This window comes from Bradyrhizobium sp. 141 (genome assembly GCF_023074055.1).
Lineage (GTDB): Bacteria > Pseudomonadota > Alphaproteobacteria > Rhizobiales > Xanthobacteraceae > Bradyrhizobium.
Genome location: NZ_JADPKR010000115.1, coordinates 1 through 110984 on the forward strand (window position 1 = coordinate 1; position 110984 = coordinate 110984).

The 110984-nt window shown below is 64.0% G+C and carries 112 protein-coding genes and 4 tRNA genes (1 of these 116 running past the window's edge); 77 read left to right on the top strand and 39 right to left on the bottom strand.

The features are described from left to right. Positions 1-108 precede the first annotated feature (108 nt). Both IVA81_RS38595 and IVA81_RS38600 read left to right on the top strand, forming a co-directional pair. The gene (locus IVA81_RS38595) at positions 109-354 is read left to right on the top strand and encodes a hypothetical protein (protein ID WP_247328622.1); all 246 of its coding nucleotides are present in this window, start codon (positions 109-111) and stop codon (positions 352-354) included. Positions 355-359: 5 nt separating this feature from the next. After that, entirely contained in the window at positions 360-527 is a 168-nt protein-coding gene (locus tag IVA81_RS38600; protein ID WP_097662679.1) for a hypothetical protein, read from the top strand. A gap of 165 nt (positions 528-692) precedes the next feature. Here IVA81_RS38600 and IVA81_RS38605 read toward each other — a convergent pair whose 3' ends face one another. The 3 genes from IVA81_RS38605 to IVA81_RS38615 all read right to left on the bottom strand — a co-directional run bounded on the left by IVA81_RS38605 (position 693) and on the right by IVA81_RS38615 (position 3134). Next, on the bottom strand, positions 693-1331 hold the full coding sequence (locus tag IVA81_RS38605) for a glutathione S-transferase (protein WP_247328625.1): 639 nt from the start codon (positions 1329-1331) through the stop codon (positions 693-695). Positions 1332-1631: 300 nt separating this feature from the next. Then, positions 1632-2084: a VOC family protein gene (locus tag IVA81_RS38610; RefSeq protein ID WP_247328629.1), complete on the bottom strand. Its 453-nt coding sequence runs from the start codon at positions 2082-2084 to the stop codon at positions 1632-1634. A gap of 651 nt (positions 2085-2735) precedes the next feature. Beyond that, positions 2736-3134: a hypothetical protein gene (locus tag IVA81_RS38615; protein ID WP_247328632.1), complete on the bottom strand. Its 399-nt coding sequence runs from the start codon at positions 3132-3134 to the stop codon at positions 2736-2738. 423 nt (positions 3135-3557) lie between these two features. On the opposite strand from IVA81_RS38615, the gene IVA81_RS38620 reads away from it, so the two are divergent. Continuing rightward, positions 3558-3716, top strand: a complete 159-nt coding sequence (locus IVA81_RS38620) for a hypothetical protein (RefSeq protein WP_247328635.1) — start codon at positions 3558-3560, stop codon at positions 3714-3716. Between the two features lie 47 nt (positions 3717-3763). Here IVA81_RS38620 and IVA81_RS38625 read toward each other — a convergent pair whose 3' ends face one another. Beyond that, a complete protein-coding gene (locus tag IVA81_RS38625) occupies positions 3764-4402 on the bottom strand; it encodes a hypothetical protein (protein WP_247328637.1) in 639 nt (212 codons plus the stop codon). A gap of 1001 nt (positions 4403-5403) precedes the next feature. Between IVA81_RS38625 and IVA81_RS38630 the strand changes: the two genes are divergently transcribed. After that, on the top strand, positions 5404-5940 hold the full coding sequence (locus tag IVA81_RS38630; protein WP_247328640.1) for a hypothetical protein: 537 nt from the start codon (positions 5404-5406) through the stop codon (positions 5938-5940). A gap of 536 nt (positions 5941-6476) precedes the next feature. Continuing rightward, positions 6477-6875: a hypothetical protein gene (locus IVA81_RS38635; RefSeq protein ID WP_247328643.1), complete on the top strand. Its 399-nt coding sequence runs from the start codon at positions 6477-6479 to the stop codon at positions 6873-6875. Positions 6876-7383: 508 nt separating this feature from the next. Here the strand turns inward: IVA81_RS38635 and IVA81_RS38640 are convergent. Genes IVA81_RS38640 through IVA81_RS38650 form a run of 3 tightly spaced genes read right to left on the bottom strand, consistent with a single transcriptional unit; the run spans position 7384 to position 7972 of the window. After that, on the bottom strand, positions 7384-7536 hold the full coding sequence (locus tag IVA81_RS38640) for a hypothetical protein (RefSeq protein ID WP_247328646.1): 153 nt from the start codon (positions 7534-7536) through the stop codon (positions 7384-7386). Positions 7537-7570: 34 nt separating this feature from the next. Continuing rightward, a complete protein-coding gene (locus IVA81_RS38645) occupies positions 7571-7723 on the bottom strand; it encodes a hypothetical protein (protein WP_247328649.1) in 153 nt (50 codons plus the stop codon). A gap of 57 nt (positions 7724-7780) precedes the next feature. Beyond that, the gene (locus tag IVA81_RS38650) at positions 7781-7972 is read right to left on the bottom strand and encodes a DUF3072 domain-containing protein (RefSeq protein WP_247328652.1); all 192 of its coding nucleotides are present in this window, start codon (positions 7970-7972) and stop codon (positions 7781-7783) included. A gap of 95 nt (positions 7973-8067) precedes the next feature. Here IVA81_RS38650 and IVA81_RS38655 point away from each other — a divergent pair, with 95 nt between their 5' ends. From IVA81_RS38655 to IVA81_RS38680, 6 genes are all read left to right on the top strand, one after another. Next, positions 8068-8301, top strand: a complete 234-nt coding sequence (locus tag IVA81_RS38655) for a hypothetical protein (protein ID WP_247328655.1) — start codon at positions 8068-8070, stop codon at positions 8299-8301. Continuing rightward, positions 8298-8522 carry a hypothetical protein gene (locus tag IVA81_RS38660; protein WP_247328657.1) on the top strand — a complete coding sequence of 75 codons (225 nt, stop codon included), beginning with the start codon at positions 8298-8300 and terminating at the stop codon, positions 8520-8522. The genes IVA81_RS38655 and IVA81_RS38660 overlap by 4 nt, the downstream gene beginning before the upstream one ends. 216 nt (positions 8523-8738) lie before the next feature. After that, positions 8739-8939, top strand: coding sequence for a hypothetical protein (locus IVA81_RS38665; protein WP_247328660.1), 201 nt, complete (start codon positions 8739-8741; stop codon positions 8937-8939). Positions 8940-8949: 10 nt separating this feature from the next. Beyond that, the gene (locus IVA81_RS38670) at positions 8950-9525 is read left to right on the top strand and encodes a Fic family protein (RefSeq protein ID WP_247328663.1); all 576 of its coding nucleotides are present in this window, start codon (positions 8950-8952) and stop codon (positions 9523-9525) included. A 71-nt stretch (positions 9526-9596) separates the two neighbouring features. Further along, complete coding sequence (locus IVA81_RS38675; RefSeq protein ID WP_247328666.1) at positions 9597-9761, top strand: hypothetical protein; 165 nt, start codon at positions 9597-9599, stop codon at positions 9759-9761. A gap of 12 nt (positions 9762-9773) precedes the next feature. Then, positions 9774-10151 carry a hypothetical protein gene (locus IVA81_RS38680; protein ID WP_247328669.1) on the top strand — a complete coding sequence of 126 codons (378 nt, stop codon included), beginning with the start codon at positions 9774-9776 and terminating at the stop codon, positions 10149-10151. 56 nt (positions 10152-10207) lie between these two features. Here IVA81_RS38680 and IVA81_RS38685 read toward each other — a convergent pair whose 3' ends face one another. Both IVA81_RS38685 and IVA81_RS38690 read right to left on the bottom strand, forming a co-directional pair. Beyond that, positions 10208-10510, bottom strand: coding sequence for a hypothetical protein (locus IVA81_RS38685; protein WP_247328672.1), 303 nt, complete (start codon positions 10508-10510; stop codon positions 10208-10210). Positions 10511-10723: 213 nt separating this feature from the next. After that, entirely contained in the window at positions 10724-11215 is a 492-nt protein-coding gene (locus tag IVA81_RS38690; protein ID WP_247328674.1) for a hypothetical protein, read from the bottom strand. A 349-nt stretch (positions 11216-11564) separates the two neighbouring features. Between IVA81_RS38690 and IVA81_RS38695 the strand changes: the two genes are divergently transcribed. Then, positions 11565-11861 carry an HU family DNA-binding protein gene (locus IVA81_RS38695; protein WP_045007219.1) on the top strand — a complete coding sequence of 99 codons (297 nt, stop codon included), beginning with the start codon at positions 11565-11567 and terminating at the stop codon, positions 11859-11861. 50 nt (positions 11862-11911) lie between these two features. Here the strand turns inward: IVA81_RS38695 and IVA81_RS38700 are convergent, their stop codons facing one another. After that, complete coding sequence (locus IVA81_RS38700) at positions 11912-12088, bottom strand: hypothetical protein (protein WP_247328677.1); 177 nt, start codon at positions 12086-12088, stop codon at positions 11912-11914. Positions 12089-12433: 345 nt separating this feature from the next. Here IVA81_RS38700 and IVA81_RS38705 point away from each other — a divergent pair, with 345 nt between their 5' ends. Further along, on the top strand, positions 12434-12571 hold the full coding sequence (locus IVA81_RS38705) for a hypothetical protein (protein ID WP_247328680.1): 138 nt from the start codon (positions 12434-12436) through the stop codon (positions 12569-12571). 117 nt (positions 12572-12688) lie between these two features. Here IVA81_RS38705 and IVA81_RS38710 read toward each other — a convergent pair whose 3' ends face one another. Continuing rightward, the gene (locus IVA81_RS38710; protein WP_247328683.1) at positions 12689-12868 is read right to left on the bottom strand and encodes a hypothetical protein; all 180 of its coding nucleotides are present in this window, start codon (positions 12866-12868) and stop codon (positions 12689-12691) included. A gap of 666 nt (positions 12869-13534) precedes the next feature. Here IVA81_RS38710 and IVA81_RS38715 point away from each other — a divergent pair. Further along, a complete protein-coding gene (locus tag IVA81_RS38715; protein WP_247328686.1) occupies positions 13535-13732 on the top strand; it encodes a hypothetical protein in 198 nt (65 codons plus the stop codon). Between the two features lie 53 nt (positions 13733-13785). Here IVA81_RS38715 and IVA81_RS40565 read toward each other — a convergent pair whose 3' ends face one another. Together IVA81_RS40565 and IVA81_RS38720 are read right to left on the bottom strand one after the other, a co-directional pair. Continuing rightward, complete coding sequence (locus IVA81_RS40565) at positions 13786-13908, bottom strand: hypothetical protein (protein WP_256469429.1); 123 nt, start codon at positions 13906-13908, stop codon at positions 13786-13788. Between the two features lie 77 nt (positions 13909-13985). After that, the gene (locus tag IVA81_RS38720; protein ID WP_247328689.1) at positions 13986-14234 is read right to left on the bottom strand and encodes a hypothetical protein; all 249 of its coding nucleotides are present in this window, start codon (positions 14232-14234) and stop codon (positions 13986-13988) included. Between the two features lie 262 nt (positions 14235-14496). On the opposite strand from IVA81_RS38720, the gene IVA81_RS38725 reads away from it, so the two are divergent. Then, positions 14497-14787 carry a hypothetical protein gene (locus tag IVA81_RS38725; protein WP_247328693.1) on the top strand — a complete coding sequence of 97 codons (291 nt, stop codon included), beginning with the start codon at positions 14497-14499 and terminating at the stop codon, positions 14785-14787. 65 nt (positions 14788-14852) lie between these two features. Here the strand turns inward: IVA81_RS38725 and IVA81_RS38730 are convergent, their stop codons facing one another. Beyond that, complete coding sequence (locus IVA81_RS38730; protein WP_162832225.1) at positions 14853-15017, bottom strand: hypothetical protein; 165 nt, start codon at positions 15015-15017, stop codon at positions 14853-14855. A gap of 240 nt (positions 15018-15257) precedes the next feature. Here IVA81_RS38730 and IVA81_RS38735 point away from each other — a divergent pair, with 240 nt between their 5' ends. The 4 genes from IVA81_RS38735 to IVA81_RS38750 all read left to right on the top strand — a co-directional run bounded on the left by IVA81_RS38735 (position 15258) and on the right by IVA81_RS38750 (position 17671). After that, the gene (locus tag IVA81_RS38735) at positions 15258-16019 is read left to right on the top strand and encodes an NAD-dependent protein deacetylase (RefSeq protein ID WP_247328713.1); all 762 of its coding nucleotides are present in this window, start codon (positions 15258-15260) and stop codon (positions 16017-16019) included. 197 nt (positions 16020-16216) lie between these two features. Continuing rightward, complete coding sequence (locus IVA81_RS38740) at positions 16217-16879, top strand: cold-shock protein (RefSeq protein WP_247328716.1); 663 nt, start codon at positions 16217-16219, stop codon at positions 16877-16879. 132 nt (positions 16880-17011) lie between these two features. Continuing rightward, positions 17012-17497, top strand: a complete 486-nt coding sequence (locus IVA81_RS38745; protein ID WP_247328736.1) for a DUF192 domain-containing protein — start codon at positions 17012-17014, stop codon at positions 17495-17497. Positions 17498-17594: 97 nt separating this feature from the next. Next, positions 17595-17671, top strand: a tRNA-Pro gene (locus IVA81_RS38750). Positions 17672-17932: 261 nt separating this feature from the next. On the opposite strand, the gene IVA81_RS38755 is transcribed toward IVA81_RS38750, so the two are convergent. Both IVA81_RS38755 and IVA81_RS38760 read right to left on the bottom strand, forming a co-directional pair. Continuing rightward, on the bottom strand, positions 17933-18136 hold the full coding sequence (locus tag IVA81_RS38755; protein WP_247328757.1) for a hypothetical protein: 204 nt from the start codon (positions 18134-18136) through the stop codon (positions 17933-17935). 250 nt (positions 18137-18386) lie between these two features. Next, positions 18387-18584 (bottom strand): hypothetical protein, encoded by a 198-nt coding sequence (locus IVA81_RS38760; RefSeq protein WP_247328759.1) that lies wholly within the window; start codon positions 18582-18584, stop codon positions 18387-18389. A gap of 279 nt (positions 18585-18863) precedes the next feature. Between IVA81_RS38760 and IVA81_RS38765 the strand changes: the two genes are divergently transcribed. Further along, positions 18864-19058 (top strand): hypothetical protein, encoded by a 195-nt coding sequence (locus tag IVA81_RS38765; protein ID WP_247328762.1) that lies wholly within the window; start codon positions 18864-18866, stop codon positions 19056-19058. Between the two features lie 65 nt (positions 19059-19123). Here IVA81_RS38765 and IVA81_RS38770 read toward each other — a convergent pair whose 3' ends face one another. Further along, a complete protein-coding gene (locus IVA81_RS38770; protein ID WP_247328765.1) occupies positions 19124-20299 on the bottom strand; it encodes an OpgC domain-containing protein in 1176 nt (391 codons plus the stop codon). 258 nt (positions 20300-20557) lie between these two features. Here IVA81_RS38770 and IVA81_RS38775 point away from each other — a divergent pair, with 258 nt between their 5' ends. From IVA81_RS38775 to IVA81_RS38790, 4 genes are all read left to right on the top strand, one after another. Continuing rightward, complete coding sequence (locus tag IVA81_RS38775) at positions 20558-20863, top strand: ETC complex I subunit (protein ID WP_212085072.1); 306 nt, start codon at positions 20558-20560, stop codon at positions 20861-20863. A gap of 314 nt (positions 20864-21177) precedes the next feature. Beyond that, positions 21178-21672 (top strand): Lrp/AsnC family transcriptional regulator, encoded by a 495-nt coding sequence (locus IVA81_RS38780; protein ID WP_247328768.1) that lies wholly within the window; start codon positions 21178-21180, stop codon positions 21670-21672. A gap of 223 nt (positions 21673-21895) precedes the next feature. Further along, positions 21896-22192, top strand: a complete 297-nt coding sequence (locus IVA81_RS38785) for a DUF3551 domain-containing protein (RefSeq protein WP_247328786.1) — start codon at positions 21896-21898, stop codon at positions 22190-22192. A 266-nt stretch (positions 22193-22458) separates the two neighbouring features. After that, positions 22459-23838 carry a toll/interleukin-1 receptor domain-containing protein gene (locus IVA81_RS38790; RefSeq protein ID WP_247328789.1) on the top strand — a complete coding sequence of 460 codons (1380 nt, stop codon included), beginning with the start codon at positions 22459-22461 and terminating at the stop codon, positions 23836-23838. 12 nt (positions 23839-23850) lie between these two features. Here the strand turns inward: IVA81_RS38790 and IVA81_RS38795 are convergent, their stop codons facing one another. Next, complete coding sequence (locus IVA81_RS38795) at positions 23851-24879, bottom strand: AraC family transcriptional regulator (protein WP_247328792.1); 1029 nt, start codon at positions 24877-24879, stop codon at positions 23851-23853. A gap of 112 nt (positions 24880-24991) precedes the next feature. Between IVA81_RS38795 and IVA81_RS38800 the strand changes: the two genes are divergently transcribed. From IVA81_RS38800 to IVA81_RS38815, 4 genes are read left to right on the top strand one after another with little or no spacing between them, the layout of a single operon-like run. Beyond that, positions 24992-26164: an isovaleryl-CoA dehydrogenase gene (locus IVA81_RS38800; RefSeq protein ID WP_247328797.1), complete on the top strand. Its 1173-nt coding sequence runs from the start codon at positions 24992-24994 to the stop codon at positions 26162-26164. A 24-nt stretch (positions 26165-26188) separates the two neighbouring features. After that, the gene (locus IVA81_RS38805; RefSeq protein WP_247328800.1) at positions 26189-27793 is read left to right on the top strand and encodes a carboxyl transferase domain-containing protein; all 1605 of its coding nucleotides are present in this window, start codon (positions 26189-26191) and stop codon (positions 27791-27793) included. A gap of 4 nt (positions 27794-27797) precedes the next feature. Continuing rightward, positions 27798-29801, top strand: a complete 2004-nt coding sequence (locus tag IVA81_RS38810; RefSeq protein ID WP_247328803.1) for an acetyl/propionyl/methylcrotonyl-CoA carboxylase subunit alpha — start codon at positions 27798-27800, stop codon at positions 29799-29801. A 1-nt stretch (position 29802) separates the two neighbouring features. Continuing rightward, a complete protein-coding gene (locus IVA81_RS38815) occupies positions 29803-30714 on the top strand; it encodes a hydroxymethylglutaryl-CoA lyase (RefSeq protein WP_247328807.1) in 912 nt (303 codons plus the stop codon). 95 nt (positions 30715-30809) lie between these two features. On the opposite strand, the gene IVA81_RS38820 is transcribed toward IVA81_RS38815, so the two are convergent. The 4 genes from IVA81_RS38820 to IVA81_RS38835 all read right to left on the bottom strand — a co-directional run bounded on the left by IVA81_RS38820 (position 30810) and on the right by IVA81_RS38835 (position 34690). After that, positions 30810-31736 (bottom strand): dihydrodipicolinate synthase family protein, encoded by a 927-nt coding sequence (locus tag IVA81_RS38820; protein ID WP_247328810.1) that lies wholly within the window; start codon positions 31734-31736, stop codon positions 30810-30812. A gap of 74 nt (positions 31737-31810) precedes the next feature. Beyond that, entirely contained in the window at positions 31811-32794 is a 984-nt protein-coding gene (locus IVA81_RS38825; RefSeq protein WP_247328814.1) for a TRAP transporter substrate-binding protein, read from the bottom strand. Between the two features lie 22 nt (positions 32795-32816). After that, positions 32817-34082 carry a TRAP transporter large permease gene (locus tag IVA81_RS38830; protein ID WP_247328818.1) on the bottom strand — a complete coding sequence of 422 codons (1266 nt, stop codon included), beginning with the start codon at positions 34080-34082 and terminating at the stop codon, positions 32817-32819. Continuing rightward, entirely contained in the window at positions 34082-34690 is a 609-nt protein-coding gene (locus IVA81_RS38835) for a TRAP transporter small permease (RefSeq protein ID WP_247330212.1), read from the bottom strand. The genes IVA81_RS38830 and IVA81_RS38835 overlap by 1 nt, the downstream gene beginning before the upstream one ends. A 228-nt stretch (positions 34691-34918) precedes the next feature. Here IVA81_RS38835 and IVA81_RS38840 point away from each other — a divergent pair, with 228 nt between their 5' ends. Then, positions 34919-35602 carry a GntR family transcriptional regulator gene (locus tag IVA81_RS38840; protein ID WP_247328822.1) on the top strand — a complete coding sequence of 228 codons (684 nt, stop codon included), beginning with the start codon at positions 34919-34921 and terminating at the stop codon, positions 35600-35602. 118 nt (positions 35603-35720) lie between these two features. On the opposite strand, the gene IVA81_RS38845 is transcribed toward IVA81_RS38840, so the two are convergent. From IVA81_RS38845 to dctP, 3 genes are read right to left on the bottom strand one after another with little or no spacing between them, the layout of a single operon-like run. After that, a complete protein-coding gene (locus IVA81_RS38845) occupies positions 35721-37079 on the bottom strand; it encodes a TRAP transporter large permease (protein WP_247328826.1) in 1359 nt (452 codons plus the stop codon). Next, positions 37076-37630 carry a TRAP transporter small permease gene (locus IVA81_RS38850; RefSeq protein WP_247328829.1) on the bottom strand — a complete coding sequence of 185 codons (555 nt, stop codon included), beginning with the start codon at positions 37628-37630 and terminating at the stop codon, positions 37076-37078. Before IVA81_RS38850 ends, IVA81_RS38845 begins: the two co-directional genes overlap by 4 nt. Further along, positions 37627-38649 (bottom strand): TRAP transporter substrate-binding protein DctP, encoded by a 1023-nt coding sequence (gene dctP, locus IVA81_RS38855; protein ID WP_247328832.1) that lies wholly within the window; start codon positions 38647-38649, stop codon positions 37627-37629. The genes IVA81_RS38850 and dctP overlap by 4 nt, the downstream gene beginning before the upstream one ends. Positions 38650-38970: 321 nt before the next feature. Between dctP and IVA81_RS38860 the strand changes: the two genes are divergently transcribed. Next, the gene (locus tag IVA81_RS38860) at positions 38971-39213 is read left to right on the top strand and encodes a pentapeptide MXKDX repeat protein (RefSeq protein ID WP_247328835.1); all 243 of its coding nucleotides are present in this window, start codon (positions 38971-38973) and stop codon (positions 39211-39213) included. Positions 39214-39334: 121 nt separating this feature from the next. On the opposite strand, the gene IVA81_RS38865 is transcribed toward IVA81_RS38860, so the two are convergent. After that, a complete protein-coding gene (locus IVA81_RS38865) occupies positions 39335-39682 on the bottom strand; it encodes a DUF6481 family protein (RefSeq protein ID WP_247328838.1) in 348 nt (115 codons plus the stop codon). A 261-nt stretch (positions 39683-39943) separates the two neighbouring features. Between IVA81_RS38865 and IVA81_RS38870 the strand changes: the two genes are divergently transcribed. The 3 genes from IVA81_RS38870 (at position 39944) to IVA81_RS38880 (ending at position 41436) form a co-directional block, all read left to right on the top strand. Then, complete coding sequence (locus IVA81_RS38870) at positions 39944-40180, top strand: hypothetical protein (RefSeq protein ID WP_247328841.1); 237 nt, start codon at positions 39944-39946, stop codon at positions 40178-40180. 90 nt (positions 40181-40270) lie between these two features. Continuing rightward, positions 40271-40489, top strand: a complete 219-nt coding sequence (locus tag IVA81_RS38875) for a DUF2273 domain-containing protein (protein WP_247328862.1) — start codon at positions 40271-40273, stop codon at positions 40487-40489. Positions 40490-40665: 176 nt separating this feature from the next. Then, positions 40666-41436 (top strand): hypothetical protein, encoded by a 771-nt coding sequence (locus tag IVA81_RS38880; RefSeq protein WP_247328865.1) that lies wholly within the window; start codon positions 40666-40668, stop codon positions 41434-41436. Positions 41437-41723: 287 nt separating this feature from the next. Here the strand turns inward: IVA81_RS38880 and IVA81_RS38885 are convergent, their stop codons facing one another. Continuing rightward, on the bottom strand, positions 41724-41900 hold the full coding sequence (locus tag IVA81_RS38885) for a hypothetical protein (RefSeq protein ID WP_247330358.1): 177 nt from the start codon (positions 41898-41900) through the stop codon (positions 41724-41726). 651 nt (positions 41901-42551) lie between these two features. Here IVA81_RS38885 and IVA81_RS38890 point away from each other — a divergent pair. Beyond that, positions 42552-42764, top strand: coding sequence for a hypothetical protein (locus IVA81_RS38890; protein WP_247328868.1), 213 nt, complete (start codon positions 42552-42554; stop codon positions 42762-42764). Between the two features lie 126 nt (positions 42765-42890). Here IVA81_RS38890 and IVA81_RS38895 read toward each other — a convergent pair whose 3' ends face one another. Continuing rightward, positions 42891-43118 carry a DUF2171 domain-containing protein gene (locus IVA81_RS38895; RefSeq protein WP_027574503.1) on the bottom strand — a complete coding sequence of 76 codons (228 nt, stop codon included), beginning with the start codon at positions 43116-43118 and terminating at the stop codon, positions 42891-42893. A gap of 100 nt (positions 43119-43218) precedes the next feature. On the opposite strand from IVA81_RS38895, the gene IVA81_RS38900 reads away from it, so the two are divergent. Next, positions 43219-44505, top strand: coding sequence for a hypothetical protein (locus IVA81_RS38900; RefSeq protein WP_247330214.1), 1287 nt, complete (start codon positions 43219-43221; stop codon positions 44503-44505). 33 nt (positions 44506-44538) lie between these two features. On the opposite strand, the gene IVA81_RS38905 is transcribed toward IVA81_RS38900, so the two are convergent. Together IVA81_RS38905 and IVA81_RS38910 are read right to left on the bottom strand one after the other, a co-directional pair. After that, a complete protein-coding gene (locus IVA81_RS38905; protein ID WP_247328871.1) occupies positions 44539-44757 on the bottom strand; it encodes a hypothetical protein in 219 nt (72 codons plus the stop codon). 155 nt (positions 44758-44912) lie between these two features. Then, positions 44913-44989, bottom strand: a tRNA-Arg gene (locus IVA81_RS38910). 405 nt (positions 44990-45394) lie between these two features. Here IVA81_RS38910 and IVA81_RS38915 point away from each other — a divergent pair. The 8 genes from IVA81_RS38915 (at position 45395) to IVA81_RS38950 (ending at position 58230) form a co-directional block, all read left to right on the top strand. After that, the gene (locus IVA81_RS38915; RefSeq protein WP_247328874.1) at positions 45395-50599 is read left to right on the top strand and encodes an alpha-2-macroglobulin; all 5205 of its coding nucleotides are present in this window, start codon (positions 45395-45397) and stop codon (positions 50597-50599) included. Positions 50600-50610: 11 nt separating this feature from the next. Next, a complete protein-coding gene (gene pbpC, locus IVA81_RS38920) occupies positions 50611-52800 on the top strand; it encodes a penicillin-binding protein 1C (RefSeq protein ID WP_247328877.1) in 2190 nt (729 codons plus the stop codon). Between the two features lie 50 nt (positions 52801-52850). Further along, positions 52851-54593, top strand: a complete 1743-nt coding sequence (locus IVA81_RS38925) for a glycosyltransferase family 39 protein (RefSeq protein WP_247328880.1) — start codon at positions 52851-52853, stop codon at positions 54591-54593. 1 nt (position 54594) lies between these two features. Next, the gene (locus IVA81_RS38930) at positions 54595-55440 is read left to right on the top strand and encodes a phosphatase PAP2 family protein (RefSeq protein WP_247328923.1); all 846 of its coding nucleotides are present in this window, start codon (positions 54595-54597) and stop codon (positions 55438-55440) included. Positions 55441-55504: 64 nt separating this feature from the next. After that, complete coding sequence (locus IVA81_RS38935) at positions 55505-56257, top strand: glycosyltransferase family 2 protein (protein WP_247328926.1); 753 nt, start codon at positions 55505-55507, stop codon at positions 56255-56257. Continuing rightward, positions 56254-56592, top strand: coding sequence for a lipid-A-disaccharide synthase N-terminal domain-containing protein (locus IVA81_RS38940; RefSeq protein ID WP_018323154.1), 339 nt, complete (start codon positions 56254-56256; stop codon positions 56590-56592). The genes IVA81_RS38935 and IVA81_RS38940 overlap by 4 nt, the downstream gene beginning before the upstream one ends. 76 nt (positions 56593-56668) lie before the next feature. Beyond that, complete coding sequence (locus IVA81_RS38945; RefSeq protein ID WP_247328930.1) at positions 56669-57298, top strand: TetR/AcrR family transcriptional regulator; 630 nt, start codon at positions 56669-56671, stop codon at positions 57296-57298. Positions 57299-57366: 68 nt separating this feature from the next. Then, on the top strand, positions 57367-58230 hold the full coding sequence (locus IVA81_RS38950; protein ID WP_247328950.1) for an EamA family transporter: 864 nt from the start codon (positions 57367-57369) through the stop codon (positions 58228-58230). Positions 58231-58372: 142 nt separating this feature from the next. Here IVA81_RS38950 and metC read toward each other — a convergent pair whose 3' ends face one another. After that, entirely contained in the window at positions 58373-59557 is a 1185-nt protein-coding gene (gene metC, locus IVA81_RS38955; protein WP_247328953.1) for a cystathionine beta-lyase, read from the bottom strand. 387 nt (positions 59558-59944) lie between these two features. Between metC and IVA81_RS38960 the strand changes: the two genes are divergently transcribed. From IVA81_RS38960 to IVA81_RS38990, 7 genes are all read left to right on the top strand, one after another. After that, complete coding sequence (locus IVA81_RS38960; RefSeq protein WP_247328956.1) at positions 59945-60961, top strand: amino acid ABC transporter substrate-binding protein; 1017 nt, start codon at positions 59945-59947, stop codon at positions 60959-60961. Between the two features lie 25 nt (positions 60962-60986). Next, positions 60987-62192 (top strand): ABC transporter permease subunit, encoded by a 1206-nt coding sequence (locus IVA81_RS38965; RefSeq protein ID WP_247328958.1) that lies wholly within the window; start codon positions 60987-60989, stop codon positions 62190-62192. Further along, positions 62189-63709 (top strand): amino acid ABC transporter permease, encoded by a 1521-nt coding sequence (locus tag IVA81_RS38970; RefSeq protein WP_247328961.1) that lies wholly within the window; start codon positions 62189-62191, stop codon positions 63707-63709. The genes IVA81_RS38965 and IVA81_RS38970 overlap by 4 nt, the downstream gene beginning before the upstream one ends. 11 nt (positions 63710-63720) lie before the next feature. Then, entirely contained in the window at positions 63721-64458 is a 738-nt protein-coding gene (locus IVA81_RS38975) for an amino acid ABC transporter ATP-binding protein (protein WP_249813040.1), read from the top strand. Between the two features lie 100 nt (positions 64459-64558). After that, positions 64559-66847 (top strand): tetratricopeptide repeat protein, encoded by a 2289-nt coding sequence (locus IVA81_RS38980; protein WP_247328984.1) that lies wholly within the window; start codon positions 64559-64561, stop codon positions 66845-66847. 61 nt (positions 66848-66908) lie between these two features. After that, complete coding sequence (locus IVA81_RS38985) at positions 66909-69152, top strand: tetratricopeptide repeat protein (RefSeq protein ID WP_247328987.1); 2244 nt, start codon at positions 66909-66911, stop codon at positions 69150-69152. A gap of 145 nt (positions 69153-69297) precedes the next feature. Then, positions 69298-71538, top strand: a complete 2241-nt coding sequence (locus tag IVA81_RS38990; RefSeq protein WP_247329009.1) for a tetratricopeptide repeat protein — start codon at positions 69298-69300, stop codon at positions 71536-71538. 61 nt (positions 71539-71599) lie between these two features. On the opposite strand, the gene IVA81_RS38995 is transcribed toward IVA81_RS38990, so the two are convergent. Then, positions 71600-72634 (bottom strand): cysteine synthase A, encoded by a 1035-nt coding sequence (locus IVA81_RS38995; RefSeq protein ID WP_247329045.1) that lies wholly within the window; start codon positions 72632-72634, stop codon positions 71600-71602. 673 nt (positions 72635-73307) lie between these two features. On the opposite strand from IVA81_RS38995, the gene IVA81_RS39000 reads away from it, so the two are divergent. The 9 genes from IVA81_RS39000 to IVA81_RS39040 all read left to right on the top strand — a co-directional run bounded on the left by IVA81_RS39000 (position 73308) and on the right by IVA81_RS39040 (position 85403). After that, complete coding sequence (locus tag IVA81_RS39000; protein WP_247329048.1) at positions 73308-74759, top strand: efflux transporter outer membrane subunit; 1452 nt, start codon at positions 73308-73310, stop codon at positions 74757-74759. Next, the gene (locus IVA81_RS39005) at positions 74749-76140 is read left to right on the top strand and encodes an efflux RND transporter periplasmic adaptor subunit (RefSeq protein WP_247329051.1); all 1392 of its coding nucleotides are present in this window, start codon (positions 74749-74751) and stop codon (positions 76138-76140) included. The genes IVA81_RS39000 and IVA81_RS39005 overlap by 11 nt, the downstream gene beginning before the upstream one ends. 36 nt (positions 76141-76176) lie before the next feature. Then, complete coding sequence (locus IVA81_RS39010; RefSeq protein WP_247329070.1) at positions 76177-79326, top strand: efflux RND transporter permease subunit; 3150 nt, start codon at positions 76177-76179, stop codon at positions 79324-79326. Continuing rightward, positions 79326-82430 (top strand): efflux RND transporter permease subunit, encoded by a 3105-nt coding sequence (locus tag IVA81_RS39015; RefSeq protein ID WP_247329073.1) that lies wholly within the window; start codon positions 79326-79328, stop codon positions 82428-82430. Before IVA81_RS39010 ends, IVA81_RS39015 begins: the two co-directional genes overlap by 1 nt. A gap of 37 nt (positions 82431-82467) precedes the next feature. Continuing rightward, positions 82468-83199, top strand: coding sequence for a tRNA-uridine aminocarboxypropyltransferase (locus tag IVA81_RS39020; protein WP_247329076.1), 732 nt, complete (start codon positions 82468-82470; stop codon positions 83197-83199). Between the two features lie 198 nt (positions 83200-83397). Then, entirely contained in the window at positions 83398-84114 is a 717-nt protein-coding gene (locus tag IVA81_RS39025) for an ABC transporter permease (protein ID WP_247329078.1), read from the top strand. A gap of 7 nt (positions 84115-84121) precedes the next feature. Then, entirely contained in the window at positions 84122-84883 is a 762-nt protein-coding gene (locus IVA81_RS39030) for an ABC transporter ATP-binding protein (RefSeq protein WP_247329081.1), read from the top strand. 98 nt (positions 84884-84981) lie between these two features. Further along, positions 84982-85055 (top strand) — tRNA-Cys (locus tag IVA81_RS39035). A 201-nt stretch (positions 85056-85256) separates the two neighbouring features. Then, positions 85257-85403, top strand: a complete 147-nt coding sequence (locus IVA81_RS39040) for a hypothetical protein (RefSeq protein ID WP_247329084.1) — start codon at positions 85257-85259, stop codon at positions 85401-85403. An 81-nt stretch (positions 85404-85484) separates the two neighbouring features. On the opposite strand, the gene IVA81_RS39045 is transcribed toward IVA81_RS39040, so the two are convergent. Beyond that, positions 85485-85682 carry a hypothetical protein gene (locus tag IVA81_RS39045; RefSeq protein WP_247329086.1) on the bottom strand — a complete coding sequence of 66 codons (198 nt, stop codon included), beginning with the start codon at positions 85680-85682 and terminating at the stop codon, positions 85485-85487. 259 nt (positions 85683-85941) lie between these two features. On the opposite strand from IVA81_RS39045, the gene IVA81_RS39050 reads away from it, so the two are divergent. The 16 genes from IVA81_RS39050 to IVA81_RS39125 all read left to right on the top strand — a co-directional run bounded on the left by IVA81_RS39050 (position 85942) and on the right by IVA81_RS39125 (position 104600). Beyond that, positions 85942-86202: a hypothetical protein gene (locus IVA81_RS39050; protein WP_247329105.1), complete on the top strand. Its 261-nt coding sequence runs from the start codon at positions 85942-85944 to the stop codon at positions 86200-86202. 272 nt (positions 86203-86474) lie between these two features. After that, positions 86475-87395, top strand: a complete 921-nt coding sequence (locus IVA81_RS39055; RefSeq protein WP_247329107.1) for an ABC transporter substrate-binding protein — start codon at positions 86475-86477, stop codon at positions 87393-87395. Beyond that, positions 87395-89017: an amino acid ABC transporter permease/ATP-binding protein gene (locus IVA81_RS39060; protein ID WP_247329110.1), complete on the top strand. Its 1623-nt coding sequence runs from the start codon at positions 87395-87397 to the stop codon at positions 89015-89017. The genes IVA81_RS39055 and IVA81_RS39060 overlap by 1 nt, the downstream gene beginning before the upstream one ends. A gap of 43 nt (positions 89018-89060) precedes the next feature. After that, positions 89061-90302: an acetamidase/formamidase family protein gene (locus IVA81_RS39065; protein ID WP_247329113.1), complete on the top strand. Its 1242-nt coding sequence runs from the start codon at positions 89061-89063 to the stop codon at positions 90300-90302. A gap of 134 nt (positions 90303-90436) precedes the next feature. Beyond that, complete coding sequence (locus tag IVA81_RS39070) at positions 90437-92767, top strand: acetamidase/formamidase family protein (RefSeq protein ID WP_247329116.1); 2331 nt, start codon at positions 90437-90439, stop codon at positions 92765-92767. Positions 92768-92780: 13 nt separating this feature from the next. After that, entirely contained in the window at positions 92781-93164 is a 384-nt protein-coding gene (locus tag IVA81_RS39075; protein ID WP_247329119.1) for a RidA family protein, read from the top strand. Positions 93165-93349: 185 nt separating this feature from the next. Then, complete coding sequence (locus tag IVA81_RS39080) at positions 93350-94513, top strand: PspA/IM30 family protein (RefSeq protein ID WP_247329139.1); 1164 nt, start codon at positions 93350-93352, stop codon at positions 94511-94513. Between the two features lie 10 nt (positions 94514-94523). Then, positions 94524-95183, top strand: coding sequence for an OB-fold-containig protein (locus IVA81_RS39085; RefSeq protein WP_247329142.1), 660 nt, complete (start codon positions 94524-94526; stop codon positions 95181-95183). Positions 95184-95206: 23 nt separating this feature from the next. Beyond that, positions 95207-96907, top strand: coding sequence for a flotillin domain-containing protein (locus IVA81_RS39090; protein WP_247329161.1), 1701 nt, complete (start codon positions 95207-95209; stop codon positions 96905-96907). Between the two features lie 207 nt (positions 96908-97114). Beyond that, on the top strand, positions 97115-97483 hold the full coding sequence (locus tag IVA81_RS39095; protein WP_247329164.1) for a hypothetical protein: 369 nt from the start codon (positions 97115-97117) through the stop codon (positions 97481-97483). Between the two features lie 136 nt (positions 97484-97619). Next, positions 97620-97694: transfer RNA gene (locus tag IVA81_RS39100), tRNA-Asn, on the top strand. Positions 97695-97908: 214 nt separating this feature from the next. Then, positions 97909-98082 carry a hypothetical protein gene (locus IVA81_RS39105; protein WP_246929754.1) on the top strand — a complete coding sequence of 58 codons (174 nt, stop codon included), beginning with the start codon at positions 97909-97911 and terminating at the stop codon, positions 98080-98082. Between the two features lie 179 nt (positions 98083-98261). Beyond that, complete coding sequence (locus tag IVA81_RS39110) at positions 98262-98924, top strand: protein-L-isoaspartate O-methyltransferase (RefSeq protein WP_247330221.1); 663 nt, start codon at positions 98262-98264, stop codon at positions 98922-98924. Between the two features lie 204 nt (positions 98925-99128). After that, positions 99129-100514, top strand: a complete 1386-nt coding sequence (locus IVA81_RS39115; protein ID WP_247330224.1) for a TolC family outer membrane protein — start codon at positions 99129-99131, stop codon at positions 100512-100514. 305 nt (positions 100515-100819) lie between these two features. Next, positions 100820-101596 carry a DUF2497 domain-containing protein gene (locus IVA81_RS39120; RefSeq protein ID WP_247329166.1) on the top strand — a complete coding sequence of 259 codons (777 nt, stop codon included), beginning with the start codon at positions 100820-100822 and terminating at the stop codon, positions 101594-101596. Between the two features lie 127 nt (positions 101597-101723). Continuing rightward, complete coding sequence (locus IVA81_RS39125; RefSeq protein ID WP_247329201.1) at positions 101724-104600, top strand: valine--tRNA ligase; 2877 nt, start codon at positions 101724-101726, stop codon at positions 104598-104600. A 98-nt stretch (positions 104601-104698) separates the two neighbouring features. Here IVA81_RS39125 and IVA81_RS39130 read toward each other — a convergent pair whose 3' ends face one another. Continuing rightward, entirely contained in the window at positions 104699-105301 is a 603-nt protein-coding gene (locus IVA81_RS39130; RefSeq protein WP_247329204.1) for a DNA-3-methyladenine glycosylase, read from the bottom strand. A 130-nt stretch (positions 105302-105431) separates the two neighbouring features. On the opposite strand from IVA81_RS39130, the gene lipA reads away from it, so the two are divergent. Together lipA and IVA81_RS39140 are read left to right on the top strand one after the other, a co-directional pair. After that, positions 105432-106388, top strand: coding sequence for a lipoyl synthase (gene lipA / locus IVA81_RS39135; RefSeq protein WP_247329208.1), 957 nt, complete (start codon positions 105432-105434; stop codon positions 106386-106388). A gap of 6 nt (positions 106389-106394) precedes the next feature. Then, entirely contained in the window at positions 106395-106865 is a 471-nt protein-coding gene (locus IVA81_RS39140) for a type II toxin-antitoxin system RatA family toxin (protein WP_247329211.1), read from the top strand. A 150-nt stretch (positions 106866-107015) separates the two neighbouring features. Here the strand turns inward: IVA81_RS39140 and IVA81_RS39145 are convergent, their stop codons facing one another. The 5 genes in view from IVA81_RS39145 to IVA81_RS39165 are tightly spaced (at most 8 nt apart) and all read right to left on the bottom strand, a layout consistent with a single transcriptional unit that may run on beyond the window. After that, the gene (locus tag IVA81_RS39145; protein WP_247329213.1) at positions 107016-107831 is read right to left on the bottom strand and encodes a c-type cytochrome; all 816 of its coding nucleotides are present in this window, start codon (positions 107829-107831) and stop codon (positions 107016-107018) included. After that, positions 107831-109453, bottom strand: a complete 1623-nt coding sequence (locus tag IVA81_RS39150) for a b(o/a)3-type cytochrome-c oxidase subunit 1 (RefSeq protein WP_247329216.1) — start codon at positions 109451-109453, stop codon at positions 107831-107833. The genes IVA81_RS39145 and IVA81_RS39150 overlap by 1 nt, the downstream gene beginning before the upstream one ends. Further along, on the bottom strand, positions 109440-110003 hold the full coding sequence (locus tag IVA81_RS39155) for a cytochrome C oxidase subunit II (RefSeq protein ID WP_247329233.1): 564 nt from the start codon (positions 110001-110003) through the stop codon (positions 109440-109442). Before IVA81_RS39155 ends, IVA81_RS39150 begins: the two co-directional genes overlap by 14 nt. Then, positions 110000-110176, bottom strand: a complete 177-nt coding sequence (locus IVA81_RS39160; protein ID WP_018641890.1) for a hypothetical protein — start codon at positions 110174-110176, stop codon at positions 110000-110002. The genes IVA81_RS39155 and IVA81_RS39160 overlap by 4 nt, the downstream gene beginning before the upstream one ends. Positions 110177-110184: 8 nt before the next feature. Then, on the bottom strand, positions 110185-110984 hold the 3' portion of the coding sequence (locus IVA81_RS39165; RefSeq protein WP_247330245.1) for a cytochrome c. It continues 439 nt past the right edge of the window; the window shows 800 of its 1239 coding nt (coding positions 440-1239); the start codon falls outside the window, past its right edge; the stop codon is at positions 110185-110187.

Here is a 110984-nt window from a genome sequence, read left to right on the forward strand (position 1 = left end):
TGCACCGCCCACAACCTCCGAAAGTTCGCGCTGGCTGCCGGATGAGCGCCGTCATGTTATCGTCGCGGCCACACCGAGACTAAACAGACAGGCTCCTAGAACGCCGCCATGCGCACGCCGATCCTCATCCTGATCTCGCTGCTGACCACGTCCGCCGCCGCCGCGGAGACCCTGCGTCTGCCGCGTGCCGAGCGGCCTCAGGCGGGCGCGACCGTTCCGCTGAAAGGCGCGGCCGGCAAGGCACGCGCCGGCTCCTGCGCGACTTACGGCCCGCGCTTCGTCATGGTCGAGGGCACCGGGACCTGCGTGAAGATCGGCGGCTCGATCAGCATCGACACCACCGTGAGGCGCTAAAGGCCATGCCGGCGGATTTGCTGCGCCTCGACCTCATCGTTCCCGTCTTGATGTACTGCGCGCTGTTGTGGTGGGTCGGCCGTGGCCTGAGCTGGACGGCACGGCTGGCGACCGCGGCGGTGACGCTGGTGCTGATCGTCTGCGTGCTGCTGGTCGAGCGCGGTTGGCGCTGAGCCCAAACAAAAACGCGAAAACAACCCCATGCACAGTAGCCAAGCCACGGCAAACCCTCAGCATTCCCGTGCTTAGGATTTAGCGAAATGAAAGTTGACGCGTCGGGCAAAGCAGGGGCATGATGTCATCATCGAAAGATGTGGCTGATTGATCGCGCGGTTTGCTCACGACATCGGCGGCGCGACGAACTGTGCAAATCCAGGCCGCTTGCCGAGCTCGGCGAGCCAGCGCGTCAGATGCGGCTGCGCCGGCCGGGAGATGCCCTCGACACCGAGCCAGCGCCGCGCATAGGAGCCGAGCGCGATGTCGGCGAGCGTGAACGCATCGCCCTCGATGAAGCGGCGCGAGGAGAGCAGGCGGTCGGCGATCGCCCAGACCTCGGCGGCGGCATCGGCATCGCGCTGCACTTGGATCATGTCGCGCTCGGCGGGCGCGGTGCGTACGATGCCCCAGAACACCGGGCGGTCGACCGGCTGCACGGACGACAGCGTCCAGTCGAGCCAGCGATCGACCGAGCTGCGGCTCTTCGGTGCCTCCGGATAGATCGGCGTGCCACGGCCGTGCGCGAGGCAGAGATAGCGCAGGATCGAATTGGATTCCCACAGCACGAAGTCGCCCTCGACCAGCGTCGGGATCCGCGCATTCGGGTTCATCGCGAGATAGTCGGCCTCGCGCGTCCTGCCGTAGCTCATGCCGGCGTCGATGCGCTCATAGGGCAAAGCGAGCTCGGTCAGGCACCACAGCACCTTCTGCACGTTGACCGAATTGGCGCGGCCCCAGATCGTCAGCTTGGTGTCAGGCATCAGGCGTCTCCCGCGGCGTTGTGCTTGCGCGGGTGATAGCGGAAATTCCTGAAACGCGCGATGCGCGATTGCGGCGCGCCTCTCATGCAAAAAGCTCCGCACGCGGCGGAGCTTTCATTGCAAACAACTCGGCAAGTTGATCCCGTCGCTCAGCGGCCGAAGAACAGCCACAACAGAATGATCACGGGGATCGGCACGCCAAGCATCCACAGCAACAGTCCTCGTCCCATCGCGTCCTCCTCCAATTGCATTGTCGAGGAGTGAACGCGGGCAGCGAGGGCTTGTTCCTGCGGCGCAGCCCTACCAATGGCCGGTATTCGGCATCGACGTCCAAGGCTCCTGCGGTGCCTTCGGCTCGCCCTTCTGCAGCAGCTCGATCGAGTGCAGGTCCGGCGAGCGGACGAAGGCCATGTTGCCGTCGCGTGGGGGACGGTTGATGGTGACGCCGGCCTTCTGCAGCTTCTCGCAAGTGGCGTAGATGTCGTCGACCTCATAGGCGAGATGGCCGAAGAAGCGATCCTCGCCGTATTTCTCCTCGTCCCAATTCCAGGTGAGCTCGACCAGCGGCGCACCGCGGCTCGAGGGCTGCTTCTTCAGCGCGTCCAGATCGTCCGCCGAGCACAAGAACACCAGGGTGAAACGTCCCTTGTCATTCTCGATCCGCCGCACCTCCTTCAAGCCCAGCGCATCCTGGTAAAACTTCAGCGCGACATCGAGATTGCGCACGCGCAGCATGGTGTGGAGGTATCGCATGGTTGTTGCTCCCTGGAACGGATGGAGGGTTTTTGGGTCGGCGGGAGGGAGAGATAGCAGGAAAGTGGGAGGAGGGGCAGGGGCTGGGGTGCGTGTGCGTGAGGAGGTCCAATACGGATCCACGTTGGCGGGTGGCGATGAATTAGTGCACCGTAAGTCAGGCAAATAAACCCCCTTGTTCACGGATGAACATCAAGTCGGACCGCCATCAGAGATTGTACCGTGGCTCTCTTTAACGGGAGGCTTTATGAGAGTATTTTTGATTTCTGCCTTTGTCCTGGCTTCGACCGGGGCTTTCGCTCAAGACATCTCGATGTGTACCAACAACGGCTTTTCGGTGAAGTGCTGCAAACAGTCACTTGCCAAGCATGGGCCTTTCGGGACCGCTCAGGGGCAGGCCAAAGCTTTACGCGAAGCCGATATGCAGAAGTGTATGGCGGGTGCGCCCGCGGCGGCTGGCTGCACGGTGGCTAAGTGCCAGCAGGTACAAGCGGGTAAGGGATATACTTTCGAGCAATCTGCAACATGGTGCCCCAAGAACTTGAGCCGGGGATGCACCTGAACGAGGGACGCGGCGGTTTGAGCTGCCGCGCTCTCACGCCTTGCATGCGACAGACCCAATCGCAGCGAAAATCATCCGACCGAATTAAGCTACTGCAAGACCTTCGGCAGCACGATCACGACGTCAATGTCTTGCTTCAAGATGCGGCTGGCGATGTCTCCGACGAGCAGGGCAAAGTCTTCTTCTATCGCAGCAGCGGCGGCTTCGTCTTTGGCGTAGACGTACAACAGCGGCCCCTCGATCTCGGCAAAACGAACCCCGGTGAAAACGCGGTCGAACTCGCTTGCGCCAAGGACTGCCGCTAGGCGGGCCTGGATTGCAAAATCCTGAATGTCGGATAATTCCATGCGAGACAGATAGAGACGATGCGCCTGAAAACAAGGGCGAAATTCGATCCGATGGGACGCAAGCACCCTTGCGTGTGCTTCATCGCAGATGGCCTCAATACCCCGTTTTATTCTGTCCAGATCGAGAGGGAAGATGCGCAAGGCGCTGGCAGAACTCGTTGCGGTGACAGTGCACTCAATTGACACCGTACCAAGCGCGGACGAGTTGTAGAGCGAGCAGGTGGCGATTGAATTCAGTGCACTGTCACCGTAATTACAGCTCGGTTGATGTAAAGCGCTGGAGTACTCGACAGGTAACCGCGAGTAATTTCTGAACAAGTCTTATGGCCGGCTGCACACGGACTCTGATTTGCGGAAATTCGCAATGAGACTCGCAAGGGAAATCTTCGGCTATCCCACTTATCCACAACCATACATTCTATCCACAGGCTAAGCACTTACAGTTTCACGTGAAACTGCGTTTCAGAAAATTATTGACCCAATTTAGATGTGCATGGGCGCATTTTTTTGTGGCGAAGCAGAATTGATTCGTGGATATGCCAAAGGTGTTCATAGGAGCATCTGATGTCTGCGGAAAAGAAAGTCGTCGTCACGCGCGATTATCGAGTCACCGTCATCGTTGAAGAGCTCAAAACTCCGAAGGTGAGCGACGCGCCGAACTCTCAGGAGTTTTGGAAGAGTGAGGTTGAGGAGTTTATCGACGAGGCCGATTACTCGGTGTGATGTCCCCCGAGGGCGTATTTTCCGCTCTGGCAAGCGGGACGACCAACCTAACGTTTCGGTACCGTCGAAGGCGTGTTCGGATCGACATGCTCTATGAATTCGATTCCGCCTTCACCTCGGGTGATGGTGTCCCACAGGTCAAGCCCGGATTGCTCGACCATAAGCTTCCAAAGCTCATCAAGATCGGCTGAAGCCTCGGCTACGTGCTCGGGCGTGCATTCGAGCTGCCAACCGGCGAGAAGGTCGGCGCCCGACCGCCAGTCAATCTCTGCATGTGTACCGATCTCTATCTCATCGTATTCCCGGTACTCAGGCTTTCCATGGGCGAGGGTGTCCCTCAGAAGCTTCGTGTTCTCCATGGTCTTGTGCGGCCGCTTGTCCTTCTCGATCGGAATGGAAAGGGCGCCGAATACCTTCTTGAGCTTTTCGTTGAAGGGGTCGCGCTCTTTCCAGTTCGGGAGCTTTCCTGCCTTCTCCATCTCAAAGCCCATGAAGTTGACGTTCGCCTCGAATGTGAAGGCGATCAGTGTCATGCAAACCATGCCGTCGATGAGGATGCCGCCGCTGCCGGCCTTCTGTTTTTCTTCAATGAGTGTTGCGAAGTAACCTACCGCACTAGAGAGATCGTTATGAACGAACACGCGGGCCGATTTCGTGACACGCGCCTTGATCTTCTCTTCCGACAATTCAACCCCCTATGCCCCTGAATGCCAATGGGCCGTCTTCGGCGCAAAGCATAGCGTACGGCTGACAACAGCGGGAGATTGTATGAGGAAGCTCGTGAACGTATTTAAAGCCCTACCGCTAGACCAGCAGCATGAGACCTATCCACTCATCACCGCGACGTATTCCTGGCGAGGTCAAGAAACCTACCGCAACGGTGAAGTACCGCTCTCTCAAAGACCCGTCGAAAGGCTGGGCCGGGAGAGGCCCCGAGCCGTCCTGGTTGATGGAGGAGATGAAAGAAACGGGCAAGGGGCGTGAAGCCTTCAAGACGTGGAGCACCAGTCCGGCAGGTTACCGCTCTTTGTCCGTACCCAGTCATTCGGCTTCTTCACCGGCTTGGGTTCAAACTTGGGAGCCTTCTTCGTGCGGTCGATCTGTCCAAGCAGTGCTCGCCAGCCTTCGTCATCCCTCCAGTGATCATGTGCCCACGGCGAGATCTGGCATTTGTAGATCAACAAGCAGTAGGGGTTTTTCCTCACCGCATACCGGGGTATCTGCGCCACGGCGTCGAGCTGTGCGAGGGGGACCCGATCCGGTACTTCTCCAGTTGCACCATGCAGTGTAGCCGGCGGAGGAAGGGCACTCCGCGCTCCATCACTGACCCGTCCAGGCGGATGGTCATGGTGGGCTTCTGATAATCTTCCTCGGGGCGTGTTCGATCTGGTCGAGGGTTTTGACGGCAACGCATTGACCACTTGAATCTATAAAGTGGCTGAACGACGCACGCGGGTCCGCAACCAGCGAGAAGCTGATTTTTGAATCACTGTGATGTCTCCGGGGCGGGCGTGCGGACATCGTACGCCAATTTCGGAATTACGTAAACGGACCTTTGACGGGGAGTTGCGACTCACTTGAGCGCAAAAGAAAAGCCCCCCGACAAGCAGGAAGTTTTCCAGCGTCTTGCGCCGACCATCCGAATCCTGCTTGGTTGTGGTGTTGAAACGAACAACCGGAGGGAAATATGGTTGATGCGGCGGTTGCGTTGACGGATGAAGTCGCGGACGAAGAAGAGGAGGTAGCTAAGGACGAGTTTGCGTACGCGCGAAGCCACGAAGCTTCGAAATTTGCGTACGAAACGTGCAAGGTTATCGCGCAAACGGTGTTGCTGATAAACGGTGGCGCCGCGACGGCGGTGATTGCACTCCTTTCGCGTGATCGCGTGGACCAAGCGCTCCTAACGTGGGTGCCATGGGGTGTCGGTGCGTATGCGCTTGGTGTGTTGTTCGCCGCGGTCATGCTCTTCTGCGTGATGATGATGGCCGACAACTGGAATTACTTTTGGTACTGGTCCTCCCATGGTGAAGATCCAGAACATGCGCTGAAGACCGAAGCCCGAGCGCATCTTTGGCATAAGGGCGTCTATATCTTCTTCGTTGTACCGGTCGTTTGTTTCGTTGTTGGGAGCGGGTTTGTGGCTTACGGCCTTGCCAAGTCGAAGCCGACTACTCCGACCGGCGCGTTTCCATCTGTCATCTATGTGCCGGGACCGCCGAAGTAACAGCACCGCGAAAGCGCTTGAAGTGTACAAGTTCCTTCCGCAAGATTCACGTCAAGGGCAATCGTCATGCACCGCGGCTGCCCCGACGTGAATGCCGGTGCATTGTCAAACGACAGAAAGCAGGTGCATGGATGCCATCCTCTCCACGCCAGGTAAAAGAACGCCCAATTATCTTCAGCGCCGCCGTGGTGCGCGATATTGGAAGGCCGCAAAACTCAGACGCGGCGGGTCATCAAGCCTCAGCCGTTCACGACTGCAAAGCCATCGTTTGTTGAGCGAGAGTACCTATACGGCACCCAGGGTTTGATTGGAAGAACTGCGAGTGCAACTACCCGGCTATGGTCGCAAAGTGCCCCTACGGCCAGCCCGGCGACAGGCTGTGGGGTGCGGGAGGCTTGGGCTGATGTGTTTTATGGTTGCGGTGACAGTGCACTCAATACGCTGTGGGCCAACGTGGATCGAAACCGCAGAGCGAGAGGTGGCGAGGTCAATTTAGTGCATGTTACCTTAACGAGGGCAATATTGAGTGGGGTATCATGGATTGGTCACTTATAGCTGTGCTGGCGATAGCGGGCGGGTTCTTACTGTGGCGGCAATCAAAAAATGCGGAGCGGGCGGAGGCAGCAAAGGATCGACTCGCGCGAGACAACCATCTCTACCAAGCCATAAAAGCCGGCATGCGCGAGTATCATTGGCGCGAGCGCGATCACGACTTCTGGAAAGCGAAAAACGGCGAGAAGTTATTCGAAACGGCGCACCTCGCGGCTTTCCGCATCGATCACTTCGCGGAAAGCCGCGTCGGGTTTTATTTCAAAGACCTGGATGAACACGGCTTGTATAGCGCATTCGCGGGCAACGGGGACGAGCTCATCGAAAGTTATTACCGGACCGACGGCACCTTCCAGCAAGAAGGCGTGCTGCTTCACGACGACTAACGAGGACCGAGCGTATCGGCGCTTTCCTTGCATACTCTGCGAAGCCAAAATCGGTGAAATCAGCTTGTGCGAAGCCAAACCAGTCCGAGTCGGACCTGGGACGAAGCCTTTGTTACGGTGGCGGTGCGCTCAACTTGCAGCGGCAGCGAGTGCGGTCCGTGTCCGTAGGACGCGCGGCAGCGAACTTAGTGCACTCTCACCGTAATCATCGAAGTGAAATTCCGAATATCGTCAAACAAAATCAGAACGCGAACCACGCCAGCGTGGCGAGGACCGGGAGAATGGCCACTCCGAAAAGCACGAGCGGTGCGGGTTCGTTGCCTGTGCGGTCACTCATGATGGCCTCCTAAAGGACAGCCCCGCAGCGGCGGCGCCACGGGGCTGTCAGTGCCGGCACGCAGGGGGGAGAATGCCGGCACTGCTTAATTAATGAATTTCGATGGGCCGGACTTGTTCCTAAGGGCGCTGCGCCGAGTCCGAACGGCGCTCTGATGCAAGAGGCCTGGCCTCACTCCGGATCGGCTTCCTCGTCGCCGTTCTCGAGCTGCGCCCGATATTCCTGCGCAGCTTTCAATAGAGCTTCTCTGATTTCGCCGTCCGCCGTCTGAGCGGCGAGAGCTTCGGCACGGTCGGCCTGATGCCGGAGAGATTCCTTGGTCATGCACAGCCAACTCGGCCGGCATCGCGCCGGTTCCTCAGGCCGCCTTCTCGACACCCTTCGCGACGATCTCGACTTCGAAACAGCCCATGTCGCGGAGCTCGGCGGCCTTCTTCTCGGCCGCTTCCCTGGTGTCTCTCTTCAAAATGATCTGGCCCGCTCCGTCGCGGGCGCAAACGAAATAAGGCATTTCGATTCCCAATTTCGTTTGCATACACACGGTACCAGGTTTCCGCAATTCTACGGCTCACTCCTCTAGCCCAGCCTTTTGCCGCATCTTGTCGATCAGCTCGGAGGCCTCGGCCTTGGTCAGGTCCTGCTCCGGCGGGGTCTGGCGCGCCTGCTCGGCGAGGGTCTTGAGGTAGGATTCCTGGGCTCCCGTCATCGGATCGTTCCCGGAAACCCAGTCTTTCGGGTCCTTCCCGGTGTTGTCTGCCATCGCATGTCTCCTTTTCCTTTTCCGTCCAACGTCGGACTCGACTCTTCGTTCCGTTTTTGTTCTCATGGCGTCATATTCAAATCGCGAGGCGGAACATGCCGGACCTGGACACTGTCAGGCGGGAGATCGAACGGATGCGCATCCAGATGGGCAGGCAGAGGAAGGAGATCCTGCAGCTGCAGCGGGCGGGCCTCGGGACGGCTTCGGCCGAAGCTCTGCTGTCGCGGATGGAGGCGAAGGTCGAAGGTCTTTGCGCTGAGCGTGACGCGCTGAAGACTGCGCAGCCGCGCCAGACCAGGGGCAGGGTGCTCGGCGGGAGGACGTGGTGAGCAGGCGATGGTTCGACGACGAAAGAGAGCTATCGCCTTTCCTCGCCGCGCTCGAGGACGTCCGCCGCAAGGCAACGCGGGAAGGGTGGTGCTATGCCCACGTCCAGGCCATCATCGTGGCCATCGACCAGTACGCGGAAGCCGCGACCGGCAACCGCGAATATTTCCTGAACAAGCCGGTCTCGATCGGTAGCAGCCGGAAAGCCGGGGACATTCCGTAGAGAGCCGTGGCGCGGAGAAGCCCAAACGGTAAGTGCCCCGGGGCCGCTGAAGCGCCATGACTGCCGGAGAGGCGCTGCCCCAGGCTGCGGCGCCTCTTGTGACGATCAATTCGTCGGGAGTCCGTCGCTTGCAGGTTAGCAATGCCCTGGTGTGTGACTCGTCGGTACGAAATTGGAGGCATGGGCAAAGCGACAAGGACGTGATAAATTCCAGGAATGCCAAAGCAAAAGCGACAGACTGGAAAAACCGACAAGGGCGGCTTCGTGGTTGGCCGCGCCAGCTTTGCGAAGATCAGCGCTGTTGAAGGCATTCGGCTGAAGCCGGCTATGACCAAACGAGCTGCCGAAGCCACTGCCAAGGGCCTGTCCGCGGAAGAGTATCGCCGCACGATCTTGCGCAGCTACCGCAAAGGCTGAGCGCAATCGCATGTACGATGCGATTGACGATCCTTACACCTACGAAAACTCCACCGTCCTCGTTAACAAGCTCGATCTGCGGGACCAGGAAGAGCTTGACGATTTCGAAGCCGAAATCTCAAGCGCTCGATCGAGCGAGCCGTTTCCCGAAGGCCAGCTGGACTTCGCCCACTACTGCGCTGTTCATCATCACCTTTTCCAGGACGTCTACGAATGGGCAGGGACGCCGCGGACGGTCCGGATGTCTAAACAAGGCAGTCCATTTTGTTTCCCCGAACATATCGATGCCCAGGCCGCGAAGCTTTTTGAAGAATTGAAAACCGACCATTTCCTCAAGGATCTTCCTGTGACCGAGTTCGCAGCGAAGGCTGCTCACTTCCTCGCTGAATTGAACGTCATCCACGCATTCCGCGAAGGAAACGGGCGGTCTCAATTGTCGTTCTTTGCCATGTTGGCCGAGCTGGCCGGCCATCCGCTCGATCTGGAACGGCTCGACCCTGGCGCTATGCTCGATGCCATGATTGCCAGTTTCGACGGAGATGAAACCGAGTTGGCCCAAGTCATAGCTGGCCTCGTCACCGTCTAACCCGGAGGGCAACGGCGATGAATTTAATCCACGGTCGCCGAACCCCAGCCCCGCCGGCGCGACCAATCGTTATGCTTCAAGCCTTGCTCAGCGCGATCGTGGATATTGTCCTGTCTGCCGCATCGAGCGCCGTCGTCAGGTTTTTCGGCCTCGAAAATGTCGTCGAAATCGCGACGGCTGTCTTCGGCCTCGGCTGTATCGTGATCGGCTCTGCAGTCTTTTTGCTGGAGCACTGACGAGGGAGCGTCGTGAAGACGATCACATTGCTTGCAATGGCGGCGCTGCTGCTGCTGGAAGCCTTCGGCCCGACGTCGAGCGTCGGCGGCCCGATGACCTTCATGCTGGTCTTTGTTGTCGTGATGCTGGCGGTCGCGATCTACGAGGCCTGGTCGAACAGGCGCGGGACGATCGGATGGATCGTCAATGTCTTTGCCTGCGCTTTTGGCGGCCTGGTCGCGATTGCCCTGGTCGGAATGGCGATGGACATCGTGCTCCCGTACCTTCACCTCGAAGGCTCGCTCGCCTCGTTGCAGCATCCCCTGAAGTATGTCGTGGTCGCAGCCGTTGCGCTTCTCATGGTGCTGGGATCATGGCTCCCGCTCCAGCTCTTGAACCGGCACCGCTGATACGACCCTCGGCAGCCCCGGGGGACAGCCGAGGCCGACACCTTCGCTGCTTGCAGCTAGGCCGCAATCCGTTGTTCGACCGGGGCCGTCAGCAGCTTGAGCGCTTGGGCGTGTTGCAGGTCGGGGACCGCGATGGCCGTGTGGCTGTAGATCGCATGGCTGCGTGATTTTGCAATCGTGTCCAGGATCTGACCGCCCTTGATGACGTGAAGGCCCATGCCCTCGTCAGTGGGGAAGATCGCCAGCACCACGTCATAGGCCGCGATGACGGCTCTGAGCGCTTCGGCCTTGTCCTCGGCGACGTCGACAAAGACACGAACATCAGCCGCGAGTTCACGCAGCTCGTTAAAATCCAGCACTGTCAGGATACTCCAACGCAACGATACTGAAGTGAGCTTGGCGGCGTTGGGTTACTGAAGTGTCAACAAGGCAAGCCGAGCCACAAGTTTCACGCCGAGGTGACTTCACGCTCTAAAGCGCGATGCGATGAGGATGAATCGCCATCGCGCTTTAGGTTGTTGTTTAAGCATGATCTTTTCGGAAAACCGCTGCGCACTTGTCCGGATCATGCTTTAGCGCTTTGCGTCCTCCTTGCGCAGCCGGACCTCCGCGGACTCGTCCACGAGGTTCAAGGCGAGGCCGTCATAGCTCAGCTTGAGCCCGCGGCCGACGATCCATGTCCACCCCTCGCGGTCCTTGACGGCTTGCGCGTTGACCTGGTCGGAGATCGATTTGACGGCGGTTTCCTGCGACCCCGGATTGTTCAACGTCGCATTGACGCGCCGGATCGGGTGCCTGGCGTCGGCCTCGTCGCTGTCGACGGTGACCTTGGCGCCATTGATGTCGCATTCGAGGGTGTAGGAGCCGCGGCCCCGGCGGCAGAGATAGTGGCGTTGAGTGACGAGCTTGCTGGTCTCATCGAACGTCATCCCGGGCGAGAAGCCGAAGATGTCGGACTTTTTCACGACGGCGAGGGACGCAGGCTTCAGGAAGCTCGGCTGGATCGCGACGAGGGCTGCCACGACAATAACGATCAAACCTGCGACGACGATAGCGACCTTCATGAGCACCCCACGAGAGAACTTCAGACCCTTATATCAGCCGGGGCGTTCTGCCATGCCCAAAAGCGAAAACCCCGCCTGGGGGAAGCGGGGCCTTCTGGTGGGGTGAAGCTTGGGGACTTCAATGATGAGACGTGCCAGCCGCCAAATGGTTCAAACAGGACCGAGGTATGTCCTGCGGCATCTTGCACAGGAAGCAGGGAACCCCGCAGAACCCCTGCTTGCGTTTTCGGCCTCGATGGGTTCTAAGCCCCGTCACTTCATGACCTCTGGCATGAAATCAGCAGCGCGTCCCCGCGCTTCAGGCCGCGTCCACAGCAGAGTTGCTCGCGCGCACAAAAGGAATTCAGACATGGCGAAGATGACGAAGACTCAATTGATTGATGCAATTGCCGAGGGCACGCAGCTTTCGAAGAACGACGTGAAGTCGGTGATCGAGTTCATGGCCACCGTCGGCTACAAGGAGCTCAACGAGTCCGGCGAGTTCGTCATTCCCGGCTTCGTGAAGATGTCGGTCGTGAACAAGCCGGCGACCGAAGCCCGCATGGGCGTCAATCCCTTCACCAAGGAGCCGATGCAGTTTGCGGCCAAGCCCGCGAGCAAGTCGGTCAAGGCCTCGCCGCTGAAGGTGGCCAAGGATTCCGTCTAAGGCGCTGCCGACGTCATTGCGGCGGGCTTTTTCGCGAGCCGGCGCAACGATCAACGGCTGAAGACAAAGTGGTGTTCGGCGACGGCGATGCCGAACATCGCCACGACGATCAGGACAAACCACAGAGATCGTCGGTCGGCCTGTCCGGGCGCGCTCTGCGGTTTCCCGCAAGCCGGGCAGATCGAAAGTCCGATCGGGACCTCGTTCTCACAGAACTCGCAGATCATCGGCGCCTCTGGCAGTCAGCGACGGCCTCAAGAGAAAAACCCCGCGCTTTCGCACGGGGCTCTTCTGGCTGACGGCGTTGGGATTTCAGCGCCTGGCCGCCAGCCGTATTCCTAACTTAAAGTTGAAAACCCAAAAAGCAACCGCGCCGCGATGACGGAATATGTTCGTCTACCCGCGGCGCTGCCATATGACTGGGCGCTGAAATCCCCAGCTCCCATGGGTCCGCGCGGTGCCGAAAAGGTTCAACGCGACATGCCCAGGGAAATCGCCAGCAAGGGGGCTGGACTTTTTGTTCTCATTTTGTTCTAGTGAGCCGCCTTAGGTCAATCGCTTGGAGGTGACTCATGACCGTCGAAAAGCAGCGTGAAGTGATCAGGCTCTGGAACGAGCTCAGGAAGCTCGAGGGCCCGGCCGCAGAGGAGCTCCGCATCCAGATCCTGGAATGCTTCTCGCAGAAGGGCCAAGCGAAGCGGGCGGCTTGATCGGGCGGGCTTCGCAGCGGGGGCGGACGACACGACCCACCTGAAGCTTGCTTTGGCGGGTTTGCCGGATCGGCCGCAACCATTCGCTGCTGATGTCCTGGGAACGAACATGTGCCATCAGCGTTCGGCCTGCATGACATGCCCGCGATGCGCCAAGCCGATGATTGCGATCTCCGCCAAGAGCTTTCGATGCGAACCTTGCCGCGAGATCGTCATCGTGTTCGCCGTCGTCTCGAAATTCTTGTCGCCGAAGATTGTGCCGACGACCGCTGAAGACGTTGCGTCGCGCGCCTTCATCGATCGTTAGGAATCGCTCCGCGCCGATTTTTCCGACTCCGATTCGTTCTTTGAGAACGAAATGGAGTCGGATGCAGAACATGTTGCGCCTGCCGGCGGCGATGCGGTCGCGCGTGTCAGAACCAGACAGCGTGAGGCTTCGCACAGTCCCGTCCACGTCTCTTCGTTAAGGAGTGGGCGAGGAGAGCGACATGGATGCGTGCTGGTTTCTCGCCGAGATCGCCAAAGTGTTTTGGTACGATCGGCACCCGCGTTTGCGCAAAGGCAAGCCCTCGGTGCCGCAGGTGCCGCCGCCGGGATCGAAATCTCCTGATGCTTCGTCTCGGGATGCGACGTGATCGGATCGTCGCGCGTGCATGTTTTGTTAAGAACTGTGCCGCGCCGATTTCTTCGATTCCGATTCGTTCCTCGAGAACGAAATGGTGTCGAAGCTGGAACAAAGCCGGTCGGCAAGCAGCAAACCGTCGCAGCCTCGGCCTTGCGCGATACGAAAAGCGGCTCGCCGTGATCGGAGGCGCTCCGCAAATTCCTAACGATCATTTGCGGGGAAGCCGATAACCCTATTCGGTTAGGTTAAAAGCCCAATCACGTTGCGCTTGCCGCTGCTTGGGATAGGTGTCTGGCAAAGACAAGCAAGAAGCGACTTTGCCAAGAAGCCATTTTGTCATGACACCTTTTTCAGAGCCGTCTTTTTACCAAGGCGACCGGCCCACCTACCGGCGTGTCGCCATCGTCGGCACGTTGTTCTGTCTCGCTTTCGTGGTGATCAGCTTCTCGCTGCGGCCGCAGGTCGAGGATACGCGCGTTGCGGTCAAGGCCGACCGGCTGGTGCGCACGGCGGGCCAGGCGGCGCACGCCAATTAATGCGGCGCACGCCAACTAGAGCTGCGCACGCCAACTAGAGCGGCGCGCGCCGATTAGCGCTCGTCGCTGTGGATGCGGTCGGCCGGCGCCTGCGAGCACGTGGTGCCGCGCGAGGCAAGCGCCACGAAGCCGGCATAGCCGGACAGGTTGAGCAAGACTTCGAGCCACGCGGGCATGTCAGCCTCTTCCGCTCTGCGTGAGAAAGAATTCAACGTCCGCGCGCAATCCTGGTTCCCTGCTCCTCGCGAAGAAACTAGACTGGAGAGGAGGGGTCGAGCCGGCGCCCGAGGGTGGCAACGGATTCGCTCGAGGGCTGCTCTTTCAGGAACTCGGCGATGGCCTGGGCCAGCTCGCGATCACTCATCGGCGTCGGCGGCGGGTGCAGCGCGCCGACCCCGAAGCTGCGAACGATCTCGTCGTAGTGCTGATCGTCGGATTTGGGAACCATCTTGCGGATACGGGCCAGCAAAGCAGATAAGGGCAAACCTTCCTCCTCGATCATTCGCCCCGCTGGCAGCAATCGTCGTGTGCTGCCATCTGCTCCCCGTGAAATGAAAACCCCGCCAGCATCGCGGAGATGCTGACGGGGCTTCGTGCTGTCGCCTCAACCCGGATGGCGGAGGCTCCCGCACTTAAAGAGGCAATGCGTTCCCGGCGATTTCGTTCCGGGCTCCACGATTTTTTTGCGGCGCCCGGTTCCGTACCCTGCGCGCAACCATCGCAGGCGCTCATCGTTATCTCTGCGAGACGCGAAGGAGGAGAGCATGAAGAAGACACTGGCAGTTCTAGCCACCGTCGCAGCCGTCGGCGTGACCGCGGTTGCAGCCCCGGCGCCTGCCGAGGCGCGCGGACGCGGCATCGGCCCGGGCCTCGCATTCGGCCTCGCCGCCGGCGCGATCACCGCGGGCGCGGTCGCAGCGTCGCACCCCTACGGCTATTATGGTCCCCGCTACGGCTATTATGACGGGCCCGGCTACTATTACGGGTCTGGCCCCTATGCCTATTACGGCGGCGGACCCTACTACCGGCGCCATCACCACTGGCGCCATTGGTAAAGTGGCAAGCGAAAAGCCCGGAGCATCGCTCCGGGCTTTTTTCATGCGCATCGATCAGACGCGTCTTACGGCCAAAGCGAGGGCCGTTCGACCTTGCGGGCGTTCTCTAGCGTCGACACGAAATACTCCTCGCGCTCACGCTTGAATTTTTCCTGCGTGGCACGGAAGGCGGCAACACGGGCGGCGATCTCATCGCGCTCACGGGCTTTGCGTTCTTCGTCTTCGGTCATAGCCATCCCCTCGGTTCTACTACTGAGCTCAAGCACTGCCGCCGCATCATCTTGAGTCGCATCACCCATCCATTGATGCTTCCGAATGGGGCGTCAATGGGGAGGAGGCATTGCAGGATTGTGATATGCGAAGGCCGGAAAAAATTGCCGAGCGCATCGCGTTAGCGCTTGATAAGAGCGTCAACAATCTTGCCGCTTGCGCACGGTTGCTGCAGGGCAAAACGAATCGGGAGGCCGCGATTGATTGCATCGGATCTTCAAAGCGGCGTTGAACGGCTCGGCGACATGATCGCCGAGGCCAGGACCATCGTGCCGTTCACCGGCGCCGGCATCTCGACCGAGTGCGGCATTCCCGACTTCCGCTCGCCGGGCGGAATTTGGACGCGCAACCGTCCGATCCCGTTCGACGAATTCGTCGCGAGCCAGTCAGCGCGAGACGAATCCTGGCGTCGCCGTTTTGCGATGGAGGAGGTCTTTGCTGCGGCGAGGCCCGGCCGCGGCCATCGCGCGCTGGCCTCGCTCTACCGCGCCGGCAAAGTTCCCGCCGTCATCACCCAGAACATCGACAATCTGCATCAGGCCTCCGGCTTCGCCGGCGAGCACGTGGTTGAACTTCACGGCAATACCACTTATGCGCGCTGCATCGGATGCGGACAGGCCTATTCGCTCGACTGGGTGAAGCGTCGCTTCGACGACGGCGGCGTCGCGCCCAATTGCAGGGCCTGCGAGGAGCCGGTGAAGACCGCCACGATCTCCTTCGGCCAGATGATGCCGGACGAGGAAATGCAGCGCGCGACCGCGCTGTCGAAAGCCTGCGACCTCTTCATCGCGATCGGTTCCTCGCTCGTGGTCTGGCCGGCGGCGGGCTTTCCGATGATGGCGAAGAACGCCGGTGCTCGTTTGGTGATCATCAATCGCGAGCCGACCGAACAGGACGACATCGCCGACCTCGTCATCCACCACGACATCGGCGAAACGCTCGGGCCCTTTGTCGGCAATTGAGGCATCAGTTTGATTCGCGGCTGTGCAAGCTGTTCATAGGTTCCGTCGAATCTCTTTTTTGTCTATGCCTCGCAACCGGGAGTGTTATCTTTTGAGTCGAAAGATTCGCGTCGCGTCCAGTTGAGAAGGTTCTCGAACGACGCGTGATTCGACGCCGCTGCTGAGGCGGGTCGCATGACAGTGTGGGGTCCGGGGTTATGGGGTCGTCGGACGGATTTGAGTCCAAGAAGCTCGGGGTTCCCGGGCAGGGAGTATCGTCCGGGCGGATCACGCCGGGCGAACACGGCGGCGCCGGTCGCGACAGCGCACTCAGTCCCTTCAGCGGGTTGGGTGAGGCCAGCGCAAATCTCGTCGAAGTCCATGGCGTCATCAAATGGTTCGACGCCTCCAAAGGCTACGGCTTCATCGTTCCCGACAACGGCTGGCCGGACGTGCTCCTGCACGTAACCGTGCTTAGGCGCGACGGCTTCCAGACCGCCTATGAAGGCGCCCGCATCGTCGTCGAGTGCATTCAGCGCGCCAAGGGTTACCAGGCGTTCCGCGTGGTCTCGATGGACGAGTCGACGGCGATTCATCCGGCGCAGATGCTTCCGCCGCGCACCCATGTCACGGTCACCGCGACCAGCGGGCTGGAACGGGCCCAGGTCAAATGGTTCAACCGCCTGCGCGGCTTCGGCTTCCTGACCTGCGGCGAGGGCACGCCCGACATCTTCGTGCATATGGAGACGCTGCGCCGCTTCGGCATGACCGAGCTCAGGCCCGGCCAGTATGTCCTGGTCCGCTTCGGGCCCGGCTCCAAGGGCATGATGGCGGCCGAGATCCATCCCGAGACCGGATCGCCGGGATTGCAGTCGCACTAAAGGGCGCCAAGTCCCGCTATTGTCACTCCCGCAATCGTGAGCAGAGGCGCGCCGGCAGGCCGGCGCGCCTCTGGCTTTTCCGGCGACCGCCGCGTAAGGACTGGTTCCCGTCCCACGCCTCGAGTGTCACCCATGAATCTTGATCGGAAGGCTGTCTGGTCCGCTCTGAAGGGCTGGCTTGCCGCCATCCTCGTCATCGCCGGCGTGGCGGCCGCAAGCGGTCCTGTCCGTGCCGCGAGCTTCCAGCCGCTCGAAATCGTCACCAAGAACGGCGTGCAGGTGTTCTCGGTGGAAATGGCGACGACCGAGGAGGAGAAGCAGACCGGCCTGATGTACCGCAAGGAATTGGCGGACGGCAAAGGCATGCTGTTCGACTTCAATCCCGAGCAGGAAATCTCGATGTGGATGAAGAACACCTATGTCTCGCTCGACATGATCTTCATCGGCGCCAACGGCCGCATCCTGCGCATCGCCGAGAACACCGAGCCGATGTCGACGAAGATCATCTCGTCCCGGGGGCCCGCCCGGGCCGTGCTGGAGGTCGCGGCAGGAACGGCGCAGAAATACGGCATCCGCCCTGGCGACCGCGTCGGCCACCCGCTGTTCGGCAGCAAATAGGGCGGGCAGGCGAAGGTCGTTGCCAGCCTTGCTGGCGCCAGTTTGTAAGCTTGCTGGCGCCTTTGGAAGCGTGTATCGACGGGGCTCGCCGGACATTCGGGGTATAGCGCAGCCTGGTAGCGCGGCAGTTTTGGGTACTGCAGGTCGTTGGTTCGAATCCAGCTGCCCCGACCAGTCCCGACCTACCCCCCGGGGGACCCTCAAGCCCGATGGCCCACCAGAGCTTGAGCCCCTTTAGCTTCCTGGCGCTGCGTTCAGAATAAGAGCCAATTGACCAGGCGCCAGGCGATCCAGGCGAGGGCGCAGATCCATCCCAGCATCGCTATCCCCGCAAGGCCGAGCCCACAGAGCGCGAGCAGAGAGCTTCCGGGCTCCGGCGTCTCCGCGAGTTTCTCAGGCGTATCGATGTGGCACGCTTGCCCTGCCGTCTGCTGTTCATTGGTTTCGGCTCGTTCGCGAAAATTCACCGGCCGCGCTCCAGTTCACATGGACATGAGGGCAGGCGGGCGCGCGCGGATCGCGGACACCTCGGATGCCCTGATAGACGGGAAAAAGCTGCAACGCGGTGCGCAGTGATTGGTTGCTGTCCGACGAAGGGCGCGACAATGGAATTTTGCCCGCATCGGCATGACCGAGCATTCCCGACCTCGACGAGCGCGCAACGCAGGCTTCACTCCGATGCCCAGGCTGCGTCAAGCGCAAGCGCCGGCCGCTGATCTGATCGCGGCGCGCCTCAGACCGGGGCAGAATTGCCGACGCCGCATCGAACCTTTGGGCGTCGCAATAGACTTATGTGTGTTGGGGATTTCAGCGCCCAATGTCTAAACGGACGCCGCCAAGCGATGATATTCCGCTTGCGCGGCGTTGCGCTTTTCGGACGTCATTTTTGTCAGATCCGGCCGATCAACCCGAAGCGTGCCAGCCCGGCGGAAACGGAACGAACGGCCAGACCATCTGGTTGTCGTTGGCGGCTTGCGGCGGCTCTTGCACCGGCGTCCTTGCGACCGGCGTCATTCGCAGCGCCAGGCGCAAACGTGCACATTGCAAATTCATTTTGGCCGTCCTGACGAATCGTCTCGAAATTCAATTACAAAATCTGACGTCAGCTCAATCAAATTGCCACGCGCGCGGCGCGGCCATCTCAAATCACGAAACATTCTAAAAAAATCGACGCTCTCTTTCAACCGATTCCGGTCCGAAGCCACGAGAGGTAAGGTTGACCGGTTAGGTTAAGGATGAGCGGTTGTTGCGGCCGCTTTTGGCGATCGTTATCAGATCGATTCCGGCTCGCGATGGGCTGCCTGCAATTCGTGCTCACACAAGGTCACGGTTCGTCGCGGCGCGCGTATCCTGTGAGTTCTGCGCCATGACTTTCGATCGCAACTTCAAAACCGCCGGTCCGCAATCGAGTTGGAGCGAGATCTGGCACCTCTGGACCGTGATCGTACCCCGCCGCTCGATCAACGGGCAGCTCGTGGTCGGCAAGGTCTGGCGCCGTCATGACGGCCGCGATTGGATCTACAGGAAATTCACCGAGTTCGACGGCGAGGAGGTGGCCTGAAGCGCGATGAGCCTGGAATGAGCCATCATCCACGCACGTCAGCGTAGAACGGCAGCGTTCCCGGCTCAGGCCGCCTTCGCCGCGGTTGCCGCCGGCTTGGGCGGCGGCGGCTTCAGCGGCTTGTCCTGCTTCTTCGACCACGAGATGTAATAAGCCACCGTCGTCATGATCGCGATGCCGGCAACGCTGACGAAGATCTGCGCGAGCAGCGAGCCCGAGCTCATCGACAGCTCGAAATGGCCGACGAAGGACAGGAACACGCCGACGCAGAACACGGCGAGCGACTGCTGGCCGCAGACGATCAAGGGATCGAACACCTTCCATTCGAGCCCCGGCCATTCCTTCGGCACGAAGCGGATCACGAGGATCACGATCACCACGAAGTGGAGGAAGCGATAGGGCGCGAGGTTGGTCTTGTCGTTCGGGTTGAAGGCCGAGAACAGCCACTCCGGGAACATGCCGCCGAACGCGGGGAAGCGGCCGGCCATGGTCATGATCAGCGCGAACAGGAGATAGCCGAGGCAGAAGTAGAGCGTGATCGGCGCGTTGATCAGCGTCATCGAGCGGCGTGCGCCGCCCATCGCGCACCAGGCGCCGAACACGAACAGCACCTGCCAGCAATAGGGGTTGAAGTACCACTGGCCGGCCGGATAGGCGTTCAGATTCCAGCCGAAGTGACGCGCGACCAGCCACAGCACGATCGACAGCACCATCGTGAGGTCGGGCTTGCGCAGCATGAACCACAGCACTGGCGGGAACAGCCCCATCAGCACGATGTAGAGCGGCAGCACGTCGAGATTGAGCGGCTTGAAGCGGAGGAACAGGCCCTGGCGCAGCGTCTCGGTGGCGTTGTCGACGAGGCCGGCGACGTTGAACTCGTTGATCATCTCGGAATCGCCGAAGCGCAGCGCCAGATAGCTGATCGAGGCGATATAGATCACGAACAGGATGATGTGGGCGACGTAGAGCTGCCAGACGCGCTTGGTGAGCCTGGTGGCGCCGACGAGGAAGCCGCGGTCCAGCATCATCCGCGCATAGACGAAGGAGGCCGTGTAGCCGGAGATGAAGACGAACAGGTCCGCTGCGTCGGAAAAGCCGTAATTGCGCGTCGTGATCCAATTCACGACGTTGTCGGGAATGTGGTCGAGGAAGATCGCCCAATTCGCGACCCCGCGAAACAGGTCGAGCCTGAGGTCACGGCCTTTGTCAGGGAGCGTGGCGTTGATGTTCAGGAAGGACATGCGACGGGAGCTCTCGGAGGGGACGGTTACACTGATGTCGGCGAGGCAGCGCCGCCGGGCGGGACCCCAGCGCGGAAGGCGGGTACGCAATTGTCACGGTGCAGCATAATGACTATACCGTTGGCGAGGGTGCCGGGGGGCCCCCGGAATCACCGATTAGTTCCCAATCGGTGTCTCTATACTATCCCTGAGGTTTCCACCAACTGCTACCGTGACGCATCGAAATCGAACGATCAAGACGAAGAGGCCGGACCGCCAATGACCGCACGGATTTTCAAGCCCGCCAAGAACGCGATGCAATCCGGACGCTCCAAGACCAGGGAATGGCAGCTCGACTACGAGCCGGAGCAGCCGCGTTCGGTCGAGCCGCTGATGGGCTGGACCTCGTCCGGCGACATGAAGCAGCAGATCACGCTGCGCTTCCACTCCAAGGAGGAGGCGATCGCCTATTGCGAGCGCAAGGGCATCGCCTACCAGGTGATCGAGCCGCAGGATTCGATCCGCCGTCCGGTCGCCTATGCCGATAATTTCTCGTTCCGCCGCGGCGAGCCCTGGACGCATTGAAGGCGGCCCGTAGCCTGAGACTTCCGTCATGCCCGGGCTTGTCCCGGGCATACACGTTTTTCGGAGGGGCGCGAGTTCGGCCTGCATGGTTCGAGACGCCCGGCTTAGACGGGCTCCTCACCATGAGGGTCTGACATCTCGCTGCGAAATGTGACCTCATCCTGAGGGCCCGCCGGAGGCGGGCGTCTCGAAGGATGGGCCACGGGCAAGCTTCCCGCCACGCTTTTATAGCGCCGAGGAAGCCTAAGGTGGTTGGCACCAATTCCACCCCATGCTTCGCTGCCCCGCATGACACGACCATAACGAGGTGGGGTATGGCGGGGCGGGACCAGCTCGACAGCGTCGATCTGAAGATCTTATCCGAGCTGCAGCAGGACGGGCGGGTTCGCAACAACGAATTGGCGCTGCGCGTCGGCGTGTCCGCGCCCAACTGCCTGCGGCGGCTGAAATCGCTGTTCAGCCGCGGCGTGATCCGGGCGGTGCGCGCGGTCATCGACGAGCGGCGACTCGGCTATGAGGTGGTGTCGTTCGTCTCGATCCAGCTCGGCAGCCAGGCCCAGCCGGTGCTGGAGGCATTCGAGAGCTCGATCGCTGCGATCCCGCGCATCCAGCAGTGCTGGCGGATTTCGGGCGACACCGACTATCTCCTCAAATGCGTGGCGCCGAGCGTCGAGAGCATGCACCGGCAGCTGCTGCATTTCGCGGCAATGCCTGACGTGAAGAACGTTCGCAGCTTCCCGGTGTTGGGTGTTGCCAAGGACGTCCCGTTGCCGTTGCAGGACGTCGCGGCAGCCGCGTCGGCGGGGTAGGGACCCCCCGCTCCCGGCGTGCCGAGTCATAAAAGCCGAATCAGCAGACCGTCATAAAAGTTTAGTAACTCACATAACTGTGACATGTGATTTACGAAGTCCTGCAATGCGCCGAACCGTGTTTGCCGGAACCAGTGCGCCGCCTAGATGCAAGGTGTGAACCCTCAGCCTGCGTCGCATGCCGAGGACTGTTTTGTGGGACCCTGAAGCAGGAAAAGACAACATGACCTCGACCTCGAAGACGTTCGTCGCATCCGCTGCGACGCTGTTCGCCTCCGCGTTTCTCATCATGACTGCACCGGCCGCGCAGGCGGAAGAATACTGCATCACCAATGGTGCCCAGGCCGCTCACGGCTGCGGCTATCCGACGATGGAGACCTGCCGCGCCGCCGCCGGCGGCATCGGTGGCGTGTGTTCGCAGAGCGGTGCGAAGAGCACGAGCGATTCTCTCGCCTATCAGCCGAAGCACTCGCAGTCGCGCACCAAGCTTCGCCCGGGCGGCCAGACCAACTCCAACTGACGCCTGAGTTCGAAACCGGTTTTTAGGTTTTGCGGCCTCCGAGCTTTATCTCGGGGGCCGTAAATTCATGAGGCGCGACATCGCGTGCCGCATGTCTCAGCGCAAGCCTCAGCCCCTGGCCGTGCCGAAGAGGGTAAGTACGTCGGCCGCAAAATTAGATGCGGCCGTGTGAACTCCTTCACAGAGCCGCAATCTGTGCGGGTCCATGCTTCCCAGAGGTCGCCCGAATTGTAGATGGGCCGGATTGTACCCAGGGGAAGCGCGTCATGGCTCCCAACCCGATTTTCATCAGCCACCGGTCTGAATACGGCCGGACGGCCCGTGCGATGAAGAAGGTCATTGAAACCGCTTCGCACGGACAAATCGACGTCTTCATTTCGGAGGATATCCCGCGCGGCAATGAATGGCGGCCCTCTATCGAGCATCATCTTCGCACAGCGCAAAGCCTGTTTCTGCTTTACGGCGCGCCCTATGAGGACTGGTCCTGGTGCTTTTATGAAGCCGGATATTTTGCCGCCGCAAAACCGGCAGCCACCGATCGCAGGATCTTCTGCCTGATCCGCCCGAACGTGAACCCGCCGGGTCCGCTCAGCCACTTGCAGATGCTGACGAGCAAGGATCAACTCATCAGAGAGTTGATCGGCATTTTCGAGAGGAACGCCATCGACGTCGATGCCAGCGAGTTGCGCGGGCTGGTCGGCAAGCTGGATAGCGGTCTGTTCGGCGAAATTCGCGAATTCGACGGCTATCCGCGCGTGCATTTCGTGGCGTCCGACGCCGAACTCGCCCATGGGGCGATTCCACCTGCGGCCCAGTTCACCGGCGACGAAGGTGTGCTCGGCGATCTCTTCACCATCCAGGCGCAGTCCGTACCCTGGTGCAAGGTCCAGAAGCTTGCAAATACGGAAACTGGACGGCAGAACTTCGTCTACAAATGGCTTGAGGAAACCGCGCAGATATTGCTTGCGGCGCGCGAGAACGAGTTCATTGCGCCGCAGGCCGTGCTGATCGGGCGCGGCGGCCGGCGCTACCGGACCTTGCTGCACCGAGCTCGTGTCCAGGGTGATGGCGACTATCGCTGCGAATTCCTGGCGATCGAGGAGGTCGGCGGGCCGCTGACCGGATTGTCGAGCAAGCTGCTCTCGCTATTGACCGCCATCCGCATGGGCTACCGGTTCAGGTCCGAGATCATCCAGAAATTCTCTGCCGATGCGCTATCGTCCGACGAGCGCGAGCGCCGGATACAGCAGATCCCACGCGTGATCGAGGATCTAACGGTTGAATCGCGGACACGCGGCAACATCAGTACGGAGGACTTTCTGGCGGCATTCGACGACGTCGAAAGCGAGAAGATGTCGCGTCTGCTGGACTACTGGCCGATCCTTGAACGCGCGATGTACAAATCGCTGGGGCTGTCGACCGATGGAAAAACCGTCATTCGGCCGGGCCTTGTCGGTTCGGACGTCGAACGTTACCGCACGGTCCACAAGGCCATGCGGCTGCTCAACATCGAGTTCCTATCGCGGAGCTGCGCGCGCGTCGCACAGATCATGAAGCGACCCGAGCAGGAATTGACCGACAGCGCCAAGGCGCTCGAAGATGCCGTCAAGGCGCTGACCGGTTCGGACATCGAGACGGCGGCGTGACGCCTGCGCGCCTCACCGATACCGGCCGCGAAATTCGCGCGGGCTTGCGCCGGTCCAGCTGCGGAAGGCCCGCGAAAAGCTCTTCTCGTTGCGGAAGCCGGCGATCTCCGCGATGCGTTTGATCGGGGTGCGGCCACGCATCAGCTCCTGTTTTGCCAGTTCGAACTTTGCCTCTTCCTTGAGATCGCGCAGCGAGGTTGCTTCCTCGCGCAGCCGCCGATGCATGGTGCGGGTGGAGAGCGCAAGCTCGCTTGCGACGTCCTCGGCCCCGAGACTGCGTCCGCGCGCATTGCGGAGCACGCGGCGGACACGCTCGACCAGCAGGCGGTCGCGCCGATAGGGCAGCACGGTCAGCCTGAGCGCGCCCTTGAGCATGTTGTCGAGATCGGCGGCGCTGCGCGTGAGCGGCAGCGAGAGATAGTGCTTGTCGAAGACGATGCGGGCGCGGTCGGCATCGAAGCTGATGCTCCGGCAAAAGATGGTCGGATAGACCGAGACATGGCCGGGCTCCGCGTGCGGGAATTCCGCCGCGCGGAGCGCGATCTGGGAGTCGACCGCCCAACAGGAGAAGCCGAGCACGTACCGGAGCAGGGTGACCAGGCAGAATTCCCGTACGGGCCCGAGATCGCGCAGCTCCCGGATGGACACCACGGCGGTCTCTTCACCAACCTCGAGATCGAGCAGCACGTCCTCGGTGAGCAGGCGGTGATGCCGGCACCAGCGCTTGAGCGCGATCTCGAGCGTTGGCGCCGTGATCGAGGCGCGGCACAGCATGCCGTAGGTGCCGAAGGGCAGGCGCCGTGAGAACCAGCCCAGCGCCTCGTCGTCGAGCTCACGCATGGCATGACCCGCCAGCGCTTCGAACTGGGCGGCCGTGACCCGCCCATCCCGAGAATTGACAAGATCCGGCGCGACCTGACCCCGGCTTAACGCCTCGGCCGGGTCGCGGCCGTACCTTGCGTAGGCGGCAACCACGCCGCGGACGAAGGCGGCGGGAGTCACGGCGCGGCGCGAGGTCGCGGTGGCGGCTTGAAAAGTCATCGGAACTCCCTCCGGAAAATCCTCGCCAAGTTTGGCGGAAAATGCAACCTTTTCGACCGCAAGCGGTCCTCGATACCGCTAGGTTCGAAGGCCAAAATACGGAGGAATCGCCTTGAACATCCCGAGCATCGACTTCGATCTGGGCGAAGACGTCGGCATGCTGCGCGACACGCTTCGCGCCTTCGTGGAGGCGGAGATCACCCCGCGCGCAGCCGACATCGAGAAGGCCAATCTGTTCCCGGCCGACCTCTGGAAGCGCTTTGGCGACCTCGGCCTGCTCGGCATGACCGCGCCGGAGCAATATGGCGGCTCCAACATGGGCTATCTCGCCCATATCGTCGCCATGGAGGAGATTTCGCGCGGCTCGGCGGCCGTGGGGTTGTCCTACGGCGCGCACTCGAACCTCTGCGTCAACCAGATCCGCCGCAACGGCAACGACGCGCAACGCGCGCGCTATCTGCCGAAGCTTATCTCGGGCGAGCATGTCGGCGCGCTCGCGATGTCCGAGTCCGGCGCCGGATCGGACGTCGTCTCGATGAAACTGCGCGCCGACAAGCGCGGCGACCGCTACGTCCTCAACGGCTCCAAGATGTGGATCACCAGCGGCGGCGATGCCGACGTGCTGGTGGTCTATGCCAAGACCGATCCGGAGGCAGGTCCGCGCGGTATGACGGCTTTCCTCGTCGAGAAGGGCTTCAAGGGGTTTACCCACGGCCAGCATCTCGACAAGCTCGGCATGCGCGGCTCCAACACCTATCCCTTGTTCTTCGACGAGTGCGAGGTGCCGGAGGAGAACGTGATGGGCAAGGTGGGCGAGGGCGTCAAGGTGCTGATGTCCGGCCTCGACTATGAGCGCGCGGTGCTCTCTGGCGGCCCGCTTGGCATCATGGCGGCCTGCATGGACGCGGTGGTGCCCTATATGCACGAGCGAAAACAATTCGGTCAGCCGATCGGCGACTTCCAGCTGATGCAAGGCAAGCTCGCCGACATGTATGCGACCTGGCAGGCCACGCGCGCCTATGTCTATGCGGTGGGCCGCGCCTGCGACCGGGGCGACCATGCGCGCAGCTTGCGCAAGGATGCGGCGGCGGCGATCCTCTATTCCGCGGAAAAGGCGACGTGGATGGCCGGCGAGGCGATCCAGGCGCTCGGCGGGGTCGGTTACACCAGCGAATTCCCGGTGGGGCGTCTCTGGCGCGACGCAAAACTCTACGAGATCGGTGCCGGCACCTCGGAGGTCCGCCGCATGCTGATCGGCCGCGAACTGATGGCCGAGACGGCTTAAAACGTTCACCTCATTGGAATCATCATGCCGCTCCATTCCAGCATCGATCCGTCTTCATCAGACTTTGCGCGCAATTCCGAGGCCATGCGCACCCTCGTCGCGGACTTGCGCGAAAAGCTGAGCCAGGTCGCCGGCGGCGGCGGCGAGGTCTCGCGCAACCGCCACACCGCGCGCGGCAAGATGCTGGCACGCCAGCGCGTCGATCTGCTGGTCGATCCCGGCACCTCGTTCCTGGAGCTGTCGCCGCTTGCGGCCTACGGCCTCTATGGTGGCGACGTGCATTCGGCGAGCGTCGTCACCGGAGTGGGGCGCATTTCGGGCCGCGAATGCATGATCGTCGCCAACGATGCCACCATCAAGGGTGGTACCTACTATCCGTTGACGGTGAAGAAGCATCTGCGCGCGCAGGACATCGCGCGGCAGAACAATCTGCCCTGCGTCTACATGGTCGATTCCGGCGGCGCCTTCCTGCCGCTGCAGGACGAGATCTTCCCGGACGAGCGTCATTTCGGCCGCATCTTCTACAACCAGGCGCAGATGTCTTCACAGGGCATTCCGCAGATCGCGATCGTGATGGGCTCCTGCACCGCCGGCGGCGCCTATGTCCCCGCGATGTCGGACGAGAGCATCATCGTCCGTAACCAGGGCACCATCTTTCTCGGCGGCCCGCCGCTGGTGAAGGCGGCGACCGGCGAGGTGGTCAGCGCCGAGGAGCTCGGCGGCGCCGACGTGCATTCGCGGCAGTCGGGCGTGACCGACCATTACGCCCAGAACGACGCCCATGCGATCGGCATCGCGCGGCGCATCGTCGGCACGCTGAAGCCGTCGGTGCGGCCGAACCTCAACATGCACAAGCCGCGCGATCCGCTGTTTGCGGCGGAGGAGATTTATGGCGTGGTGCCCGTCGACGGTCGCAAGCCGTTCGACGTGCGCGATATCATCGCGCGTGTGGTGGATGGCTCCGAGTTCGACGAGTTCAAGAAACTCTACGGCACGACGCTGGTGTGCGGCTTCGCCCATATCTGGGGCTATCCGGTCGGCATCATCGCCAATAACGGCATTCTGTTCAGTGAAAGCTCGCTGAAGGGCGCGCATTTCATCGAGCTGTGCTGCCAGCGCGGCATTCCCTTGGTGTTCCTGCAGAACATCACCGGCTTCATGGTCGGCAAGAAATACGAGGCCGGCGGCATCGCGCGCGACGGCGCCAAGCTGGTGACGGCGGTCGCGACCGCCTCGGTGCCAAAATTCACCGTCGTGATCGGCGGCTCCTACGGCGCCGGCAATTACGGAATGTGCGGCCGGGCCTACTCGCCGCGCTTCCTCTGGATGTGGCCGAACGCGCGCATCTCGGTGATGGGCGGCGAGCAGGCCTCGATGGTGCTGAGCCAGGTCCGCCGCGACAATATCGAGGCCAAGGGCGATAGCTGGTCGAAGGACGAGGAGGATAAATTCCGCGAGCCCATCCGCGCGCAATATGAAAGCCAGGGGCATCCCTATTATGCCACCGCGCGGCTGTGGGACGACGGCGTGATCGATCCCGCCGACACGCGGCTGGTGCTCGGCCTTGGCCTCTCGGCGGCGTCGAATGCGCCGATCGAACCGACGAAATTCGGCCTGTTCAGGATGTGATGCGATGGACCGCTCAAAGCTCTACCGGCGTTTTCGCACGCTCCTGATCGCGAACCGCGGCGAGATCGCCTGCCGCGTCATCCGCACCGCCCGCGCCATGGGCCTGCGAACGGTCGCGGTCTATTCCGAGGCCGACCGCGACGCGATGCATGTTGCGCTCGCCGACGAGGCCGTGCTGCTCGGGCCCGCGCGCGCCCGCGACAGCTATCTCAATGTCGAGCGGCTGATCGAGGCTGCGCGCAAGACCGGCGCGGAAGCCGTGCACCCCGGCTACGGCTTCCTGTCGGAGAATGCCGAATTCGCGCGGGCTTGCTTTGATGCGGGCCTTGTCTTCGTCGGACCGACCGCCGGGATGATGAATGCGATGGGCTCGAAGTCCGGCTCCAAGGCGCTGATGGAGGAGGCCGGCGTGCCGCTGGTGCCCGGCTATCACGGCGAGGCCCAGGACGATGCAACGCTGGCGAAGGCCGCCGAGAAGGTCGGTTTCCCGATCCTGGTGAAAGCCTCCGCCGGAGGCGGCGGCCGCGGCATGCGGATCGTGCGCTCGGCGGACGAACTTGGGCCCGCGATCGTCAGCGCCAAGCGGGAAGCAAAAGCCGCGTTCGGCGACGACCGCATGCTGATCGAAAAGTATGTCGACAATCCCAGGCATATCGAGGTGCAGGTGATCGGCGACAGCCACGGTAATCTGCTGTCGCTGTTCGAGCGCGAATGCACGTTGCAGCGCCGGCACCAGAAGGTGATCGAGGAAGCGCCGTCGCCGACACTCAATGCTGCCCAGCGCGAGGCGGTCTGCGCTGCCGCGCGAAAGGCGGCCGGCGCGGTGAACTATGTCGGCGCCGGCACGATCGAATTCGTCTCGGACGGCAAGGACGTGTTCTTCATCGAAATGAACACCCGTCTCCAGGTCGAGCATCCCGTGACCGAGCTGATCACTCGCATCGACCTCGTCGAATGGCAGTTGCGCGTCGCCTTCGGCGAGGCGCTGCCGTTGAAGCAGGACGAGATCAAGCTCAACGGCCACGCCGTCGAGGCGCGCGTCTACGCGGAAAACCCAACCAAGAACTTCATGCCGTCGGTCGGCAGGATCTCGACATGGCGGTTGCCGGCGGAGACTGGTGGCTTGCGTATCGATGCCGGCTATCGCGAGGGCGATACGGTCTCGCCGTATTATGACGCCATGCTCGCCAAGATGATCGTGTGGGCGCCGACGCGGGACGTCGCGATCGAGCGGCTAAACCGCGGGCTGGAAGAGTCCGACGTTCGCGGCATCGTAACCAACATCCCGTTCCTGTCGGCGCTGATGACGCATCCAAAGGTGCGGACCAATGCGATCGACACCGGCTTCATCGAGCGCGAGCTGGCGGTTCTGACACAGGCCGCGCCCGCGCCCGGCGAGCTCGAGCTGTGCGCGGCGGTGGCCGCTGTCATCAACGACGAGCAGCAGGCCGCACGGGCCCAGGCGAATTCACCCTGGCAGACGTTTGGCTGGCAGCCGGTCGGCCGCCGCCAGCGCAGCTTTACATTCCGCGTCGGCCACGGAGCCGAGCAGAAGATCGCGCTGAACTACGGCAGCGGGCTGTCGACGCTGTTGATCGGCGAACGCGAGCTGGCGTTTGCGATTGCGCCGCGCGACGGCGGATTCGATCTGACGCTGGACGGCGTCAAATCGCAGGTCGCAGCCGTGATCTCGGGCCATGAGCTTTACCTGCGCACGCGCAACGGGCGCTTCGATCTGCATTTGGTCGATCCGTTCGGCGGCGAGACCGAGGAGCATGCCGGAGAGGACAAGATCGCGGCGCCGCTGCCGGGAACGGTCGTCGCGGTATTGGCCGAGGAGGGCGCGACGCTCGAGAAGGGCGCGCCGATCCTGACGCTCGAAGTGATGAAGATGGAGCAGACGCTGCGCGCGCCCTATGCCGGCGTGCTGAAATCCATCAAGTGCAAGGTCGGCGACATCGTGCAGGAGGGCATCGAGCTCGCCGTCGTCGAGCCTGCGGGAGAATGACATGAGCGACCAGGTCCGCATCGTCGAAATGGGGCCGCGCGACGGGCTCCAGAACGAGAAGGTTCCGGTCGGCGTCGAGGCCCGCATCGCCTTTGTCGAGGCGCTGGTCGCGGCTGGTCTCGATACGGTCGAGGTCGGCGCCTTCGTCTCGCCCAAGGCGATCCCGCAAATGGCGAGCTCGGATGCCGTGCTGCGCGGCATTGCCCACGTGGCGGGCGCCGAATTCCACGTGCTGGTGCCGAACGAGAAGGGCTACGACGCCGCCCGCGCCGCCGGCGCGAAAGTGGTCTCGGTGTTCGCTGCGGCCTCCGAAGGCTTTTCCCGCGCCAATATCAATTGCACGGTCGCGGAGTCGATCGAGCGGTTCAAGCCGGTGCTGGCGCGCGCCAAGGCCGATGGCGTCAAGGTGCGCGGCTATATCTCCTGCGTGCTGGGCTGCCCGTTCGATGGCGAGATCAAGCCAAGGGCGGTCGCCGATCTCGCGCGCACACTATTCGAGCTCGGCTGCTACGAGATATCGCTCGGCGACACCATCGGCGTCGGCACGCCTGATAAGGCCAGGGAGATGCTGCGCACGGTCGCCGCCAACGTTCCCGCCGCCAAGCTCGCGATGCATTTCCATGACACCTACGGCCAGGCGCTCGCCAATCTCTATGCCGGGATGGAGGAGGGCGTCCGCGTCATCGATGCCGCCGCGGGCGGCCTCGGCGGCTGTCCCTATGCACCGGGCGCGACCGGCAATGTCGCGACCGAAGACGTCGTCTATATGCTCGAAGGCATGGGCGTCAGGACCGGCATCGACATGGACCGCCTGTTGGCCGCGACCAACGAGATGAGCGGCCTGCTCGGCAAGCCGCCCGTGAGCCGCGTGGCGTCCGCGCTGAATGCGAAGAAGAAGCGGGCGGTGCCGTAAGGTGGGCAAAGGCGCGTAGCGCCGTGCCCACCATCTTTCCATGATCGAGACAGGTGGTGGGCACGCTTCGTTTGCCCACCCTACGAGACCTGCGCTTAGGCCGTCTTCAGCCCTACATCCGGCAGACGCGGCCGGTTCTTGAGCGCCTTGGCCATCATGGCCTCGACCTCGGCCTTCTCATGCGGGAGCAGCGCCAGGCGCGGCGGGCGGGTCAGCGCGGTGCCGCGGCCCATGATGTGCTCGCACAGCTTGATGCACTGGACGAGATCCGGGCGCGCATCGAGATGCAAGAGCGGCATGAACCATTCGTAGAGCGGCATCGCCTCCGCGAAGCGCCCTGCCTTGGCCAGCCGGAACAGCGTTTCGCCCTCGCGCGGGAAGGCGTTCGACATGCCCGAGACCCAGCCCACGGCGCCCATCGCGACGCTCTCGACGATGACGTCGTCGAGACCGGCGAACAGCACGAAGCGGTCGCCGACCATGTTGCGGGTGTCGATGAAGCGCCGCGTGTCGCCGGAGGAATCCTTGAAGCAGACAACCGTCTCGACGTCCGCCAGCGAGGCCAGGATGTCGGGGGTGACGTCGTTCTTGTAGATCGGCGGGTTGTTGTAGAGCATCACCGGCAGGTCGGTCGCGGTGGCAACGGCGCGGAAATGCGCGGCAGTCTCGTGCGGCTTGGACGAATAGACCAGGGCTGGCATCACCATCACGCCGTCGATGCCGACACGCGCGGCTTCCTTGGCCGTTTCGACCGCGAAGGCGGTGGTGAATTCCGCGATGCCGCACAGCACGGGCACGCGGCCGGCCGCGACCGACTTCGCGGTTTCCATGATCGCGACCTTCTCCTTGCGCTCGAGCGAGGTGTTCTCGCCGACCGAGCCGCAGACGATCAGGCCGGAGACGCCGTCGCGGATCAGACCGTCCATCACTTTGGCAGTTGCGTCGATATTGAGCGACAAATCGTCATTGAATTGCGTGGTAACGGCCGGGAAGACGCCTTCCCAGGAAACGCGGCGGGTCATGATTTCACTCCAAGTGAAGTTGCCGGCGGGGGGCTGGATCCGCCGGGTCGTTGTGAAGAGGATGGCGAATGGAATTAGAGCGTCGCGCCGACCTTGCGCAGCTCGGCGAGAACAGGTGCCTTGGGCAGCCAGATCTTGTCGAACTCGGCAATGACGGCCTCGGTATCCTTGGCGTCGACCTGGCGGATCGGGATCGGCTCCTTCTTGAAATTCTCGATCAACGCCGGCTCGTTGCCGGCGAGTTCGTCGATCTGCGCGTCCAGCGTCGACTTCACCAGCTTGGTGATCAGCTCGCGGTCGGCGGGCGGCAGCGACTGCCAGACCCGGCCGGAGACGACGGCCGCCATCGGCATGAAGACGGCATTCATCTGCAGGATCACCTTGGAGACCTTGTCGAAGCGCTGGTTCCAGGAGAATTCGAGATCGGCTTCGAGGCCATCGACTTGGCCGTTGGCCATCGCGTCGAACACCTGCGGCGTCGGGATCGGGGTGGGCGCAGCGCCCAGCGAGGAATAGAAATCGCGATAGACCGGCGTCGGGTTGATGCGCAGCTTCATGCCCTTGATGTCGGCCAGCGTGTTCAAATCCTTTGAGGAGAACACCGCGCGCATGCCGGTGATGCCCCAGCCGAGCCCGATCGTGCCGGTCTCCTGCGGCAGCACGTCGAAGAGCTTCACCGCCGCCGGGTGCCGCACGAATTTCGCCACCGCCGGCGTCGAGCGGACGATATAGGGCGCGTTGATCGCGGCGATGTGCGGCACGCGCGAGCCGAGCTCGGCGGCCTGGATGAAGCCCATGTCGAGTGCGCCCGACTGCAATTGCTGCATCATCGCGGTCTCATTGCCGAGCTGGCCGGAGTGGAACACGGTCAATGTCAGGCGACCATTGGATGCGGCCTTGAGGTCGTCGCCGAATTTGAGCGCGGCCTTGTTCCAGGAATGACCGTTTGGCGTGATCAAGCCGAGGCGGAATTCCTTGGCCTGGGCGAGCGCCAGCGATGGCGCGAACACCGATGCGGCGGCACTGGCGGCGAGAAAGCGGCGACGAGACAGCGGCATGGTCGGGCTCCTTTAGGATGGCCTATTTGACGAGGATCAGAGAGAGCGACGGATAGAGCGAGAGCAGCACGAGGAGGACGCAGGAGATGACGAAGAACGGCAGCGTCACCATGAACATCTTGCCGGGCTTGGCGCCGGTGACGGCGGCCGCGACGAAGAAGCAGAGCCCGACCGGCGGCGACAGCAGGCCAAGCACCAGATTGATCACCACCACCACGCCGAAATGCCTGGGATCGATGTGATAGACTTCGGTCGCGACCGGCAGCAGGATCGGCACGGTCATGATCAGGCCGGGAATGCCGTCGATTACCGTGCCGATCACCAGCAGGATCACGTTGCAGATCAGCATGAAGCTGACCGGGTCCTTGGCGGCGGTCTGGATCCAGGCGGCGGTCTCCTGCGGCACCTTGCCGAAGATCAGGACCCAGGAGAACACCGCCGCGGCCGCGACCAGGAACAGCACGATCGCCGAATAAATGGCGCTGCGCAGCATCATCTGCGGCAGCTGGGAGAACTCGAATTCCTTGGTCCAGAACTTTCCGACCAGCGCGGCTGCGACGGCACCGACGGCGGCGGATTCGGTCGCGTTGGCGAGGCCGCCGAGAATGGTGCCGACGATGACGATCGGGATCAGCAGCGTCGGCGACGTCCGCAGGATCGTCATGACGCGCTGGCGCGGCGTCTGATAATCCGCGCGCGGATAGTTATAGATGTATCCCATCAGCGCGATGACGAGGCAGAACATCACCGTGAGGATGACGCCCGGCACGATGCCGGCGACCAGCATGTCGCTGACCGAGACCTGCGCCAGCACGCTGTAAACCACGAACATCACCGACGGCGGGATGATCGGGCCGAGCATGCCGCCATAGGCGGTCAGCCCGGCTGCGAAGGTCTTGTCGTAGCCCTTCTTCTCCATCTCCGGCACCATGATCTGGGCCATGATCGCCACCTGCGCGGTCGCTGATCCCAGGATGGAGGAGATGAACATGTTGGCGAGGATGTTGACGTAGGCGAGCCCGCCCTTGAGCGAGCCTACGAAGGCCATCGCCATGTCGACGATACGACGGGTGATGCCGCCGCCGTTCATGATCTCGCCGATCAGGATGAAGAGCGGGATGGCGATCAGGCCGTAGCTGTCGACGCCGCCGAAGAGCTGGAGCGGATAGGACTGGAACAGCACGGGATTGCCGGAAGCGGCGATGTAGACGAGGCCGGCGAGGCACAGGCAAAGCCCGATCGGCACGCCGACCAGCATGAACGCCATGAAGGCCGCTGACGTGACCATCAGTTGACCCCGTCCAGCTCGGAGAGCTGAAAGCCTGTCAATGGCGTGCGCGGGACCAACCCGATATCTTCCAAGAGATTGGCGAGACCGTGAATGGTCATCGACACCGCGAAGATCGGCAGCGTCAGGTACATCACCCAGGTCGGCCAGTTCAGCGTCTGGGTATGCTCGGTGTAGAGGAAGTTGAAGGTCTCGGCCGCGAGCTTGCGCCCGTCGAAGCCGACGCGTGCCAGCCCCACCGGGTCCATCCAGAGCACGCAGGTCACGATCAGGGCGACGCCGAACACGACGACGAGGCCGGTCGAGATCACCTTGGCAATCTTCTGGTGCCGCGGCGAAAGACGCTCCGTCAACATGGTCACCGCGAAATCGAGCCGCAGCCGCGTCATCGCGGAAGCACCGATGAAGGTCAGCCAGACCACGCAATAGACCGCGGATTCGTCGATCCAGTAGATCGGGAAATGCGAGTAGCGGGTGACGACGTTCACGAGGATCAGGCCGGTGAGCAGATACATCAGGCCCATCAGCGCCAGGCGCTCGAAGGCGAGCAGGGCGCTCGACATCCGGACGATCGTACGTCGGACGCTGAGCGCGCGCGTGGCCGGCATCGTCTGCTCGATCATGAAGAGGCCCCCACCGAAGATTTGTCGTGCGATTGCCAAATGTATAATTTATACATTTTGGGAGTCAAACAGAGATTGCGATCAATTCGGCGGCAGGGCGCGCTTTGCTGGGCACTTCGTTTTGTGGAGTGCTTGGCTTTTGCCGGGCACCTCGACATGCAAGACAGGGACCCGCGTCGGCCGAGCGAGTCGTGAAGGACAACAGAAGGTCAGATGAAACAGCCTCTGAAGCATCGCACCTTGTCGGCCGCCATTGTCGATCAGCTCCGTCAGGCGATCCTCGACGGCACCTATCCGGCCGGATCGCAACTGCGCCAGGATGCGCTTGGTGAGGCCTATGGCGTCAGCCGCATTCCCGTTCGCGAAGCGCTGTTTCAGCTGGAGGCAGAAGGTCTCGTGCGGATCGTTCCGCAGAAGGGCGCGATCGTCTCCGAGCTGTCGCTGGACGAGATCAACGACGTGTTCGACCTGCGCCGCATTTTGGAGCCGCGCCTCCTGGCGCAATCGGCACCGCATTTCTCCGCGGACGATTTCGACGCACTCGACGACATCCACAGGCAATTCGAGAAGGCCATCAAGGCCAAGAATGTCAGCGACTGGGGCCAGCTCAATGCCGACTTCCATTTGGCGCTCTATATGCACGCCCCGCAGCCGCGTACGCGCGCGATCGTGTTGTCATTGCTCCAGACCAGCGACCGCTACACGCGTCTCCAGCTCTCCAACACCAAGGCGATGGGCACTGCCGAGAAGGAGCACGCCCATCTGATCGCGCTCTGCCGCGCGCAGAAGGTGGAGGAGGCCTGCCGCTTCCTGGAGCGGCACATCGAAGCCGTGCGCAAAGATCTGTTGCAGGTGGTGGCGAATGCCCCGAAGTCGCGGCGGAAGAGCGTGCCATAATCACCGCTCTCGTAGGGTGGGCAAAGCGGAGCGTGCCCACCACCTTTCGCTGATCGTAAAGAGATGGTGGGCACGGCGCTGCGCGCCTTTGCCCACCCTACGGCAGTTGCGATTGCCGCTACCTGCTCCCGTCCGGTCCCATCACTAGGTCCGGCAGGCCGGTCGATATCCCCGGCACGAGGCACAGCAGCAGGACCGCGAGCATCATCAGCAGCACGAAGGGCAGGGTGCCCCAGATCACCTCGCGCAAGGGAATGTCCGGTGCGACGTTGCGGATGACGAAGATGTTGAGGCCGACCGGCGGGTGGATCAGCCCCATCTCCATCACGATGGTCATGACCACGCCGAACCAGATGATGTCGAAATTGGCGGCGCGGAGCGGCGGCAGGATGATCGGCGCGGTCATCAGGATGATCGAGACCGGCGGCAGGAAGAAGCCGAGCACGACGACCATGACGAGGATCGCGAACAGCAGCTCCCAGCGCGGCAGGTGCATCGCGACAATGGTTTCTGCGACCGATTGCGAGATGTGCAGATAGCTCATCACGTAGGAGTAGAGCAGCGACATGCCGATGATCATCATCAGCATGGTCGATTCCCGGATCGTCGATTTCATGATCGGGGCGAGGTCGCTCGGCCGCCATACGCTGTAGATCGCCGCGATCAGCGCCAGCGCCAGCAGGCCGCCGAGGCCGGCGGTCTCCGACGGCGTGGCGTAGCCGCCATAGAGCGCGATCATGACGCCGGTCAGCAGCAGCACGAAGGGGATCACGCGCGGCAGCACGCTGAAGCGTTCGGCCAGCGTGTACTCGTCGCGGGCGAGGATCGCGGCTTCCGGTCCGCCGTTCTTGTAGATCGCTTCGGCCGCCGCATATTCCTGGCGGAAGCGGATCACGGCGTAGGCGCCGAACAGCGAGACCAGCAGCAGGCCGGGGCCGATGCCGGCGAGGAACAGCCGCCCGAGCGACTTTTCGGCAGCGACCGCGAACAGGATCATGGTGATCGAGGGCGGCAGCAGGATGCCGAGCGTGCCGCCGGCAGCGATGATCCCTGCGGCGAAGCCGCCGGAATAGCCGCGCTTGCGCATCTCGGGGATGCCGGCCGAACCGATCGCCGAGCAGGTCGCGGGCGAGGACCCTGCCATTGCCGCGAACAGCGCGCAGGCGAACACGTTGGCAACGCCGAGGCCGCCGGGCACGCGATGCAGCCAGGCATGCAGGGCCGAATAGAGATCCTGGCCCGCGCGCGATTTGCCGATCGCGGCGCCCTTCAGGATGAAGAGCGGGATCGACAGCAGCGTGATCGAGGCCATTTCCTCGTAGACGTTCTGCGTCACCGTATCGAGAGAGGCTGAGGGCATGTAGATGGCCATGAACACGACCGCGACGGCGCCGAGCGCGAACGCAATCGGCATGCCCGAGAACATTATCAGCAGCGTCGCAACGCCGTAGGCAACGCCGATACCGAACACGCTCATGGACGCCTGGCTCCGGTGAAGGGCAGCGCAAGCTGCACGAGGATCTGGATGCAGAGCAGGCTCATCCCGAGAGCCATCAGCGTATAGGGGATGGCGAGCGGCGGCGACCACATCGAGTTGGAGACCTGGCCATCGACATAGGCTTCATGGGCCAGCGTCCAGGATTTCCAGGCAAAGAAGGCGCAGAACAGGAACGTGGCGGCGTCGACCAGCCAGAGCCGGATCTTGTTCGCCAGCGGCGACAGCAGACCGACGAAGGCCTCGATGCCGATGTGGCCGCGGTTCTGTTGCACATAGGCCGCCGTCATGAAGGTCGCGCCGACCAAGAGGAACACGGCAGCCTCGTCCTGCCAGTAATTGGCGGCCTTGAACAGCGCGCGGCTGAGCACGCTGTAGCTCAGGATCATGCAAGCGGCGACCAGCGCGACTGCTGCGAACACCACGATGATGGTATTGAGCATGGCAAGGCCGCGATCAATCGCTGCCGCAGGGCCTGCGCCCGCGACAGCGTTTGCCGGGTCATCACGATCCGGAAGCGGACCGTGGCTCATGCCGCAACGTCGGTGGCGAGCTTGAGCAGGTTTGCCGCGGTCGGGGTCTTGGCGCTGTAATCCTTCCACGCCGTGTCGCGCGCGATGTCACGCCACTTGCCGACGGTCGCAGCGTCGAGCGCCGAGACCTTCGCGCCCGCCTTCTCGTAGACCTTGGCGACCTCGACGTCGTCGTCCTGCGCGCCCTTGCGGCCGAAGGCTTCGAGCTCGGTGCCCACCGCGAGCAGGATGTCCTGTTGGTTCTTGGGCAGCTTGTCGAAGATCGCCTTGGACATCATCAGTGGCTCGAGCATGAACCAGTAGGAGGCGCCCGCACCCGAGGTCAGGGATTTGGCGACCTCTTCCAGACGGAACGAGATCAGGCTGGTCGAGGAGGTGATGCCGGCATCGCAGGCGCCGGTCTGCATTGCCGCATAGATTTCGTTCGACGGCACCGACAGCACCGAGGCGCCGGCGGTCTGCAGCACCATGTCCATCTCGCGCGAGCCGCCGCGCACCTTCAGGCCCTTGGCATCTTCCGGCGCGACGATCGGCTTGGAGCGGCTGGCGACGCCGCCGGCCTGCCAGACCCAGGTGAGCAGGATGATGCCCTTGTCGGCGAGGAAGTCGGTCAGCGCCTTGCCGACCGGCTCCTTCTTCCAGCGCAGGCCCTGGTCGTAGGTGGTCACGAGGCCGGGCATCAGGCCGATATTGGTCTCGGGCAGCTCGCCGCCGGCATAGGGCATCGGATAGAGCGAGATGTCGAGCGCGCCCTTGCGCATCGCGGAGAACTGCGCGTTGGTCTTGATCAGCGAGGAGTTAGGATAGATTTCGGCGGCGATGTCGCCATTGCTGCGCTTGGCAACTTCGGCGGCGAACATGCGGCAGAGCCGATCGCGGAAATCACCCTTGTCGATGGTGCCCCCCGGAAACTGGTGCGAGATCTTCAGCGTGGTCGCGGCATGCGCGGTGCCAGTGCCGAAGCGGAGAATGGCGGGTGCCGCGACGGCGGTCGCGAGCAGGTGGCGGCGCGTGAACATGGTTTTAATCCCCTTGGACGGTTCTTGTTCGATGTTGATTTTGGGCGGGTCATGAGACCGGCGCAGAGGCCCATCCTAGCCGGTCTTTCACCCGATATTCTCTCATCTGATAGTTCGAGACCGAATGCCGCGGCAAGTGCTGCCTTTGTTGCGCTGCACACTTCCGATCCAGTTGGACACACGCGACTGCTGCGAATGATGGAGGGCAGCGGGCACGCAGAAATTTATCGGCGGCCGCGTAACAACGCCGCGTGGCGATCCGTCGAGTCCTGATAGCGGCGTCCGTCGCTGACAAACACCACCTCGAAGGGAAGATGATCCATGACCATTCGCACCCGTATCGTGCTCGGCGTCTCGGCTGCCGCTCTCTCGCTTGGCCTCGCGTTTGCGCCGGCCGCCTTTGCTCAGGACAAGATGGGCAAGGATGACGGGATGATGAAGAAGGATACGATGTCCAAGGACGGCATGAAGAAGGACACGATGTCCAAGGACGACGGCATGAAGAAGGACCACATGTCGAAGGACGGGATGAAGAAAGACGACGGGATGATGAAGAAGAACTGACCTTCGACCGGCGCTGCAGCGTTTGCGATATGCAGACGCGCACTCTCGAACTTTTGGGGCGGTCGTGGACCGCCCCAGAAGCAGGTATCAGTTCAATTCAATTGAACGTGAGGTGTGATCGTTACTTGCGCTTGGCCTTGCGGGCGGCGTAGCGGGCGTCACGCTTGGCCTTCTGCTCGGCCTCGACTTCAGCCAGCTTGGCGACCGCGTCTTCCGCCTCGCGGGCGATCCGCGCAGCCTCCGCGGCTGCCGCTTCCTCCGCGACGCGCTTCTCCTCGGCCTTTTCGGCTTCGCGCGTTGCCTTTGTCTCGGCGCGCTTGGCCGCGAGTGCCTCGCGCTCGGCGCGTCGTGCCGCGACCGCCGGATCGTCGTGGCCCGGTTGCGACTTGAACTTGTTCAAAAGATTTTTGCGTGCTTCCTGCGCCGCCTTTTGTCGGTCGGAGAAGCCTGGTTCCCTGAATCCACTCATCGAACGAACCTTGTCTTCCTCACTTTCAGGCCTACATCACTGCGTGTTGGTACGTCGGCTGGGCATAGCGGGCGCCACGCGACGCAGAAGCGTGTACATCGCCGCGCGACGCGAAGCCACCCATAATCGCAGCCGATCAGGTCAACGAAAAATCGCCCCCCGACGATCTCTCGTAGCCCGGAAAAACTGCCGAATTGTGATGTCCCTCATAAGGGACCACGAGCGCGGGTCCTAGCGTCCGCGCCGATACGGAGCACGGGCATGCCGATCTCAAGATTAAGCCTGAAGGCGCTCGCAATTGCCTTCGTCCTGGTAGCCGTGGCCGGTGCCATGCTGCTGCTCAGTCGTCCGCAGCCGATCGAGAGTGCCGTCCTGGGAGCCGGCTGGGAATGCACCCAGACCGCGTTCGTGCTCACGACATGCGCCCCGCGGGTCAAGCAGGCGATTCCGGCGGTCGAAACCTCACGTAAGGATGCGATCCGCGCGACCCGAGGCTGAAGCTGAGACGCCGGACTGAGATCGCTGACCGGAGATGTGACGGGACGTCGCAGAGGTGATAAGCCGGGCGCCCGCGCGACCAGGTTAGCCATGTCCACATCCCAGCCCGAACCGGGCGAGAAGCCGAAATCCCGGCCGAAGCCTCCTTCCGGCGACAACCGCCGCGGCGCGATCGCCGGCTTGATTATCGCGATCATGATCCTCGGTATCGGCTGGTGGCTCGCCCGGGACCTCACCGCGGCCAGCAAGATGCAGGACTGCCTGATGTCCGGGCGCAGCAACTGCAACGTGATCGAGCCGGCCCGCTAGAAGCGATCCAGCGTGGCCGCTCGGGCCGAAAAATTGCCCTGATCTTAATCATTTGTAACGGGACTTCGCCGACCAAAGCAGGTCAGCTATGTCAGCCGGCATCAAGCCCGGCGCGAGGCGAATCGTCTATCGCGCCAGGCACCACGGCAATCGAGAGAGCAGGGGGTCAAGCACGCATGAGTGCGTCCAGCCGCATGAAGATCATTATTCCCTTGGTTTCGGCCATTTCGCTGCTCGCGCCGTCGGCGCGGGCCCAGGACGCGAGGCCGCCAAGGGACGCCGGCCAGCCTGCGGCCGGCCCGGCCGCCGGGGCACCGTCCCCGAACAATCAGAACATGCGCAAGGGCCCCCCGCCGCAGCAGGCGGCCCGGCCCGCGCCGCAGCCCGGTGGCCAGCCCCATGCGGGTCCCGGTCCGCACGGCGCCGGCGGCCCGCCGCCCGGACGTTATGTCGCCCGCGGTCCCGCTCCGACGCGCGACTGGGGCGGACACACTTATCGGGGCAGTCGCGCCTGGGATGGCGGGCGCTGGCGCCGCGAAGTCCACAATGGCCGCTCCGGCTGGTGGTGGGACGTTGGCGGTGTCTGGTATTATTATCCGCAGCGAATGGCTGGCCCGCCCGCCTACATTTCGGAGGAGTACTACGACGACGTGCCGGTGGCCTATGCTCCGGCGACGCCGCCGGTCGCCTATGCGCCGCCCCCTCCGCCACCGACCGACCCCGGCGCGAGCGCGCTTGGCGGCGCCATCGTCGGCGGCGTGCTCGGCGGACTGATCTCGGGCAATGCAACAGGGGCTGCCGCCGGCGCGGTTCTCGGCGGCGCAACCGGAGCTATCGCGGGCGCCACCGCCGCATCCCAGCCCGGTTACTACTGGGCGCAGGGCACTTGCTACTACCGCTATCCGAGCGGCCAGTATGTGCAGGCCGATCCCCGCGCCTGCTACTGAGCTGGCCGGATTGAAGCGCAGAGGCGGGCCCCGGCCCGCCTTTTTCTTGCGCGCCGGCGATTGCTTCAAATTGGCGCTGGCGCTCGTTGCCGCCTCACGCAAGTCTCAAAACAAAAATGTCGGGATGATTCGCGGGGACGTGGAACATGCTGGATGCAATCCAGATCAGCTTGGCGCTTTGGGCCATGATCGTTTGCGGCGGGATCAAGCTTGGGCAGGTGCTGCACTGCCTGTTTTAGCGCACGATTTCAGCGGCGAGCCTTGCAGGGGGACGGATCGCCCTCGCGTCAAGACACGAGCCAGTTGAAGAACGCCATCGCGCCCCAGACCAGCCCGGCGATCCAGGCCAGCATCACGATGCCGATGGTGCCGAGATAGGCGACGCCGACCAGATCTCTCCTGGGTCGTTGCGTCGGGACGTTGGCTGAGGCTGCTGCGTCTCGTGTCATGACGGAAAACACCATCGATGTCCTCGCGCGCTCCTGAAAGCGTCGAGACAATGTTTAGCCGAGATGCAGGGCCGAGACTGTGACGCCATTCACAGATCGTCCGAATGAAGCCCATCCGCATGGCTTCGCAATCAGCGCATGCATACGATGAGGCGAGGGTGCCTGAACGCTCGCCCAGCCAGGAAACCGTGACGTTACCCCGCAATCATACGGACGAAATTGCCACGCGCTTGTCCAGATGGCCGGCTAGAATCGACCTCATGTGTCCCAAGTACGACCCACAGCATGAAGCCGAGGCCGCTATGAAGCGGGCTGCGGCATCGGAAGGCGTCGATCGGCAACGCTTGATCCAGCTGGCCTTGGCTTGGCACGAGCTCGCCCGCGATCGGCGCGACGAGCGGGCGGACTGAGGGTCGTCTCGGGGAGATGTGATGATGACAGGCCGAGGTCGGTCGGCCCGTTGATCTGCATGAGAAGGCCCCGTGCTCGGGGGACAAGCACGGGGCCCTTCAAAGCCGACCGGGGCTGGGAGGTCGGCACCACTTGATTTCGTGCATTCCAACGTGCCGGTCGTGATCTCGTTCCACGCTGCCTTCGCATTTTATTGGGCCGCGGTTCGCTCGCGCTTAAATAGGAACACTCGTTCCTTGCGGACGTTGGCCGGCTATGACCGACACCGAATTACGCGCACAGTCTTTCCAGATTGCCTGGAAATATCTCGATCGATCCGGCCTGCTCACAGGTGAGCACAGGGAGGCAGCTCGCTTCATCCTGAACAGAATCGACCGCATGATGCTGCGCGGAGAGCGGCGCAGACTGCTGCTGTCGAATGCCGCGATCGATGCTTATCGGCTGCGGCCCGTGCTTGTGAACGCATGATCGGCATGGACGCAACCAGTCGTTAACGAACGCTCCGCACCTGATTTTGCGATCGCGATTCGTGCCTTGCGAACGAAGCGGAGTCGGATCGTGAACAAACAAAAAGCCCCCGAAGGGGCTCAGTGTCTAGGCGGCTTCCGTCTTCGGTACGGCGTCGGCATTCACTGAAAGCTTGACGACATCGCCTTCGACGGCACCGACATATTTCGTGTCGATGTAGTGATGATGGTCCTTGTGACCTTCCGGGCTGTCCTTGCGCGTCAGCTTGATTCGGTTGCCCTCGACGCGGTCGACGGTGCCGACATGTGCGCCGTCCTTGCCGATGATTTTCATGTGCTCTCTGATGTCAGCCATGTTGTCCTCCTTGCATAGGTCTCAACTGCCGACACCGATGTTCGTTGCAGCAGACGGGCGTTTGGACCCAAGGCGGTTTCCGCACGTTGAACCTCCGCGCATGGAGACCATTCAGGCCTATCTGGAACGGAAGCATGAGGAGCTCAGGCTGTTGAACGACTGCCTGAGACATCGGCTTGATCTGGCGCGTCCGCGTTCCGTCGACGACATCGTCAGGTCCAAATTCCAGATCACTGCGGCGCTGAGGGCGGAGCAGGAGCTGCACGACTGGAAAGCGACCGAGACAGCCTGGTCGCATACGGCCGATCGCGTCAGCGGGCCCTTCGAGTTCAGTTACGATTACCAGCGAGCGGACCTTACGGTGCGCGGGCCTTCATTCTATGAGTTCGACTGCGGCTGCGCGAGCACGGCGATCTATACTGCCTCAGGCATGGCCGCGATCTCCGCCGTGCTGCTGGCCTCCGCGCACATCGTCGAGAAGGCTGATATTCTGGTGCTTCCAGGCTCCTACGGCGAGACGCTGGAGCTGATCCGGGGCTTTGTTCCTCATTTGCGGCCCGTGGCTTTGAGTCTGCCGCTGGGCGATGCGTTTGCTTCGGGGAATTCGCCGCGAATTCTCTTGTTGGATTCCTGCTCCCGCGCGGGCGCTTTCGAGGCCGCGCTCCGAAGTGACGGCTCGGGTCTCGATCTTCTGGTTTTCGATACGACATGCTTCGCCGGCCGTTCGGGCCGGATCAGGCGTGTCCTGAGGTGGGCCCGGCGGTACGAAACTCCGCTGGTGCTGGTGCGAAGCCACAACAAGCTCGATTCGCTCGGGGCGGAATATGGCCGGCTCGGCTCGGCCGTCTTCGTGCACGGGAATGAGCCCCGGCAGCGGGCAGGACGCCCTGAATGGACACGTCTCGCGTCCGAGACCCGCAACGCGGTGCGACTTCTCGGCGGAGCGGCGTTGCCGGCGCATTTCCCGCCCTTCGTGGGCAGCGCGGCCTACTTGGCCCTCACGAAGCGGCGCGTTGCGGCGATCTTGCACAACAGCCGAAGCATGGCTCGATATTTTGCTGCGCAGCTCCCGGCACTATCGGCCGAACTCCATTTCACCCACGGTCTCTACGTCACCCTCAGGGGCAAGCGTCCGCTCGACGAGGCGAGCGCGCGGCAGGCCGCCGAGGACATGAGCAACGAACTGCGCGCAGAAGGCTTCCCGATCCGCCACGCCGGCAGCTTCGGTTTCGACTTCGCCGCGACCGAGTGGTTTCACGACGCGACCACGGATCAGTACAGCGTCCGGGTGACGGTCCCGGATCTGCCGACGGAGCTGTGGGACGATCTCACCGCCTCGGTTGCGCGGTGGTGGCGGGCCCATCAGTGGGCGGGGGGAGAAGCTTGAGTGTTTGGCGACAGGGCGAGGAAGGCGCCTCAATCAGTCGACCGCCAGGCAATGCTCCAGCTCCGGCTTGTCGTGGCCGCGACGGGCCCATTCCTGAACGGCAAAGGCGAGGTGATGCTGGCCCATCGCACCGCCAATGATAGAGGCCTGAGCCACCTTGATGGGCTTCGTGACCACGCTGGTGTTCACCACGCCTGCGTCGATTGCCAGGTACGACATCGCGACGATCGCCACCGCAGATGCGATAGCCATTCTAGTCCACTCGGAAGGCGGCATTAAAATCCTTATCGGGCGCACTGCGCCCGGCGCTTAGATAAGGCTGATCTGCGCGTTTCAAAGCCCGCGGCGAGGGGACCCACGCGTTCGTGAAGGGCGGGCGACGGACAAGGTTGATTGGTAAACGTGGCTGGCGATCCCGGCAGGACTCGAACCTGCAACCCGCGGAGTAGAAATCCGCTACTCTATCCAGTTGAGCTACGGGACCGTCTGGAGCCGCCCCGGTTTGGGGGCTGGCTGTTCATCTACCATGCCATTATGAAAAATATCGTCGTTCGCCAAGCCTGAACCGAACCCTTTTCCTCAATGCCGCGACAAAGCGGAACGGTGGCGTGTCAGGGTGCCGGGTTGAGCGGCAGCGGACTGGACGATGGATCACATCGCCGGTGACGCTGAATAGCTTCCGGGATGCGGCCGCCGGTCGACGGGTCTGGTATTGTTGCGCCATCAGGACGGCGTGCGCGGCACTATCTTGATCGGTCTCCTCTGGGCTTGCCCTTGTCATGGCGAATGCGACGATTTGCAGCTTTGGTTCCATCGCCTTCAGTCTGTCACCTTTCCGCGCATTTCATGCTGCCTGCGGGCGGCTGTCCGCAATTTCCAGGAGTCCATCATGATCGGTCTTGTTCGCGCCGTCACACTCTGCGCCGCGCTGGCGCTCGGCCTCAGCGCAGCGCAGGCGGCTGACAAAGCCTTCAAGCGCGACGATCTCGCCGATTCCGCCATCAAGCTGGAGGCGCAGATCAAGAGCGAAGCGGGGCCGGTCGCCAAGACCAATGCGACGCTGAAGACGGATGCCGACGCCGCCTTCCGGCGCAATGACTACCGCACGGGGCTGTCGGTGCTCGGCCAGATCGCGGCCACCACGCCGGAGGATACCGGCAATTGGCTGCGGCTCGCCAAGGTCATTTTCCAGATCTCGCCGAAAAGCTCGAGCGAGCAGACCTTCCTGCTGGAGCGCGCCTCGACCGCCGCCTACATTGCCTATCAGCGGGCCGGCAATCCGGGCGAGGAGGCGGACGCGCTTGCCGTGCTCGGCAAGTCGCTGGCGGAACGCAAATTGTGGCGGCCGGCGCTGGACGCGCTGCGGCTGTCGCTCGACATGCGCGAGGTCGCCGACGTCCGCGGCCAATATGAGAAAATGCGCGATGAGCACGGCTTTCGGCTGCTCGACTACACCGTCGACTCGGATTCGGCGAGCCCGCGCGCCTGCTTCCAGTTCTCGGAGGAGCTGGCAAAGCGTACCGACTTCGCGCCGTTCCTCGCGCTCGCGGGCCAGGACAAGCCGGCACTGTCGGCCGAAGGCAAGCAGCTCTGCGTGGACGGGCTGAAGCACGGCGAGCGCTACAACATCAATCTGCGCGCCGGCCTGCCGTCCACCGTGAAGGAAGGCCTGCCGAAATCGGCCGAGTTCAACGTCTATGTGCGCGACCGCAAACCCTTCGTGCGCTTCACCAGCCGGGCCTATGTGCTCCCCAGGACCGGCCAGCGCGGCATTCCCGTGGTCAGCGTCAACACGCCCGCGGTCAATATCAACGTGTTCCGGATCGGTGACCGCAACCTGATCAACACAGTGGTCGACAGCGACTTCCAGAAGACGCTGTCCAAGTATCAGCTCAGCGATCTCGGCGACGAGCGCGGCGTCAAGGTCTGGACCGGCGAGCTCGCGACCGCGATGACGCTGAACCAGGACGTCACCACGGCATTCCCGGTCGATCAGGCCCTCGGCGAGCTTCAGCCGGGCGTCTATGTGATGACGGCCGCCGCCAAGGGCCCAGGCTCGGACGACGAGTACCAGCTCGCCACGCAATGGTTCATCGTCTCCGATCTCGGGGTGGCGGCCTATTCCGGCAACGACGGTATCCACGTGTTCGTCAACTCGCTGGCTTCGACCGATCCGATCGGCAAGGCCGAGGTGCGGCTGGTTGCCCGCAACAACGAGATCCTGGCCACCCGCAAGACCGACGAGTCCGGGCACGTGCTGTTCGAGGCCGGCCTTGCGCGCGGCGAGGGCGGCCTGTCGCCGGCGATGCTCACCGTGACCGGCGAGAAGGCCGATTATGCCTTCCTCAGCCTGAAGTCCTCTGCCTTCGACCTGTCCGACCGCGGCGTCTCCGGCCGCGCGGTGCCTGCCGGCGCCGACGCGTTCGTTTATGCCGAGCGTGGTGTCTACCGCTCCAGCGAGACCGTCTATCTCACCGCGCTCTTGCGCGACGGGCAGGGCAATGCCGTCGCCGGCGGGCCCCTGACAATGGTGATCGAGCGTCCCGACGGCGTCGAATTCCGCCGCGCCGTGCTGTCTGATCAGGGCGCCGGCGGCCGCACGCTGGCCGTGACGCTCAATTCGGCTGTGCCGACCGGGACCTGGCGGGTGCGTGCCTTCACCGACCCGAAGGGCTCCTCGGTCGGCGAGACCACCTTCATGGTCGAGGATTACGTCCCCGACAGGATCGAATTCGATTTGTCCGCCAAGGACAAGCTGATCAAGGCTAACGCTCCAGTGGAGCTTAAGGCGGACGGCCATTTCCTTTATGGCGCGCCGGCTTCGGGCCTCCAGCTCGAAGGCGACATGCTGGTCGCGCCCGCGAGCGAACGCCCGGGCTTTGCCGGTTACCAGTTCGGCGTCGCCGACGAGGAGACCACCTCGAACGAGCGCACGCCGCTGGAGAACCTGCCGGAAGCCGACGCCAATGGCGTTGCGACCTTCCCGGTGACGCTGGACAAGCAGCCGGCCTCGACCCGTCCGCAGGAGGCCCAGGTCTTCGTCCGCATGGTCGAGACCGGCGGCCGCGCCGTCGAGCGCAAGATCGTGCTGCCGGTCGCGCCCACCGCGGCGCAGATCGGCGTCAAGCCGCTGTTCGGCGACAAGAACGTCGCCGAGGGCGACAAGGCCGAGTTCGACATCGTGTTCGTCTCGCCCGAGGGTGAGAGGCTGCGCCGCGACGGCCTGCGCTACGAGCTCCTGAAGATGGAGTCGCGCTATCAATGGTATCGCCAGAACAATTACTGGGAGTACGAGCCGGTCAAGTCGACCTCGCGCGTTGCCGATGGTGACGTGACTGTTGCGGCCGACAAGCCGGCGCGGCTTTCGCTGGCCCCCCAGCCTGGCCGCTACCGGCTTGATGTGAAGTCGAACGAGGCCGATGGCCCGGTGACCTCGGTCCAGTTCGACGTCGGCTGGTATTCCGACGGCAGTGCCGACACGCCGGACCTGCTGGAGACCTCGATCGACAAGCCGCAATATTCCTCCGGTGACACCATGACGGTGTCGGTCAATGTCCGCAGCGCCGGCAAGCTGACCATCAACGTGCTCGGCGATCGCCTGCTGACAACGCAGACCATCGACGTCAAGGAGGGCACTGCCCAGCTGAAGCTCCCGATCGGCAAGGATTGGGGCACCGGTGCCTACGTCGTGGCGACGCTGCGCCGCCCGCTCGATGCCGCTGCCCAGCGCATGCCGGGCCGGGCGATCGGGCTGAAATGGTTCAGCATCGACAAGCAGACCCGCACGTTGCAGGTGAAGCTGTCGCCGCCGGCCCTGATCCGGCCCAACGCGACGTTGAAGATCCCGGTCAAGCTCGACGGGCTCAATCCGGGCGAGGACGCCAAGATCGTCATCGCGGCGGTCGACGTCGGCATCCTCAACCTCACCAATTACAAGCCGCCGGCTCCAGACGATTACTATCTCGGCCAGCGCCGCCTGAGTGCCGAGATCCGCGACCTCTATGGGCAGCTGATCGACGGCATGTCCGGCACGCGCGGCCAGATCAAGTCCGGCGGTGACGCCGGTGCTGGCGAGCTCCAGGGCTCGCCGCCCGCGCAAAAGCCGCTGGCGCTGTATTCGGGCATCGTCACCGTCGCCGCTGACGGCACGGCCGAAGTGAGCTTCGACATTCCGGAGTTCGCCGGCACCGCGCGCGTGATGGCGGTGGCGTGGACCGCGACCAAGCTCGGCCGCGCCAACACCGATGTCGTGATCCGCGACCCCGTGGTGCTGACCACGACGCTGCCGCGCTTCCTGCTCAATGGTGACCGCGGCACGGTCAATCTCGAGATCGACAACGTCGAGGGCCAGGCCGGCGACTACGTCATCAACGTGAAGACCGGCGGCCCGGTGAAGATGACGGGCAATCCCGCGACCACGGTCAAGCTCGCCGCCAAGCAGCGCAACTCCTTCGCACTCGCGATCGATGCGACCGCGGCGGGGCCGGCGACGCTCGACGTCGACATCAAGGGCCCGAACGGCCTGGCGCTGGCGCGCCACTATGTGCTCGACGTCAAGGCCGCGACGCAGGTGCTGGCGCGTCGTTCGATCCGGACGCTGGCAAAGGGCGAGAGCCTGACGCTGACCTCGGACATGTTCTCCGACCTCGTGCCGGGCACCGGCAGCGTCTCGGTCTCGGCGAGCCTGTCGACCGCGCTCGACGCCGCGACGATCCTCAAGGCGCTCGATCGCTATCCCTATGGCTGCTCGGAGCAGATCACGAGCCGCGCCTTGCCGCTGCTCTACGTCAACGATCTTGCGGCCGGCGCGCATCTGGCGATGGACACCGAGGTCGACCAGCGCATCCGCGACGCGATCGAGCGGCTTTTGGCTCGTCAGGGCTCCAATGGCTCGTTCGGCCTGTGGTCGGCGGGCGGCGACGATGCCTGGCTGGACGCCTATGTCACGGACTTCCTGACCCGCGCCCGCGAGAAGGGTTTTGTGGTGCCGGACGTGCTGTTCAAGAACGCGCTCGACCGTATCCGCAACTCCGTCGTCAACGGCAACGAGCCGGAGAAGGACGGCGGGCGCGATCTCGCCTACGGCCTCTACGTGCTCGCGCGCAACGGCGCGGCGCCCATCGGCGATCTCCGCTATCTCGCAGATACCAAGCTTGCCAATCTCGCAACGCCGATTGCGAAGTCGCAGCTTGCGGCGGCACTCGCTCTCGTTGGCGACCGCAACCGCGCCGAGCGGGTCTATGGTGCCGCGCTCGACAGCCTGGCGCCGAAGCCGGTGCTGGAGTTCGGCCGCACCGACTACGGCTCGCAGCTTCGCGATGCCGCAGCTTTGGTGTCGCTTGCCAGCGAAGGCAATGCGCCGAAGGCGACGCTGACGCAGGCGGTGTCGCGGGTCGAGACGGCGCGCGGGCTGACGCCCTACACGTCTACGCAGGAGAATGCGTGGCTGGTGCTCGCCGCACGTGCGCTCGCCAAGGAGAACCTGTCCATGGAAGTGGACGGCCAGCCGGTCAAGACCGCGCTCTATCGCAGCTACAAGGCTGTGACGCTGGAGGGCAGGCCGCTGAAGATCACCAACACCGGCGATGCGCCGGTGCAGGCGGTGGTCTCGGTGTCGGGCTCGCCGGTGACGCCGGAGCCGGCGGCGTCAAACGGCTTCAAGATCGAGCGCAATTACTTCACGCTCGACGGCAAGCCAGCCGACATCAGCAAGGTCAAGCAGAACCAGCGCTTCGCGGTGGTGCTGAAGATCACCGAGGCCAAGCCGGAGTACGGCCACATCATGGTGTCCGACTATCTGCCTGCGGGCCTCGAGATCGACAACCCGAAGCTGGTGTCGTCGGGTGACAGCGGCACGCTGGACTGGATCGAGGACGGCGAGGAGCCTGAAGATACCGAGTTCCGCGACGACCGCTTCACCGCGGCGGTCGATCGCGCCTCGAACTCCAAATCGGTCTTCACGGTCGCCTATATCGTGCGCGCCGTGTCGCCGGGCAAATACGTGCTGCCGCAGGCCTATGTCGAGGACATGTACAATCCCTCGCGCTATGGCCGGACGGGCACGGGTAATGTTGAGGTGCGGGCGGCGAAGTGAGTGATGGTGGGATGAGCGAGGCCGAGAACATATCTCGTCATTCCGGGGCGGTGCGCAGCACCGAACCCGGAATCTCGAGGTTCCGGGTCTGGTCCTTCGGACCATCCCGGAACGACGGCAGTGGAGCGCGGGGCAGGGGCCATCCCCTTCTCTCCGCGCTCGCTCTCTCCCTCATCCTCGCCATTGTCGGCTTCGTCGGCTGGGTCTATTCCCTCGGCCCGCTGCCGCTCGACGAGGCGCGCCGGGTCTCGACCACCATCGTCGACCGCAACGGCAAGCTGCTGCGTGCCTATGCGATGGCGGATGGCCGCTGGCGTCTGCCGGTCGACGCGAGTTCCAACGTCGATCCGACCTATCTGAAACTGCTGATGGCCTACGAAGACCAGCGCTTCTACGCCCATGACGGCATCGACCCGCTGGCGTTGGGGCGTGCCGCCTTGCAGCTCGCGACGCGCGGCCACATCGTCTCGGGCGGCTCGACCATCAGCATGCAGCTTGCCCGCCTGATGGAGCCGCGGCGGCAGCGGTCGCTCTATGCCAAGCTGCGGCAGATGGTGCGCGCGATCGAAATCGAGCGCAGCATGAGCAAGGAGCAGATTCTCGATCTCTATCTCGCTCTGGCGCCCTATGGCGGCAATCTCGAAGGCATCCGCGCCGCCTCGATCGGCTATCTCGGCAAGGAGCCGAAGCGCCTGTCACTGGCGGAGGCCGCGCTGCTGGTCGCGCTGCCGCAATCGCCGGAAACGCGCCGGCTCGACCGCCATCCCGAAGCCGCGCGCAAGGCACGCGACCGCGTGCTCGACCGCATGGTCGAGGAGCAAATGGTCAGCGCCGACGACGCAAGGCAGGCCAAGACCGTGCCCGTGCCAAAACTGCGCAAGCCGATGCCGATCCTGGCGCCGCACGCTTCCGACACCGCGCTGACGACCGTCAAGGATACGCCGGTTATCAAGCTGACGCTGGACGCAAACTTGCAGAAGGTGCTGGAGCCGCTGGCGCGCGATCGCGCCATTGCGCTCGGGCCGAACATCTCGGTCGGCATCATCGTGGTCGACAATGAGAGCGGCGACGTGCTCGCCCGCGTGGGTTCAGCCGATTATTTCGACGAGAGCCGGGCAGGACAGGTCGACATGACCCGTGCGATCCGCTCGCCGGGCTCGACGCTCAAACCCTTCATTTACGGGCTCGCCTTCGAGGACGGCTTCGTTCATCCGGAAAGCCTGATCGACGACCGGCCCGTCCGCTTCGGCTCTTACGCACCCGAGAATTTCGACATGACCTTCCAGGGCACGGTGCCGGTGAGGAAGGCGCTGCAATTGTCCCTGAACGTCCCGGCGATCGTGCTGCTCGACCGCGTCGGCTCGAGCCGGCTGGCGTCGCGGCTGCGGCAGGCGGGCGGCAATCTCGTGCTGCCCAAGGACGAAGCGCCCGGGCTAGCCATGGGTCTCGGCGGCGTCGGCGTGACGCTGCAGGATCTCACGCAGCTCTACACGGGCTTCGCACGGCTCGGCACGACCAAGCCGCTGCGCGAGGTCATGGCCGACAAGGACGACCGCGAGCCGCTCCGGCTGCTGGATCAGGTCGCGGCATGGCAGGTCGGCAACGTGCTGCTGGGAACGCCGCCGCCGGAGAACGCCGCTCACAACCGCATCGCCTTCAAGACCGGGACCTCCTATGGCTATCGCGATGCGTGGTCGGTCGGGTTCGACGGCCGGATGACCATCGGCGTCTGGGTCGGCCGGCCCGACGGAGCGCCTGTCCCTGGCCTGATCGGGCGCGTCGCCGCCGCACCGATCCTGTTCGATGCCTTCGCCCGTACCGGCAAGACGCTGGCCCCGTTACCGAAGCCGCCGAGGGGAACCCTGGTTGCCAGCAATGCCAAGCTGCCGTTGCCGCTGAAGCGGTTCCGGCCCGTAGGGGAACTGGTGCGGACCGGCCGCGAGCAGGCGCTGCACATTCAGTTTCCGCTGAACGGCTCGCGGATCGATGTCGATCGTTCCGGGGGGCAGGAGAGCGCAGCGATGCCGGTCAAGGTCGCCGGCGGCGTTCTGCCCATGACCGTCATGGTTAACGGCACGGCACTCGGCGAGATCGACGGCCGCCGCCAGCGCCTGATCGATCCGCCCGGTCCCGGCTTTGCGCGGCTCACGGTGATCGACGCCACGGGCGCCGCGGACACAGTTGTCATTCGAATTCAATGAGCCCGGCTTAAGCGGTTGTGGCGATGGCGGTTTCAGCGTAAGCGGAACCAATGGCCGAGACCTACCCAGCCCCCCGTTTTGGAGCTCCCCGCGAGTCGAAATCGCCTGCAAATCCAGGCAGCGGGCTCGTGCGCATGCTCGACGTCGTCACGGCCAACCATGCGCGCGCGGTCGGCTTCCTCGTGCTCTGCGCGCTGCTGCTGTTCCTGCCGGGCTTCTTCACCATCCCGCCGATCGATCGCGACGAGGCGCGATTCGCCCAGGCCACCAAGCAGATGGTCGAGAGCGGCGACTATGTCGATATCCGCTTTCAGGAGGACGTCCGCTACAAGAAGCCGGTCGGCATCTACTGGTTGCAGTCGGCCGCGGTTGAAGCTGCATCGGCGCTCAAACTGCCGAAAGCCGAGTTGCGCATCTGGGTCTACCGGCTGCCGTCGCTGTTAGGGGCGATCGGCGCGGTGCTCATGACCTATTGGGCCGCGCTCGGCTTCGTCACGCGGCGCGCCGCGGTGCTGGCGGCGCTGATGATGTGCGCTTCGGTGCTGCTCGGTGTCGAGGCGCGGCTCGCCAAGACCGACGCGATGCTGCTGCTTTGCGTGGTCGCGGCGATGGGGGCGATGGCGCGGGCCTATCTGTCCTGGCAGCGCGCGGAGGACGAGACCCATCCGCCCTGGAGCTGGCCCGCGATCTTCTGGACCGCGCTTGCGGTGGGCATCCTGATCAAGGGTCCGCTGATCCTGATGTTCGCTGGCCTCACCATCGTTGCGCTCGCGATCCAGGACCGCGATGCCTCCTGGCTGTGGCGCTTGCGCCCGGTCTGGGGCCTGATGTGGATGCTGGTGCTGGTGATGCCCTGGTTCGTCGCGATCTTCTGGCGGGCCGGCGAAACCTTCTTCGCCGATTCCGTCGGCGGCGACATGCTGAGCAAGTTAGGGGCCCAGGAATCCCATGGCGCGCCGCCCGGGCTGTACCTGGCGTTATTCTGGATCACGTTCTGGCCGGGCGCACCGCTCGCGGCGATGGCGGCGCCCGCAGTCTGGCGGGCCCGGCGTGAACCCGGCGCGCAGTTTCTGCTGGCCTGGTTGATCCCGTCCTGGATCGTGTTCGAAGCCGTGCTGACCAAGCTGCCGCATTACGTGCTGCCGCTCTATCCGGCGATCGCCATTCTGACCGCCGGTGCGGTGGAGCGGCGCGTGCTGTCGCGCTCCTGGCTGATGCGCGGTTCAGCCTGGTGGTTCGCGATCCCCGCGGCCGCCTCGATCGTCGCGGTGGTCGGCGCGGTGATGCTGACGCGGCAGCCGGCCTTCGTGGCCTGGCCGTTCATCGCGGCGTCGCTGATCTTCGGCCTGTTCGCCTGGTGGCTCTACGACAACAATCGCGCCGAGCGCTCGCTGCTCAACGCGCTGGTCGCGGCCCTGATGCTGGCGGTGGTGGTGTACGGCATCGTGCTGCCGTCATTGACCCCGCTGTTTCCAAGCATCGAGGTCGCGCGCGCGCTCCGCAATGTCACCTGCGTCGGGCCGAAGGCGGCTGCTGCCGGCTATCACGAGCCGAGCCTGGTCTTCCTGACCGGCACGCAGACGCTGCTGACCGACGGCTCAGGTGCTGCGGACTTCCTGCGGCAAGGCAGCTGTCGCTTCGCGCTGATCGAGCAGCGCTCGGAGCGCAGCTTCGTGCAGCGCGCCGAGGCGATCGGATTGCGCTACAAGGTCGGGACGCGCATCGACGGCTATAATTTCTCGCAAGGCCGCGCGATCTCGATCTCGATCTTCCGGTCGGAAGGCACCGAATAGGATGCCGGCCCCGACCAGCATCGCGCCGCGTCCGGGCTATCCCGCGCAATTGCTCGCCGTGTCCCGGCAGGCGCTGGCGCAACTGGTTCGCACGCCCTCGCATTCGCGCCGCGCAGAGGCCGCGCGAAAACTGGCGCGGCATTCGCTGTGGCTCAGCGCAGCGGGCGCAGCCCTGGTCATCGTGCTGATGATCGCGTTCGACCAGACCGAGATCCAGCTGATGCCCGCGCGCGGCACGCCCGGCCTGTGGCCGATCCGCATCCTCACCGATTTCGGCAAGGATGAATATCTGTTGTCGGTGCTGGGAGCTACGCTGGTGGCTCTGGCGTTCGTTGCGGCCGGGCTGCATGGGACGCGCCGCGCGCTGCTGCTGGGACTCGGTACGCGGCTGCAGTTTGTATTTCTGTCGATTGCCGTGTCGGCATTCGTCGCCGAGATCCTGAAATATCTCATCGGCCGCGGTCGTCCGTTTGTCGGCGGCAAGGCCAATCCCTTCAACTTCGTGCCGTTCGAAGGGACGGGGGCGTATGCCAGCCTGCCGTCGGGCCATGCAGTGGCGGCGTTCGCCCTGGCGTTTGCCGTGTCGGCATTGTGGCCGCGCCTGCGCGTATTCATGTTCACTTACGCAATCGTGATCCTGTTGACGCGGCTGGTGCTGGTCGCGCATCACCCGAGCGACGTCGTGGCTGGCGCCCTGGTCGGCACGGTGGGCGCCATGGCAGTCCGCTACTGGTTCGCGGCCCGAAGGTTGGGCTTTGCCATCCGCGCCGACGGCACCATCGTGCCTCTTGCGGGGGCGGTCTCGGGCCGCCTCAAAAGGGTTGCCCACGGGGCATCCGCCCCATAAAAGCGGCTGCCTGCCGGGTCCGCCGGTTCCCCGGGGCAGTCCCATTCCAACCACGAGCCTCGATTTGTCGTCGTCCCAGCCTTCGGTTTCCCAGCCCGCGGTTTCCATCGTCGTCCCCGTGCGCAACGAAGCCGACAACATCGCGCCGTTGATCGCGGAGATCGGTGCGGCGCTCGACGGCCGCTGGGCCTACGAGATCATCTACGTCAACGACGGCTCGACCGATGCGACCGCCGAACGGCTCGCGGCGCTCATGACGCAGCGGGACAATCTGCGCCAGCTCCGCCATGCCAGATCAGGCGGCCAATCCGCGGCCGTGCGCAGCGGCGTGCGCGCGGCACGCGGGGTGATCGTGGCGACGCTCGACGGCGACGGCCAGAACAATCCGGCCTTCCTGCCCGACCTGATCTCGGCGGTCGAGAAGGGAGCAGGGCGCGTCGGCCTCGCTGCGGGGCAGCGCGTGGGACGCAAGGATACCGGCTTCAAGAAACTCCAGTCGCGCGTGGCGAACGGCGTCCGCAACGCCATCCTGAAGGACGGCACGCGGGACACCGGCTGTGGGTTGAAGGCATTCCGGCGCGAGGTCTTCCTGGTGATGCCCTATTTCGACGGGCTGCATCGCTTCCTGCCGGCGCTGGTCCGCCGCGAAGGCTACGACATCGCCTATGTCGACGTCATCGACCGGCCGCGCCATTCCGGCGTGTCGAATTATGGTTTCTTCGACCGGCTGTGGATCGGCATCATGGATCTCGCGGGGGTGTGGTGGCTGATCCGCCGCAAGAAGCCGACACCAGATGTGACTGAGGTGAACGCATGATCATCCAATACGGTCAGGCGCTGAGCAACTATCTCTACGACGTGTTCGTCGCCAAGTTCGATTTCTGGCTGGCATTCGGCCTGGTCGCGCAGCTGTTCTTCACCGCGCGCTTCCTGGTGCAGTGGATCGCGAGCGAGCGCGCCGGCAACAGCGTGGTGCCGATGGCGTTCTGGTTCTGCTCGATGGGCGGCGGGCTGATGACGCTGGTCTACGGCGTCGTGAAGCGCGAGCCCGTCATCATCCTCGGACAATCGCTCGCGACCATCATCTATATCCGCAACATCATGCTGATCATCAAGAACCGCGGCAGAGCTTCGAAGACGCTGGACCGCTGATCCCAGTCCTAAGCCGCGGACGCCTCCCAAACCCGTCTGAAATGATCCCAAGCGGCTCTTGCTATTTAAGGACCAAATGGTCCATATATTGGTCATGCGCCAATCTCCCGGACAGTTGCCGCGTGGGCGGCCCAGGGAATTCGACGTCGACGCCGCGGTCGAGCGTGCGATGGATGTGTTCTGGTCGCGCGGCTATCACGGCACGGCGCTGCCGGATCTGCTTCGGGCGACAAAACTCTCGCGCGGCAGCCTCTACGCCGCTTTCGGCGACAAGCATTCGCTGTTCCTGCGCGCGCTTGACCGCTACATTGGCGATGCCCTGGCTCGGATAGAGTTCGAATTCGACCCGCGCAAGGACTCGATCGACGGCCTGCGGGCCTACCTTGCCGGTTACGTCGAGCGCACCAGCGGGGCCAATGGGCGGCGCGGATGCCTGCTGGTGGCCACAGCCATGGAGCTGGCTGGACAGGATGCCGAGGTTGGCCGGCGCGTCACGAGTTTCTTCAAGGCGATGGAGGGCAGGGTGGCGGACGCGCTCTCCCGCGCCAAGGCGGCGGGCAAGCTGGCCGATGGCGTCGAACCCTCCAGTGCCGCCCGGATTCTCGTCTGCTTCGTCGAAGGGCTGCGCGTGACTGGCAAGACCGCGCCGGCGCGCGCCACGTCGCAGGCCACCGCCGATACGCTGCTCGATCGCTTCATCAGGTAAGCAACCCCATGGACGCCTCTCGCCGGCGGCCTATATCTGGACTGAATGGTCCTGAAAGGATCTGCGCCATGACTATCATCCAGATCGTCTGCGCGGTAGTCGTTCCCTTGCTCTGGGGCTATCAGTTCGTCGCCATCAAGGTCGGCGTGACGGAGTTTCCGCCCCTTTTCTTCCTCGCTCTGCGCTTCCTGGCCATTGCGCTGCTGCTGGTCCCGTTCGTCGCGAGGCCTACGCCTCGACAACTGGGCCCGATCGCAGCGATTTCCCTGTTCCTTGGCGGTCTGAATTTTGGGCTGTTCTATGTTGGTCTTGGCCTGGGCTCGGGAAGCATGTCGGCCGTGGCCTATCAACTCGCGACGCCCTTCACTGTCCTGCTGGCCTGGCCGCTGCTCGCGGAGAAGCCGTCTCTCGTCACGTCAGCCGGCGTGGTGTTGGCCTTCGCTGGCGTGGTCGTGTTGGCAGCCGGGCCTGGTATTTCGGGGAACGCGCTTCCGCTGCTGCTCGTGGTCGGCGCCGCTTTCGCGTTCGCCGTCTCCAATGTCCTGACCAAGCTCTACGGCCCTTTTGACCCCCTGATGCTGATGGGCTGGTCGTCGCTGCTGACGGTGCCGCAGGTCATGGTGATGTCGTTGCTGCTCGAATACGGACAACTGACGAGCCTCGTCACGGCCGACGGACGGGGCTGGCTGGCGCTCGCCTACACGATCTTCATCGGCGGAATTGTCGGATTCAGCCTCTGGTTCTGGTTGATTTCCCATTGTTCGATGGGCCGTGTCGCACCCTTCGGCCTGCTGCTGCCGGTGTTTGCGTTGATGTCGAGCGTGCTGTTCCTGGGCGAACGCATGACGCCAAAGCTGATCGTCGGCGGGCTGCTCGCGATCTCCGGCGTCGCCATCACGCAAGTCAAACCGCGCGTCGCGGCGCGGCTTTAGCGCGGCAGCGCCGTCGCACCCGAGGCGGGCAGCCGTCTCTACGGACGCTCGCGGCATCGGCAGTCGCAATCGCCAGTCGCGACGCCATCACCGTGCTGAAGTTCATCTTTCCGCATTGAGCCCGATGTGAGGCCGGCTGTGCTCACATTGCCGCCTTGAGGGCAGCAAAGCCGCGATCGAGATCGGCCTTGAGATCGTCGACGCTTTCGAGACCGATATGCAGCCGCAGGGTAGGGCCGCCCGGCGCCCATTTGGTCGCGGTGCGATAGGCGTCGCAGTCGAAGGGAATCGCAAGGCTCTCGAAGCCGCCCCAGGAAAAACCCATGCCGAACAGCTTGAGCGTGTTGAGCATGGTGTCGACCGCCTTCTGCGGCGCCGGCTTCAGCACGATGCTGAACAGGCCGGATGCGCCGGTGAAGTCGCGCTTCCAGATCGCATGGCCCGGATCGGTCTCGAGCCCCGGATGCAGCACGCGCGCGACCTCGGGTCGGCCAGCCAGCCAGCGCGCCATGTCGAGCCCGGAGCGATGATGCTGCGCCAGCCGCACCGACAGCGTGCGCAGGCCGCGCAGCGCGAGGAAGACGTCGTCGGGACCGGCGCAGACGCCGAGCAGGCGGATGCCCTCGGCGACCATCGGCCAGGCCTTGGCGTTGGCCGAGATGGTGCCGAACATGATGTCGGAATGACCGCCGATGTATTTGGTGGCGGCCTGCATGCTGATGTCGACGCCCTGATCAAGCGAGCGGTGATAGAGCGGGGTTGCCCAGGTGTTGTCGTCGATGACGAGCGCATCGCGCGCATGCGCGACCTCGGCGATCGCGCGGATGTCGGGCATCTCGAACGATTGCGAGCCCGGCGCCTCCACCAGGACCGCGCGGGTGTTTTGCTTGAACAGCTTGTCGATGCCCGCGCCGATCATCGGGTCGAAATAGGCGGTCTCGATGCCATAGCGCGCGAGCATGCCGTTGCAGAAATTGCGCGAGGGCCGATAGACGTTGTCGCAGACCAGGAGATGGTCCCCGGTCTTCAGCACCGAGAGCAGGGTGGTGGAGATCGCCGACAGGCCCGACGGCACGATGCCGACGCCGGCGCATTGCGGCCCCTCCAGCGCCATCAGCGTCTCCTGGAACGCCTTGGTGGTGGGGGAACCGTGGCGGCCATAGGTGAACTCGCCGCGATGGGCGTGCAGGTCCTCGGCGGTCGGGTAGAGCACGGTCGAGCCGTGAAAGACCGGCGGATTGACGAACCCCTTCTGCGCCTTGGTGTCGCGGCCGGAGGTGACCAGCCGGGTCTCGGCGTGCTGCTCTTGGGGGGGCGAGGAATCCATGCGTCTGCTTTCAAAACCGCGTTTCCGCCCGGCACGTTGTGCCCCGCGGGCCGGCCGAAGGCCGCCGTCGTTAATAACAGAACACAGAAGAGTCCCGTCAACCCCTTGACCCCGCACGCCAGCCGCCCTCCAATGCGCAGGTGCTATTCAGTCGCCGCATGTTGAGGGGCAGCCGCGACCTTCGATCCATCGTCTGACCGGACCTTGCGCCACAGCCACAAAGGCGGGCGCCTGCGGCGGGGATTAGGTTATGGCCTCTCGGGATGGGCGAGTGTTCGGCAAGGTTTCCAGCATGACTCTTGCAGGGCTGGTCTTGATACGCTTGGCCCCGGCAGGGATGATCCTGAGACAACGTTCATTGAGACGACTTTGAAAGGCCCAAAGCCCATGAAACGCGTAACCCTGGCTCTCACCCTTGCTCTCGCCGCCGGCCTCTCCGCCCAAGCCGCCGACGCGCAAACGCTCAAGACCATCAAGGATCGGGGCATGTTGTCCTGCGGCGTCAGCCAGGGCCTGCCGGGATTCTCCTCGCCCGACGACAAGGGCAACTGGACCGGCCTCGACGTCGATGTTTGCCGGGCGATCGCCGGGGCAATCTTCAACGATGCGACCAAGGTCAAATACGTGCCGCTGTCCGCCAAGGACCGCTTCACCGCGCTGCAATCCGGTGAGATCGACGTGCTCTCGCGCAACACCACCTGGACCATCTCGCGTGATACCTCGCTCGGCGCCAACTTCACCGGCGTGACCTATTATGACGGGCAGGGCTTCATGGTGAAGAAGTCGCTCAAGGTGAATTCGGCGCTCGAGCTCAACAGCGCCTCGGTCTGCGTGCAGACCGGCACTACCACCGAGCAGAATCTCGCCGACTACTTCAAGGCCAACAACATGAAGTATGAGGTGATCGCGTTCGGCACCAACGACGAAACCGTCAAGGCCTATGAAGCCGGGCGCTGCGACGTCTTCACCACCGACCAGTCGGGCCTCTACGCCAATCGCCTGAAGCTCGCCAATCCCAACGACCACATGGTGCTACCCGAGATCATCTCTAAGGAGCCGCTCGGCCCGATGGTGCGCCACGGCGACGACCAGTGGTTCGACATCGTCAAGTGGACGCTGTTCGCGATGATCACCGCCGAAGAGCTTGGCGTGACCTCGAAGAACGTCGACGAGAAAGCGAAGCTGGAAAATCCCGAGTTGAAGCGCGTTCTCGGCACCGACGGCAATTTCGGCGAACAGCTCGGCCTGACCAAGGACTGGGTGGTGCGGGTCGTGAAGGCGGTCGGCAATTACGGCGAAGTGTTCGATCGCAATGTCGGCGCGGGCTCACCGCTCGCCATCAACCGCGGTCTCAACAATCTCTGGAACAAGGGCGGTCTCCAGTACGCGCCGCCGATCCGCTGATCGCCTCTGACCCGCTGGCAGCGGCATGAGCACCGAGGCCCGAAAACCGCCGCCCCAGATCGCGCTGAAGATCCGGCGCTTTCTGGGCGGCAAGGCAGGCTGGAACGGCGTCGCCGTCCAGTTTGCCTTCGCGGCGATCCTGGGCTGGATCGGCTACGAGATCGTCTCTAACGCCCGCGCCAACCTCGAGAACCAGCACATCGCCGCCGGCTTCGGCTTCCTGCGCAACAATGCCGGCTTCGACGTCAACCAGACCTTGATCCCCTACACCGGCTCGGACACGTTCCTGCGCGTGTTCGTGGTCGGTCTCCTCAACACGCTCGTGGTCTCGGTGGTGGGCATCGTCTTCGCCACGTTGATCGGCTTCATCGTCGCGCTGTGCCGGCTGTCGCCCAATTGGCTGTTGTCCCGCGTCGGCGAGATCTATGTCGAGATCATCCGCAACCTGCCGCTGCTGTTCCAGATCCTGTTCTGGTACCTCGCGGTGCTCGCGGCCTTGCCCAATCCGCGGCAGAGCATTTCGCTGTTTGGCATTGCCTTCATCAGCAATCGCGGACTCGTCATTCCCAGTCCGGTCGGCCAGAGCGGCCTCGAGCCGTTCCTGGCGATGCTGGCGCTCGGCATCGTCGCGGCACTGGTCTTGCGCTTCTATGCCCGGCGCGCGCTGTTTCAGGAAGGGCGGATGATCCGGATCTGGCCCTATGTGCTGGGTCTGCTGTTCGGGCTGCCGCTCGCCGCGATGCTGGTGTTCGGTCGGCCATTCAGCTTCGAGCTGCCGCAGCTGAAGGGTTTCAATTTCGCCGGCGGCTCGCGCATCATTCCGGAGTTCGTGGCGCTGACGCTGGCGCTGTCGACCTATACCGCCGCCTTCATCGCCGAGATCGTGCGCGCCGGCATCCTGTCCGTCCACAAGGGACAGATGGAGGCGGGGTCCTCGCTCGGCCTCAGCCGCGGCACCACGCTCCGGCTGATTGTCGTGCCGCAGGCCATGCGCGTCATCGTGCCGCCGCTGACCAACCAATACCTCAATCTCACCAAGAACTCGTCGCTGGCGGTCGCGATCGGCTATCCTGACCTCGTCTCCGTGTTCGCCGGCACGTCGCTGAGCCAGACCGGGCAGGCGATCGAGATCATCGCCATGACCATGGGCATCTATCTCCTGATCTCGCTCCTCACCAGCGCCGTCATGAGCGTCTATGGTTGGCGCGTCAGCCGGAGTCTGGGCGCATGAGCGATATCGCCTCGAACAGCTTCGTCCGCCAGGACCTCCTCACCGAGCGTCCGGCGCCGGTGAAGACCACGGGCTTTGTCGGGCTGATGCGGACGCGCCTGTTCAACTCGCCGACCAACATCCTGCTCACGATCGTTGGTGCCTTGCTGCTGTGGTTCACCATCATTCCCTCCGTCAGGTTCCTGATGGTGGATGCGGTGTGGAGCGGCAAGGACCGCACTGCTTGCCTCACCGAGAACGCCGGCTTTGCGGTCGGCGCCTGCTGGCCCTACATCCAGGCCAAGCTGCCGCAACTGATCTACGGGTTCTATCCCGAGGCCGAGCGCTGGCGTGTCAATCTCACATTCGTCCTAGCCGTGGTCCTGCTGGTGCCGATGCTCGTTCCCCGGCTGCCGGCGAAGGGGCTGAATGCCAGCCTGTTCTTCCTCGCCTTTCCGGTGGTCGCCTTCTTCCTGCTGCACGGCGGCGGCATCAAGGGCTTTGGCCTGAGCTGGACGGCTGACCTGCTGCAGCTGTTCGACGACAGCATCGTCAATGCCGGACAGGCTCTACTCACTCTCAGCAAGACCTCGACCGTCGCCCCGCTCTTCTGGATTGTCGGCAATTTCATCGTGCTGGTCGGCACGGCGATCTATTGGCTGATCTTTCCGCTGACCTGGCTGCGTGACCAACTCCTGGGAACGGGCCAATCGGTCTGGACCGATTTCGCCATCACGGCTGCGATCGTCTCCCTGATCGCCTTCGTTCTCGGCGGCGGCGTTCGCACCGGCGGGCGGGCTCTGGCGTCGAGCGTCGCCACCTTCATTGCCATCGCCATCGTCATCAAGCTGATGGGGCTCGATCACGGCGGATTGCCCGTTGTGACAACAAATCTGTGGGGCGGCCTTCTGGTGACGCTGGTGGTCTCCGTCACCGGCATCGTCACCTCTCTGCCGATCGGCATCGCGCTGGCGCTCGGGCGCCGCTCCACAATTCCGCTGATCCGGATATTCTCGATCGCCTTCATCGAGTTCTGGCGCGGCGTCCCGCTGATCACCGTGCTGTTCTTCGCCACCTACATGCTGCCGCTGTTCCTGCCCGGCAATTTCACCGTCGACGGTCTCGTTCGTGCGCTGATCGGCATTGCGCTGTTCACGGGCGCCTACCAGGCCGAGAACGTCCGCGGCGGGCTCGCCGCGATCCCGCGCGGGCAGGGCGAGGCGGCCGCAGCCTTGGGCCTGTCCTGGTGGAAGACGACCTCGCTGATCGTGCTGCCGCAGGCGCTGCGTCACGTCATTCCGAACCTCGTCAACAGCTTCATCTCGCTGTTCAAGGACACCTCGCTGGTCTCGATCGTGGCCCTGTTCGATCTGTTAGGCTCGCTGCGGGCGTCGTTCTCGGATCCGAAATGGTCGACGCCTTCGACCGCGTTCACGGGCTTCGCCTTCGCCGGGATCATCTACTTCATCTTCTGCTTTGGAATGTCGCGCTATTCGCTGTTCGTCGAGCATCGTCTCAATGCCCACCGCCGCAACTGATCGAGCTCATCATGGCTGACCCCATCGTCAAGATTTCCGGCCTCAACAAATGGTACGGCGACTTTCACGTGCTGCGCGACATCGACCTTGCGGTCGAGAAGGGCGAGCGCATCGTGATCTGCGGGCCCTCGGGCTCCGGCAAGTCGACCTTGATCCGCTGCATCAACGCGCTCGAGGAATTCCAGGAGGGCGAGATCGTCGTCGACGGCATCGAGCTCGGGCCCAACCTCAAGCATATCGACGCGGTGCGCCGCGAAGTCGGCATGGTGTTCCAGAGCTTCAATCTGTTCCCGCACCTGACCGTGCTGGACAATTGCACGCTGGCGCCGATCTGGGTGCGCAACATCCCGAAGAAGGACGCCGAGGAGGCCGCGATGAAGTTCCTGGAGCGGGTCAAGATCCCGCATCAGGCCAACAAGTTTCCGGGGCAGATGTCCGGCGGCCAGCAGCAGCGCGTCGCGATCGCGCGGGCCCTGACGATGAACCCGAAGGTCATGCTGTTCGACGAGCCCACCTCTGCGCTCGACCCCGAGATGGTCAAGGAGGTGCTGGACACCATGGTGGACCTTGCCGAGGAGGGCATGACCATGCTGGTCGTCACCCACGAAATGGGCTTTGCCCGCGAGGTCGCCAACCGCGTGGTGTTCATGGACGCCGGCCAGATCATCGAGGCCAACACCCCGAACGAGTTCTTTGCGGCGCCTCAGCACGCCCGCACAAAGCTGTTCCTGAGCCAGATCCTGCGGTGACCACCTGCAATCCGGTGGTCTCGCTGGTCTAACCGACCCGCCAGCTTGGCACCATCCGAATCAGCTTTGCATCTTTTCGGCCATCCTCCGGAGAGAGACCTTGCAAAGCAGTGTCGGCGCGCGCGCATACCAGAATGCGCGATTGGCAAAGAAGTTGAGGAAGCAGGCGGACGCCGTCTTGTCCTTCGCGGTCGAGGCACTTGGGCAGGGCAGATTTGCGGAAGCCGAGACGCTCTGCCGCGAGATACTGAAAGAGGTTCCGGATCATTTCCACGCCACGCACCTGCTCGGGCTGCGCGCGTATGAGGGCGGGCGGCTCGAGGAAGCGCAACAACTGTTCGAGCGCGCGATTGCGCTTGATCCGCGCTCGCCCGATGCCCATGGCAATCTCGGGGCCGTGTATTTCGATCTCCAGAAATTTCAGGACGCCCGCGCGTGCCAGGAGAAGGCCATTGCGCTGAAGCCGAGTTGTCCGATCACCCTGACCAATCTCGGCAATACGCTGCTGAACATTGGCCTCGGCGAGCAGGCGATCGGACTGCACGAACGCGCCATACGGCTTCGGCCGGACTATGCCGATGCGTTCTGCAATCGTGGCATGGCGGAGCTGATGATCGGCCAGTGCGAGCGCGCCAAGGAGAGTTTCGATCGAGCCCTCTTGTTTCAGCCGCGGCATGCGGAAGCGCTCGCCGGCAAGGGCATGGTATGCATCGAGCTCCGGCACTACGCAGAGGCGGAAGCCGCCCTCGCAGCAGGCCTCGCGATCAAGCCGGGTTCACCGAGGATCCTGGCGCAGCGCGGACGGCTGAACTTCGATCTGTACCGGCTGGAGCAGGCGGCAGCGGACTTCGATGCGGCGCTGGTGCAATCGCCGCGGCTCGAGCTTGCGCTGCGTGGGAAGGCGCAAGTCAATCTTCTGGTGGGGAACACGACGCAAGCGATCGCCGCCGTCAAGACCCTGCTCGAGGACAATCCGCGGTCCGATTACGCAATCGTGCTTCTCGGCGCCTGCTATGCGAACCAGGGAGACGTCGCGACGGCGCTCGAGCATCTCGACGCGGCGCTCGAGATCTCGCCGGATTATGCGGATGCCATCGCACGCAAGATCTTCATCCTGGATTATCTGCCCGAGGCCGATTTCGCGGTCCAGCAGGCGGCACGAAAATCCTGGTGGGATGCGATCGGCGCCAGATTGCCGCAAAGGAAGCTCGCGCCCCGGCAGTTCGATCCGGACAGGCGGATCGTGGTCGGATATGTCGCGTCGGAATTCAGGAACCACTCGGCAGCGTTCGCCTTGTTGCCGGTGCTGCGCCATCATGATCGCGCCCGGTTCGAGATCGTCTGCTATTCCTGCTGGCCGTTGCAGGATGAGATCACCGAGAGATTCAAGCCTCTCGCGGACGTCTGGGTCGGCGCCGCGGAGCTTTCGGACGACGAGCTGGCCGATCGTATCCAGGCCGACAAGATCGATATTCTGATCGACGTGTCGGGGCACACGACCGGCAACAGGCTCCCTGTCTTCGCCCGGAAGCCGGCCCCAGTCCAGGTCACGGGCTTCGGACATGCCACGGGGACGGGCCTTCAGACCATGGACTACGTGCTCGCGGATCCGATCTTCATTCCGGAATCTGCCCGCCATCTGCTGGCCGAGAAGGTTCACGATCTGCCGTGCCTGATCACGATCGATCCGATCCTGGATGTGCCGCCTTCGGAGCTTCCCATGCTCCGGAACGGCCATGTGACCTTCGGCGTCTTCAACCGCATCTACAAGATCTCGGATGAGGCAATCCGGGTGTGGTCGAAAGTGATGCGCGAGGTGGCGGGATCGAAGATCATCATCAAGCACGGGCTACTCGACGATCCCTTGCTGCGCGACGGCCTGGTCGCGCGGTTCGTGGCCCAGGGCATTGCCGAAGAGAATATCACCTGTCTCGGCTCGACCTCGCGCCACGAACATCTGCTGGCCTTTGCGAAAGTCGACATCTCTCTCGACACGTTCCCGCAAAATGGCGGCATCAGCACCTGGGAATCCCTCTATGCGGGCGTTCCGGTCGTCGCCAAGCTCGGCAAGGGCGCCTCGTCGCGCGCTGGCGGATCCATCGTGGCGGCCGTCGGCCTCGACGACTGGGTCGCCGAGAATGACGATGGCTATACCTCGATCGCATGCAAATATGCGGCGCAACCCGCTCACCTGGCGAAGTTGCGGGCGGATCTGCCGGCACGGATCGCAGCCTCTCCCGCCGGCAACGTCGAACGTTACACCCGTGAGGTCGAAGCGGCCTATCGCCGGTTCTGGCACGATCATTGTGCCGCCGCGTCGGAACGCGGCGAGGTGGTGGAGGCGGGGCAGGCGCCCCGGGAAATCCCGGGGGCGATGGCGGTCCGGTGACCGGCCGGCCAGGGCTGCGAATCAGTTAGACTCTGCGTAGGGCATCCTCCGGAGAGACACCTTGCAGAGCAGCGGCGGCGGCGCGCGCGCATTCCAGAACGCGCGATTGCAGAAGAAGTTGATGAAGCAGGCCGACGCCGTCATCGCCGCTGCGGCGAACGCCTATGGCCAGGGTCGATATGCCGAGACCGAGGCGCTGTGCCGTGAAATCCTGAAAGCCCTTCCGGATCATGTCGACGCCATGCACCTGCTCGGCATGTGCGCCCATGACGGCCGGCGCCTTGAGGAGGCGCAGCAGCTGCTCGAGCGCGTGATTGCGCTCGATCCGCGCCTGCACGATGCCCATAACAACCTCGCGACCGTGCATTTCGACCTCGGCAATTACCAGGAAGCGCGGCGGTGCCAGGAGAGGGCGATCGCGCTGAAGCCGAACTTCGCGGTCGCACTGACCAACCTCGGCAACACGCTGATGCACCTGGGGCTGTACGGGCAGGCGATCGAGCTGCACGAGCGCGCCATCAAGTTGAAGCCGGACTACGCCGATGCGTTCTGCAATCGCGGCATGATCGAGATATTGCTTGGACAGGTCGAGCGCGCCAAGGAAAGTTTCGATCGCGCCCTGCTGTTCCAGCCGCGCCACGCGGAGGCCATCGTCGGCAGCGGCATGGTCAGCCTGGAGCTCCGGCACCACGAAGAAGCCGCAGCCAAGTTTGCCATGGCGCTGGCGATCAAGCCCGGCGCGCCCAGGATCCTGGCCCAGCGGGGACGGCTCAGTTACGAGCTGCAGCGCCTGGAACCGGCGCTTGCGGATTTCGAAGCGGCGCTTGCGGTTTCGCCCAAGCTCGAACTCGCCCTGCGAGGGAAGGCACAGGTCTGCCTCGTCATGGGAAAGACCGCGCCGGCGATTGCGGCCGCCACCGCCTTGATCGAACAAAATCCGCGCTCGGAAATCGGATTGGCGCTGATGGGCTTCGCTTTTTCAACCCAGGGAGAGATGGACACCGCGATCGAATATCTCGATCGCGCGCTGGCGGTCCGGCCGGACTACGGGGATGCGATCAGGGGAAAGATCTTCTTGCAGGATTACCGCCCCGAGGCCGATTTCGCGGTTCAGCAGGCGGTACGAAAATCCTGGTGGGATGCGATCGGCTCCAAGCTGCCGCAACGAACGTTGCCGAAGCGGCCGCTCGATCCGGAAAAGCGGATTGTGGTCGGCTATGTCGCGGCCGAATTCCGGCAGCACTCGGCGGGACTCACACTCCTGCCGGTACTGCGCCATCATGATCACGCCAAGTTTGAAATCATCTGCTACTATTCCTGGCCCGGAGCGGACGAGTACACCGCCAAGTTCAAGGAACTGGCGGATGTCTGGGTTGATGCCTGGGGGCTTTCGGACGACGAACTCGCCGATCGCATCCAGGCCGACAATGTCGACATCCTGATCGACGTTTCGGGCCATACGACCGGCAACCGACTGCAGTGTTTCGCGCGGAAGCCGGCTCCGATCCAGGCCACCGGCTTCGGACACGCGACGGGCACGGGCATGCCGACCATGGACTATGTGCTCGCCGACCCCATTTTCATTCCACCGTCGGTCCGGCATTTGTTTCCCGAAAAGATCCACGATCTGCCATGCCTGATTACGATGGAGCCCGTCACCAATCTGCAGCCTTCCGAGCTGCCGATGCTCCGCAACGGCTACGTCACCTTCGGCGTGTTCAACCGCATCTACAAGCTCTCGGACGATGCGATCCGTGTGTGGTCGCGCATCATGCGGGAGGTGCCGGGATCGAAGATCATTCTCAAGCACGGATTGCTCGATGATCAGCTGCTGCGCGATAGCCTGGTCGCACGCTTCATCGCGCAGGGCATTGCGGAGGAGGACATCACGTGCCTCGGCACCACCTCGCGCGACGACCACCTGATGGCCTTTGACAAGATCGATATTTCCCTCGACACGTTCCCGCAAAATGGCGGCATCAGCACCTGGGAATCCCTCTACAAGGGCGTTCCCGTCGTCGCCAAGCTCGGCATCGGAGCCTCCTCGCGTGCCGGCGCCTCCATCGTGGCCGCCGTCGGCCTCGGCGACTGGGTCGCCGAGGATGACGATGGCTATGTCGAGATCGCCCGCAAGTTTGCCTCGCAGCCAGAGCATCTGACGAAGTTGCGCGCGGGTTTGCCGGCTCAGATCGCATCCTCGCCCGCCGGCAATGTCGAGATCTACACGCGCGAGCTCGAAGCGGGCTACCGCCAGTTCTGGCGCGACTATTGTGCTGCCACCGCGGAACCCGGCGAGGTCGCGTAGGCGGGGCAGGCGCACCAAGCGATGGCTCGGCCATATCCTGCGGTGATCCCCGGAATATCCCGGGGGGACCTTCCGGTCCTGCCGAACGGCCGGCTTGGCGCGCGAATCAGTTAGACTCTCCACGGGCCATTTTCGGAGAGACACCTTGCAGAGCAGCGCCGGCGCGCGCGCATTCCAGAATGCGCGATTGCAGAAGAAAATGAAGAAGCAGGCGGACGCCATCATCTCCGCCGCGGCGAGCGCCTATGGCCAGGGCAGATATGCGGAGAGCGAGGCGCTCTGCCGCCAGATCGTGCAAGCCGTTCCGGATCATTTCGACGCCACGCACCTGCTCGGCCTGAGCGTGCAACAGGGCGCGCGCCTGGAGGAGGCGCAACAACTGCTCGAGCGCGCGATCGCGATCGATCCGCGTTCGCACGAGGCCTACAACAATCTTGCCGCCGTGCACTTCGCGCTTCAGAAATTTGAGGCCGCCCGCGCGTGTCAGGAGAAGGCGATCGCGCTGAAGCCGAACTTTCCGCCGGCCCTGACCGGCCTCGGCAATACCTTGCTCCAGATGAACCTGCCCGAGCAGGCTATCGAGCTGTACGATCGCGCGATCAAGCTGAAGCCCGACTATGCCGATGCGCTCTGCAATCGTGGCCTGGCCGAGCTGGCGCTGGGCCAGTTCGACCGGGCCAGGCAGAATTTCGAGCGCGCTCTGTTATTTCAGCCGCGTCACGCCGAAGCGCTCGTCGGCAAAGGCGTGGTCAGCATCGAGCTCAAGCATTACGATGAGGCGGAAGCCGCGCTCGCAGCGGCGCTCGCGCTCAGGCCCGGTTCGGCGAAGGTCCTCGCGCACCGCGGCCGGCTCAATTTTGCGCTGTCGCGGCCGGAACGAGCGGCCGCGGATTTTGACGCAGCACTTGCGCTTTCGCCCAAGCTCGAAGTGGCCTTGCGGGGGAAGGCGGAAGTCTCGCTGAGCATGGGCAATACCGCGCAGGCGATCCTGGCCTGCACGGCGTTGCTCGAAGAAAATCCCCGCTCGGCGATCGCGCTCGCGCTGCTGAGTTCCTGTTTTGCAAACCAGGGAGAGATCGCAGCCGCTATCGAACATCTCGACGCCGCCTTGGCGATCGCGCCGGACGAGCCGGACCTGATCGCGCGGAAAATCTACTTTCTGGACTTTCTCTCCGACGCGGACTTCGCGGTCCAGCAGGCGGCGCGCAAGTCCTGGTGGGATGCGATCGGCGCCAGATTGCCGCAAAGGAAGCTCGAGCCCCGGCAGTTCGATCCCGACAGGCGGATCGTGGTCGGTTACGTATCCGCAGAGTTCTGGTACCACTCGGCGGCGTTCGGTCTGTTACCGGTGCTGCGCCATCATGATCGGGCCAAATTCGAGATCGTCTGCTATTCGTGCTCGCCGACGCGAGACGAGATGACCGCCAAGTTCAAGTCGTTGGCGGACGTCTGGGTCGACGCCTCGCAACTTTCGGACGACGAGCTGGCCGATCGTATCCAGGCCGACAAGGTCGATATCCTGATCGACGTGTCCGGGCATACCACCGGCAACAGGCTCCCCGTATTCGCCCGCAAGCCGGCTCCGATCCAGGTCACGGGTTTTGGACACGCCACGGGGACCGGCCTGGAGACCATGGATTACGTGCTCGCGGATCCGATCTTCATTCCGGAATCGGCCCGCCATCTGCTGGCCGAAAAAGTTCATGATCTGCCGTGCCTGATCACGATCGATCCCATCCTGGATATGCCCGCTTCGGAGCTTCCCATGCTCCGCAACGGCCATGTGACCTTCGGCGTCTTCAATCGCATCTCCAAAATCTCGGATGAGGCCATCCGGGTGTGGGCGAAGGTGATGCGCGAGGTGACCGGATCGAAAATCATCATCAAGCATACCCTGCTTGATGATCCGCTGGTGCGGGACGGCCTTCTCGCACGTTTCGTGGCGCAGGGCGTCGCCGAGGAGAACATCACCTGCCTCGGCTCGACCCCGCGCGCTGAGCATCTGCGGGCCTTTGCGAACGTCGATATTTCGCTCGATACTTTCCCGCAAAACGGCGGCGTCAGCACCTGGGAATCCCTCTATGGAGGCGTTCCGGTCGTCGCCAAGCTCGGCCACGGCGCCTCGTCGCGCGCCGGCGGCTCCATCGTGGCTGCCGTCGGTCTCAATGACTGGGTCGCCGAGGATGACGATGGCTATGCCGCGATCGCGTGCAAATACGCGGTGCAGCCCGAGCATCTGGCAAAGTTGCGTGCAGAGCTGCCGGCCCGGATCGCAGCCTCGCCCGCCGGCAATGTCGAGATCTACACGCGCAGGGTCGAGGAGGGTTATCGCCGGTTCTGGCGCGACCATTGTGCCGCAGCCCCGGAACGCGGCGAGGGCGCGTAAACCGGCCTGACCGCGCGGACCCTGTGGACGCGCCTCCTCGACCTGAGGAGGCCTGTGACGATCAGACGAACGGTGGCTTGATGTTGCTGCGCTTCTCCAGCCACTCCGGCACCGGCAGGTTCTTGGCGCGCATGAAATCCGCGTTGAACAGCTTCGACTGATAGCGGCTGCCGGAATCGCACAGCACGGTGACGATCGTCTTGCCGGGCCCGAGCTGTTTTGCGAGGCGCATCGCGCCCACGATGTTGATGCCGGTCGAGCCGCCGAGGCACAGGCCCTCGTGCTGGAGCAGCTCATAGATGGCGCTGACAGCTTCGGCATCGGGAATGAGATAGGCGTCGTCGACCTTCGCGGTCTCGACGATCGCGGTCGCGCGGTTGAGGCCGATGCCTTCGGTGATCGAGCCGCCGGGCGTTGCCTTGGCATCGCCCGTCCTGAAATATTCGTACATGCCGGCGCCGTGCGGATCAGCGCAGGCGATCCGCACGTTCTTGTTCTTCTCCTTCAGATAGCGGCTGATGCCGGCGAGCGTGCCGCCGCTGCCGACCGAGCAGACGAAGCCTTCGACCTTGCCGCCGGTCTGCTCCCAGATCTCAGGCCCCGTGGATTCGTAATGCGCCTTGGCATTGTCGAGGTTGTTCCACTGGTCTGCGAACAGCACGCCGTTCTGCTCGGTCTTGCGCAGCTCGTCCGCAAGCCGCCGGCCGACGTGTTGATAATTGTTGGGGTTGGCATAGGGCAGGGCCGGCACCTCGATCAGCTCTGCGCCGCACAGCTTCAGAAAGTCCTTCTTTTCCTGGCTCTGCGTTTCCGGGATCACGATCAGGGTGCGGTAGCCGCGCGCGCTGGCGACGACCGCCAGGCCAATGCCGGTATTGCCGGCAGTCGCTTCCACCACGAGACCGCCGGGCTTGAGCTCGCCGCGCTTCTCTGCCTCCAAGATCATCCATTTGCCGGCGCGGTCCTTGACCGACTGGCCCGGGTTCATGAACTCGGCCTTCCCGAGAATGGTGCAGCCGGTCAGTTCCGAGGCGCGCTTCAGCTTGATCAGCGGGGTGTTGCCGATGGCTTCGACAACGTCGTTTCGAATGGTCATGTCAGGAAAATCGCTACCAAGGGGGTTGATCTGGCTGGCCAGAACCTAGTGCTTGGGAGGGCAAAGGGGAAGGCTTTTGCGCTGCGGCGAAACCGGCTGAAACGCCTGTCCACACAGGGACATTCTCGAGCGGCGCGACCGGCGATGATGCGCTTGGCTGCGCGGCGGGATATCACTAGGAGGAAATGGACTGAACTCCGTTAATGCACGGAAGATGATGGTCGTCACCAGCCGCGTCACGACCGCTTTTTTTCAAGAGCGAGTCGGGACGACACGTGGATGGTGAGGGCGCGACCGCCCCACGGGGCGCAGCGCGGCCAGATCGAAAAGCCCCGATGTCGGTGTGGCAGCAATATCACATGAAATCTTGGTAAGCTTATTCACGTTTCCCATCGTTTCAAAATGAGAGAAATATCTGCAAGACAAGCACCTTTCGCATTTTCATCGATCCGCTTCCGGCGCGTTGGCCCATCCATCTCGCAACTGCGGGACTGTCCCGCAGTTCAGCACCCGGCTAGTATCGACGTCCAGGTTCCGCAGAAAGCATCGCCGCTGTGAACGAGTTGTCCAAAGCCCCCCGATCGTCCCGCCGCGAATCGGTTAATCCGGTTGCGCGGCGGCTTGATCTGCCCGGCGGGGGGTGGATGTGACACAGGATGTTCCAGCGATCGCCATGCGGCGGTCCGAAGGTTCTGCATCCCGGACGCGGCGTGCGGCGCGCTGGCTTGCGGTGTTGTGCCTCGCTGCCGGCTCGGGCGCGTGCGTGCTGACCCAGGACCTTCCCGATCCCGCGCTCGACGTTCCCACGCAGTACAAATACGCGGGCAAGGGCGATGCGCCGCCGTCATTGGATTGGTGGCGTGGCTTCCGCTCCGCGGAGCTGACGCAGCTGATGGAAGAGGCGCAGACCGTCAACCTCGACATCGCCGCCGCCGTGTCGCGCATCGTCCAGGCTGACGCCCAGGCGCGGCAGGCGGGCGCGGCGCTGCTGCCGAGCGTATCGACCGGCGGATCGGAAACCTATTCTCGGACCTCGGGCGCAAGCTCCTCGGGTCTGTCCATCGGCGGCCGCGAAGTCGTCAACTATTCGGCCTCACTGAGCGCGAGCTATCAGCTCGACTTCTGGGGCCAGAACCGCGACGCGCTGCAGACGGCCGAGGAGACCGCCAGCGCCAACCGCTTCGATCGCGACACCGTCGCGCTGACGACGCTGGCGGCCGTCGCCAACGCCTATTTCCAGGTGCTGGCCTCGCAGGACCGCATCAGGACGTCACAGCGCAACATCGCGAGCGCGCAGCGCATCCTCGACGCCGTCAGGGAACGGCGCAAGGCCGGCACCGGCACCGATCTCGACGTCGCCCAGCAGGAGAGCGTGCTTGCCAACCAGAAGGCCTTGGTGCCGCCGCTGCGCCAGACGCTGGACCAGAACGTCAACGCGCTCGCCGTGCTGGTCTCGCGCCCGCCGGAGAGCGTGCGCGTGCTTGGCGGCTCCCTGGACCGGGTCGCGATCCCGCGCGTGACGCCCGGCCTGCCGTCGGACCTGCTGACGCAGCGACCCGACATTCGCCGGCAGGAAGCGCAGCTCGCCTCGGCGACCGCGAACATCGGCAACGCCCGCGCGCAGTTCTTTCCGACCATCCAGCTCACCGGCAATGGCGGCTATCAGAGCTCGGCGCTGGTCTCGCTGTTCCAGCCGCATGCGGCCTTCTTCCAGCTCGTCGGTAGCGCCACGCAGCCGATCTTCGACGGCGGCAAGATCCTCGGCAATTTCGAATTTGCCAAGGCGCGGCAGGACGAGCTGCTCCAGACCTACCGCAAGACCATCGTCCAGGCCTTTGCCGACGTCGACAATGCGCTGTTCTCGATCAAGCAGACCACGATCAAGCTGCAATTGCAGCGCGACGTCGTTGTCGCCTCGCGCCGCGCCTTCGATCTGTCCGAGCAGCAATTGCGCGCCGGCACCGCCGACATCGTGACCGTGCTCAACACTCAACTGACCCTGTTCCAGGCGGAAGACGCGCTGTCACAGGCGCAACTGGCCCGCTTGCTCGCCATCGTCAGCCTGTATCAAGCCCTCGGCGGCGGCTGGGAGCCGCGAATGGAGAAACCGGTCAATGCTCTTTAAGCCGGATACGAAGCAGGGCGCGGAAGAGGGGACGGCGAAAAAATCGCGCGGCCGCGGCTTCGTCATGACCTTGATCACGCTCGCCATCCTCGGCGGGCTCGGTTATCTCGGCTGGATCGCCACGCATCAGCAACAGGCCAACAACCGCAACCAGCGGCCCGATCTGCCGGTGCCCGTGTTGGCGGCGAGCCCGCGGGTCCAGGACGTTCCGGTCTATCTCGACGGCGTCGGCGCGATCCGCGCACTCAACACCGTGACCGTGCGCTCGCAGGTCGACGGCAAGCTGATCGCGGTCAATTTCACCGAGGGACAGGACGTCAAGAAGGGCGACGTGCTCGGCGAGATCGATCCGGCGATCTACCAGGCGCAATACGACCAGGCGGTCGCCAAGAAGGCGCAGGATCAGGCCCAGCTCGCCAACCAGCGCATCGACCTGACGCGCTACGAGCAGCTAGCTGCCTCCAATGCCGGCTCCAAGCAGCAGGCGGATACCCAGCGTGCGCTGGTCGCGCAGACCGAGGCGCTGGTCAAGGCCGATCAGGCTGCGATCGACAACGCGGCGGCGACGCTGAGCTACACCAAGATCGTGGCGCCGCTCTCGGGGCGCGCCGGCCTGCGCCAGGTCGACCAGGGCAACATCATCCACGCCTCCGACACCACGGGTCTCGTGGTGATCACGCAGCTGCAGCCGATCGCGGTGTGGTTCAGCCTGCCGCAACAGCAGATCATGCGCGTCAACGCCGCCGCGGCGAAAGGCGCGCTCGCGGTCGACGTGTTCGGCAATGACGGCATCACCGTGATCGACACCGGCAAGCTCACCGGCATCGACAATCAGGTCGACCAGACCACCGGCACGCTCAAGCTCAAGGCGGAATTCCCCAACGCCAGCTACCAGCTCTGGCCGGGCCAGTTCGTCAACGTCCGTCTGAAGGTCGAGACGTTGACGCAGGCGCTGGTGGTGCCGACATCGGCCGTGCAGCGCGGTCCGATCGGGACCTTCAGCTATGTCATCAGCGAGGACAACGTCGTCTCGGCCAAGCCCGTGACGGTGACCCAGCAGAACGAGCATGACGCCGTGATCGCAAGCGGCCTGTCGGCAAACGACAAGGTCGTCACAACGGGCTTTGCCAATCTGTCCGACGGGTCCAAGGTGATCATCGGCCGCGACGACCAGACCCCGTCGGCTGATCTCGCCCCGCGCAAGCGCTCGCGCGGGCCTGACGCTCAGAAGAAGGATGGTGCCAAGGAAGGGCAGAAGGACGGACAAGGCAAGGACGGCGAGTTCCGCGCCAAGCGGAAGAGCAGCGAAGGCGACCAGAAGGGACAGACCGGGCCGGCTCCGGGGCCGGGGGCATCGGGATCTGGAGCCAAGCAGCCATGATCCCGACAACAGCCGCCTGAGCGGCAGGCAGATCCCATGGGTGTTTCCGAACCCTTCATCCGACGGCCGATCGCAACTTCGCTGCTCGGCATCGCGCTGCTGATCGGCGGGCTGCTCGGCTATTTCGCGCTGCCGGTCTCGGCGCTGCCGCAGGTCGATTTCCCGACCGTGCAGGTGACGACGCAGCTTCCCGGCGCGAGCCCCGATGTGATCGCCTCGCTGATCACCGCGCCGCTGGAGCGGCAGCTCGGACAGATCCCGTCGCTATCGGCGATGAACTCGACCAGCTCGTTCGGCGTCAGCCAGATCTCGCTCCAGTTCGATCTCAACCGCGACATCGACGGCGCGACCCAGGACGTACAGGCTGCGATCAACGCCGCGGCCGGCGTGCTGCCCAAGACGCTGCCTTATCCCCCGACTTACGCCAAGGTGAATCCGGCGGACGCGCCGGTGATGACGCTGGCGCTGCGCTCCGACACCATCTCGCTGCGCGCCATGAGCGACATCGCCGACACGCTTCTGGCGCAACGGCTAAGCCAGATCTCCGGCGTCGGGCGCGTCTCCGTGCTCGGCGGGCTGAAGCCGGCCGTGCGTATCCAGGCCGATTTGGCACGGCTCGCCGCCTACGGCATCGCCATGGAAGATCTGCGCACCGCAATCGCCAACGCCAATGTCTCGGGGCCGAAAGGCTCGCTCGACGGCGCGCAGCAATCCTACATCATCGCGGCCAACGACCAGATCGCCGCGGCCGACGCCTACAAGCCCGTCATCATCGCCTACCGCAACGGTTCGCCCGTCACCATCGCCGACGTCGCACAGATCGTCGATGGCCTTGAGAATGACCGCACCGGCGGCTGGTACCAGGGCACGCCGGCCGTCATCATCGACATCCAGCGCCAGCCCGGCGCCAACGTGATCGACGTCGTCAGCCAGATCCGCGCGGAAATCCCCAAGGTGCAGCGTGCGATCCCGGCCGGCGTCAACCTCACCATCGTCTCCGACCGCACCGTCACCATTCGCGCCTCGGTCCACGACGTGCAGTTCACGCTGATCCTCAGCGTCGTGCTGGTGACGCTGGTGGTGCTGTTGTTCCTGCGCTCGCTGCGGGCCACCCTGATCGCCGGCGTCGCGCTGCCGCTGTCGCTGATCACGAGCTTCGGCATCATGTATTTTGCCGGCTTCAGCCTCGACAATCTGTCGCTGATGGCGCTCACGATCGGCACCGGCTTCGTCGTCGACGACGCCATCGTCATGATCGAGAACATCGTCCGCCACATGGAGAACGGCGACGGCCCGATGGAGGCCTCGCTGAAGGGGGCCAGCGAGATCGGCTTCACCGTGATCTCGCTGACGGTTTCGCTGATCGCGGTGTTCATCCCGCTGCTGTTCATGTCCGGCCTCGTCGGACGCATGTTCCGCGAATTCGCGCTGACCTTGACGATCGCCGTCGTCACCTCGGCCGTGGTCTCGCTGACGCTGACGCCGATGATGTGCTCGCGGCTGCTCAAGCACGCCCATGAGGAGCTGGCGGTGCCGGGATTGGCCGCGATCAGCCGCTTCATCGACCGCACCGTCGAGGCCTATCATCGGACGCTGCTGTGGGTGCTGGAACGCCAGCGCGCCACGCTGGTCGTGACTTTCGCCACGCTGATTGCGACCCTCGTGCTTTACGTTGTCGCCCCCAAAGGCTTCCTGCCGCTGCAGGATACCGCCTCGATCACGGCGGTGACGGAAGCCGGGCCCGATGTGTCGTTCGCGGAGATGCAGAAGCGGCAGGGCGAGGCCGCCGACGCCATCAAGGCCGACCCTGATGTGACAGGTGTGGTCTCGGTCATTGGCGCAGGCTCGGTCAACCCAACCACCAATGTCGGGCGTCTTGTCATGACGCTCAAACCTCGTGGCGAGCGGCGTGACGATGTGAGCGTGGTGATCACCCGGCTGAAGGAGAGGGTGGCCAGCATCCCCGGCATGACCGTCTATTTCCAGCCAGTGCAGGACGTGCAGATCTCGACCCAGTCGAGCCGTTCGCAATACCAGTATACGCTGACCGGCACCGATGCGACGCTGGTGTCGGAATGGGCGCGCAAGCTGGTCACGGAGATGCGGCGCGATCCCTTGTTCCGCGACGTCTCCTCCGAGGCGCAGGAGGGCGGTCTGCGGGCGCAGCTCGACGTCGATCGCACCCGCGCCGGCCAGCTCGGCGTGAGCCTGCAAGGAATCACCGATACGCTCAACGACGCCTTCGCGCAGCGGCAGATCTCGACCATCTACGGCCAGGCCAACCAGTACCGCGTCGTGCTGGAGGCGCTGCCGATGTATCAGCGCGATCCCTCGATCCTGTCGAAGCTCTATCTGCCGGGCGCCGCGAGCAGCACCGCCGGCGCGCCCAACGCCCAGGTGCCGCTGTCGGCGGTGGCGACGCTGAAGCGCACCACGGCGCCGCTGGCGATCTCGCACCAGGCGCAGTTCCCCTCGGTGTCGCTCAGCTTCAACCTCGCGCCGGGCGCCGCGCTCGGCGATGCCGTCGACGCCGTGAAGACGATCGAGACCCGGATCGGCATGCCCAACAGCATCGTCGGCGTCTATGCCGGTGATGCCGCCGAATTCGCCAAGGCGCTTGCCGGCCAGCCCTGGCTGCTGCTCGCCGCCGTGATCACGATCTACATCGTCCTCGGCGTTCTCTATGAAAGTTACATCCACCCGATCACGATCCTGTCGACGCTGCCTTCGGCCGGCGTCGGGGCGATCCTGGCGCTGGTGCTGTGCGGGCAGGACCTGTCGGTGATCGGTCTGATCGGCATCATCCTGCTCATGGGCATCGTCAAGAAGAACGCGATCATGATGATCGACTTCGCGCTCGAGGCCGAGCGCGGGAAGGGGATGTCGCCGAACGAGGCGATCGTGCAGGCCTGCCTGTTGCGCTTCCGCCCGATCATGATGACGACCCTGGCGGCGCTGTTCGGCGCGCTGCCGCTGGCGATCGAGAGCGGCACCGGCGCCGAGCTGCGTTTCCCCCTCGGCATCTCCATCATCGGCGGCCTGCTGCTCAGCCAGCTGCTGACACTCTACACGACGCCCGTGATCTATCTCGCGCTCGACCGCATCAACCGCCGCCTCGAGCAGGCGCTGCCGCCGGCCGAATCCGGCGGCCCGCCGGTCGCGGGCGCGACCGAGGGGATGCAGTGATGGCATCGATCTCGGAGCCCTTCATCCGCCGCCCGGTCGCGACCACGCTGCTGTCGATCGGGTTGTTCCTGCTGGGTGTGGTCGCCTACCAGTTCCTTCCCGTCGCCTCGGTCCCGAACGTCGACTTCCCCGCCATCTTCGTCTCGGCCAGCCGGCCCGGCGCCGACCCGGCCGTGATGGCGGCGACGGTGGCCTCGCCATTGGAGCGGCGGCTCGGCGAGATATCAGGCATCAACCAGATCACCTCGACCTCGACGCTCGGCTCGACCAGCATCCAGCTCCAGTTCGACATCGGCCGCAACATCGACAAGGCCGCGCGCGACGTGCAGGCGGCGATCAACGCCGCGATGGTCGACCTGCCGAGCGACCTGCCGACGCTGCCGCGCTTCCGCAAGGCCAACACGGCCGGCGCGCCCGTCTTCGTGCTGGCGCTGACCTCCAAGACGATCTCTTCAGCCGCAATCTACGACGTCGCCGACAGCGTGCTGGCGCAACGCATCTCGCAAGTGCCGGGGGTCGGCAATGTGATGATCTCCGGCGCCGACCAGCCGGCCGTGCGGGTCCAGCTCAACCCCGTCGCGCTGTCGAACGCCGGCATCGCCACCGACGACGTCAGGACTGCGATCATCAATGCCAATCCGCTCGGTCCCGTCGGCATCTTCAACGGCGAGCGGCAGAGCGAGACGCTGTCGCTGAACAAGCAGATGCGCACCGCGAAAGAGTTTCGCGACATCGTCATCAAGAGCTCCAACGGCAATTTCGTGCGGCTCTCCGACGTCGCCGACATCGAGGATTCCGTCCGCAACGCCCGTTCGATCGCCTGGTTCAACAAGCAGCCGGCGGTGCTGATCCAGATCGTCAAGCAGGGCGATGCCAACGTCATCGACACCGTCGACAGGGTGAAGGCGCTGATCCCCGAGCTGAAGCAGTGGATTCCGGCTGGCGTCGAGATTTCGACCCTGGTCGACCGCACCGGCACGATCCGCGCCAGCGTGCTCGACATGCAATGGACATTGCTGGCGACCGCGATCCTGGTGATGGTCGTGGTGTTCGTGTTCCTGCGCAGGCTGACGCCGACGATCGCGGCCGGCATCTCGGTGCCACTGGCGCTGGCCGGCACCTGCGCCGGCATGTGGGTCGCGGGCTTCTCGATCGACAATCTCTCGCTGATGGCGCTCGCGATCTCCGTCGGCTTCGTGGTCGACGACGCCATCGTCATGATCGAGAACATGTATCGCAACCTCGAGCACGGCATGCGGCCGTTCCGGGCGGCGCAGGAGGGCGCCAAGCAGATCGGCTTCACCGTGGTCTCGATCAGCCTGTCGCTGATCGCGGCGTTCACGCCACTGATCTTCATGGACGGCATCGTCGGCCGCCTCTTGCGCGAATTCTCGCTGACGCTGACCTTCGCTATCCTGGTTTCGACGCTGGTGTCGCTTACGGTCACACCGATGATCTGCGCCCATTACATCCGGCAGACCACGTCCGGCACGGCGACGCTGTTCGATCGCATCATCGAGGGCTCGCTGTCGCGCATCGTCGCCTTCTACACCCGAACCTTGCGCACCGTGCTGGAATTTCCGCTGGCGACGCTGCTGGTGTTCTTCGCCACCATCGGCCTCACCGTGACGCTCTACATCAAGGTCCCCAAAGGCTATTTCCCGACCGACGATTCCGGCTTCGTGATCGGGGCCACGCGCGCCTCGGCCGACATCTCGTTCCAGTCGATGCTCGGCCTCCAGCAGCGGCTCGCCGACATCGTGATGCAGGATCCGGCCGTCGCCGGCATCGGCTCGACCGTCGGCGCGGGCGGCGGGCCGGGGGGAGCGACCTCGAACCGCGGCATCATGTATATTAGCCTGAAGCCTCCGGAGGAACGCGACCACGTCTCGACGCAAGTCGTGATCGACCGTCTCAGGCGCGCGTTGTACCCCGTGCCCGGCATCCGCCTCTTCATGTTTGCCGCCCAGGACGTCCGTGCCGGCGGTCGGCAGAGCGATTCCGACTACCAGTACACACTGACCAGCACCGACCTCAGCCTGCTGCAGAAGTGGGCTCCGATCGTCGCCAAGCGCATGGAGAGCGTCGAGGGGATCACCGACATCTCCAGCGACCGCGACCCCGGCGGGCTTCAACTGACCTTGTCGATCGACCGCCAGAAGGCCTCGGCGCTCGGCGTCAGGGTTCAGGACATCGACAACGCGCTGAACAACGCTTTCTCGCAGCGGCAAATCTCGATCATCTACACCCAGCGCAACCAGTACATGACCGTGCTGGAGATCGATCCGAAATTCCAGGTCGACCCCTCCAACCTCGAGCGCATCTTCGTCGCGGGCGCGGGCGATGCGCAGGTGCCGCTGTCGGCCGTCGTGCACGCGACGCGCGGCCTCGCCGCGCTCGCGGTCTATCACTCGCAGTCATTCCCCTCGACCACGGTGTCGTTCAACCTGCTGCCGGACGTGCAGCTTCAGGCGGCAACGCAAAACATCCAGCGGGCGGTGGAAGAGCTGCACATGCCCGAGGGCATACGCGGCAGCTTCGACGGCAATGCGGCCGACTTCGCCAAGACCAGCGGCCGTCAGCCGCTTCTGATCCTCGGCGCGCTGGTGGCCATGTATATCGTGCTCGGGGTGCTCTATGAGAGCCTCGCCCATCCGCTCACGATCATCTCGACGCTGCCCTCGGCCGGGCTCGGCGCGCTGCTCGCCCTGCAGCTCACCAACACGCCGCTGACCGTGATCGCCTTCGTCGGCATCATCCTCTTGATCGGCATCGTCAAGAAGAACGGCATCATGATGGTCGATTTCGCGCTCGATGCCGAACGCCAGCGCGGCCTGTCCTCGGCGGAGGCGATCTTCGAGGCCTGCCAGGCGCGCTTCCGCCCGATCCTGATGACGACCATGGCGGCGCTGTTCGCCGGCATTCCGCTCGTGGTGGCGACCGGCCCCGGCACGGAGCTGCGTCGTCCGCTCGGCATCACCATCATCGGCGGCCTGTTCGTCTCGCAGATCCTGACGCTCTACACCACGCCGGTGATCTACCTGCTGATCGACCGCCTGCGGCGGCGGTCCGCGCCGCGCCCGCTGGCTGCGCCCGCGGAATAGGTTGTTGAAGCGCCGCATCAAGCGTATAGCGGCCCCCATGTCGAACCCGCCAGATACGGCTGCCGCCGACCCGATCCCCGAATGCCCGCATTGCCAGAAGCCGATGCCGCTGTGCATCTGCGACAGCGTCACGCCGATTGAAAATCGGCTCTCGCTCCTGATCCTCCAGCACCCGCAGGAGCAGGACAGGGCGCTCGGCACCGCGCGCCTGCTCGCCAGGCATTTCGCCGATGCCGTGGTGCGGGTCGGCCTGTCCTGGCCGAGCCTGTCCAAGGCGCTGGGACGGCCGGTCGAGAATGCGGCGCGCTGGGCCGTGCTCTATCTCGGCTCGGCGCGTGCGGCCGATCTCGAAGCCGAAGGCGAGATCGTCGCGCTCAACCGCAAGGGCGAGGTTGCGGACAACCAGCGCGCGATCCTGGGCAAGCTCGAAGGGGTCGTGCTGCTCGACGGCACCTGGAGCCAGGCCAAGGCACTTTGGTGGCGCAATCCTTGGATGCTCAAATGCCAGCGCGTGATCCTCAACCCGGCGCACCCCTCGCGCTATGGGCGCCTGCGCAAGGAGCCGCGCAGCGACGGGCTCTCGACCATCGAGGCTGCGGCGACAATTCTCGCCGGCCTGGAGCGGCGTCCCGACATCGCCGACACGCTGCATGCGAGTTTTGAACGGCTGTTGACACGCTACCGCGAGGTCCAGGCCGAGATGCCGGAATTGGCGCCCAAACCTGCCCCAAAGGGCCGGCGCGACTTCCGGCGGCGCAAACGAGCCTGACTTCGGCCCACTTCATCTGTACGGTTGATTGCACCGGGAGGCGCGGGCATTTAGAGACCATCGGTCGAAACGGGTCGCGATCTGCTTTCCTGTTGCGGTAGGGAGAGCGGCAACCGAAGGGGCAGTCGAATTCAGCTCGCGGCGAAGGAAATTCTGGCACAGGCGGCGCGGCCCGATCGCTGGGGCACGCTCGCGCTGATGGACATTTCGCTGCGCTACCGGCGGACCGTGATCGGCCCGCTCTGGATCACGCTGACGCTCGCTGCGACGATCGCAAGCGTCGGCACGGTCTATGCGGCACTGTTCAAGCAGGACATCGGCGCCTTCCTGCCGTCCTTCGCGGTCGGCCTGATCGTCTGGACCCTGATCGCCACGACGCTCCAGGAGGGCTCCAACATCTTCGTGGCGTCCGGTCAGCTCATCAAGGCGGTGCCGGCGCCGCTGATCGTTCATGTCCTTCAGATGATCGCGCGCAACGTCCTCATCTTCGCGCATCACCTGGTGATCGTCGTGCTGCTCTACGTCGTGATGCCCTGGCCGCTGCACTGGAACATGCTGCTCGTGGTGCCTGGTTTTGCGATCCTGTTTCTCATGCTGCTCGGTGGCGCCGTCGCGCTCGGCATGCTCTGCGCGCGTTTTCGCGACATTGGTTCGGCGATCGTCAGCGGCCTGCAGTTCATCTTCTTTCTCACGCCGATCATCTGGACCGAGGACAGCGTGCGCGGCACCGCCTTTCACTGGCTGACGTGGGTCAATCCGTTTGCGACGCTGCTCGATCTCGTGCGCCGGCCGCTATTGTCGCAGCCGACCTCTGCGGAGCAATGGCTGCTGGGGGTGGCCTATGCGATCGTCGTGGTCGTCATCGGCCTCGGCTGCTACGCAAGATATCGCCATCGCGTGGCGTATTGGCTGTGATGCGCCCATGACCGCCACGGCCCACATCGTGCTTCGCGACGTCTCGGTCACATTTCCAGTGCTGTCGTTTCGCGACCGTTCGCTGCGCAGCCGGTTCGTCAGCGCCGTGACGCTGCGGCGGAAGGCGGCGGTCTCGCACCTCATCACGGCCTTGAACGAGGTCAGCCTCGACATCCGCGCCGGCGACCGCCTCGCCATCATCGGCGCCAATGGCGCCGGCAAGACCACGCTGCTGCGGGTTCTCGCCGGCATCTACCATCCGACCGCGGGGAGCATCGACGTGCTCGGCCGCTGCCTGTCGCTGTTCGATCTGTCGGCCGGCTTCGACGAGGAAGCGACCGGCTACGAGAACATCATGCGGCGCGGCCTCGTGATCGGCGCGCGGCGCGCCGAGATCGATGCACGTCGCGCGGAGATCGCCGAGTTCAGCGAGCTCGGCGATCGGCTCGATCTGCCGCTGCGCACCTATTCCAGCGGCATGATGCTGCGCCTGATCTTCGCGGTCGCAACCGCAGTCGAGGGCGAGATCGTGCTGCTCGACGAATGGATCGGCGTCGGCGACCAGCAATTCCGCAAGAAGGCCCGGCAGCGGTTAGATGAGATCGTCGCCCGCGCCGGCATCCTGGTGCTCGCCTCGCACGACGTCGAGCTGATCAAGAGCACCTGCAACCGGGCAATCCTGCTGGAGCAGGGGCGGATCGCGGCGGCCGGCACGACCGAGGAGATTCTCGGCCGTTATCTCGGCGGGCCGGGCGGGGCGAAGGCCTAGCGCTTCAAGTCGGCATCAAGCCGCTGAAAGTCGTCGGGAAAGTCGGACGAAGGCGGTTGCCTAAACCCTGCATCCCCTATATTGCTCCGCCCTTACGGGGCCACGTGGCGGAGTGGTTACGCAACGGTCTGCAAAACCGTGTACACCAGTTCAATTCTGGTCGTGGCCTCCATTACAAATCCCTGATCTTTCAGCAAAATTCGATCTCGGCGCAGGTTCCGCCGATCTTGTGCGGCCATCCGCCGAGGTGCGAGGCGGCCAGGTCACCGGGGTTGCGCGGTGGCGTGCTGGAAACGCCCGATTCGCGCCCGCTGGCATAGAGTTCGCATCTGCGAAGTGATGCGGCTTTTATCAACGAGCGCTGGAGCACCCCGTGGGCGACATCGTCCGATTTGTCCCGAAAACCGAGCTGGAGCGGACTCGCCTCATCCGTGAGGCCCGCGCGATCTATGACAGCATCTTTCCAGCGGCCGCACCCGACCGGGCGCCGCAGGATGGCGAGGATCGCGTCAAGACCTGATCGTGGTTGCGCCGGGTTTCCGTTACAGCCCTAGCAAAACGCCCGCGAGGCGGGCGCTTCGATCAGCGGCGAAGGCAGCCTTCAGCAGGCCGCGTACCAGCCGTCGGGAAACGGCAGGAGCGGCCAGGCGCCCTCATTGTCATTGGCCGCATTGGGTGTCGCGTCAAAACTCCACGAGCGGGACACGAACTCCTGCTCCGGCGCGGCGGCGAAATCTTCAATGACCATGGCGTCCCGGACGGCATCCAGCAGCAGGTTGAATTCGGCTTCGCTTCTCATCGCACCCTCGCAGAACGCGGATGGGCGCAATGTCGCAAAGCCGGTTTGTTACCCGATTGATCCGATCGTTCGCATTTTAACGATCCGGCGATCGGGTCCCAATTGGTTAGCGATTTCTAAAAATCCCCTTGGGAATCCTAGGTTCCTCCGCTGCGCCGGCAGTGTGAAAGAGATCACATCCTGAGCGGTTTATTTCTCCTACCCCTTCGCACACCGACCAATGCGGGCCGGGCGGGGCAGGGCAGACAGGAGACTGGTCATGAAGGCGAGGTTCTTGCGGTTTGCGGGTGTGAAGAGCCGGGCGCGCCGCGCCTCGACGGTGGGGCTCTTCCTGACAATGTTCGCCTCCGCCGCCCACGCGCAGGGGACGGCGGAGCAGCGCCGGGCCTGCACGCCAGACGTCTACCGGCTCTGCGCCGGCGAAATCCCCAACGTCCGCGCCATCACGGCGTGCCTGCGGCGCAACCGCTCGAGCCTGAGCGAGGCATGCCGCAGCGTGTTCGATCAGGCCGGCGGCTGAATGAGCAGCCTGTGGATTTGTGCGCAGCAAGTCGCCCGACCCGCTGGCGATTCAGCGATATCGGCCCTGTGGATATGCTGCGGACAGGCTGTGGAGGGGCCGAGCTGCGCCGCTGCGAACAGTTTCTGTGCAGCCGTTTGCCCAAATGCCGGGCGCAGTCCATCCAATTTTTTGTACGTCCGCGGACAAGCTTTTCGTGGCGCACTCCCGCACGCTTCCTCCCGATCGTTGGACCATGGCAAGCGCCATGACATTTCGGAGGAACTGGCGAGATGGAGAAATCGGTTTGGCCCCGGGCGCGGCGGGAATCGGCGCGCGCATCATTGCCCCGGCGCAAGCTTGTACTCGGCGCCGCCGTTGCGTTCGGTCTCGTCGCCGGCGCACCGCTGAGCGCGCAGGCCGCAGCGCCCGCCGCCTGCGCCGCGCTCCAGGAGAAATACCCGGACTGGAAGGGCAAGACGCTGGTCAACGCCATCAACCCGCACACCCCGGGCTATGAGACCATCGATCCCAAGAATCCCAGTAAGTACATCGGCTTCGATATCGATCTCGGTGAGGCCATCGGCGAATGTCTCGGCTTCAAGCTGACGTACAAGGCGGTGACCTTCGCAGCGCTGCTGACAACGCTCGCGGCCGGCCAGGCCGACATCGTCATCTCCGACATCTATGCGACCAAAGAGCGCGCCAAGGCGGCCGACTTCATCACCTATTCGAAAGTGTTCGACGGCGTGCTCGTAGCGAAGGGCAATCCCAAGGGCATCAACGGCATCAACTTGTCGCTGTGCGGCGCGGCCGCCGCCGAGAACACGGGTTATGTCGAGGTGCCCCTGATCCAGGCGTTGATGCCGGAGTGCAAGAAGGCCGGCAAGCCCGAGCCGACCATCCAGCTCTACGACAACAACGCCAACTGCATCCAGGCGATCCTCGCCGGCCGCGCTGACACCTACGTCAACGACGTCAACACCGTCGACAGCGCGGTGAAGGCCTATCCGGACAAGCTGGAGAAGGCGGTCGCGGTGACGATCCCGTATTCGGTGGGCATCGCCGTGCCCAAGAACAAGCCGAAGTTCCGCGATGCCGTGCTCGCAGCGCTGATCGAGGTGCAGAAGGCCGGCACCCACATGGAGCTTCTGAAGAAGCATGGGCTCGATGTGAACAACTTCATGGAACCGGACATTCTCACGGCCGACTGATGTCGCTGTTCCTCCACTATTTGAGCATGCCGTATCTGCTCGAGGGCATCGAGCTCACCCTCGAGGTGACTGCCCTCGGGCTCGGCGGCGGATTGATCCTCGGATTGATCCTCGCCGGCATGCAGCTCTCCCGCTTCTGGCCCCTGGCGGCGATCGCCAGGGCCTACACCGTGATCTTCCGCGGCACGCCGCTGATCCTTCAGATGGTGTTCGCCTACGACGCGCTGCCGCATATCGGCTTCAAGCTGCCGGCGGTGCTCGCCGCCGGCCTCGCGCTGGCCTGCAACGAGGCGCCGTTCATCGCGGAGATGCTGCGCGCCGGCGTGCTCGGCGTCGACCGCGGGCAACTGACGGCGGGGCAGGCGCTCGGCATGACGCCGTCCGTGCTGATGCGCCGGGTCATCGCGCCGCAGGCGATCCGCACCATGATCCCGGCCTTCGGCAATGAAGCGGTGAGCGCGCTGAAGAATTCCTCACTCGCCTCCGTGGTCGCGGTGCAGGAGCTGACCTTGCGCTCGACGCAGCTGGCGTCCTCGACCTTCGACTTCTTCTCGATCTTCTTCGCTTCGGGTCTGTTGTATCTGGTGCTGACCTTTGCCATCAGCGTGATCCAGCTGTTCGTTGAATGGCTGCTCGATCTCGACCGTGCCAAGGGTCGCCAGCGCAAGCTGGCGGATTATCTGCCCTGGCGCCGCGTCGATCTCGGTACCAAGCGCGAACTTGCGGAAGCGACAGCCGATGCGCCTGAGCCGGTGAAGGCCGAGCTTGTGGATACACCGGCGCTTGCTCTGACGCACGACGAGCGCGCCCGCCGCGCCGCCACGATCGCGCGCAACAACATCGCGGTCGAGACCAGGGATCTCAGCAAGAGCTACGGCCCACAAAAGGTGCTGGACGGTCTCGACCTCACCGTGCGCGTCGGCGAGGTGGTCGCGCTGCTCGGTCCCAGCGGCTCCGGCAAGAGCACGCTGCTCCGCTGCATCAACCATCTCGAAAGCTGGGAGTCCGGCACCGTCCGCGTCGGCGGACGACGCCTCGGCTTTGGCGAGAACGGCAAGCCGCTATCGCCCCGCGACCTCGCCAATGAGCGCGCCAGTGTCGGCGTCGGCATGGTGTTCCAGCAGTTCAATCTGTTCGCGCATCTCTCGGCCAAGGAGAACATCGCCGGTCCTTTGCGCTGGGTCCACGGCATGACCCGGATCGACGCCGACCGCCGCGCCAACGAGCTGCTCGACCGGGTCGGATTGTCGCATCGCGCCGATGCGCTGCCGCGGCATCTCTCCGGCGGCCAGCAGCAGCGCGTTGCCATCGCCCGCGCGCTTGCACCCAATCCGAGTGTGCTGCTGCTGGACGAACCGACCTCGGCGCTCGATCCCGAATTGGTCAACGAGGTGCTGGAGGTGATCCGGCGCCTCGCCATCGACGACGGCCTCACCATGATCATCTCGACGCACCAGATCCGCTTTGCCGACGAAGTGGCCGACCGCGTCGCATTCTTGAGTGGTGGGACGATCATCGAGGAGGGGCCCGCGCACGAGGTGCTCTCCAACCCCCGCAATCCGCTGACGGCGCGATTCCTCAGTGTGATGGAAGCCGACAAGACTCCGGAGGCGGTGCGATGAGCGGCGCCTCCACAAGGTTGAAGACTCCCGAAGAGGCCACCTCATGAAGCATGTCACCCTGCCGGTTTCGCCGAAAACCGTCCACTGGGGCTATTTCTCCAAGATAGTCACGCCGGCCCTGACGCTGCGCTCCGGGGATCGCGCCACCATCGAGACACTGACCCATCACGCCAATGACGATTACGAGCGCATGATCCAGGGCGACCCCGGCGCCGAAAGCGTGTTCCAGTGGACTCGCGAGCACAAGGCCGTGGCGCGCCGCGGCTCCGGCCCTGTCGAGGGCCCCTTCGTCCGCGGCGCAGGCGAGGGGATCGGCGTGCATCTGCTCACCGGACCGGTCGCGATCGAAGGCGCCGAGCCCGGCGATATCCTGGAAGTGCGCATTCTCGACATCCGGCCACGGCCGAGCTGCAGCGCCTGCCATGCCGGCCGCTGCTTCGGCTCCAATGTCGCAGCGAACTGGGGCTTTCACTATCACGACTTGATCGAGGAGCCGAAGCCGCGCGAGGTCATCACCATCTTCGAGCTCGACACCTCCGGCGAGCCCCACGCAAAGGCCGTCTACAATTACGTCTGGACGCCGCAGACCGACCCTGACGGCATCGTGCATCCGACCATCGACTATCCCGGCGTGCGCGTGGACCCCGCCACCATCAAGAAGCGCGAGAACATCCTCTCCAGCGTGAAGGTGCCGGCGCGGCTGCATTTCGGCACGATGGGCCTCGCACCGTCGGAGGCCGATTTCGTCAGCTCGATTCCGCCGAGCTACACCGGCGGCAACATCGACGATTGGCGCATCGGCAAGGGCGCGCGGATGTTCTATCCGGTCGCGGTCCCAGGCGCCTATTTCTCGGTCGGCGATCCCCATGCTGCCCAGGGCGACAGCGAGCTCGGCGGCACCGCGATCGAGACCTCGCTGACCGGCGATTTCGAATTTATCCTGCACAAGAAGGCCGACCTTGCCGGCACCAGTCTCGAAGGCCTCGACCATCCCATGCTGGAGACCGACCACGCCTGGTCATTCTACGGCTTCACTTATCCGAACTATCTCGCCGCGCTCGGCGCCGATGCGCAAACCGAGATTGCCAATCGTTCCAGTCTCGACCGTGCGATGCGTGATGCGTTCAGAAAACTCCGCCGGTTTCTGATGACCGTGCATGGCCTCAGCGAGGACGAGGCGATCTCGCTGATGTCGGTCGGCGCCGATTTCGGCGTGACTCAGGTTGTCGACGCCAATTGGGGCGTCCACGGCACGATCCGCAAGAACGTCTTCCGGTGCGACTAATGCATTGAGACGCTGTCTGTTTTTGGGATGAGCACGTGACAAGCGGAGACCATTTGTGGCCCGTCGCAGCGACGGACGACCGCGTGCGTTTGGCACAGAGGTTGCTTCGATCGACCGCAATCTGGGTCGATCCGATGAGCTTTCGCCCGTTCACGAGCGAGTCCTACGCGCAAGACGACCGCCCCGAAGCCTGGCGGGACGTGCTGGCGGCGGTCGGCCTGCAGCCGGCAGGCGGGCCTTCCTTCTTCGACGGGCACGCTACCGCCTCCCATCGTCATGCCGCAGGTGTCGCGCTAACGCGCATGGCCGCGGGCGCGCAGAGTGTTGGTCCCCTCCCGCAGGCGAATGAAGACCTTCCGATCGCGCTGATGCCGGTTGATGATGGCATGGTGCTGAAGAGCGCCGGCGGACACCGCATCGTTCCGGTCGGTCATCTCGTGCTGCTGCCGCGCAGCGGGGACTGGAGCATCGTGTTCCAGCGCGACATGCGCGCCATTGTGCTGTCCCTGACATCGGAGGCGCTGCGCGGGCGCCTCTCGGGCAAGCCACGGCTCGGCGAGCCGCGCGTCGTTCCACCCGGCGGCTTTGCCGACGTGTTCTCGCGCTTGCTGGACGCGACCGCGCGCACGCTCGACACATTGAGCGATGCCGAATGGAGTTCGCTCGCGCAGTCGCTTGTCGATCTTCTCCTGACGCTCGCGCATCAGCTGGCGGCGTCGAGTTCCGATGCTGGATCCAGTGCGACGCAGACTGCGCTGCTGCACCGGATCTGCCAGACCATCGAGCGTCGCCTCGACGACCCCGATCTGGTGCCGGCGCGTGTCGCCCAAGCCGAGGGCATTTCCGAGCGTTACTTGCAAAAGTTGTTCGAAACGGTCGGCGACAATTTCACCCATTACGTTCGCGAGCGACGTCTTCAGCGGGCCTGGGCCGACCTATCCAATCCGACCGAGGCGCATCGCTCGATTTCGGAGATCGCTTACGCCTATGGCTTTGGCGACTCCGCGCATTTCAGCCGCGTCTTCCGCCATCGCTTCGGCCTGCCGCCGCGCGAGTTTCGCCAGCAGGAGGCGGAACGGGCGGCTGCACAGCACGGGGTCGCCGGACAGCGCGGCTGGCCGCAAGAGGCACTGGCGCAATTGCGTGCACATCAGGGCGTGGAGGCGCGCAGCAGTGTCGCCCGTACCGGCGCCGAGGAGCGGCCTTCAGCGGAGCGTAGGCATCACCATCTCCCGGTCGAAGCCAGCCGCGTTCATTGGGGCTATTTCAGCCGCTCGCTGCCGCCGCAGATTGAGATCGCGTCGGGCGACAGCGTCACCATCGAGACGCTGACGCAGCACGCCTCCGACGATCCCGCGTTGATGATCGCCGGCGATGCCGCCGCAGAAAGCGTGTTCGGCTGGACACGGGACAAGAAGAACGTCGACCGCCGCGGCGCAGGGCCCATGGATGCGAGCGTGTTCGGCCGCGGTGCCGGCGAGGGGTTTGGCGTCCACATCTGCACCGGACCCGTCGCTGTAAAGGATGCCCAGCCAGGTGACGTGCTGGAGGTGCGCATCCTCGACATCGTGCCGCGCGCGAGCCGCAATCCGAAGCATGCGGGCCGTGTATTCGGTTCCTCTGTCGCGGCGTGGTGGGGCTATCACTACAACGAGTTTCTCGGCGGTCCCAAGCCGCGCGAAGTCGTCACGATCTATGAGATATTCGATGACGCCGAGGTACCGCACGCCCGCGCGCTCTATTCCTACCGCTGGGTGCCGCAGACCGATCCCTTCGGCGTCGTGCACACAACCTACGACTATCCCGGCGTTCCCGTCGCACCCGCCACGATCAAGCGTCGCCATGCCGTGCTCGACGGCGTCAAGATTCCCCTGCGTCCGCATTTCGGCGTGATCGCGGTGGCGCCGCGCGAGGTCGATTTCGTCGATTCGGTGCCGCCATCCTATTTCGGCGGCAATCTGGACAATTGGCGGCTGGGGAAGGGGGCAACCGTCTATCTTCCGGTCTCCGTTCCCGGCGCGTTGCTGTCGGTCGGGGATCCTCATGCCGCACAGGGCGATGGCGAATTGAGCGGTACCGCGATCGAATGCTCGATGACCGGCACCTTCGAGGTGATCCTGCACAAGAAGGCCGATCTCGCCGGCCGTCCTTTCGCCGACCTCTCTTATCCCCTGATCGAGACCGAGAGCGACTGGGTCCTGACCGGCTTCAGCCACCCCAACTATCTCGCGGAATTCGGCGCGCAGGGGCAGAGCGAGGTCTACGCCAAGTCCTCGCTCGACCTCGCCATGAAAGACGCTTTTCGCAAGATGCGGCGCTTCCTGATGAACGTCAAAGGCCTCAGCGAAGACGAGGCGATCTCGCTGATGTCGGCCGCCGTCGATTTCGGCGTAACGCAGGTGGTCGATGGCAATTGGGGCGTGCATGCCATCATCAGCAAGAGCCTGTTTCAGAACGGACCTTGACAAGGACACTCAAGTGAAATTCCACATGATCAGCGGCGGACCGAAGCCGGTCGCGCCCTTCAGCCACGCCGTCGAAACCGACGGATTTGTCTTTGTGACCGGCCAGATGCCGGACACGCCGCAAGCGCCGGGCGTCTTGCCCGACGGCATCGTCGCGCAGACCCGCGCGGTGATGGAGAATTTGAAGCTGGTTTTGGCCGGCCTCGATCTCGGCCTCGAACACGTCGTCATGACGCGCATTTATCTGACGCGCTTCAAGGACGACTACGCTGCGATGAACGAGACCTATCGCATGTACTTCGCGCCCGGTCGGCTGCCGGCCCGTACCTGTGTTGGCGTCACCGGGCTCGCCTATGACGCACTGATCGAGATCGACCTGGTGTGCCGTCGGCCGTGAGAGCACGAAGTGATGCGCTGCAGAGCCGGGGCGCATGTTGCCGCGATCCGTCCGGCACTGTGATCTAGGGGTGAACGCCCGGCTTGAACGCGCGCCCCGACCACGGCGACCAATAGATAGAGTGCACAAGGATCAGCGGAACGTGATCGCATCTCCTCTTCCTAAAGCACCAAAATGGTGCTTTAGTGCTTTCCATGAGCCAGTCGCCCCGAAACGCGCCGTCCGCGCTGCGTTACAGGCTTGCCCCTGATCCGGCCGCCAAGGCCGCGCTGGAGGCGACGTTCAGGGCTTATGACCGCATGATGGAGATCCTCGATGAGGTCGCGCGGAGCCACAATGTCGGTTCCAACGTCGTGCTGCTGCATGCCCATGCCTATGACCCGATCCGCAAACAGACCGCGCTGCCGTCGCGCCTGGTGACGCTGGGTCTGCGTGACCGCGCCGAATATCGCGCGGCGCAGGGCCGTCGTCTGCCGCTCGACGACAAGCTCGCCAAGATCAAGGGCCCGGCCACCATTTCGATTGCGACCGTGCAAGGGCGCTTCAGCGTGCCGTTCGACTATGCCGGCTATGCCGAGGGCTGGGGGCAAAGCGTGCCCGCGCGCCTGATCCGCACCGATGACGGTTTCGAAGTTCACTACGGCGTCACGCCGAACAGTCTACCAGAGGAGGAGAACGCTATGGATACCATCGCTGCCGCTCCCGAAAATTTCCTGTCCCGGGTCGGGCGCCTGATCGCCGGGATCGCCTATGACGCGATCGAGCAGGCGGAAGGCAAGAACAAGCTTGGGGTGGTCGGACAGGCCATCCGCGAGATCGAGCGTGCCGAGAGCGAGGCGCGCGACGCGCTCGCCGCTGCGCGTGCCGAGGAATACCGCCTCAACGCGCGCCGCACCGAGATCGAGCGCGAGATGGCCGATCTCGCGCCCAAGATCGAAGGGGCGATCATCGACGGGCGCGACGACCTCGCCCGCGCCGGCATCGCGCGGCAGATGGATCTGGAGGCGCAGTTCGAGGTGCTGTCCCGCGCCATCGACGAGAACAACGAGAAGATCGAGCAATGCGTCACTTCGCTGCGTGCCGTGCTGTCGGCACTTCAGGACGCCGAACAGCGCCGCGCCGATCTCGAAAAGAGTGAGGCGGCCGCAAGCCATCAGGCTTCGACGTCGCCCCGCAAACAGGGCGGCAGCTCTGCGGCGGCGAAGGCGCTGCGGGCGGGCAGGGCGGTGGCGCGGGCCACCGGCGTGCCGCCGGGCATCCCGTATTCGAGCGACATCGACGAGCTCAGCACGCTCCATCGCGACAAGGAAATTGCGGCGAGGCTGGCGCGGCTGAAGTCACGCTCCTGAGTACCGTGTCATGAGCGCTCTGCTCGAACACGTCATGTCGCCGGAGGTCAGGCCGTTCGCGATCGCGGCGGCCATGATCCTCATCGTCGGCTCGATCGAGGTGGTCTCGATGCTGGTCGGGGCCTCCTTGAGCGAGATGCTCGGCACCAACATCGACTTTGGTCATCCCAGCGACAATGGCGTGATCAACGCCATCTCCTGGATCAATGTCGGCGGCGTGCCGCTGCTGATCTTCCTGCTGCTGCTGCTCGGCGCCTTCTCCATCACCGGCTTCCTGATCCAGGACATCGCGCGGATGGTGGCCGGTCCCTTGCCGGCGACGGTCGCCTCGGTCGGGGCCGTCGTGGTGTCGGTTCCGCTGGTCCGCGCCGCCAGCAGGGCCATCGCGCGGGTCATTCCCAAGGATGAAAGCTATGCCGTCGGCTTAGGGGATCTCGTCGGCCGCATCGGCGAGGTCGTCATCGGCCCGCTCGACCAGGGGCCGCCCGGCCGCGTCAGCGTCGCCGATATCCACGGCAACCGCCATTTCGTCTGGGCGGTCGCCGCGCCGTCGTCATCACCCCTGCCGCAGGGAACCATGGTCCTGCTGGTCGACCGCGACGGCACCCGCTTCGTCGCAGTGAAGGCCGACGATGAACTTAAGCCGTCCAAGCCACCTCTAAGCAGCTAGCAGTTCATTCATTGGAGAAAGTCATGTTCGACATCGCAGTCCCGGCCATGATCGGCGTCGCGCTGATCGTCGTCCTCGGGATCGTCTTCACCATCCTCTACAAACGGGCCACGCGTGACGAAGCCTTCGTGCGCACCGGACTCGGTGGCAAGAAGGTCGTGCTCGACGGCGGCGCCATGATCCTGCCGATCTTCCACTCCTATGCCAGCGTCAATCTGAAGACGCTGCGGCTTACCGTGGAACGCAAGGAGCGGGAATCCCTGATCACCAGGGACCGCCTGCGCGTCGACATCGTTGCCGAGTTCTATGTACGCGTCCGCCCCGACGATGAGAGTATCGCACTTGCGAGCCAGACGCTGGGTGCGCTGACCAATGACGCCGAAGCCCTGCGCAACCAGGTCGAGGCGAAATTCGTCGACGGCCTGCGCTCGGTGGCGGCGACCATGAGCATCCTCGAACTCCAGGAGAAGCGCTCGGACTTCGTCAAGCATGTGCAGGCTACAGTCGAGTCCGACGTCAAATCCAACGGCCTCGAGCTTGAATCCGTGTCGCTCACTAAGCTCGACCAGACCGACGTCAAGTTCTTCAACCCGGAAAACTTCTTCGACGCCGAGGGCCTGACCCAATTGAAGACCGTCACCGAGACCCGCCGGCGCGACCGCAATGCCATTGTGCGCGACAACGAGGTGGCGATTGCGCAAAAGGACCTCGAGGCGCGCCAGCAGACCCTCGGGATCGAACGGACCAAGAAGGAGGCCGAGCTCTCCCAGGAGCGCGACATCGCCAACAAGACCGCGAGCACCCGGGCCGAGGTCGCGACCGCCACGCAGACCGCGCGCCTCACCGAGGAAAATGCCCGCATCGACACCGACCGAGCCGTTGCCGAGAAGGAGGCCGGCGCCAAGCAGGTCAAGGAAACCGCGGTGATCGAGTCGGATCTGGCGATCAACAAGCGCAAAACCGACGCTCAGCGCGAGATCCAAATCGCCACGCAGGAGAACGAGATCCAGATCGCTGCCAAGAGCAAAGAGACCTCGGAAGCCGTCACCGAAGCCAAGACCGCCGAAGCGCTCGCCGTTTCCGCCGAGGAAAAGGTCGTCACCGCGCGCGCCGTCGAGGTGGCCGATCGTGCCCGTCTCACTCAGGTGCTGGCCGCGCGCACCGAGGCCGAACGCAAATCGACCGAGCTGATCGTTGCGGCCGAGGCCGAGAAGAAGGCCTCGCTCGATCGCGCCGAGGCTGTGAAGACGCTGGCCACCGCGGAGGCCGAGTCCAACAAGATCAAGGCCGTCGGCGTCCGCAACATCGGTGAGGCCGAGGCCGCCGTCATCACCATGAAGAACGAGGCGCAGAACAAGCTCGGCAGCAACGTCATCGACTTCGAGATCGCCAAGAAGCGGATCGAGACGATGCCGTCGGCGCTGGCCGAGATGGTCAAGCCCATCGCCAACCTCAAGGACGTCCGCATCCTGCACACCGGCGGCGCGTTCGGCGGCAACGGGGCCGGCGGAGGCAATGTCGGCTTCGGCGAAGGACTCGCCGGCGAGCTGCTCAAGGTGCACGCGCTGCGTCCGATGATCGACGAGATCCTGCGCCAGAGCGGCTTTGCGCCGGGCGATGATCCCGTGCAGGCGCTGGTCGGCGCCGTGACCGGGAAGAGCAACGGCGCCGCTGTGCCGGCGCCGGCCCCGGCGCCGGAGAGGACAAACGCCGCCGATCTATGAATGCCCGTTCATTGCTGCGGAGAATTCGAAACGATAAACAGGCTGGGCGCGTCTCGCGTCGCGCAACGTCCCGGAGTGCAGATCGATCGTGTCCTGAACCTTTCGATCGCGCTCCGGACGTGTCTCGAGGCAACGCCTTTTGTTGCCGCGGCGCCTGCGCCGATCGACGCCAGGCGCTGAGGCCTGTTTCGATCGGAGGATTTTCAAATGAAGTATTTTCTGTCTGGATTGATCGCGATCGGTCTTTCGATCGCCACCATGCCGTCGTTCGCGGCCGACGCCCGCAACGTCACCGTCGTCAACGAGACCGGCTATGCCATCAAATTCCTGGGCTTCAACGCGCCGGACGATGGCCTGGACGAGTGGGACAACGAGCTTGAGAAGGTGTTGCAGAACCAGGCCAGCACCTATGTCGAGTTCGACGAGGACGACGAGGGCTGTATCTGGAACGTCCGGGTCGACTGGCAGAGCTACGACGAAGCCGTGCTGTGGAAGAACGTCAACCTCTGCAAGGTGACAGCGCTTCGGTTGCGCTACGATTCCGGCACCAAGACCACCTCGTTTCTCGCGGAATAGCGATTGGCCGTTACGGCCCGGAGGAGGGGCCGCTCGGGCCCTTCCTCAAGCACGTTGCGGATGATGACGAATTCGTCTTTGCAAGCGCAAGCGGCTTTGTTATACGCAGCCGCGCGCGAACGACTGGTTCGCCTTTTCCTCGGTAGCTCAGCGGTAGAGCATCCGACTGTTAATCGGATGGTCGCTGGTTCGAATCCAGCCCGGGGAGCCAAATTCTACCGCAAATTCAACGAGTTGTGATCGTGCCCTCAGGTGACGCGCGACCTCGTTGCGTTGAATTCCGAGCAGTGCGTCCACGATCCCTGGCTGGAATCGCAGTCAAGCAGATGTGTGCATGGGCGCCGTCGCGCCATGCGGGGGGCGCCAAATCGACTCAATTGAAATCGAGCTTTGCAACTGCCGGATTTTTACGGAGCTGATTCCCAATGCCAGACATCCAGGTCGACCACATGGCCCCCTCGATTCTGCCGGCCGACATTCCCGAGCTCAGCGACGACGAATGCCTCGCCTGTCTGGCGCGTGCGGTCGAGACACCCGAGTCGGCGCGGCTGGACGAGGTCGCCGCTCTGATCGGCCGCCTCGCTGTGGCGATCGAGTAATCCGTTCCGGCCCCTGATGCGGTAAGATGCGGAAGCCTTGGTCGCGAAGCCTTGGCAGCGAAGCCTTGGCCCGAGGCCTTGGCCGCACAGGCTAACGGCCGTGTTGCGTTTTGACCGGGCATGTTCCAAAGATGCCGCCAACTTTGGTTCGCGGCATCGCCGCATTGCAGGGTCCGCAAATGTCCGGTTTTTCGACCGCGCGCCTCAAAATGGTCGATGGCCAGGTGCGCACCAGTGACGTCACTGACCGTCGTGTTCTCGATGCCATGCTTACGGTTCCGCGCGAGGCCTTCGTGCCGGCCGGCCGCCAGGCGCTGGCCTATCTCGATCTCGACCTCGACGTGAGCGAGGGCGCAGCCAAGCGCTTCCTGATCAAGCCGCAGCTGACCGGCAAGCTGCTTCAGGCCGCCGAAATCGGCGAGGGCGACAACGTGCTGGTGGTCGGCTGTGCCACGGGATATCTCGCGGCGCTGACAGCCAAGCTGGCGCGCCAGGTCACCGCAACGGAATGCGATTCGGCCCTGGCCGCGAAGGCCAAGGACGCCTTCGCTGCCCTGGGGCTCGCCAATGTGACCTGCAAGGCCGCAGCCTGCACCGAAGGCGATCCTTCCGCCGCCCCCTATGACGTGATTATCCTCAATGGCGCTGCCGAGTTGACGCCGGAGGCGCTGCTCGGGCAGCTGAAGGAGGGCGGGCGTCTGGTGGGGGTTTCGGCCGAATCCAGGCCGCCCCGGGCCATGATCGTGACCCATACCCACGGGGAATTCGGCCATCGAACCCTGTTCGACGCCGCCGCCCCGGTCCTTCCCGGGCTGGTGCGGGCTGCCGCCTTCGTCTTCTGACGGCGCAAAGCCCGTTAAAATCCCGTTCTGAATCAGAAGTGTGGCCGGGATGCTGCACGTGAAGAGTTTCCACCGAGAACTACTCTGGGGTGGTTCCGTCGCGCTTGACCGCGTCCTATGTTGCAGCGGGGCAGCGACTCCACTCGTAGACGGTACCCAGCTCGCGGGCACGAGGTGGGCGTTAGAATGAACGGAATTTTTGGGATGCATGGGGTGAAGCTCTTCACCGGAGCTGCAGTTTCGGTCCTGCTGCTGTCGCTAGCCGGGCCGGTGCCTGCCTTGGCGGATACGATCGAGTCCGCGCTGGTGCGCGCCTATCAGAATAATCCGCAGCTCAACGCACAGCGCGCCCAGGTGCGCTCGACTGACGAAAACGTGCCGCAGGCCTTGTCCGGATATCGCCCGAAGGTCTCGCTGACGGCGAGCGGTGGTTACCAGTACTCGGACTTCAAGAGTGCCTCCACCAGCGATCCGGTCAACGGCAAAGGCTATCCCCGAAGCGCAAGTCTGACTGCTTCCCAGACACTCTATAACGGCAACCAGACCGCCAACCGGACGCGCGCCGCGGAGAGTCAGGTTTCCGGCTCTCGCGAAGCGCTGCGCAGCCTCGATCAAAGCGTACTGCTCCAGGCCGCCACGACCTACATGGATTATCTGCGTGACTCGGCCACGCTCGAAGTTCAGCGCAGCAACGTGCGGGTGCTCGAGCAGACGCTCAAGCAGACCCGTGACCGCTTCAATGTCGGCGAAGTGACACGCACCGACGTTGCGCAATCGGAAGCACAGCTGGCGGCCGGCAGGACGCAGGCCCTTACCGCGGAAGCAAATCTCACCACGACCCGCGCGAACTTCCGCCGCATCATCGGCAACGAGCCGACCAACCTTGCACCCGGCTCGCCTGTCGATCGTTTCCTGCCCGCGACGCTCGCCGCCGCAGTCGAGCTCGGCCTCGTCGAGCATCCCAACGTCACGGCCGCAATGTTCGGCATCGACGTCAATTTCTTGCAGGTCAAGGTCGCCGAGGGCGCTCTGCTGCCGACGGTCTCCCTGCAAGCGGCTGTCAGCCAGTCCTACGAACAGTCTTTGATTCAGTACCGCTCGTTCAACGCATCCGCGATCGCGCAGGTCTCGGTGCCGATTTATCAGGGTGGTGGCGAATATGCGCTCATCCGCCAGTCCAAGGAAAACCTGGCGCAGCAGCGTCTCAACCTCGAGACGACGCGGGACCAGACCCGTGCGACCGTTGTGCAATGGTGGGGTTCGTTGCAGGCCGGCAAGGCGCAGGTGCAGTCCGCGCAGGCGCAGGTGACGGCATCCGAGATCGCGCTGAACGGCGTGCGCGAAGAAGCCAAGGCCGGTCAGCGTACCACCCTCGACGTGCTCAACGCGCAGCAGGCGCTGGTCAATGCGCGCGTGGCGCTGGTGACCGCGCAGCACGACCGGGTCGTTGCATCCTATAACGTCCTTGCTGCCGTCGGCCGTCTGGCGCCGCAGGTTCTCGGCCTTGGGACCACGGTTTATGATCCCAGCGTTCACTACCATCAGGTCCGCGACAGCTGGGCCGGCGTGCGTACGCCTGACGGGCGCTGATTCCCCGTAGTCATCCGGTCGGCCTCGCGAACAGCCGAGGCCGATCGGTGCTTTGCTTGCAATCATCAAAATCCCTGACATAGCCTTGCCAAGACAGTGCGGGTCGATTCGCCCCGCGTTGATGCCGTATGCGTAAAGCTTGAGTGCCGGGGGCAGGGGCGCACCGCTGCACGTTGAGCCGTGATCTGGGGACAAGTCGGGCTGCCGCGACGAAAATGTCGGGCCGCTCGTTGCGGAACCGGCCAATCCTGTCGTGCTTGGTGTAAAACAGCGCATGCGAGGGCGTTGATGATGTGGAGTCGGAGATGACGCAGCCTGCAAAGGTCACAGAACCCTCGATGGAGGAGATTCTGGCCTCGATCCGGCGCATCATTGCCGACGATGAGGCCAAGCCGCCGCCGGCTGAAACCGCCAAGCCCGAGAAAGCCGCGGCCCCCGCCGCGCCGCCAAAGCCGCAGGCGATGAACGACATTCCGCCATCCAAGGTCGCTCCCGCCGCCGCCAAGCCTGTCGCCGAGAAGCCCGTGCCGACACCGGCTGCAAAGCCCACTCCAGCGCCGCCACCCGCGCCTGCGGCGGATGCGTCCAACAACCAGGACGACATCGACGCGCTGCTGGCGGGGCTCGATGCGGCCACGCCTGCGCCCGAGGTCCGCGCGCCCGAGCCCGAGCCGGAGCCTGAACCGGACGTGCTCGAATTGACCGACGAGATGGCGATGGATCCGACGCCGCCTCCGCCGCCACCGAGCTTCCGCAAGGTCGAGCCGCGCGACGATCTCGAATTCGCCGAATCGCCTCCGCCGCGTCCAACGCCGCCACCGTCCTACGCGCCGGTGAACTTCGATTCCCCGCCGCTGCCGCCGCAGCAGCCGATGCTCGCGCAATCGACGGTCTCGGCGGTCGAATCCGCCTTCAACTCCCTGGCCCATACGGTGCTCAGCAGCAATGCGCGGACGCTGGAGGATCTGGTCAAGGAGATGCTGCGTCCGATGCTGAAATCCTGGCTCGATGACAACCTTCCGGGCCTGGTTGAACGCATCGTGAAGGCCGAAATCGAGCGGGTCTCGCGCGGCGGCCGCTGAGACGGGCGGTTCGGCCCCGATATAGCCCTGCTCCCAGGGCATATTCGGCCTGCGGACCGGGCCGAATGCCCTTTGCCGCTGAGCTTCCCGTTGACTTGACCCGCACACGCGGCTTTCTAGCAGCCCCATGATCGAGAAAAATTACCAGCCCGCCGATATCGAAGCCCGCATGTCCGTGGTGTGGGAGGACAGCCTTGCCTTCAAGGCCGGTCGCCCCGACCGCCGCGACGCCGTGCCTTTTACCATCGTGATCCCGCCACCGAACGTGACGGGCTCGCTGCACATGGGCCATGCCCTCAACAACACGCTGCAGGACATCCTGTGCCGGTTCGAGCGCATGCGCGGTCGCGACGTGCTCTGGCAGCCCGGCACCGACCATGCCGGCATCGCCACCCAGATGGTGGTTGAGCGGCAGCTGATGGAGCGCCAGCAGCCCGGCCGCCGCGAGATGGGCCGCGAGAAATTCCTGGAGCGGGTCTGGCAGTGGAAAGCCGAGAGCGGCGACACCATCATCAACCAGCTCAAGCGGCTCGGCGCCTCCTGCGACTGGTCGCGCGAGCGCTTCACCATGGACGAGGGCCTGTCGAAAGCCGTCGTCAAGGTGTTCGTCGAGCTGCACCGCGAGGGACTGATCTACAAGGACAAGCGGCTGGTGAACTGGGACACCAAGCTCTTGACCGCGATCTCCGATCTCGAGGTGCAGCAGACCGAGGTGAAGGGCCACCTCTGGTATCTGCGCTACCCGATCGAGGGCAAGACGTTCAATCCCGAGGATCCCTCGAGCTTCATCGTCGTAGCCACCACGCGTCCCGAGACCATGCTCGGCGATACCGGCGTTGCCGTGCATCCCGAGGATGAGCGCTATCAGAAGCTCATCGGCAAGAACGTGATCCTGCCGCTGGTCGGCCGCAAGATTGCGATCGTCGCCGACGACTATTCCGATCCGGAAAAGGGCTCGGGCGCGGTGAAGATAACGCCGGCGCACGACTTCAACGATTTCGAGGTAGGTAACCGCCACGGCCTGCGCCGCATCAGCGTGATCGACAGGGAAGGCTGTCTCGATCTCGTCGACAACGAGGACTATCTGCGCGACCTTCCGGAAGGCGCCGGGCAATTCGCCGAGGAATTTCACAAGGTCGACCGCTTCGCCGCGCGCAAGCGCCTCGTCGAACGGCTGGACTCGTTCGGCTTCGTCGAGCGGATCGAGCCGCACACCAACATGGTGCCGCATGGCGATCGCTCCGGCACCGTGATCGAGCCGTATCTGACCGACCAGTGGTACGTCGACGCCAAGACGATGGCCAAGCCCGCGATCGCAGCGGTGCGTTCGGGCGAAACGTCGTTCGTGCCCAAGAACTGGGAAAAGACCTATTTCGAATGGATGGAGAACATCCAGCCCTGGTGCATCTCGCGCCAGCTTTGGTGGGGCCATCAGATCCCGGCCTGGTACGGCCCTGACGGCAAGGTGTTCGTCGCCGAGACCGAGGAGGAGGCCGTCAGCCACGCGCTCGGCTATTATGTCGAGCAGGAGGTCATCACGGCCGAGCAGGGTCGCGAGATGGCGCTCGACCGCAACAAGCGCGAAGGCTTCATCACCCGCGACGAGGACGTGCTCGACACCTGGTTCTCCTCGGCGCTGTGGCCGTTTTCGACGCTCGGCTGGCCGGAAGACGCCCCCGAGGTGCAGCGCTACTACCCGACCAACGCGCTGGTGACCGGCTTCGACATCATCTTCTTCTGGGTCGCCCGCATGATGATGATGGGCCTGCACTTCATGAAGGAGGTGCCGTTCTCGACCATCTACATCCACGCCCTCGTCCGTGACGAGAAAGGCGCCAAGATGTCGAAGTCGAAGGGCAACGTCATCGATCCGCTCAACCTGATCGAGGAATACGGCGCGGATGCGCTGCGCTTCACGCTGGCCGCGATGGCGGCGCAGGGGCGCGACATCAAGCTCGCCACCAGCCGCGTCGAGGGCTATCGCAATTTCGCGACGAAGCTCTGGAATGCGTCCCGCTTTGCGGAAATGAACCACTGCGCCGTGCCTGAAGGCTTCGAGCCGGCGAAGGCGAAGGAGACGCTGAACCGCTGGATCGCGCATGAGAGCGCGCACACCACGCGCGAGGTGACCGAGGCGATCGAAGCCTATCGCTTCAACGACGCGGCAGGCGCGATCTATCGCTTCGTCTGGAACGTCTATTGCGACTGGTATGTCGAGCTCGCCAAGCCCGTGCTGCTTGGTCCGGACAGTCCCGCCAAGGACGAGACCCGCGCCATGGTCGCCTGGGCGCGCGACGAGATCCTGAAGTTGCTTCACCCCTTCATGCCCTTCATCACCGAAGAGCTGTGGGAAGTCACGGCGAAGCGCGACGGCCTGCTCGCACTGGCGTCGTGGCCGCTGAAGTCGGCCGCGCCGACACCGGAGCAGCTTGCGATGCTGGCTGCGACGACGGGGGCGACCGATCCGCTCGTCTCGCCCGCTTGGATACTGCCGATCTTCGACCATGCCGACTTCAGCGATCCCAAGGCGGAAGCCGAGATCGGCTGGGTGATCGACCTGGTCACGCAGATCCGTTCGGTGCGCGCCGAGATGAACATCCCGCCGGCGACGCTGACGGCGCTGGTGCTTGCGGGCGCATCGACTGAAACGAGGGAGCGCGCGCCGCGCTGGACCGACGTCATCAAGCGCATGGCACGGCTGTCGGACATCTCCTTCGCCGACCGTGCGCCCGACGGCGCGGTCCAATTGCTCGTGCGCGGCGAGGTGGCCGCGCTGCCGCTCAAGGGCGTGATCGACGTCGCCGCCGAGCGCACGCGTCTCGACAAGGAGATCGGCAAGGCCGACGCCGACATCAAGCGCGCCGAGTCCAAGTTGGCGAACGAGAAATTCGTCGCCAACGCGGCCGAAGAGGTCGTCGAGGAGGAGCGCGAAAAGCGCGAGGCCGCGCTGGCCCGCAAGGCCAAGCTGCTCGAAGCCATGGAGCGGCTGAAGCAGGCGTCCTAAAGCGTTTTCGAGCGAAGTGGATACCGGTTCGCGTAAAGAAAACGCGTCAAGACAAGAATCCGGAGCCCGTTCCGATTTCATCGGAATGGGCTCTGTCCCTATTTCGGGAATGGCTTGCTGAGAAACTTCGAGCCTCTGACGCCGTAACGCCAGGGCAGCTCGACCGCCTTGGTGATGCCGATCCGGATGCCGGTCGCGACCTCAACGTCCTCGGTGCGCGCATGCAGCGCGATTGGCGGCCGGTCCAGCGGCAGGGCGTTGTGCGCAATGGTGATGCCGAGCGCTTCGGTCAGCTTGCCCGGGCCCGAGCACAGCGCCTGCAAATCCTGGAGATGGCGGCGGCGGCGCATCGCGGCCAATCCATGGGTCGGCTCCAGCGCGCGGATCAGCACAGCACTGGCCGAGCCTTCCTCCTCGCAGACGAAATTGACGCACCAATGGATGCCGTAGGAGCGGTAGACATAGGCAAAGCCGGGCGGGCCGAACATGATCTGGTTCCGCGGCGTCGGGCCGTTGTAGGAGTGCGCCGCCGGCTCGGTATGATGATAGGCCTCGACCTCCACAATGATCCCGCCGACGCCGTCCACCAGCATCGTGGCGCCTATCAGGTCGTGAGCGACCTCGCGGACGTTGCGATCGAAAAAGCTGCGCTTCAGCGCTTTGCCGAGCCGCGGTGGTGAAGTCTTCGGGATTGGAGCCATTCGAGGTGAGAATCGCTTGAGAACAGAGCAGGATATTGCCCATATCTGCCATGTTCCCTGAAGCGGTGCGAGCCGGGTTGCGATGCCTGGCGAGACCGACTAGGTAGGACCTGAACAGACCGGACACCCCATGGTCGTTATTGTCGATACCATCTCGAACCCGCTGCGCCCGCGCCACCCCGAAAAGGTGAACCGGCCCGATTCCGCTTCCCCGCCGAAGCCGGACTGGATCCGCGTGCGCGCGCCCAACACCCGCGGCTATGCCGACACCCGCAATATCGTGCGGTCCAACGGCCTGCACACGGTGTGTGAGGAGGCGGGCTGCCCGAACATCGGCGAGTGCTGGGACAAGAAGCACGCCACCTTCATGATCATGGGTGACACCTGCACCCGCGCCTGCGCCTTCTGTAACGTCAAGACCGGCCTGCCGAATGCGCTGGACGCAGCCGAGCCTGAGAATGTCGCCGAGGCGACGGCCAAGCTCGGCCTTGCCCATGTCGTCATCACCTCGGTCGACCGCGACGACCTCACTGATGGCGGCGCCCAGCATTTCGCGGAGACGATCCGCGCCATCCGCGCTGCGTGCCCTTCGACCACGATCGAGATCCTGACGCCCGACTTCTTGCGCAAGGAAGGCGCGCTCGAAATCGTCGTCGCGGCGAAGCCCGACGTCTTCAACCACAATCTCGAGACGGTGCCGTCGCGCTATCTCACGGTGCGGCCCGGCGCGCGCTACTTCCATTCGATCCGGCTGTTGCAGCGGGTCAAGGAGCTCGATCCTACCATCTTCACCAAGTCCGGCATCATGGTGGGTCTCGGTGAAGAGCGGCACGAGGTGCAGCAGGTGATGGACGATCTGCGCTCGGCCGAGGTCGATTTCCTGACCATCGGGCAGTATCTCCAGCCGACCCGCAAGCACCACGCCGTCATGCGCTATGTGCCGCCGGACGAGTTCGCCTCTTACGAAAAGGTCGCCTACACCAAGGGCTTCCTGATGGTGTCGGCGAGCCCGCTCACCCGCTCGTCACATCATGCCGGCGAGGATTTCGCGAGACTGAAGGCCGCGCGGGCCGCGACCGCCCGCTGAACCGCCATGCCCAAATTTTCGAGCAAGCGCCGTGTCAATCACAGCGCCTCCGAGATGTTCGATCTGGTCGCCGACATCGAGCGCTACCCGGAGTTCGTGCCGCTGTGCAGCGCGTTGAAGGTGCGCCAGCGGATGGCCAAGCCCGACGGCACCGAGGTGCTGATCGCCGACATGACGGTGTCGTTCAAGCTGGTCAAGGAGTCCTTCACCAGCCGGGTGAGCCTCGACCGCGCCAATTTGAAGATTCTCGTCGAGTACCTGCAAGGTCCCTTCAGTAATCTCGAAAACCGCTGGACGTTCGAGCCCAAAGGTGAGGGCGTCTGCGACGTCGGTTTCTTCCTGTCCTACGAGTTCAGGAGCCGCATGCTGGCGTTGCTGATGGGCTCGATGTTCGATGCCGCCTTCGCGCGATTCTCGACGGCGTTCGAAAAGCGGGCGGATGCGATCTACGGGCGGCCGAAGCTGGCGTCGTCGTAGTCTATCCTGGCTCTCGTGTCCCGGACGCGGTGCAGCGCGTAGCGCTGCTCCGCAGAGCCGGGACCCAGAGTGCCGCAAAGCATGGGCCCCGGCTCTGCAGCGCACCGCTTAAGGAGCGCTGCGCTGCGTCCGGGGCACGAGCGTCACCCTTCAATCCACAGCCTTCACCACATCCGGCGGCTGCGAGGCGTAGTAGGCCGCGGCCTGCTCGATCTCCTGGGGCGTCATCGCGCGGGCGATGTTGCGCATCTGCTGGCTGATGTCGTTGCGGCGCTCGCCTGAGGCAAACGCCTGGAGCTGCGCCTTCATGTAGGCCTCGGACTGCCCCTCCAGCCACGGGCTGCCGGTCTTGTTGTCGAGACTGCCATGGCAGGCACCGCAGGGCGCGATCCCACGCATCGGCGCGCCGTAGATGACGATGCTGGGTTTCGGCAGTTGCGGTGTCGGGTGATAGGCCGGAAGCCGCGGCAGATAGGCGTAATAATTCGAGAGATCCGCGATCTCCTGATCGGTCAGGTTGACCGCAAACGGCGACATCACGGCATTGGTGCGCGCACCCGAGCGGAAATCGTGCAGCTCCTTGTAGATCACGGCCGCATACTGGCCGGCGAGATTGGGCGAGTCCGCGCGGCTGATGCCGGTCGGGCCGTGGCAGATGGCGCAACGCTGCGCGAGCGTCGCGCCGCGGCCGATCGCCTCCTGGCTCGGGCGTGACAGCGTATTCGAGGTGAGCACGACCCCGGACAGCCGTTTGGCCTGCTCGGGCGCCGTGACGCTGGCGGCACGCTGCGGCACGCCGGCAGCGCTACAGATCGCGTCCCAGACATTGGCGAATTGCACCCAGGGCTGCGCGAACGGCAGCACGATGAAGCCGGCAATCGCGGTCACGATCAGGATCGCAGCGGTGATGCCGACCCCTCGCGTGAAATGCGGATTGCTGAAAGTGAAGAGGTCGCGCGTGCTCATCACTGCGCTCCCACATAGACGGCCGGCACCGATGTGCCCTCGGTCAGCGCCAACGTCAGGATCGGGTAGCCGTAATTGGTGAGGGTGAGGGCAATCATCAGCGCCACCCACAATGCATGCGTATTGAGCGCGACGGGCACCGTCTTCGGTTCGTGCACGGCGAGCGCAAAGCGATAGGGACCGGCTTCGGCCTGCGGCGCGCGCATGCCGCGGGCCAGGATGACGATGAATATGATTCCCGAGGCCAGCAGGACGAAGCCGCCGATCGCCGAGAGGGTGACGGAAAGCGACTGTGGCGCGATCGCGGGATCGCCGAAATCGAAATAGGCCATGCGGCGCGGCATGCCCAGGATGCCGACCCAGTGCCACGGGAAGGTCGTGACGATCATGCCGACGAACCACAGCCAGAGCTGGGTGCGCATCAGGCGGACATCGATCAGCTCGCGTCCCGTCAGATGCGGCCACAGATCATAGGCGATCGCAAAATACATGATCACGATGGCGCCGCCGAAGATCAGATGGAAATGGCCGGTGATCCACTGCGTGTTGTGGATCGACGCATCGAGCTGATAACTCATGTTGATGAGGCCGCCGGCCCCGCCGAAGCCGAGCATGACGAAGGAGAACGCCAGCGCCAGCATCATCGGATTGTCCCAGGGCAGGGCCCTGATCCAGCCGAACATGCCGCGCCCACCACGCAGCCGCGCCGCGATCTCGACGGAAGCGCAGATCGTGAACACGGTCAGCAGCGTCGGCAGTGCCACCAGCGCCGTGAAGGCCGAGTGGATGAACTTGAAGCCGGCGCCGACTTGCGGATCAGCGAAGGTGTGATGCATGCCGATCGGCATCGCCACCACCAGGAACAGGATGAAGGAGATTCGCGCCATGCTGTCGGAATAGACCCGGCCGCCGATCGCACGCGGCACGATGGTGTAATAGGCGATGTAGGTCGGCATCAGCCAGAAATAGACGATGGCGTGCAGCGTCCAGGAGAAGAACACGCGGGCGAGGCCGGCATCGATCGTGCTCTTCAGCCCCGCCGCGACCGGGATGATCTGCAACAGCAACTCGAGCGCGGCCCCGACCGCAGTCCAGGCCCACAAGTAAGAACCCGCGACGTTGGCGAACATCGCCAGCGGCACCGGCGCGCCGGGATGGGCCTTTCGCCAGACGCGCAGATTGATCGACATCAGCGCGACCCAGAACCACGAGCCGACCACGACCAGCACGACGCCGAGATAGTAGAAGACGTTGCCGATCAGCGGCGGATAGAAAGTGTAGAGCACCGAGGCCCGGCCCAGTGCGATCGGGATCACCGCCATGATGCTGCCGGCGACGATCAGCCAGAAACCAGCCCAGGCCCAGCGCACGCCGACCAGACGCTGCTGCAGCGCGGACTCACTGATGGCGTAGCCGAATCCCATCGCGACCAGGGTCGGGAAGACGTAGCCCATCACTGTGCCGTGCGCGGTCAGCGAGCGGTAATAGAGCTCGGGATTGGATAGCCATGTGCCGATCGGGCTGCGGATGAACATCTGCCAGGCGCCGAGCGTGAGCGCGATGCCGAACACGGCGAAGGCCAGCCAGAAATGGGCGAGGATGAGCTTCCTATTGACCAACACAGCTCAGCCTCCCGCCACCCTTCGCACGACCCTCGAATTCGGTCTTGTCGATCACCTTGACCTTGCCCCACATGCCCTCGTGACCAAAACTGCAAAACTCCTGGCAGGGCATCAGGTAGTCGCCGGTCCGCGTAAAGCGCATGAGCTGCTCGGAAATGTATCCGGGCACCAGCATGGTGTTGACGTTGGTGCCCTGGATCAGGATGCCATGCACGACGTCGGCGCTGGTGGCACGCAGCGTAATCGGCGTGTCCACGGGCACCACGATGCAGGCCGGCGTGAAGGAATATTGCTGGCCGATCGCGCGCACCGTCACGTTGCCGTTGGCCTCCAGCACGCTGCCGAGATTGCTCTCGACGAATTCGCCGGACAGATGCAGGCGCGAGGGATCGGTGATCTCCACGCGCGGCTGCGGCATGGTCGCGCGATGGATGCCGGCGAACGCCGCCAGCAGCGCCATCATCACGATGATGACGACCGCAATGGTGGCCCAGCGCCGCTCGATTCGGGCCGCGACCTCGGCGCTGCCATGGGTGTCCTCTGCGCTCATTGCAGCGGCCCGCGCGGCAAGAACACGAACAGGTAAAACGCGAGCCACATCGCGACCACGCAGGCCGTGGCGATGCCGGCGAGCACGATCGCGCCGGAGGGCCCTTGCGCTACGACCTCCTCGACGGCCTGGTCGGCGGCAGCTGGGCTGGTCGGCGGGTCGGAATTGATCATGGCGTGTCTCAATGCAGCGGTGCGGAGCGCAGCTCGTTGGCCTCGCGGGCCGAGACCGGCGTGCCGCGATTGCCCCAGGCGGTGCGGATGTAGGAGACGACGGCGGCGACCTCGTTGTCGGAGAGGAGGCCTGCGAAAGGCGGCATGCCGTAGGGCATGGGATTGCCCTTGGTGCCCGGCGGATAGCCGCCATTGAGCACCATGCGGATCGGATTGACCGCCGACTGCATCTCGATCGACTGGTTGTTGGCGAGCGGCGGCCAGTGCGGCGGCTTGCCTTCGCCCTGCGTGCCATGACAGCTCGCGCAACTCTTGTCGTAGACGGACTTGCCGAGGCTGATCAGCAAGCTGCTCTCGGTGGTCGGTAGCGTCGAGCTCGGCGGCGGAGGTGGCGATGGTTCTGAGATGCCCTTGAGGTAGACAGCCATGGCCCTGGTGTCCGCGTCATCAAGATATTGCAGGCTGTTGTGCACGACCTCCGCCATCGGGCCGTAGACGACGCCGCGCATGGAGACGCCGGTCTGGAGCAGGTCGGTGATGTCCTTGATGCTCCAATCGCCTAGCCCGGCCTCGCGATTGGAGGTCAGCGAGGGGGCGTACCAGTTCTGCATCGGGATCAGGCCGCCTTTGAAAGCGTCCGATTGCGAGGTGCCGCCGAGCGCGTTGATCGGCGAATGGCACATGCTGCAATGACCGAGGCCCTCGACCAGATAGGCGCCGCGATTCCATTCGGCCGATTTCGCAGGATCAGGCTTGAACTCGCCCTCACGGAAGTACAGCGTGCGCCAGCCGAGGATGAGCTGGCGGT

Coding starts and splice junctions, on each gene's coding strand:
- IVA81_RS38595 (WP_247328622.1), top strand. CDS start 109: ATGCGCACGCCGATCCTCATCCTGATCTCGCTGCTGACCACGTCCGCC.
- IVA81_RS38600 (WP_097662679.1), top strand. CDS start 360: ATGCCGGCGGATTTGCTGCGCCTCGACCTCATCGTTCCCGTCTTGATG.
- IVA81_RS38605 (WP_247328625.1), bottom strand. CDS start 1,331: ATGCCTGACACCAAGCTGACGATCTGGGGCCGCGCCAATTCGGTCAAC.
- IVA81_RS38610 (WP_247328629.1), bottom strand. CDS start 2,084: ATGCGATACCTCCACACCATGCTGCGCGTGCGCAATCTCGATGTCGCG.
- IVA81_RS38620 (WP_247328635.1), top strand. CDS start 3,558: ATGTCTGCGGAAAAGAAAGTCGTCGTCACGCGCGATTATCGAGTCACC.
- IVA81_RS38630 (WP_247328640.1), top strand. CDS start 5,404: ATGGTTGATGCGGCGGTTGCGTTGACGGATGAAGTCGCGGACGAAGAA.
- IVA81_RS38635 (WP_247328643.1), top strand. CDS start 6,477: ATGGATTGGTCACTTATAGCTGTGCTGGCGATAGCGGGCGGGTTCTTA.
- IVA81_RS38640 (WP_247328646.1), bottom strand. CDS start 7,536: ATGACCAAGGAATCTCTCCGGCATCAGGCCGACCGTGCCGAAGCTCTC.
- IVA81_RS38645 (WP_247328649.1), bottom strand. CDS start 7,723: ATGCCTTATTTCGTTTGCGCCCGCGACGGAGCGGGCCAGATCATTTTG.
- IVA81_RS38650 (WP_247328652.1), bottom strand. CDS start 7,972: ATGGCAGACAACACCGGGAAGGACCCGAAAGACTGGGTTTCCGGGAAC.
- IVA81_RS38655 (WP_247328655.1), top strand. CDS start 8,068: ATGCCGGACCTGGACACTGTCAGGCGGGAGATCGAACGGATGCGCATC.
- IVA81_RS38665 (WP_247328660.1), top strand. CDS start 8,739: ATGCCAAAGCAAAAGCGACAGACTGGAAAAACCGACAAGGGCGGCTTC.
- IVA81_RS38670 (WP_247328663.1), top strand. CDS start 8,950: ATGTACGATGCGATTGACGATCCTTACACCTACGAAAACTCCACCGTC.
- IVA81_RS38675 (WP_247328666.1), top strand. CDS start 9,597: ATGCTTCAAGCCTTGCTCAGCGCGATCGTGGATATTGTCCTGTCTGCC.
- IVA81_RS38690 (WP_247328674.1), bottom strand. CDS start 11,215: ATGAAGGTCGCTATCGTCGTCGCAGGTTTGATCGTTATTGTCGTGGCA.
- IVA81_RS38695 (WP_045007219.1), top strand. CDS start 11,565: ATGGCGAAGATGACGAAGACTCAATTGATTGATGCAATTGCCGAGGGC.
- IVA81_RS38700 (WP_247328677.1), bottom strand. CDS start 12,088: ATGATCTGCGAGTTCTGTGAGAACGAGGTCCCGATCGGACTTTCGATC.
- IVA81_RS38705 (WP_247328680.1), top strand. CDS start 12,434: ATGACCGTCGAAAAGCAGCGTGAAGTGATCAGGCTCTGGAACGAGCTC.
- IVA81_RS38710 (WP_247328683.1), bottom strand. CDS start 12,868: ATGAAGGCGCGCGACGCAACGTCTTCAGCGGTCGTCGGCACAATCTTC.
- IVA81_RS38715 (WP_247328686.1), top strand. CDS start 13,535: ATGACACCTTTTTCAGAGCCGTCTTTTTACCAAGGCGACCGGCCCACC.
- IVA81_RS40565 (WP_256469429.1), bottom strand. CDS start 13,908: ATGCCCGCGTGGCTCGAAGTCTTGCTCAACCTGTCCGGCTATGCCGGC.
- IVA81_RS38720 (WP_247328689.1), bottom strand. CDS start 14,234: ATGATCGAGGAGGAAGGTTTGCCCTTATCTGCTTTGCTGGCCCGTATC.
- IVA81_RS38725 (WP_247328693.1), top strand. CDS start 14,497: ATGAAGAAGACACTGGCAGTTCTAGCCACCGTCGCAGCCGTCGGCGTG.
- IVA81_RS38730 (WP_162832225.1), bottom strand. CDS start 15,017: ATGACCGAAGACGAAGAACGCAAAGCCCGTGAGCGCGATGAGATCGCC.
- IVA81_RS38740 (WP_247328716.1), top strand. CDS start 16,217: ATGGGGTCGTCGGACGGATTTGAGTCCAAGAAGCTCGGGGTTCCCGGG.
- IVA81_RS38745 (WP_247328736.1), top strand. CDS start 17,012: ATGAATCTTGATCGGAAGGCTGTCTGGTCCGCTCTGAAGGGCTGGCTT.
- IVA81_RS38755 (WP_247328757.1), bottom strand. CDS start 18,136: ATGCTCGGTCATGCCGATGCGGGCAAAATTCCATTGTCGCGCCCTTCG.
- IVA81_RS38765 (WP_247328762.1), top strand. CDS start 18,864: ATGACTTTCGATCGCAACTTCAAAACCGCCGGTCCGCAATCGAGTTGG.
- IVA81_RS38770 (WP_247328765.1), bottom strand. CDS start 20,299: ATGTCCTTCCTGAACATCAACGCCACGCTCCCTGACAAAGGCCGTGAC.
- IVA81_RS38775 (WP_212085072.1), top strand. CDS start 20,558: ATGACCGCACGGATTTTCAAGCCCGCCAAGAACGCGATGCAATCCGGA.
- IVA81_RS38780 (WP_247328768.1), top strand. CDS start 21,178: ATGGCGGGGCGGGACCAGCTCGACAGCGTCGATCTGAAGATCTTATCC.
- IVA81_RS38785 (WP_247328786.1), top strand. CDS start 21,896: ATGACCTCGACCTCGAAGACGTTCGTCGCATCCGCTGCGACGCTGTTC.
- IVA81_RS38790 (WP_247328789.1), top strand. CDS start 22,459: ATGGCTCCCAACCCGATTTTCATCAGCCACCGGTCTGAATACGGCCGG.
- IVA81_RS38795 (WP_247328792.1), bottom strand. CDS start 24,879: ATGACTTTTCAAGCCGCCACCGCGACCTCGCGCCGCGCCGTGACTCCC.
- IVA81_RS38805 (WP_247328800.1), top strand. CDS start 26,189: ATGCCGCTCCATTCCAGCATCGATCCGTCTTCATCAGACTTTGCGCGC.
- IVA81_RS38810 (WP_247328803.1), top strand. CDS start 27,798: ATGGACCGCTCAAAGCTCTACCGGCGTTTTCGCACGCTCCTGATCGCG.
- IVA81_RS38815 (WP_247328807.1), top strand. CDS start 29,803: ATGAGCGACCAGGTCCGCATCGTCGAAATGGGGCCGCGCGACGGGCTC.
- IVA81_RS38820 (WP_247328810.1), bottom strand. CDS start 31,736: ATGACCCGCCGCGTTTCCTGGGAAGGCGTCTTCCCGGCCGTTACCACG.
- IVA81_RS38825 (WP_247328814.1), bottom strand. CDS start 32,794: ATGCCGCTGTCTCGTCGCCGCTTTCTCGCCGCCAGTGCCGCCGCATCG.
- IVA81_RS38830 (WP_247328818.1), bottom strand. CDS start 34,082: ATGGTCACGTCAGCGGCCTTCATGGCGTTCATGCTGGTCGGCGTGCCG.
- IVA81_RS38835 (WP_247330212.1), bottom strand. CDS start 34,690: ATGCCGGCCACGCGCGCGCTCAGCGTCCGACGTACGATCGTCCGGATG.
- IVA81_RS38840 (WP_247328822.1), top strand. CDS start 34,919: ATGAAACAGCCTCTGAAGCATCGCACCTTGTCGGCCGCCATTGTCGAT.
- IVA81_RS38845 (WP_247328826.1), bottom strand. CDS start 37,079: ATGAGCGTGTTCGGTATCGGCGTTGCCTACGGCGTTGCGACGCTGCTG.
- IVA81_RS38850 (WP_247328829.1), bottom strand. CDS start 37,630: ATGAGCCACGGTCCGCTTCCGGATCGTGATGACCCGGCAAACGCTGTC.
- dctP (WP_247328832.1), bottom strand. CDS start 38,649: ATGTTCACGCGCCGCCACCTGCTCGCGACCGCCGTCGCGGCACCCGCC.
- IVA81_RS38860 (WP_247328835.1), top strand. CDS start 38,971: ATGACCATTCGCACCCGTATCGTGCTCGGCGTCTCGGCTGCCGCTCTC.
- IVA81_RS38865 (WP_247328838.1), bottom strand. CDS start 39,682: ATGAGTGGATTCAGGGAACCAGGCTTCTCCGACCGACAAAAGGCGGCG.
- IVA81_RS38870 (WP_247328841.1), top strand. CDS start 39,944: ATGCCGATCTCAAGATTAAGCCTGAAGGCGCTCGCAATTGCCTTCGTC.
- IVA81_RS38875 (WP_247328862.1), top strand. CDS start 40,271: ATGTCCACATCCCAGCCCGAACCGGGCGAGAAGCCGAAATCCCGGCCG.
- IVA81_RS38880 (WP_247328865.1), top strand. CDS start 40,666: ATGAGTGCGTCCAGCCGCATGAAGATCATTATTCCCTTGGTTTCGGCC.
- IVA81_RS38885 (WP_247330358.1), bottom strand. CDS start 41,900: ATGGTGTTTTCCGTCATGACACGAGACGCAGCAGCCTCAGCCAACGTC.
- IVA81_RS38890 (WP_247328868.1), top strand. CDS start 42,552: ATGACCGACACCGAATTACGCGCACAGTCTTTCCAGATTGCCTGGAAA.
- IVA81_RS38895 (WP_027574503.1), bottom strand. CDS start 43,118: ATGGCTGACATCAGAGAGCACATGAAAATCATCGGCAAGGACGGCGCA.
- IVA81_RS38900 (WP_247330214.1), top strand. CDS start 43,219: ATGGAGACCATTCAGGCCTATCTGGAACGGAAGCATGAGGAGCTCAGG.
- IVA81_RS38905 (WP_247328871.1), bottom strand. CDS start 44,757: ATGGCTATCGCATCTGCGGTGGCGATCGTCGCGATGTCGTACCTGGCA.
- IVA81_RS38915 (WP_247328874.1), top strand. CDS start 45,395: ATGATCGGTCTTGTTCGCGCCGTCACACTCTGCGCCGCGCTGGCGCTC.
- pbpC (WP_247328877.1), top strand. CDS start 50,611: ATGAGCGAGGCCGAGAACATATCTCGTCATTCCGGGGCGGTGCGCAGC.
- IVA81_RS38925 (WP_247328880.1), top strand. CDS start 52,851: ATGGCCGAGACCTACCCAGCCCCCCGTTTTGGAGCTCCCCGCGAGTCG.
- IVA81_RS38930 (WP_247328923.1), top strand. CDS start 54,595: ATGCCGGCCCCGACCAGCATCGCGCCGCGTCCGGGCTATCCCGCGCAA.
- IVA81_RS38940 (WP_018323154.1), top strand. CDS start 56,254: ATGATCATCCAATACGGTCAGGCGCTGAGCAACTATCTCTACGACGTG.
- IVA81_RS38945 (WP_247328930.1), top strand. CDS start 56,669: ATGGTCCATATATTGGTCATGCGCCAATCTCCCGGACAGTTGCCGCGT.
- IVA81_RS38950 (WP_247328950.1), top strand. CDS start 57,367: ATGACTATCATCCAGATCGTCTGCGCGGTAGTCGTTCCCTTGCTCTGG.
- metC (WP_247328953.1), bottom strand. CDS start 59,557: ATGGATTCCTCGCCCCCCCAAGAGCAGCACGCCGAGACCCGGCTGGTC.
- IVA81_RS38960 (WP_247328956.1), top strand. CDS start 59,945: ATGAAACGCGTAACCCTGGCTCTCACCCTTGCTCTCGCCGCCGGCCTC.
- IVA81_RS38965 (WP_247328958.1), top strand. CDS start 60,987: ATGAGCACCGAGGCCCGAAAACCGCCGCCCCAGATCGCGCTGAAGATC.
- IVA81_RS38970 (WP_247328961.1), top strand. CDS start 62,189: ATGAGCGATATCGCCTCGAACAGCTTCGTCCGCCAGGACCTCCTCACC.
- IVA81_RS38975 (WP_249813040.1), top strand. CDS start 63,721: ATGGCTGACCCCATCGTCAAGATTTCCGGCCTCAACAAATGGTACGGC.
- IVA81_RS38995 (WP_247329045.1), bottom strand. CDS start 72,634: ATGACCATTCGAAACGACGTTGTCGAAGCCATCGGCAACACCCCGCTG.
- IVA81_RS39000 (WP_247329048.1), top strand. CDS start 73,308: ATGCGGCGGTCCGAAGGTTCTGCATCCCGGACGCGGCGTGCGGCGCGC.
- IVA81_RS39005 (WP_247329051.1), top strand. CDS start 74,749: ATGCTCTTTAAGCCGGATACGAAGCAGGGCGCGGAAGAGGGGACGGCG.
- IVA81_RS39010 (WP_247329070.1), top strand. CDS start 76,177: ATGGGTGTTTCCGAACCCTTCATCCGACGGCCGATCGCAACTTCGCTG.
- IVA81_RS39015 (WP_247329073.1), top strand. CDS start 79,326: ATGGCATCGATCTCGGAGCCCTTCATCCGCCGCCCGGTCGCGACCACG.
- IVA81_RS39020 (WP_247329076.1), top strand. CDS start 82,468: ATGTCGAACCCGCCAGATACGGCTGCCGCCGACCCGATCCCCGAATGC.
- IVA81_RS39025 (WP_247329078.1), top strand. CDS start 83,398: ATGGACATTTCGCTGCGCTACCGGCGGACCGTGATCGGCCCGCTCTGG.
- IVA81_RS39030 (WP_247329081.1), top strand. CDS start 84,122: ATGACCGCCACGGCCCACATCGTGCTTCGCGACGTCTCGGTCACATTT.
- IVA81_RS39045 (WP_247329086.1), bottom strand. CDS start 85,682: ATGAGAAGCGAAGCCGAATTCAACCTGCTGCTGGATGCCGTCCGGGAC.
- IVA81_RS39050 (WP_247329105.1), top strand. CDS start 85,942: ATGAAGGCGAGGTTCTTGCGGTTTGCGGGTGTGAAGAGCCGGGCGCGC.
- IVA81_RS39055 (WP_247329107.1), top strand. CDS start 86,475: ATGGAGAAATCGGTTTGGCCCCGGGCGCGGCGGGAATCGGCGCGCGCA.
- IVA81_RS39060 (WP_247329110.1), top strand. CDS start 87,395: ATGTCGCTGTTCCTCCACTATTTGAGCATGCCGTATCTGCTCGAGGGC.
- IVA81_RS39065 (WP_247329113.1), top strand. CDS start 89,061: ATGAAGCATGTCACCCTGCCGGTTTCGCCGAAAACCGTCCACTGGGGC.
- IVA81_RS39070 (WP_247329116.1), top strand. CDS start 90,437: ATGAGCTTTCGCCCGTTCACGAGCGAGTCCTACGCGCAAGACGACCGC.
- IVA81_RS39085 (WP_247329142.1), top strand. CDS start 94,524: ATGAGCGCTCTGCTCGAACACGTCATGTCGCCGGAGGTCAGGCCGTTC.
- IVA81_RS39090 (WP_247329161.1), top strand. CDS start 95,207: ATGTTCGACATCGCAGTCCCGGCCATGATCGGCGTCGCGCTGATCGTC.
- IVA81_RS39095 (WP_247329164.1), top strand. CDS start 97,115: ATGAAGTATTTTCTGTCTGGATTGATCGCGATCGGTCTTTCGATCGCC.
- IVA81_RS39105 (WP_246929754.1), top strand. CDS start 97,909: ATGCCAGACATCCAGGTCGACCACATGGCCCCCTCGATTCTGCCGGCC.
- IVA81_RS39110 (WP_247330221.1), top strand. CDS start 98,262: ATGTCCGGTTTTTCGACCGCGCGCCTCAAAATGGTCGATGGCCAGGTG.
- IVA81_RS39115 (WP_247330224.1), top strand. CDS start 99,129: ATGCATGGGGTGAAGCTCTTCACCGGAGCTGCAGTTTCGGTCCTGCTG.
- IVA81_RS39120 (WP_247329166.1), top strand. CDS start 100,820: ATGACGCAGCCTGCAAAGGTCACAGAACCCTCGATGGAGGAGATTCTG.
- IVA81_RS39125 (WP_247329201.1), top strand. CDS start 101,724: ATGATCGAGAAAAATTACCAGCCCGCCGATATCGAAGCCCGCATGTCC.
- IVA81_RS39130 (WP_247329204.1), bottom strand. CDS start 105,301: ATGGCTCCAATCCCGAAGACTTCACCACCGCGGCTCGGCAAAGCGCTG.
- lipA (WP_247329208.1), top strand. CDS start 105,432: ATGGTCGTTATTGTCGATACCATCTCGAACCCGCTGCGCCCGCGCCAC.
- IVA81_RS39140 (WP_247329211.1), top strand. CDS start 106,395: ATGCCCAAATTTTCGAGCAAGCGCCGTGTCAATCACAGCGCCTCCGAG.
- IVA81_RS39145 (WP_247329213.1), bottom strand. CDS start 107,831: ATGAGCACGCGCGACCTCTTCACTTTCAGCAATCCGCATTTCACGCGA.
- IVA81_RS39155 (WP_247329233.1), bottom strand. CDS start 110,003: ATGAGCGCAGAGGACACCCATGGCAGCGCCGAGGTCGCGGCCCGAATC.
- IVA81_RS39160 (WP_018641890.1), bottom strand. CDS start 110,176: ATGATCAATTCCGACCCGCCGACCAGCCCAGCTGCCGCCGACCAGGCC.